The 114,173-nt window shown below is 61.9% G+C and carries 109 protein-coding genes, 1 pseudogene and 1 riboswitch (1 of these 111 running past the window's edge); of the genes and pseudogenes, 40 read left to right on the forward strand and 70 right to left on the reverse strand.

The genetic code is table 11. The features are described from left to right. The 15 genes from ACR0EZ_RS16840 to ruvC form a co-directional block, all read right to left on the reverse strand. Positions 1-118, reverse strand: a 118-nt coding sequence (locus ACR0EZ_RS16840; RefSeq protein WP_480615515.1) for a formate--tetrahydrofolate ligase, incomplete at its 3' end; no start/stop codon positions are given. Positions 119-304: 186 nt separating this feature from the next. Beyond that, complete coding sequence (locus tag ACR0EZ_RS16845; RefSeq protein ID WP_480615247.1) at positions 305-880, reverse strand: MOSC domain-containing protein; 576 nt, start codon at positions 878-880, stop codon at positions 305-307. A gap of 93 nt (positions 881-973) precedes the next feature. Further along, positions 974-2,890 (reverse strand): ATP-dependent zinc metalloprotease FtsH, encoded by a 1,917-nt coding sequence (ftsH, locus tag ACR0EZ_RS16850; RefSeq protein ID WP_480615249.1) that lies wholly within the window; start codon positions 2,888-2,890, stop codon positions 974-976. A 76-nt stretch (positions 2,891-2,966) separates the two neighbouring features. Continuing rightward, the gene (gene tilS / locus ACR0EZ_RS16855; protein ID WP_480615251.1) at positions 2,967-4,226 is read right to left on the reverse strand and encodes a tRNA lysidine(34) synthetase TilS; all 1,260 of its coding nucleotides are present in this window, start codon (positions 4,224-4,226) and stop codon (positions 2,967-2,969) included. Further along, entirely contained in the window at positions 4,217-5,041 is an 825-nt protein-coding gene (gene ybgF / locus ACR0EZ_RS16860; protein WP_480615253.1) for a tol-pal system protein YbgF, read from the reverse strand. The genes tilS and ybgF overlap by 10 nt, the downstream gene beginning before the upstream one ends. 4 nt (positions 5,042-5,045) lie before the next feature. Continuing rightward, entirely contained in the window at positions 5,046-5,552 is a 507-nt protein-coding gene (pal, locus tag ACR0EZ_RS16865) for a peptidoglycan-associated lipoprotein Pal (protein WP_480615255.1), read from the reverse strand. Between the two features lie 84 nt (positions 5,553-5,636). After that, positions 5,637-6,956: a Tol-Pal system beta propeller repeat protein TolB gene (gene tolB, locus ACR0EZ_RS16870; protein WP_480615257.1), complete on the reverse strand. Its 1,320-nt coding sequence runs from the start codon at positions 6,954-6,956 to the stop codon at positions 5,637-5,639. Next, positions 6,953-8,050 (reverse strand): energy transducer TonB, encoded by a 1,098-nt coding sequence (locus tag ACR0EZ_RS16875; RefSeq protein WP_480615259.1) that lies wholly within the window; start codon positions 8,048-8,050, stop codon positions 6,953-6,955. Before ACR0EZ_RS16875 ends, tolB begins: the two co-directional genes overlap by 4 nt. 15 nt (positions 8,051-8,065) lie before the next feature. Beyond that, complete coding sequence (gene tolR, locus ACR0EZ_RS16880) at positions 8,066-8,536, reverse strand: protein TolR (protein ID WP_480615261.1); 471 nt, start codon at positions 8,534-8,536, stop codon at positions 8,066-8,068. Between the two features lie 2 nt (positions 8,537-8,538). Next, positions 8,539-9,234, reverse strand: coding sequence for a protein TolQ (tolQ, locus tag ACR0EZ_RS16885; protein ID WP_480615263.1), 696 nt, complete (start codon positions 9,232-9,234; stop codon positions 8,539-8,541). Between the two features lie 109 nt (positions 9,235-9,343). Further along, positions 9,344-9,727 (reverse strand): tol-pal system-associated acyl-CoA thioesterase, encoded by a 384-nt coding sequence (ybgC, locus tag ACR0EZ_RS16890; RefSeq protein WP_480615265.1) that lies wholly within the window; start codon positions 9,725-9,727, stop codon positions 9,344-9,346. After that, on the reverse strand, positions 9,724-10,347 hold the full coding sequence (locus ACR0EZ_RS16895; protein ID WP_480615267.1) for a hypothetical protein: 624 nt from the start codon (positions 10,345-10,347) through the stop codon (positions 9,724-9,726). Before ACR0EZ_RS16895 ends, ybgC begins: the two co-directional genes overlap by 4 nt. A 63-nt stretch (positions 10,348-10,410) precedes the next feature. Continuing rightward, positions 10,411-11,430, reverse strand: coding sequence for a Holliday junction branch migration DNA helicase RuvB (gene ruvB, locus ACR0EZ_RS16900; RefSeq protein ID WP_480615269.1), 1,020 nt, complete (start codon positions 11,428-11,430; stop codon positions 10,411-10,413). 4 nt (positions 11,431-11,434) lie between these two features. Then, positions 11,435-12,109, reverse strand: a complete 675-nt coding sequence (gene ruvA / locus ACR0EZ_RS16905) for a Holliday junction branch migration protein RuvA (protein WP_480615271.1) — start codon at positions 12,107-12,109, stop codon at positions 11,435-11,437. Then, positions 12,106-12,603 (reverse strand): crossover junction endodeoxyribonuclease RuvC, encoded by a 498-nt coding sequence (gene ruvC, locus ACR0EZ_RS16910; RefSeq protein WP_480615273.1) that lies wholly within the window; start codon positions 12,601-12,603, stop codon positions 12,106-12,108. The genes ruvA and ruvC overlap by 4 nt, the downstream gene beginning before the upstream one ends. Positions 12,604-12,935: 332 nt before the next feature. On the opposite strand from ruvC, the gene ACR0EZ_RS16915 reads away from it, so the two are divergent. Then, entirely contained in the window at positions 12,936-13,151 is a 216-nt protein-coding gene (locus tag ACR0EZ_RS16915; RefSeq protein WP_480615276.1) for a DUF1127 domain-containing protein, read from the forward strand. 101 nt (positions 13,152-13,252) lie between these two features. Here the strand turns inward: ACR0EZ_RS16915 and ACR0EZ_RS16920 are convergent, their stop codons facing one another. The 4 genes from ACR0EZ_RS16920 to ACR0EZ_RS16935 form a co-directional block, all read right to left on the reverse strand. Next, positions 13,253-13,597 (reverse strand): hypothetical protein, encoded by a 345-nt coding sequence (locus ACR0EZ_RS16920; protein ID WP_480615278.1) that lies wholly within the window; start codon positions 13,595-13,597, stop codon positions 13,253-13,255. A 101-nt stretch (positions 13,598-13,698) separates the two neighbouring features. Continuing rightward, on the reverse strand, positions 13,699-14,577 hold the full coding sequence (locus ACR0EZ_RS16925; RefSeq protein ID WP_480615280.1) for a 50S ribosomal protein L11 methyltransferase: 879 nt from the start codon (positions 14,575-14,577) through the stop codon (positions 13,699-13,701). Between the two features lie 66 nt (positions 14,578-14,643). Then, positions 14,644-15,876: an MFS transporter gene (locus tag ACR0EZ_RS16930; protein WP_480615282.1), complete on the reverse strand. Its 1,233-nt coding sequence runs from the start codon at positions 15,874-15,876 to the stop codon at positions 14,644-14,646. Between the two features lie 79 nt (positions 15,877-15,955). After that, positions 15,956-18,151 carry a primosomal protein N' gene (locus ACR0EZ_RS16935; RefSeq protein WP_480615283.1) on the reverse strand — a complete coding sequence of 732 codons (2,196 nt, stop codon included), beginning with the start codon at positions 18,149-18,151 and terminating at the stop codon, positions 15,956-15,958. An 88-nt stretch (positions 18,152-18,239) separates the two neighbouring features. Here ACR0EZ_RS16935 and fsa point away from each other — a divergent pair, with 88 nt between their 5' ends. The 4 genes from fsa to ACR0EZ_RS16955 all read left to right on the forward strand — a co-directional run bounded on the left by fsa (position 18,240) and on the right by ACR0EZ_RS16955 (position 21,479). Continuing rightward, positions 18,240-18,893 (forward strand): fructose-6-phosphate aldolase, encoded by a 654-nt coding sequence (gene fsa / locus ACR0EZ_RS16940; RefSeq protein ID WP_480615285.1) that lies wholly within the window; start codon positions 18,240-18,242, stop codon positions 18,891-18,893. A 193-nt stretch (positions 18,894-19,086) separates the two neighbouring features. Beyond that, positions 19,087-19,794 (forward strand): DUF484 family protein, encoded by a 708-nt coding sequence (locus ACR0EZ_RS16945; protein ID WP_480615287.1) that lies wholly within the window; start codon positions 19,087-19,089, stop codon positions 19,792-19,794. Further along, positions 19,791-20,711, forward strand: a complete 921-nt coding sequence (locus tag ACR0EZ_RS16950) for a tyrosine recombinase XerC (RefSeq protein ID WP_480615289.1) — start codon at positions 19,791-19,793, stop codon at positions 20,709-20,711. The genes ACR0EZ_RS16945 and ACR0EZ_RS16950 overlap by 4 nt, the downstream gene beginning before the upstream one ends. A 75-nt stretch (positions 20,712-20,786) precedes the next feature. Continuing rightward, positions 20,787-21,479 carry a CDP-alcohol phosphatidyltransferase family protein gene (locus ACR0EZ_RS16955; RefSeq protein ID WP_480615291.1) on the forward strand — a complete coding sequence of 231 codons (693 nt, stop codon included), beginning with the start codon at positions 20,787-20,789 and terminating at the stop codon, positions 21,477-21,479. A 21-nt stretch (positions 21,480-21,500) separates the two neighbouring features. On the opposite strand, the gene ACR0EZ_RS16960 is transcribed toward ACR0EZ_RS16955, so the two are convergent. Both ACR0EZ_RS16960 and ACR0EZ_RS16965 read right to left on the reverse strand, forming a co-directional pair. After that, the gene (locus tag ACR0EZ_RS16960) at positions 21,501-21,968 is read right to left on the reverse strand and encodes a hypothetical protein (protein ID WP_480615293.1); all 468 of its coding nucleotides are present in this window, start codon (positions 21,966-21,968) and stop codon (positions 21,501-21,503) included. A 76-nt stretch (positions 21,969-22,044) separates the two neighbouring features. Further along, the gene (locus ACR0EZ_RS16965) at positions 22,045-22,500 is read right to left on the reverse strand and encodes a methylated-DNA--[protein]-cysteine S-methyltransferase (protein WP_480615295.1); all 456 of its coding nucleotides are present in this window, start codon (positions 22,498-22,500) and stop codon (positions 22,045-22,047) included. A gap of 114 nt (positions 22,501-22,614) precedes the next feature. On the opposite strand from ACR0EZ_RS16965, the gene ACR0EZ_RS16970 reads away from it, so the two are divergent. Next, a complete protein-coding gene (locus ACR0EZ_RS16970; RefSeq protein WP_480615297.1) occupies positions 22,615-24,603 on the forward strand; it encodes a hypothetical protein in 1,989 nt (662 codons plus the stop codon). A gap of 30 nt (positions 24,604-24,633) precedes the next feature. Here the strand turns inward: ACR0EZ_RS16970 and ileS are convergent, their stop codons facing one another. From ileS to ACR0EZ_RS17010, 8 genes are all read right to left on the reverse strand, one after another. Continuing rightward, complete coding sequence (gene ileS, locus ACR0EZ_RS16975) at positions 24,634-27,552, reverse strand: isoleucine--tRNA ligase (RefSeq protein WP_480615299.1); 2,919 nt, start codon at positions 27,550-27,552, stop codon at positions 24,634-24,636. 163 nt (positions 27,553-27,715) lie between these two features. Beyond that, positions 27,716-30,409 carry a DUF2339 domain-containing protein gene (locus ACR0EZ_RS16980; protein WP_480615301.1) on the reverse strand — a complete coding sequence of 898 codons (2,694 nt, stop codon included), beginning with the start codon at positions 30,407-30,409 and terminating at the stop codon, positions 27,716-27,718. A 100-nt stretch (positions 30,410-30,509) separates the two neighbouring features. Beyond that, positions 30,510-30,989: a DUF2269 family protein gene (locus ACR0EZ_RS16985; RefSeq protein ID WP_480615303.1), complete on the reverse strand. Its 480-nt coding sequence runs from the start codon at positions 30,987-30,989 to the stop codon at positions 30,510-30,512. Then, positions 30,989-32,302 carry an SDR family oxidoreductase gene (locus ACR0EZ_RS16990; RefSeq protein WP_480615305.1) on the reverse strand — a complete coding sequence of 438 codons (1,314 nt, stop codon included), beginning with the start codon at positions 32,300-32,302 and terminating at the stop codon, positions 30,989-30,991. Before ACR0EZ_RS16990 ends, ACR0EZ_RS16985 begins: the two co-directional genes overlap by 1 nt. 86 nt (positions 32,303-32,388) lie before the next feature. Further along, the gene (locus tag ACR0EZ_RS16995; protein WP_480615307.1) at positions 32,389-33,099 is read right to left on the reverse strand and encodes a VIT1/CCC1 transporter family protein; all 711 of its coding nucleotides are present in this window, start codon (positions 33,097-33,099) and stop codon (positions 32,389-32,391) included. 59 nt (positions 33,100-33,158) lie between these two features. Further along, a complete protein-coding gene (locus tag ACR0EZ_RS17000; protein ID WP_480615309.1) occupies positions 33,159-34,148 on the reverse strand; it encodes a YcjF family protein in 990 nt (329 codons plus the stop codon). Then, entirely contained in the window at positions 34,141-34,596 is a 456-nt protein-coding gene (locus tag ACR0EZ_RS17005) for an N-acetyltransferase family protein (RefSeq protein WP_480615311.1), read from the reverse strand. Before ACR0EZ_RS17005 ends, ACR0EZ_RS17000 begins: the two co-directional genes overlap by 8 nt. Continuing rightward, on the reverse strand, positions 34,593-36,008 hold the full coding sequence (locus ACR0EZ_RS17010; RefSeq protein ID WP_480615313.1) for a YcjX family GTP-binding protein: 1,416 nt from the start codon (positions 36,006-36,008) through the stop codon (positions 34,593-34,595). Before ACR0EZ_RS17010 ends, ACR0EZ_RS17005 begins: the two co-directional genes overlap by 4 nt. A 107-nt stretch (positions 36,009-36,115) precedes the next feature. On the opposite strand from ACR0EZ_RS17010, the gene truA reads away from it, so the two are divergent. Further along, positions 36,116-36,883 (forward strand): tRNA pseudouridine(38-40) synthase TruA, encoded by a 768-nt coding sequence (truA, locus tag ACR0EZ_RS17015; RefSeq protein ID WP_480615315.1) that lies wholly within the window; start codon positions 36,116-36,118, stop codon positions 36,881-36,883. A gap of 1 nt (position 36,884) precedes the next feature. On the opposite strand, the gene ACR0EZ_RS17020 is transcribed toward truA, so the two are convergent. The 3 genes from ACR0EZ_RS17020 to ACR0EZ_RS17030 form a co-directional block, all read right to left on the reverse strand. Continuing rightward, positions 36,885-37,796 (reverse strand): nickel/cobalt transporter, encoded by a 912-nt coding sequence (locus tag ACR0EZ_RS17020; RefSeq protein ID WP_480615317.1) that lies wholly within the window; start codon positions 37,794-37,796, stop codon positions 36,885-36,887. Beyond that, the gene (locus ACR0EZ_RS17025) at positions 37,781-38,428 is read right to left on the reverse strand and encodes a DUF1007 family protein (protein WP_480615319.1); all 648 of its coding nucleotides are present in this window, start codon (positions 38,426-38,428) and stop codon (positions 37,781-37,783) included. Before ACR0EZ_RS17025 ends, ACR0EZ_RS17020 begins: the two co-directional genes overlap by 16 nt. A gap of 74 nt (positions 38,429-38,502) precedes the next feature. Then, positions 38,503-39,315 (reverse strand): thioesterase family protein, encoded by an 813-nt coding sequence (locus ACR0EZ_RS17030; protein ID WP_480615321.1) that lies wholly within the window; start codon positions 39,313-39,315, stop codon positions 38,503-38,505. 129 nt (positions 39,316-39,444) lie between these two features. Here ACR0EZ_RS17030 and ACR0EZ_RS17035 point away from each other — a divergent pair, with 129 nt between their 5' ends. Further along, positions 39,445-40,380 carry a 2-hydroxyacid dehydrogenase gene (locus ACR0EZ_RS17035; RefSeq protein ID WP_480615323.1) on the forward strand — a complete coding sequence of 312 codons (936 nt, stop codon included), beginning with the start codon at positions 39,445-39,447 and terminating at the stop codon, positions 40,378-40,380. 10 nt (positions 40,381-40,390) lie between these two features. Here ACR0EZ_RS17035 and ACR0EZ_RS17040 read toward each other — a convergent pair whose 3' ends face one another. Further along, positions 40,391-40,747: a hypothetical protein gene (locus ACR0EZ_RS17040; RefSeq protein ID WP_480615324.1), complete on the reverse strand. Its 357-nt coding sequence runs from the start codon at positions 40,745-40,747 to the stop codon at positions 40,391-40,393. A 176-nt stretch (positions 40,748-40,923) separates the two neighbouring features. Here ACR0EZ_RS17040 and ACR0EZ_RS17045 point away from each other — a divergent pair, with 176 nt between their 5' ends. From ACR0EZ_RS17045 to ACR0EZ_RS17055, 3 genes are all read left to right on the forward strand, one after another. Continuing rightward, the gene (locus ACR0EZ_RS17045) at positions 40,924-41,757 is read left to right on the forward strand and encodes a bifunctional allantoicase/(S)-ureidoglycine aminohydrolase (protein WP_480615326.1); all 834 of its coding nucleotides are present in this window, start codon (positions 40,924-40,926) and stop codon (positions 41,755-41,757) included. 111 nt (positions 41,758-41,868) lie between these two features. Further along, positions 41,869-42,192: a hypothetical protein gene (locus ACR0EZ_RS17050; RefSeq protein WP_480615328.1), complete on the forward strand. Its 324-nt coding sequence runs from the start codon at positions 41,869-41,871 to the stop codon at positions 42,190-42,192. 54 nt (positions 42,193-42,246) lie between these two features. Next, positions 42,247-43,233: a type I glyceraldehyde-3-phosphate dehydrogenase gene (locus tag ACR0EZ_RS17055; RefSeq protein ID WP_480615330.1), complete on the forward strand. Its 987-nt coding sequence runs from the start codon at positions 42,247-42,249 to the stop codon at positions 43,231-43,233. 20 nt (positions 43,234-43,253) lie between these two features. On the opposite strand, the gene ACR0EZ_RS17060 is transcribed toward ACR0EZ_RS17055, so the two are convergent. After that, entirely contained in the window at positions 43,254-43,742 is a 489-nt protein-coding gene (locus ACR0EZ_RS17060; RefSeq protein WP_480615331.1) for an ureidoglycolate lyase, read from the reverse strand. Beyond that, positions 43,739-45,157 (reverse strand): allantoinase PuuE, encoded by a 1,419-nt coding sequence (gene puuE / locus ACR0EZ_RS17065; RefSeq protein WP_480615333.1) that lies wholly within the window; start codon positions 45,155-45,157, stop codon positions 43,739-43,741. Before puuE ends, ACR0EZ_RS17060 begins: the two co-directional genes overlap by 4 nt. 161 nt (positions 45,158-45,318) lie before the next feature. On the opposite strand from puuE, the gene uraH reads away from it, so the two are divergent. Then, a complete protein-coding gene (gene uraH, locus ACR0EZ_RS17070; RefSeq protein WP_480615334.1) occupies positions 45,319-45,675 on the forward strand; it encodes a hydroxyisourate hydrolase in 357 nt (118 codons plus the stop codon). A 3-nt stretch (positions 45,676-45,678) separates the two neighbouring features. Here the strand turns inward: uraH and ACR0EZ_RS17075 are convergent, their stop codons facing one another. Further along, positions 45,679-46,593: a LysR family transcriptional regulator gene (locus ACR0EZ_RS17075; protein WP_480615336.1), complete on the reverse strand. Its 915-nt coding sequence runs from the start codon at positions 46,591-46,593 to the stop codon at positions 45,679-45,681. A 97-nt stretch (positions 46,594-46,690) separates the two neighbouring features. On the opposite strand from ACR0EZ_RS17075, the gene ACR0EZ_RS17080 reads away from it, so the two are divergent. The 3 genes from ACR0EZ_RS17080 (at position 46,691) to ACR0EZ_RS17090 (ending at position 53,945) form a co-directional block, all read left to right on the forward strand. Beyond that, positions 46,691-47,914, forward strand: coding sequence for a urate hydroxylase PuuD (locus tag ACR0EZ_RS17080; protein WP_480615338.1), 1,224 nt, complete (start codon positions 46,691-46,693; stop codon positions 47,912-47,914). Between the two features lie 140 nt (positions 47,915-48,054). Next, entirely contained in the window at positions 48,055-49,860 is a 1,806-nt protein-coding gene (locus ACR0EZ_RS17085; protein ID WP_480615340.1) for an autotransporter assembly complex protein TamA, read from the forward strand. Then, positions 49,857-53,945, forward strand: coding sequence for a translocation/assembly module TamB domain-containing protein (locus tag ACR0EZ_RS17090; RefSeq protein WP_480615342.1), 4,089 nt, complete (start codon positions 49,857-49,859; stop codon positions 53,943-53,945). Before ACR0EZ_RS17085 ends, ACR0EZ_RS17090 begins: the two co-directional genes overlap by 4 nt. 143 nt (positions 53,946-54,088) lie before the next feature. Here the strand turns inward: ACR0EZ_RS17090 and ACR0EZ_RS17095 are convergent, their stop codons facing one another. The 4 genes from ACR0EZ_RS17095 to ACR0EZ_RS17110 all read right to left on the reverse strand — a co-directional run bounded on the left by ACR0EZ_RS17095 (position 54,089) and on the right by ACR0EZ_RS17110 (position 60,451). Then, entirely contained in the window at positions 54,089-54,868 is a 780-nt protein-coding gene (locus ACR0EZ_RS17095; RefSeq protein WP_480615344.1) for a cyclase family protein, read from the reverse strand. Positions 54,869-54,982: 114 nt separating this feature from the next. Beyond that, complete coding sequence (gene fdhF, locus ACR0EZ_RS17100; RefSeq protein WP_480615345.1) at positions 54,983-57,766, reverse strand: formate dehydrogenase subunit alpha; 2,784 nt, start codon at positions 57,764-57,766, stop codon at positions 54,983-54,985. A 14-nt stretch (positions 57,767-57,780) separates the two neighbouring features. Next, on the reverse strand, positions 57,781-59,484 hold the full coding sequence (locus tag ACR0EZ_RS17105; RefSeq protein WP_480615347.1) for an NAD(P)H-dependent oxidoreductase subunit E: 1,704 nt from the start codon (positions 59,482-59,484) through the stop codon (positions 57,781-57,783). Positions 59,485-59,569: 85 nt separating this feature from the next. Further along, positions 59,570-60,451, reverse strand: coding sequence for a LysR family transcriptional regulator (locus ACR0EZ_RS17110; RefSeq protein ID WP_480615349.1), 882 nt, complete (start codon positions 60,449-60,451; stop codon positions 59,570-59,572). Positions 60,452-60,608: 157 nt separating this feature from the next. Here ACR0EZ_RS17110 and ACR0EZ_RS17115 point away from each other — a divergent pair, with 157 nt between their 5' ends. Next, the gene (locus ACR0EZ_RS17115; RefSeq protein WP_480615351.1) at positions 60,609-61,121 is read left to right on the forward strand and encodes an ester cyclase; all 513 of its coding nucleotides are present in this window, start codon (positions 60,609-60,611) and stop codon (positions 61,119-61,121) included. 35 nt (positions 61,122-61,156) lie between these two features. Here ACR0EZ_RS17115 and ychF read toward each other — a convergent pair whose 3' ends face one another. Next, entirely contained in the window at positions 61,157-62,254 is a 1,098-nt protein-coding gene (gene ychF / locus ACR0EZ_RS17120) for a redox-regulated ATPase YchF (RefSeq protein ID WP_480615353.1), read from the reverse strand. A gap of 194 nt (positions 62,255-62,448) precedes the next feature. On the opposite strand from ychF, the gene ACR0EZ_RS17125 reads away from it, so the two are divergent. From ACR0EZ_RS17125 to ACR0EZ_RS17155, 7 genes and pseudogenes are all read left to right on the forward strand, one after another. Continuing rightward, positions 62,449-62,934, forward strand: a complete 486-nt coding sequence (locus ACR0EZ_RS17125) for an acyloxyacyl hydrolase (RefSeq protein ID WP_480615355.1) — start codon at positions 62,449-62,451, stop codon at positions 62,932-62,934. Positions 62,935-63,012: 78 nt separating this feature from the next. Beyond that, positions 63,013-63,804 (forward strand): tryptophan synthase subunit alpha, encoded by a 792-nt coding sequence (gene trpA, locus ACR0EZ_RS17130; RefSeq protein ID WP_480615357.1) that lies wholly within the window; start codon positions 63,013-63,015, stop codon positions 63,802-63,804. 16 nt (positions 63,805-63,820) lie between these two features. Continuing rightward, positions 63,821-64,987 (forward strand): alpha-hydroxy acid oxidase, encoded by a 1,167-nt coding sequence (locus tag ACR0EZ_RS17135; RefSeq protein ID WP_480615359.1) that lies wholly within the window; start codon positions 63,821-63,823, stop codon positions 64,985-64,987. A gap of 245 nt (positions 64,988-65,232) precedes the next feature. Then, positions 65,233-65,892 (forward strand): 50S ribosomal protein L25/general stress protein Ctc, encoded by a 660-nt coding sequence (locus ACR0EZ_RS17140; protein WP_480615361.1) that lies wholly within the window; start codon positions 65,233-65,235, stop codon positions 65,890-65,892. Positions 65,893-66,019: 127 nt separating this feature from the next. After that, complete coding sequence (gene pth, locus ACR0EZ_RS17145) at positions 66,020-66,706, forward strand: aminoacyl-tRNA hydrolase (protein WP_480615363.1); 687 nt, start codon at positions 66,020-66,022, stop codon at positions 66,704-66,706. Between the two features lie 79 nt (positions 66,707-66,785). Next, positions 66,786-67,949, forward strand: a pseudogene (locus ACR0EZ_RS17150) (serine hydrolase domain-containing protein). A 9-nt stretch (positions 67,950-67,958) separates the two neighbouring features. Next, positions 67,959-68,333 carry a DUF2237 family protein gene (locus tag ACR0EZ_RS17155; protein ID WP_480615365.1) on the forward strand — a complete coding sequence of 125 codons (375 nt, stop codon included), beginning with the start codon at positions 67,959-67,961 and terminating at the stop codon, positions 68,331-68,333. Between the two features lie 11 nt (positions 68,334-68,344). Here ACR0EZ_RS17155 and ACR0EZ_RS17160 read toward each other — a convergent pair whose 3' ends face one another. The 8 genes from ACR0EZ_RS17160 to ACR0EZ_RS17195 all read right to left on the reverse strand — a co-directional run bounded on the left by ACR0EZ_RS17160 (position 68,345) and on the right by ACR0EZ_RS17195 (position 75,949). Continuing rightward, positions 68,345-69,997, reverse strand: a complete 1,653-nt coding sequence (locus ACR0EZ_RS17160; protein WP_480615367.1) for an Ig-like domain-containing protein — start codon at positions 69,995-69,997, stop codon at positions 68,345-68,347. Positions 69,998-70,483: 486 nt separating this feature from the next. Continuing rightward, entirely contained in the window at positions 70,484-71,731 is a 1,248-nt protein-coding gene (gene trpB / locus ACR0EZ_RS17165) for a tryptophan synthase subunit beta (protein ID WP_480615368.1), read from the reverse strand. A 67-nt stretch (positions 71,732-71,798) separates the two neighbouring features. Beyond that, on the reverse strand, positions 71,799-72,134 hold the full coding sequence (locus ACR0EZ_RS17170) for a hypothetical protein (protein WP_480615370.1): 336 nt from the start codon (positions 72,132-72,134) through the stop codon (positions 71,799-71,801). Positions 72,135-72,179: 45 nt separating this feature from the next. Continuing rightward, positions 72,180-72,821 carry a phosphoribosylanthranilate isomerase gene (locus tag ACR0EZ_RS17175; RefSeq protein WP_480615372.1) on the reverse strand — a complete coding sequence of 214 codons (642 nt, stop codon included), beginning with the start codon at positions 72,819-72,821 and terminating at the stop codon, positions 72,180-72,182. Between the two features lie 9 nt (positions 72,822-72,830). Beyond that, positions 72,831-73,181: a lipopolysaccharide assembly protein LapA domain-containing protein gene (locus tag ACR0EZ_RS17180; protein ID WP_480615374.1), complete on the reverse strand. Its 351-nt coding sequence runs from the start codon at positions 73,179-73,181 to the stop codon at positions 72,831-72,833. A 7-nt stretch (positions 73,182-73,188) separates the two neighbouring features. Next, entirely contained in the window at positions 73,189-73,473 is a 285-nt protein-coding gene (gene ihfB / locus ACR0EZ_RS17185) for an integration host factor subunit beta (protein WP_050603110.1), read from the reverse strand. A gap of 268 nt (positions 73,474-73,741) precedes the next feature. Then, positions 73,742-75,418 (reverse strand): 30S ribosomal protein S1, encoded by a 1,677-nt coding sequence (gene rpsA / locus ACR0EZ_RS17190; protein WP_480615376.1) that lies wholly within the window; start codon positions 75,416-75,418, stop codon positions 73,742-73,744. A 258-nt stretch (positions 75,419-75,676) separates the two neighbouring features. Then, positions 75,677-75,949, reverse strand: a complete 273-nt coding sequence (locus ACR0EZ_RS17195) for a DUF6525 family protein (RefSeq protein WP_480615378.1) — start codon at positions 75,947-75,949, stop codon at positions 75,677-75,679. 303 nt (positions 75,950-76,252) lie between these two features. Between ACR0EZ_RS17195 and ACR0EZ_RS17200 the strand changes: the two genes are divergently transcribed. Then, complete coding sequence (locus ACR0EZ_RS17200) at positions 76,253-77,749, forward strand: AMP-binding protein (protein WP_480615380.1); 1,497 nt, start codon at positions 76,253-76,255, stop codon at positions 77,747-77,749. A 125-nt stretch (positions 77,750-77,874) separates the two neighbouring features. On the opposite strand, the gene ACR0EZ_RS17205 is transcribed toward ACR0EZ_RS17200, so the two are convergent. Together ACR0EZ_RS17205 and ACR0EZ_RS17210 are read right to left on the reverse strand one after the other, a co-directional pair. Next, the gene (locus ACR0EZ_RS17205; RefSeq protein ID WP_480615381.1) at positions 77,875-79,560 is read right to left on the reverse strand and encodes a tryptophan halogenase family protein; all 1,686 of its coding nucleotides are present in this window, start codon (positions 79,558-79,560) and stop codon (positions 77,875-77,877) included. A gap of 207 nt (positions 79,561-79,767) precedes the next feature. Beyond that, positions 79,768-80,292 carry a hypothetical protein gene (locus tag ACR0EZ_RS17210; RefSeq protein ID WP_480615383.1) on the reverse strand — a complete coding sequence of 175 codons (525 nt, stop codon included), beginning with the start codon at positions 80,290-80,292 and terminating at the stop codon, positions 79,768-79,770. Between the two features lie 217 nt (positions 80,293-80,509). Here ACR0EZ_RS17210 and ACR0EZ_RS17215 point away from each other — a divergent pair, with 217 nt between their 5' ends. Then, a complete protein-coding gene (locus tag ACR0EZ_RS17215; RefSeq protein WP_480615385.1) occupies positions 80,510-80,989 on the forward strand; it encodes a YHS domain-containing (seleno)protein in 480 nt (159 codons plus the stop codon). A 24-nt stretch (positions 80,990-81,013) separates the two neighbouring features. Here ACR0EZ_RS17215 and ACR0EZ_RS17220 read toward each other — a convergent pair whose 3' ends face one another. The 10 genes from ACR0EZ_RS17220 to miaB form a co-directional block, all read right to left on the reverse strand. Further along, positions 81,014-81,631 (reverse strand): (d)CMP kinase, encoded by a 618-nt coding sequence (locus ACR0EZ_RS17220; RefSeq protein WP_480615387.1) that lies wholly within the window; start codon positions 81,629-81,631, stop codon positions 81,014-81,016. Next, a complete protein-coding gene (gene aroA / locus ACR0EZ_RS17225; RefSeq protein WP_480615389.1) occupies positions 81,628-82,974 on the reverse strand; it encodes a 3-phosphoshikimate 1-carboxyvinyltransferase in 1,347 nt (448 codons plus the stop codon). Before aroA ends, ACR0EZ_RS17220 begins: the two co-directional genes overlap by 4 nt. A gap of 68 nt (positions 82,975-83,042) precedes the next feature. Then, positions 83,043-83,753: a tRNA (guanosine(46)-N7)-methyltransferase TrmB gene (gene trmB, locus ACR0EZ_RS17230; RefSeq protein ID WP_480615391.1), complete on the reverse strand. Its 711-nt coding sequence runs from the start codon at positions 83,751-83,753 to the stop codon at positions 83,043-83,045. Positions 83,754-83,880: 127 nt separating this feature from the next. After that, entirely contained in the window at positions 83,881-85,062 is a 1,182-nt protein-coding gene (gene metK, locus ACR0EZ_RS17235; RefSeq protein WP_480615393.1) for a methionine adenosyltransferase, read from the reverse strand. Positions 85,063-85,067: 5 nt separating this feature from the next. Next, positions 85,068-85,116: riboswitch (SAM-SAH riboswitch) on the reverse strand. 47 nt (positions 85,117-85,163) lie between these two features. Then, the gene (gene lnt / locus ACR0EZ_RS17240) at positions 85,164-86,663 is read right to left on the reverse strand and encodes an apolipoprotein N-acyltransferase (protein WP_480615395.1); all 1,500 of its coding nucleotides are present in this window, start codon (positions 86,661-86,663) and stop codon (positions 85,164-85,166) included. Further along, entirely contained in the window at positions 86,660-87,547 is an 888-nt protein-coding gene (locus tag ACR0EZ_RS17245; RefSeq protein WP_480615397.1) for a hemolysin family protein, read from the reverse strand. Before ACR0EZ_RS17245 ends, lnt begins: the two co-directional genes overlap by 4 nt. 36 nt (positions 87,548-87,583) lie before the next feature. Continuing rightward, positions 87,584-88,078: an rRNA maturation RNase YbeY gene (gene ybeY / locus ACR0EZ_RS17250; protein ID WP_480615399.1), complete on the reverse strand. Its 495-nt coding sequence runs from the start codon at positions 88,076-88,078 to the stop codon at positions 87,584-87,586. Between the two features lie 36 nt (positions 88,079-88,114). Beyond that, positions 88,115-89,137 carry a PhoH family protein gene (locus ACR0EZ_RS17255; protein WP_480615401.1) on the reverse strand — a complete coding sequence of 341 codons (1,023 nt, stop codon included), beginning with the start codon at positions 89,135-89,137 and terminating at the stop codon, positions 88,115-88,117. A gap of 138 nt (positions 89,138-89,275) precedes the next feature. After that, a complete protein-coding gene (locus ACR0EZ_RS17260) occupies positions 89,276-90,031 on the reverse strand; it encodes an outer membrane protein (RefSeq protein WP_480615517.1) in 756 nt (251 codons plus the stop codon). Positions 90,032-90,219: 188 nt separating this feature from the next. Next, entirely contained in the window at positions 90,220-91,539 is a 1,320-nt protein-coding gene (gene miaB, locus ACR0EZ_RS17265) for a tRNA (N6-isopentenyl adenosine(37)-C2)-methylthiotransferase MiaB (RefSeq protein ID WP_480615403.1), read from the reverse strand. 122 nt (positions 91,540-91,661) lie between these two features. On the opposite strand from miaB, the gene ACR0EZ_RS17270 reads away from it, so the two are divergent. Next, positions 91,662-92,525, forward strand: a complete 864-nt coding sequence (locus ACR0EZ_RS17270; protein WP_480615405.1) for a hypothetical protein — start codon at positions 91,662-91,664, stop codon at positions 92,523-92,525. A 71-nt stretch (positions 92,526-92,596) separates the two neighbouring features. On the opposite strand, the gene ACR0EZ_RS17275 is transcribed toward ACR0EZ_RS17270, so the two are convergent. Next, positions 92,597-93,394: a phytanoyl-CoA dioxygenase family protein gene (locus tag ACR0EZ_RS17275; protein ID WP_480615407.1), complete on the reverse strand. Its 798-nt coding sequence runs from the start codon at positions 93,392-93,394 to the stop codon at positions 92,597-92,599. A gap of 86 nt (positions 93,395-93,480) precedes the next feature. Here ACR0EZ_RS17275 and ACR0EZ_RS17280 point away from each other — a divergent pair, with 86 nt between their 5' ends. Continuing rightward, entirely contained in the window at positions 93,481-94,404 is a 924-nt protein-coding gene (locus tag ACR0EZ_RS17280; RefSeq protein ID WP_480615409.1) for a LysR family transcriptional regulator, read from the forward strand. On the opposite strand, the gene irrA is transcribed toward ACR0EZ_RS17280, so the two are convergent. After that, the gene (gene irrA, locus ACR0EZ_RS17285) at positions 94,379-94,798 is read right to left on the reverse strand and encodes an iron response transcriptional regulator IrrA (RefSeq protein ID WP_480615411.1); all 420 of its coding nucleotides are present in this window, start codon (positions 94,796-94,798) and stop codon (positions 94,379-94,381) included. The genes ACR0EZ_RS17280 and irrA overlap by 26 nt on opposite strands. A 188-nt stretch (positions 94,799-94,986) precedes the next feature. Between irrA and fabA the strand changes: the two genes are divergently transcribed. The 4 genes from fabA to ACR0EZ_RS17305 are packed head-to-tail and all read left to right on the forward strand — an operon-like array spanning position 94,987 to position 97,793. Further along, complete coding sequence (gene fabA, locus ACR0EZ_RS17290; protein WP_480615413.1) at positions 94,987-95,496, forward strand: bifunctional 3-hydroxydecanoyl-ACP dehydratase/trans-2-decenoyl-ACP isomerase; 510 nt, start codon at positions 94,987-94,989, stop codon at positions 95,494-95,496. Positions 95,497-95,527: 31 nt separating this feature from the next. Then, a complete protein-coding gene (fabB, locus tag ACR0EZ_RS17295; RefSeq protein WP_480615415.1) occupies positions 95,528-96,757 on the forward strand; it encodes a beta-ketoacyl-ACP synthase I in 1,230 nt (409 codons plus the stop codon). A 5-nt stretch (positions 96,758-96,762) separates the two neighbouring features. After that, on the forward strand, positions 96,763-97,554 hold the full coding sequence (locus ACR0EZ_RS17300; protein WP_480615417.1) for an enoyl-ACP reductase FabI: 792 nt from the start codon (positions 96,763-96,765) through the stop codon (positions 97,552-97,554). Positions 97,555-97,613: 59 nt separating this feature from the next. Further along, the gene (locus ACR0EZ_RS17305; protein WP_480615419.1) at positions 97,614-97,793 is read left to right on the forward strand and encodes a hypothetical protein; all 180 of its coding nucleotides are present in this window, start codon (positions 97,614-97,616) and stop codon (positions 97,791-97,793) included. A gap of 33 nt (positions 97,794-97,826) precedes the next feature. On the opposite strand, the gene ACR0EZ_RS17310 is transcribed toward ACR0EZ_RS17305, so the two are convergent. Beyond that, positions 97,827-98,255, reverse strand: coding sequence for an FKBP-type peptidyl-prolyl cis-trans isomerase (locus ACR0EZ_RS17310; RefSeq protein WP_480615421.1), 429 nt, complete (start codon positions 98,253-98,255; stop codon positions 97,827-97,829). Between the two features lie 126 nt (positions 98,256-98,381). On the opposite strand from ACR0EZ_RS17310, the gene ACR0EZ_RS17315 reads away from it, so the two are divergent. The 8 genes from ACR0EZ_RS17315 (at position 98,382) to ACR0EZ_RS17350 (ending at position 106,157) form a co-directional block, all read left to right on the forward strand. Beyond that, positions 98,382-99,068, forward strand: a complete 687-nt coding sequence (locus ACR0EZ_RS17315; RefSeq protein ID WP_480615423.1) for a haloacid dehalogenase type II — start codon at positions 98,382-98,384, stop codon at positions 99,066-99,068. Next, positions 99,068-99,895, forward strand: a complete 828-nt coding sequence (locus tag ACR0EZ_RS17320; protein WP_480615425.1) for an alpha/beta fold hydrolase — start codon at positions 99,068-99,070, stop codon at positions 99,893-99,895. Before ACR0EZ_RS17315 ends, ACR0EZ_RS17320 begins: the two co-directional genes overlap by 1 nt. Continuing rightward, positions 99,892-100,866 (forward strand): threonine ammonia-lyase, encoded by a 975-nt coding sequence (locus ACR0EZ_RS17325; protein ID WP_480615427.1) that lies wholly within the window; start codon positions 99,892-99,894, stop codon positions 100,864-100,866. Before ACR0EZ_RS17320 ends, ACR0EZ_RS17325 begins: the two co-directional genes overlap by 4 nt. A 52-nt stretch (positions 100,867-100,918) precedes the next feature. Next, entirely contained in the window at positions 100,919-101,707 is a 789-nt protein-coding gene (gene pcaD, locus ACR0EZ_RS17330; protein ID WP_480615429.1) for a 3-oxoadipate enol-lactonase, read from the forward strand. A 12-nt stretch (positions 101,708-101,719) separates the two neighbouring features. Continuing rightward, entirely contained in the window at positions 101,720-102,433 is a 714-nt protein-coding gene (locus ACR0EZ_RS17335; RefSeq protein WP_480615431.1) for an alpha/beta fold hydrolase, read from the forward strand. A gap of 91 nt (positions 102,434-102,524) precedes the next feature. Beyond that, a complete protein-coding gene (locus tag ACR0EZ_RS17340; RefSeq protein WP_480615433.1) occupies positions 102,525-103,724 on the forward strand; it encodes a TCR/Tet family MFS transporter in 1,200 nt (399 codons plus the stop codon). Between the two features lie 82 nt (positions 103,725-103,806). Then, positions 103,807-104,901: a Zn-dependent alcohol dehydrogenase gene (locus tag ACR0EZ_RS17345; protein WP_480615435.1), complete on the forward strand. Its 1,095-nt coding sequence runs from the start codon at positions 103,807-103,809 to the stop codon at positions 104,899-104,901. Positions 104,902-104,924: 23 nt separating this feature from the next. Continuing rightward, entirely contained in the window at positions 104,925-106,157 is a 1,233-nt protein-coding gene (locus ACR0EZ_RS17350) for a mandelate racemase/muconate lactonizing enzyme family protein (RefSeq protein ID WP_480615437.1), read from the forward strand. A gap of 79 nt (positions 106,158-106,236) precedes the next feature. Here the strand turns inward: ACR0EZ_RS17350 and ACR0EZ_RS17355 are convergent, their stop codons facing one another. Next, the gene (locus ACR0EZ_RS17355; protein WP_480615519.1) at positions 106,237-109,233 is read right to left on the reverse strand and encodes a cyclic nucleotide-binding domain-containing protein; all 2,997 of its coding nucleotides are present in this window, start codon (positions 109,231-109,233) and stop codon (positions 106,237-106,239) included. A gap of 208 nt (positions 109,234-109,441) precedes the next feature. Here ACR0EZ_RS17355 and ACR0EZ_RS17360 point away from each other — a divergent pair, with 208 nt between their 5' ends. Beyond that, the gene (locus ACR0EZ_RS17360) at positions 109,442-109,837 is read left to right on the forward strand and encodes a DUF3307 domain-containing protein (RefSeq protein ID WP_480615439.1); all 396 of its coding nucleotides are present in this window, start codon (positions 109,442-109,444) and stop codon (positions 109,835-109,837) included. Between the two features lie 13 nt (positions 109,838-109,850). On the opposite strand, the gene ACR0EZ_RS17365 is transcribed toward ACR0EZ_RS17360, so the two are convergent. The 5 genes in view from ACR0EZ_RS17365 to ACR0EZ_RS17385 are tightly spaced (at most 55 nt apart) and all read right to left on the reverse strand, a layout consistent with a single transcriptional unit that may run on beyond the window. Beyond that, entirely contained in the window at positions 109,851-110,582 is a 732-nt protein-coding gene (locus ACR0EZ_RS17365) for a hypothetical protein (protein WP_480615441.1), read from the reverse strand. A 55-nt stretch (positions 110,583-110,637) separates the two neighbouring features. Beyond that, a complete protein-coding gene (locus ACR0EZ_RS17370; RefSeq protein ID WP_480615443.1) occupies positions 110,638-111,942 on the reverse strand; it encodes an NAD(P)/FAD-dependent oxidoreductase in 1,305 nt (434 codons plus the stop codon). Continuing rightward, entirely contained in the window at positions 111,939-112,613 is a 675-nt protein-coding gene (locus ACR0EZ_RS17375; protein ID WP_480615445.1) for a TetR/AcrR family transcriptional regulator, read from the reverse strand. Before ACR0EZ_RS17375 ends, ACR0EZ_RS17370 begins: the two co-directional genes overlap by 4 nt. Further along, positions 112,614-114,158, reverse strand: coding sequence for a trimethylamine methyltransferase family protein (locus tag ACR0EZ_RS17380; protein WP_480615447.1), 1,545 nt, complete (start codon positions 114,156-114,158; stop codon positions 112,614-112,616). It abuts the gene before it with no gap. Positions 114,159-114,160: 2 nt separating this feature from the next. Beyond that, positions 114,161-114,173, reverse strand: partial view of a GcvT family protein gene (locus tag ACR0EZ_RS17385; protein WP_480615449.1) — the end only. It continues 2,390 nt past the right edge of the window; 13 of the gene's 2,403 nt are visible here — the last part of the coding sequence; its start codon lies off the right edge, out of view; the stop codon is at positions 114,161-114,163.

A 114,173-nucleotide genomic window follows, 5' to 3' on the forward strand; every position in this document is an offset into this window, starting at 1 on the left:
CCTTGTCGTGGCCGTAAGGCAGCAGATCGTCGCTGGAGATGCCCAGCTTGGCACCGATTTCCTGGATCGGTTTCTTGTTCGCCTCGCGGGCGATTTCGATGTCGGATTTGTAGCTCATTGGGCAGGGTCCCTGATTGAATGCCGTGCGAAACCGACGCAGAGCGTCAGCGCTGTGCAATCCATACCGTTGTGTACAAACGCAATGGATATGGATTCCGACATATTCATGCCGCGAAACGGCGTGGCGTCAATTACAGGTTGGCATCGCGTGGCAATGATCGTTTCCCATCGGAAAACCTGTATCTTAAGGTGCCCAGGCGCGCTGATCGGGAACGAACAGCTTCATTTGATCGCCCAGCTTCAATTCTCCGGGCCGCTCGAACCATGCGGTCACACCGCGCCGCCCCTTTGCCGCCGGTTTGAAGGCGGCACCGTGGCCGGGCAGGTCAGCCTCGACCTCGCGGCCGGGGATCACGCAGGGGCGGTTTTCCATATCCACCGTGATTGTCACCCCATCCGGCCCCTGCAGGCGCGAGGAGGGCGGGATATGGGTGAAATCGGGGATGCCGCGCAACAGGATGCTGACCCCCAGATAGGACGGGTCGAGGCTTTCCAGACCCATCTCAGCCGCTGTCGCCTGCATCTCTTCCTCGGACAGCACCGACAATTGCCGCACATTGCGGATTTCGGTGCCCTGCGGGTAGATGTTCTGCATCCGCACGCAGGACGCCCGATTGACGCCTTCATGCCGCTCGCCCTGGTTACCCGAGAAATCCAGCGACAAGCCATCGACCGCCTCGGCCCGGATGGACTTGCCCGCAGGGACATGGCCCAGCCACACGACTTCGCCCGTAAATTCCGTTTCGCGCAAGACCGGCATGATTGTCCCTTTTCTCTGACCGTTTCAGGCGGCCACTAGAATTCAGACAGGACGAAAAGAAAAGACCCGGGACAGTGCCCGGGTCTGGTTCGCTTAAGCCGTCGGTTCCGGCTCCATCCCGCCTTCGGGCGGGGATTTCTTGACCTTGGTCTTGGGAATGGCGGTGACGCTGGGCGCGCTGCCCTCATCGGGGCTGTCGCCTTCGTCATCACCCTCGGTCGGCGATTCGCCATTCATGACGCGCTTGATCTCGTCACCGGTCAGGGTTTCGTATTCCAGCAGCCCCTGCGCCAGACGTTCCCATTCCTCGTTTTTCTCGGTCAGGATCTGGTGCGCACGTTCATATCCCTGCTGGATCAGGCGCTTGACCTCTTCCTCGATCAGTTCCTTGGTATGGGCCGAGACCGAGAAGCCGGCGGTGTTACCGGAATAGCCTTCATGCGCCTCGGCATAGTCGATATTGCCGACCTTGTCCGACATGCCCCACCGCATCACCATCGCGCGCGACAACTGGCTGGCCTGCATGATGTCACCGGCGGGGCCGTTCGAGACATGATCCTCACCGTATTTGATAACCTCGGCGGCTTTACCGGCCATGGTCATCGCCAGTTTCTGTTCACACTCGTCGCGGTGATAGTTCAACTGATCCATCTCGGGCAGGCTGACCACCATGCCCAACGCACCGCCGCGCGGGATGATCGTGGCCTTGTAGACCGGATCGCACAGCGGCAGCGTCATGCCGACAACGGCATGGCCAGCCTCGTGATAGGCGGTCTTTTCCTTCTGGTCCTGGGTCAGCACCATCGAGCGGCGCTCGGCCCCCATCATCACCTTGTCTTTCGCGTTCTCAAAGTCTTCCATGGTGACAAAGCGACGGCCCACGCGGGCGGCCATCAGCGCAGCCTCGTTCACGAGGTTCGCCAGATCGGCACCCGAGAAACCCGGCGTCCCGCGCGCGATGATGCGCAAATCGACGTCGGGGCCCAAGGGCGTCTTGCGCGCGTGCACGCCAAGGATTTTCTCGCGCCCTTTGATGTCTGGGTTGCCAACGGTCACGTTCCGGTCGAAACGGCCCGGACGCAGCAGCGCGGGGTCCAGCACGTCCTTACGGTTGGTGGCGGCCAGAATGATCACGCCTTCATTGGCCTCGAACCCGTCCATCTCGACCAGCAACTGGTTGAGGGTCTGTTCGCGCTCATCGTTCCCGCCGCCGTAACCGGCACCACGATGACGGCCCACAGCGTCAATCTCGTCAATGAACACGATACAGGGCGCGTTCTTCTTGGCCTGTTCGAACATGTCGCGCACACGGGATGCACCGACACCCACGAACATCTCAACGAAATCCGAGCCCGAAATGGTGAAGAACGGCACACCCGCCTCACCCGCAATCGCGCGCGCCAGCAACGTCTTACCGGTACCCGGAGGGCCAACCAGCAGCGCGCCCTTCGGAATCTTGCCGCCGAGCCGCGAAAATTTCTGCGGGTTGCGCAAGAATTCCACGATCTCTTCCAGCTCTTCCTTGGCCTCGTCGATGCCCGCAACGTCGTCAAAGGTCACGCGGCCATGTTTTTCGGTCAGCATCTTGGCCTTGGACTTGCCAAAGCCCATCGCCCCGCCTTTGCCGCCGCCCTGCATCCGGTTCATGAAATAGACCCAGACACCGATCAGCAGCAGGAAGGGCAAGAGCGTGATCAGGAACGACTGAAAACCCGACTGCTGCTGTTTCTCAGCCCGTACGGGGATGTTTTCGTCGATCAGCAGTTTCGTGACCTCGGCATCGCCCGGCTTGATGGTGACATAGGTGCCGCCGCCTTGGGTGGTGTAGCGAATCTGCTCACCATCGAGGGTCACATTCTTGACCTCACCGCCCTGCACGGCGCTGACAAAGTCGGAATAGGTTCTTTCATTGCTCTGAAGCGTTCCGCCCGGTCCGCTGAACAGATTGAACAGTGCAAGGATCAGCAGAAACAGAACGACCCAGAAGGCGATGTTACGAGCGTTGCCCAAGGAAAATCTCCCAAAAGATTTCGGCAGATGGGGACCTGCCGGGTTGCTACTTAAAATAGAGATGATTGTGGCAGGTTCAATGCGATAAAAACGAAGCGTGGAACTCGGGCCACTCAGGCGCCGGATCGGCACGCCATCCGTTTGCAAACCCGGCCAATGGTGCCGACAGCAGCGTGTCCCCCTGCCAAAGCGCCGGGGTGGATTGCAGCGCAAGGCGCGGCCACCCTGTTGCGCGCCAATCCGGCAGCATCGGCAGCCCCTTTTCGCCAAGCGCGCGGACCTCGGCCCCCACGGTTTCCGGGCCGGTCAGCACCCACCGTCCGTCCCACCGCTGACCGATGGCGGCCCTAACCCCGTCGACGGCCTTGAACTCCCTGCAAATCCGCGTTTTTTCCGCCTGCGGAACCAAAAGGCAGCCCCCAATGGCCCCCGCCTGCCCGCTCTCCAGCGCGTGTATCGCCTGATCGACGGCAGTCTGCCGGGGCGGGTATCCCGGACCTGCGATCCACCCAATGCAGCCCAGCATAAACCGGCGGCGAATCTCGGCAGGCAGGGCCGCAAACCCGGCGCGGTCCAACAACACGTCCCCGGCATCGACCAAGGCCACATTGCGGGCGGATTCCTGCGTAAAGATGGCCAAAGCCTCACGGGCTTGTGCTAAATTTTCAGCAACCCGAGACAGGGTTTCCGCTGAAATTCCCAGCGGTTTCAATCCGTCCAACGCCTGCCGCGCCTTGATACGGTCAAACCGGCTGTCGTGATTCGAGGGGTCCTCGACCCAACTGACCCCGATTTCGGCTAGGTAATCCCGCAATTGCCGGCGTGTGATGCCCAGCATCGGGCGCAGCATCGCGATCCCGCCCCGGTGATGCGAGGGCGGCATGGCCGACAGCCCTGTCACGCCCGCAGCGCGGCCCAGCCGCATCAGAACCGTTTCGGCCTGATCATCGGCGGTATGGCCCAGTGCAATCGCGCTGATCCCGTTGTCGCGCGCCCAGTCCGTCAGCAACGCATACCGCGCCTGCCGCGCCTGATCCTGCAGGTTTCCGGCCCCGTCCCACCCCTGCCAGCGTAGGGTTTCATGCGGAATGCCCAGACGCGCGGCCTGTGCGGCGACGGTTTCGGCTTCCTGCACGGAGGCGGCGCGCAGACCGTGATCGACGGAGGCTGCGAAAATCTTTACCTCTTCGCTTTGCGCAATCTCGTGCAGCAGGTGCATCAATGCGACGGAATCGCCTCCGCCCGAGACCGCAACGCCCAGACGTTTCGGCAGCCGGTTGGGCAGCCGCGCGCGCAGTTCGGATCGTAAGCTGGCGGCCTGCTCGCTCAAGTACATCCCAGCGACGTCATTTCCTGACTGGCCTGAGATACGGTGGCCGAAGCGGGGAAGCGCACACCGACCTCGCCCAAGGTGATGCAGGCCTGATCCGTCTGCCCCAACCGGCCCAGCGCGGCCCCAAGCTCAAACAGGGCTTCGGGCGCAAAAGCGCCTTCGGAATCGCCGGTGAAACTGGCAAGGAATGCGCGCGCGGCCTCGCGAGTGTCGCCCAGCCCTTCCAGCGCCTGCCCGCGTTTCAGATGCGCCTCGGGCGCAAGCGGGCTGCCGGGATAGGACGTGTCGAACTGCGCGAACAAAGCCGCGGCGTTCTGGAAATCGCCATCCGCCAAAGCCTGAGAGGCGGTGTCGAAATCGGCGCGTTCGCCTACGGCCAACTCACCCTGATCCGCAGTTGCCGGTTCGGTTGGGTTCGGAAGAACGGCGGTCGCCGTCTGTCCGTCACCACCCAGAGTGGAGGTTTCGCCCAGCGACGACAAATCGCCGCCTTCCAGTTCAACCAGACGGAATTCCAGATCACCAATCCGATTGGTCCCATCGGTGACGATGTTCTGCACCCGCTGGTTCAACTGCTCGGTCTGGCTGGTCAGCCGTTGCAATTCGGCTTCAATCGCATCAACCCGCTCCAGTATCGAACTGCCGGACAGGTCAGGCGCGGGAGAGCCGGTGGTCGAAAACTCGCGCTTCAGGCGCTGGATTTCCACATGCAGCACCGTCAGTTCCTGCCGGATATCCGCCAGAGTCTGCTGATCCTGCGCCTTTGCCACGCCAGCGGTCGCGACCACCGCTGCCAGAACCCATCCAACAAGTTTCATCGTCTTACCCCAAGGTTGAACCGGTCAGCACCGTCACCGCACGGCGGTTCTTGGAATAACATTCCTCGGTGCTGCAAATCTCGATCGGGCGTTCCTTGCCATAGCTGACGGTGGTCAGACGGTTGCCCGCAACCCCGCGCGAGATCAGGAATTCCTTGGCCGCATTGGCCCGCTTTGCACCAAGCCCAAGGTTGTATTCCCGCGTCCCCTGCTCATCTGCGTGACCTTCAATGGTCGCCACATAATCCGGGTTCGCCAGCAGCCAGTCCGCCTGACCCTGCAGAACCGTCTGTGCCTGCGGCGTCAGGGTCGACTGATCCACCGCGAACAACACCCTGTCCCCAACGGTTTGCTGGAAATACGCAGGCGAGCGCGGATCACTGGGCGAGCCCGGCAGGATCGAGCCACTGCCGCCTGCGCCCCCGCCGCCCAATGCCGAAGGATCGTTGCTGGTACAGGCAGCCATCGCGCCCAGCGCGCCCACTGCAAGAATTTTGCCCAATACGTTCATCTCAAGTGCCTCGTGTTTTGTTTTATTGCCGCCTGTCTACCACAGAGGCGGTTTCTTGTGAACTTTGCCGCGCCTAGGCGGCGATCAATTCTGCAGCGGCCCCCAGGACGGATCGCTGCCGCCATCTGGCGTGCGCACAGGCCGCAGGTTCCGGCCCGAGATATCCACCGAATAGAGCGTCGCCCGACCGCTTGCGCCCTGCGTTTCGCGGGTGAACATGATGACACGCCCGTTCGGTGACCATGTCGGGCCTTCGTCCAGGAAGGACGAGGTCAACAGGCGTTCTTCGCTGCCATCGGTGCGCATTACGCCGATATGGAACCGGCCCTTGTTCTGCTTGGTGAACGCAACCAGATCGCCCCGCGGCGACCAGACCGGCGTGCCATAGCGGCCCTGCCCAAAGCTGATCCGGGTCGCCTCACCCCCGGTTGAGGGCATGATATACAGTTGCGGCGTACCGGACCGGTCGCTTTCGAACACGATCTGGCTGCCATCGGGCGAATAGCTGGGTGCGGTTTCAATCGCGGGCGTGTTTGTCAGCCGCGTGCTTTGCCCCGAGGCCAGATCCATCTTCCAAAGGTCGGTGTTGCCGCCCTGGATCAGCGAATAGACAATCGACCGGCCATCCGGCGAGAAGCGGGGCGAGAAGCTCATCGTACCGCCAGGGGTGTTCAGCACCTGCGGTTTTACGCGGTCAATGTCCAGCACATAGATGCGCGGGCTGCCGGATTCGTAGCTGGTATACAGCAGCCGGTCGCCGGCGGGCGAAAAGCGCGGCGCAAGCACGATGGCGGCGCTGTCAGTCAGGTACTGCACATTCGCGCCGTCATAATCCATGATCGCCAGCCGCTTGAGCCGCTGATCCTTCGGCCCGCTTTCCGAGACAAAGGCAACGCGGCTGTCGAAATAGCCACCCTCACCCGTCACCCTGCTGTAGACCTGATCCGCCACCTTATGCGCCATGCGCCGCCAGCCCTCGGTCGTGCCTGCAAATTGCAGACCATTGCCCAGTTCCTGACCCGAGAACACATCCCACACCCGGAACCGCACCGTAAGCCGGTTGCCCGAGACGTTGACGGCCCCCGTCACCAAAGCCTCGGCATTGATGGCCTTCCAGTCGGCAAACTGCACCGGCGCGTCGAAACTGCTGACCCGGCTGATGAACGCATCCGAGGAGATTTCGCGGAACAGCCCCGTCCCGGTCAGGTCTGACGCCACCACACGCGAAATATCCGTGGCATATTGCGTTGCCGCCGGACCGTCGGGCACGAAATCTGGCACCGCGAATGGCAAGGGTTCGATGATCCCCTGGTCCAGTTCCAATCGCAGCGGCCCGCTTTGCGCGTATACCGGAGCCGCCATCAGGGTCAGGCCAACAAAGAGGCCGGTCAGAAGTTTCATCATTTGATCCGCATCCTCTCGGGATTGAATGTAATCTCAATATCCTGCCACTGCGCATATTTGTCAGCAGGCAGATCGTATCCTTTCGCGCCACAGCGCAGGATTGCGCGGCGGGCGGCCTCATAGGCTTGTTTTGCGGCACCGGCAGAACCACCAGAGCTGTCGATCATACGCAGGCTGCCCCCAACGACCTTACCGTCGGGTGTTAGGGAAAACCCGACAACCACCACAACGTTCAGCGCATCCGTGGACAGCGACCCTACGTTCCAGCACTGCGAAACCGCCAGACGCATCGCGTCCTTTTCCCCGCTGGTCAGCGGCGGGCCCGAGGGCGCGCTGCTGTCGCCCAACGCCTCGGCCAGCGCATCGTTGATGGCGGCCTCGTCGGCTTGCGGTGTGGCCTCTGGCTCGGGCGCTTCAGCCACCACGGGTTCGGGCGGCGGGGTCGGCCGGTTTGGCCGAACGCGGGGACGGGGCGAGGTCAGCGGCGATTGCTCCTCGGTTTCCTCAGCCTCGGTCACAATCTCTGGCTGAGCCTCTTCCCGCGCGGTTTGATCCTGCTGTTCCTGCTGGGTCTCCGCCCCTTCGTCCAGTGAAACCGGCGGCGTTTCCACCTCATCCGGCTTGGCCTCGGGCGGCGGGGGCGCAACCGGCTCGGGTGCGACCCGGTCCGAGGGGCTTGGCTGCGCCTCGGGTCCGGGCGGGACCGGCAGCGCGGCAATCTCGGGCTTTGGTTCGGTCAGAACCGGAGGTTCCTCAGGCAACTCCGGTTCAGGCGGGGCCTCAACCGTTTCCGGCACGGTTTCAGGCTCTGGCTCGGGCGGGGTCACGGGCTCGGGCTGCGGCTCGACCTCCTGCGATTGCTCAGGCGCACCGGCTTCGGCTTCCGGTTCCGGCGGCTGTTGCAAAGCCGATGGCGTCACCGGCACCTCGGGCGCATCGCGCTGCGCGGTCATCGCGGCGAATTGCTCAGCCGAGATCACGGACACATCCTGCACGGCCATCGGCAGCGGTTCGGACCGGAACGCGCCGCCAAACAGCGCCCAGCCAATCAGGCCGACATGCGCAATCGCCGAAATCCTGGTGCCGGTATCCACCGCGCCACCTCACCTTTACCCATCATCCAGCGTTGGCCCGCCGGTATCCGTCACAAGACCCACATTGGAAAACCCGCCCGCATTCAGCGCACCCATGACCTGCATGACCTGCGCGTAGGGGATGGCCCCATCCGCACGCAGGAACACACGATCACTGCTGCGCTCGGCCGCGATGGCGCGCAGCTTGCCAATCAATTCTTCGCGCAGAACATCGGTGGTCTGGATTTGCACCCGGCCATCGGCTGTCAGAGTCACTGTCAGCGGTTCTTCGCTATCCCCCGGCAGCGCACTGGCTGCCGTCTTCGGCAGGTCCACCGGCACGCCTACCGTCAGCAACGGCGCGGCCACCATGAAGATGATCAGCAGCACCAGCATCACGTCCACAAACGGCGTCACGTTGATCTCGGACATCGGCTGCGCGCGGCCACGCCGCCGCCCGCGCCTGCGCCCTTTCCCGGCCGAGGGTTGCTGAACCGCCGCGCCCATCGTCAGCTGTCCAACTGGCGCGACAGGATGGTGGCGAACTCATCGGCAAACGCCTCATACCCGCCAACGATACGGTCGCTATCCGCGCTGAGCTTGTTGTAGAAGATCACCGCCGGGATCGCCGCCAGCAGACCCAGACCGGTGGCCAGCAGCGCCTCGGCAATACCCGGAGCGACAACGGCGAGGTTGGTGTTTTGCTGCTCGGCAATCTCGATAAAGGCGTTCATGATGCCCCAGACGGTGCCGAACAGCCCAATGAACGGGGCGGTCGAGCCAACGGTTGCCAAAACCGGCAGCCCCTTTTGCAAAGTCTCGGATTCCTTCGCGATGGCCACATCCATCGACCGGTCGATCCGCGCAGTCGCCCCCGCGATCAGCCCCCCATCATTGCGATGGGACCTGCGCCATTCGATCATCCCGGCGGCAAAAATCTTCTCGGAACTGCCATCGGGCCGGGTTCCGATCTGCTCGAACAACTCGTCCAAAGGGTTGCCTGACCAGAAGCTTTCATCAAACACCTGCGCCTCGCGCCGCGCGGCCCGGTAGTTGATGAGTTTCTGAATGATAATCGCCCAGGACCAAAAGGATGCAGCGACCAGCATCAGCATTACCAGTTTGACGATAAATGTCGCACGGGCGTACAGCCCCCACAGAGAGAAATCGATCTCCTGCGCCAGAACCAGCGTTTCAGCTTCCATGAACCTGCTCTTTGTTTTGCCTGACAGCCATTCGTTTGGCCTTGTTTTGCCAAACGCTAACGCAGTTGGGGGCGAAAAGCCAACAGAACCACCCCGGCCCCGCAAATTGTTACATCAATGCGCGAATCTCTGCCGGAAGCCGGATTGGCTTGCCTGCGCTGTTGATGCAGACGGCGGTGACGGTGGCGCGGAAAATCTCGGTCTCGCCGCGCCGGACAAGCTGCGCCATCGTCAGGCGCACGCCCGAGACATCGACCACTTTGGTGTCGACTATCAACTCGTCGTCAAACTTCGCAGGCGACAGGTAATCGGCCTCGAGCCGCCGCACGACCCAAACGATGCCCTCGTCCCGCATCGCATTCTGATCATTGCCCAGTTTCCGCACCCAGTCCGACCGCGCCCGTTCGATATAGCGCAGATAATTCGCGTGATAGACGACACCGCCCATGTCGGTATCCTCGTAATACACACGGACCGGAAAGCTATGCTTCATTGCGGCAACTCCAGCCGGGCAAACATGCGCAACGCATGGGACGGGTCACGCGCCGCGTCAGGCAACACCGGATCATAGGCGGCCCGGATCAACGCCGCAATCTCGGGGCGCAGGATCGTCGCCTCACCCGCAATCGCCAGCGGAGATTTGCTGCGAAAGGCAGCATCAGACCACAGCAGGATGGTCTGCACCACCTGACTGAGCGCAAGGGTTTCCGCCGGAACCTTGGACAACTCCCCGTCCATGCAAAGGAATACAAAGGCTGCGCGGATCGCGCCGTCTTCTTCGAACCGGAAGATGCGATACTGATTGGCATCCGCCGCCACAAGCCGTTCGACCAGCGGGGCCAGATCGGGGATCAGCCGATCCAGATCGGGCACCTCAAGCAGTTCCTGCCAGTCGCGAAAGAAGAAGACCATGCAGTTGGCGCCCAGTTCCGGGTCGGTCTCGGCCATCTTGTGACCGGCCAGCGTCACCACCGCCTCAAACGCGCCTTTGACCGTGGCCAGCGTCTCGTCTTCGACGCCAAACACAATCGGCGCGATGGGCCGCCCCCAGCGCGCAAACAGAAACTCACCGCTTTCGCGGGTAAACAGCGCCTCGATCTGGTCCGGAGTCACGCCCGCCCCTTCATCTTTTCAAAAATACTCTCGCCGAAGGCTTAAAATCTAAAGCGCGCGGTATCAACCAAACAGATCGCTCTGCCCTTTGGGCGCGGCCATCCCCAGATGCACCCACGCCTTCTGCGCCAGCATCCGCCCCCGTGGCGTGCGCTGGATCAGACCCTGCTGCAACAGATAGGGCTCAATCACTTCTTCCAGCGAATCCCGGCTTTCCGACAAGGCTGCCGAAAGCGTCTCGATCCCCACAGGTCCACCAGCATAATTCTCGGCGATCAGCTTCAGATACCGCCGGTCCGCCCCGTCCAGCCCCAGATTGTCCACGCCCAGCCGGGTCAAAGCCCCGTCCGCCAGATCGCGGGTGATCCGCCCGTCGCCTTCGACAATGGCAAAATCCACCACCCGCCGCAGCAAACGCCCTGCGATCCGGGGTGTGCCGCGCGACCGCCGTGCGATCTCGCGCGCGCCCTCGGTGTCAGCGGGCGCGCCAAGTTTCCGCGCATTGCGGGTGACGATCTCGTGCAGTTCATCGACCATGTAGAACTGCAACCGGGTCGGAATGCCAAACCGATCGCGCAAAGGCGTGGTCAGCAACCCCATCCGGGTCGTCGCCCCGACCAGCGTAAAGGGCTGCAACTCGATCCGCACCGTGCGCGCCGCCGGGCCTTCGCCGATCACCAGATCCAGTTCGAAATCCTCCATCGCCGGATACAGCACCTCTTCGACCGCAGGGTTCAGGCGATGGATTTCGTCAATGAACAGCACATCGCGCGATTCCAGATTGGTCAGGATCGCCGCCAGATCACCCGCTTTGGCCAGCACCGGCCCCGAGGTCATGCGGAAGTTCACCCCCAACTCGCGCGCCATGATCTGCGCCAGCGTCGTCTTCCCCAACCCCGGAGGGCCGTGGAACAGCGTATGGTCCATCGCCTCTCCCCGCTGGCGGGCAGACTGGATGAAGATGCGCAGATTGGCCCGCGCCTCGGCCTGACCGATGAATTCGTCCAACCCCTGCGGGCGCAGGGCGCGGTCATTGTCTTCGGGCATGGGCTCGGGGCGCAGGGTGGGGTCAGCGTCTACCATTTATCTACCCTTTCGGCGCCAGCAGCTTGAGCGCCGCCCGGATCAACTCCGCCTCGCCCGCATCCGGCAGGCTCGCTGCCGCCTCGGCCACGGCCGAGGCTGCCTCGGACGGGCCATATCCCAGATTGCCCAGCGCCGACAAAGCACCAGCCGAAGCCGCCGCAGTGCCCGAGGCCGGTTGGGCCATGCGCCTCGGCGCAGGTGCGGGCGCGGCCTCGACAACCTCCAGCGCCGGTCCGTCCGTCGCTTCGGTCACGGTGCCGCCCATCGCCATCACGCCGGGGGCCTTGTCTTTCAGGTCCAGCACGATCCGCTGCGCCGTCTTGGGGCCGACGCCCTTGGCCGCTTTGACCGCCGCCCAATCCCCCAGCGCAATCGCACGGCTGACCCCATCCGGACCCAGCGCGGACAGGATCGCCAGCGATACCTTGGCCCCCACCCCCTGAACCGAGCAGAGCAGACGGTGCCACTCCTTCTCGACCAGCGACAGAAAGCCGTAAAGCTGCATCAGGTCCTCGCGCACCACCATGTCGGTGTAGATCGAGACACCCTCACCCACCCCCGGCAGGGCCGCCATGGTCCGGTCCGAGCAATAGACGATGTAGCCGACCCCGCGCACATCGATCAGCACGTGATCCGCGGCGCGATAGTCCAGCCGTCCGGTGAGTTTGCCGATCATGCGCGCACCTCTTTCATCCGCGCCTGCGGGGCGGTCCCGTAGTAGGAATGACAGATCGCAATCGCCAGCGCATCCGCCGCGTCCGCGCCCTTGGGCCGGCATCCCGGCAGTTGCAGCTTGACCATGTGCAGAACCTGCTCTTTCTCGGCATGGCCCACGCCCACGACCGTTTTCTTGACCCGGTTGGGCGCATACTCACCCACCGGCAGCCCGGCTTGCGCCAGCGTCAACAAGGCGACGCCCCGCGCCTGACCCAGTTTCAGCGTTCCCGCCCCGTCCTTGTTCACAAAGGTCTGCTCGATCGCCGCCTGATCCGGCTGATGGTCGGCAATCACTTCGACGATCTGATTGTGCAGCGACAACAGCCGTTCGCCCAGATCATCGCCATCCGACTTGCACAGACCATTGGCGATATGGCTCAGGCGGCTGCCATTCGATTCGATGACGCCCCATCCCAGGGTTCTCAGCCCCGGATCAATGCCCAGAATTCGCATGTTTTGCCTCGGCCTGCTCGGGTTATGTGCTCTTTTTCCAACGCCTAGCACGAAGCGTGAACATTTTCCAAGCGAATTGACCGAAAGGCGGAAAACGACAGGCCTGTTCCGGCCGCGACAGAAAGGCCGGATTGCGACCTGGAATGGTCTGAATTCGACCTGTTCATGAGCGCGAATTCACCAATTATTTAAGGGGATTACAGGTTCGTGAAGCGTTGCAAAAAATGCATAGGACACATGCAAAAACTGATCTTGCGCAGGAAAAATGACAGCACTAGATGCCGGAAAGATCGCAAGATTGAACGTGAACACAAACCAGAAGGAAACAGGATATGGCTGCACTGGACACCAACCGCTTTGCTACCACTGGCTCGTTCGGCCTCGTTGGCCGTATCGGCGCATATTTCGCATCGGCCGTGGCCGCCATTGTGGAATGGAACGACGCCCGCGTCACCCGCAACGCGCTGGGCGGTCTGAGCGACCGCGAACTGGGCGATATCGGCCTGTGCCGTGGCGACATCGACACCCTCGCCGAAGGCCGTCGGTAAGACGTATTACCTAACTTTGCCCCTTCCTCCCTGAGGGGCGAAACAGAAAACACCGCGCGCCCGGATGGCACGCGGTGTTTTTCGTTTGGATCAGCAAGAACTCAGTACAGGACTTTGTTCAACTGGACCGAGAGAAACTGTGACAGCGGGTCGATCTGCATGACCCATGCCCCCGCCTGTTCGACCGAGGTGCCTTCTTTCAGGGCGTCGACCCTGTATTCATATCCTGTTGGACCAAGGCTGGACAGCAGGAAGGTCTTGAAGGCGAAAAATCCCAAAAGGCTGAAAAGCAGCACCCTGCCCGGAACGCCCGAGCGCACACGCTGTGGCTTCATCACCACCAGCCCATCCTTGCGCATGGTCGCGCGATAGCCGTGGCTTAGTTTCTGATGCTTTTTGTTCAGGCGATGAACGCGCTGATTAAACTCCAGTTGCTTTCCAGTCATGGCAGCCTCCAACAAACCGCCCCCCTCGACTTAGTCAAAAGAGGCTAGATAGAGATTGCGACAAAAGCGTGGCGAAAATCCATAAAACTCCAGCAAATGGCCTAATTTAAGCCCTGTTTCGTTAAGATTAGCGTCGTCCATTCACCAATCTCATCTCTGCTGGCCAGATTGAAGCCGTTTTGGGAATAAACCTGCACCACATCATTGGCCTGTTCATTGAGGATTCCGGACAGAATCGCATGCCCTCCGTCCCGCAGATTCGCTGCGATTTCCGGTGACAGGGCGACCAGCGGGCCCTTGAGAATATTGGCAAAAATCAGATCGTAAGGGGCTGCGGATTGCAGGTCCGGGTGATCGAATCCAGCCGCCTCGACGCAGCGGACGGCGCCGGACATGCCGTTTGCTGTCAGGTTGGCCTCGGCCACGTCAACGGCGACCTGATCGATGTCGCTGGCCAGAATCTCGCCATCCCAGACACGCGCGGCGGCCATCGCCAGAACAGCGGTGCCGCAGCCGATATCGGCGATTTTTTTTGCCGTGAACCCTTCGTCCAGCAGCCGGTCCAGCGCCTTGAGGCAGCCCAAAGTGGTCCCGTGGTGCCCGGTGCCAAAGGCCATCGCGGCCTCGATCAGCAGGGGGATTCGCCCCTCGGGCAGCTTGTCGGCGTCGTGGCTGCCGTAGACGAAAAAGCGCCCTGCTTCGACCGGGGCGAGTTCGCGGCGCACATGGGCGACCCAGTCGGTTTCGGGCAGTTCCGACACGACAAAGGGCTTGGCCTCGAACGCGGCGGCCAGAACGGCTAGCGCGGTTTCATCAGGGGCTTCGGTGAAATAGCCGCCCACTTCCCACAGGCCCGATCCATCCTCGACCTCGAACACGCCAACGCCGGTTGGTTCCGGGTCCAGACGCTCCATCGCTTCGCCCAGACCTTCGGCGGCGGTCTTGCCGGTCAGGGTGGTCAGCGCGGTGAATGTGGGCATGGGGGCCTCCTGTCAAAGCTGCCCCAGCGCCTAGGGCGGCGGGGCGGCAAGGTCAAGCGTTTGCGCTTATTCCGCAGGGGCCGGAGCGTATTTGGTCAGGATGGTCTCATTACCGGGCTCGGGGTGGCGCGGGATCAGCAGCGACAACGCCAGCGAGATCAGAGCCATCGCAGCCGCCATGCCAAACACGGCCCCCGGCGATACCACCCAAAGCAGGCCAAGAAGCGCGGGCAGGAACACGGCGGCAATGTGATTGATGGTAAAGGCCACGGCGGCGGTGGGCGCAATATCCGCCGGGTCGGCGATTTTCTGGAAATAGGTTTTCAACGCCAGCGCCAGCGCGAACAGCACATGGTCGATCACATAGAGGGTCGCCGCCAGCACCACCCCCCAGCCGAACCAGTAGATGCCGCCATAGGCCGCAAAGACGATGGCCAGCCCGGTGTATTCAAAGATCAGGGTGCGGCGCTCGCCAAACTTCGCCACCGCCTTGCCCAGCAACGGGGCCGCAAGCATGTTGATCACCAGATTGATCAGGTAAAGGCTGGTCAGTTCATGCACTTCAAAGCCGAATTTCTCGACCATCATGAAGCCCGCAAACACGATGAATATCTGCCGCCGCGCGCCTGCCATGAACTGCAGTGCATAATACAGCCAATAGCGTTTGCGCAGGACCAGTTTCTTGGTCTGCGGCGTGGGCGCATCGAATTGCGGATAGGCCAGCAGGCAGAACAGCGCCAGCAGGGCCGTGACACCTCCGGTCGCCATGAAAACCGTGTTGTAGGACAGATCGAACCGGTCCCATGTCAACACGATCAGGCCATAAACCACCGCCGTCGCGGCCGAGCCCATGGCCACCAGCCAACCCAGCACCTGCGGCGCGCGGTCTTTCGGCAGCCATTGCAGTTGCAGCGACTGGTTCACGGTCTCGTAATAGTGAAACCCGATCGAGCTGAAGAGCGTGACGAACAGCAACCCGCCCAGGCTGGGGAACCAGGCGGTCACAGCCGTGGCCACACCCAGCATCATCAGCGAGATCATCGCCAGCACCTGCTCGCGGATGAAAATGATCACCGCGATCACACCAACCGCCAGAAACCCCGGAATCTCGCGCACCGTATGCAACAGGCCGATATCCGCGCCGTCAAAGTTCGCCACCTCGATGACGAAGTTGTTCAGCAGCGCGCTCCACCCGTTGAACGCAATCGGCATGGTCAGCGCCATCACGAACAAGAGCGTGACGGGGCGGCGCCAGAACGGAAGGCTCTGCGCCTCGGACAGGGGCATAGGTTTCAGCATGAGAGTCCTCTACGCCTATTTTTGCGGTTTGGCGAGAGGGAAGCGCGGGGCGCACAGCGGGTCTGCGTTGGTGCAGAGATCAGTAAAAGCTCTGCGGGTCGATATCGACGGTCAGCCGAATGTCGCCTTTCAGCCGCAACGGCGCGATCCAGCGGGCAATGGCATCCTGTATCGGCGCGCCTTTGGGGGCCTTGACCAACAGCCGCACGCGGTGCCTGCCCCGGATGCGGGCGATGGGTGCGGGCGCGGGGCCAAAGACCTGCGCATCGATCTGCCGCAGCGGCGCATCGTTCCGCGCCATGGCGTTGCCGATGTCGAAAACCGGGCCGACCTCTGGCCCCGACAGGACAATCCCGGCCATCCGGCCATAGGGCGGCACCCCGGCGGCCTGACGCCCGGCGGCTTCGGCTTTCCAGAACCCTTCTTCGTCACCGGACAGAATCGCCCGGATCACCGGATGTTCCGGTTGAAAGGTCTGCAGCAACGCCTGCCCCGGTTTGTCCGCCCGACCGGCACGCCCCGCAACCTGCCGCATCAGTTGGAACGTCCGCTCCGCCGCACGCAGGTCTGCGCCATGCAGGCTGAGATCGGCGTCGATCACGCCCACCAAGGTCAGCTTGGGAAAGTTATGCCCCTTGGCGACAAGCTGCGTACCGATGACAATATCGGCGTCCCCTTCGGCAATCTCCTCGATCTTGGCCTTCAGCGCCCTTGCCGAGCCAAACAGATCGGAGCTGAGCATCGCGATTTTCGCCTCAGGGAAGGTCGCCTCGGCCTCTTCCGCCAGCCGTTCGATCCCAGGCCCGACCGGGGCCAGCTTGCCCTCGACCCCGCAGGACGGACAGGCCTCGGGCATCGGCTTGGTCTCGCCGCATTGGTGGCACATCAGGCGTTTGAGAAACCGGTGCTCCACCATCCGCGCGTCGCAATGGTCACAAGCGATCTGTTCCCCACAGGCCCGGCACAGCGTCACCGGCGCATAGCCGCGGCGGTTGATGAACAGCAACGATTGCTCGCCCCTATCGATCCGCTGCCGTACCGCCTGCCGCAGCGAGGGCGAAATCCACGTCCCCGGCTGCATCTGCTCGGCCCGCATGTCGATGGGCTTCATCTCGGGCAGCACCGCCGCGCCGAACCGCGCGGTCAGGTCCAGCCGTTCATACTTCCCCGCCTCGGCATTCGCCCAGCTTTCCAGCGAGGGTGTCGCGCTGGCCAGAATCACCCGTGCCCCACAGATCGAGGACCGCAACACCGCCATGTCCCGCGCACTGTAATGCACCCCGTCTTCCTGCTTGTAGGAGGTGTCGTGTTCTTCATCGACCACCACCAGCCCCAGATCGCGGAACGGCAGGAACAGGGCCGACCGGGCACCCACCACCAGCTGCGCATCCCCCTGCCCGACCATCCGCCAGACCCGGCGGCGTTCGGTTATGGTGGCGCCCGAGTGCCATTCGGCAGGCCGCGCGCCAAACCGCGCCTCCACCCGTGTCAGAAACTCAGCCGTAAGCGCAATCTCAGGCAACAGCACCAGCGCCTGCCGCCCCATGCGCAGGGTTTCGGCAACAGCTTCCAGATAGACCTCGGTCTTGCCCGAACCCGTCACGCCCTGCAGCAGCGTTGTTCCATAGTCGCCGGTCCGCTGCCCCGCCTGCAATCGCGCCACCGCCTCCGCCTGATCCTCGGTCAGGTCCTTTCCCGGCAGGTCGGGGTCCAGATGCGGATAGGGCAGATCGCGTGGGCTGTCTTCCTCGCGCACCGCGCCTTGTTTGACCAAGCCTTTGACAACGGACGATGTCACCCCCGCCTGCTCGGCCAGTTCTTTCAGCGTAAAGGCCAGCCCGCCATAGTCGCGCAACACTTCCAGCACACGGGTCCGCGCATCGGTCATCCGATCCGGCTGAGCATCGCCCAACCGATACACCTTGCGCATCGAGGGTGGATCGCCCAATCCCGGCGCGCGCGTCGCCAGACGCAGCATCGCGGGCATTGGCGTCAGCGTGTAATCCGCCACCTTGCCCAGAAACAAACGCATCTCTTCCCGCATCGGCGCGACCTCAAGCACCCGGATCACCGACCGCGCCTTGCTCAGGTCAAAACCGCCCTGCCCCGGCCCCCAGACCACACCCAGAACCTTGCGCGGGCCAAGCGGCACCTCGACAAACGCGCCCAGAAAACACCCGCCGTCGGGCGCATTGTAATCCAGCGTCCGGTCCAGTGGCTGCGTGGTCAGCACTGCAACCAGCTCTCCTTGGTCGAAAAATCTGTTAGCGCTCACTGCATATCCTTGGCAGGGGGTTTCAGCATCGGTCTTATTGGGGTAAAGCCATCCGCAAACAAGGCCAACCCATCAAAGGACTGCCCTCATGAAATTCTTCGTAGACACCGCCGAGATCGACGCCATCGCCGAACTGAACGATCTGGGCATGGTGGACGGCGTCACCACCAACCCTTCGCTGATCCTGAAATCAGGCCGCGACATTCTGGAAGTCACCAAAGAGATCTGTGATCTGGTCGATGGCCCCGTCTCGGCCGAAGTTGTCGCCACCGAGGCCGACGCCATGATCGCCGAGGGCCGCAAGCTGGCCAAGATCGCGCCGAACATCGCGGTCAAAGTGCCGCTGACATGGGCCGGTCTGAAAACCTGCAAAACGCTGACCGACGAAGGCCAGATGGTCAACGTCACGCTCTGCTTCTCAACCAATCAGGCGATTCTGGCGGCCAAGGCGGGGGCAACCTTCATCTCGCCCTTCATTGGCCGTCTGGACGATATCAACCTCGACGGCATGGACCTGATCGCCGATATCCGTCAGGTCTACGACAATTACGGGTTCGAGACCGAAATTCTGGCGGCGTCGATCCGCACCGTGAACCACGTGACCGAAAGCGCACGTATTGGGGCTGATGTGATCACCGCACCTCCGGGTGTGATCAAGAAGCTGGCCGATCACCCGCTGACCGACAAGGGCCTTGAAACCTTCCTGGCCGACTGGGCCAAAACCGGTCAGAAAATCCTCTGATCCATTGCGCTGCCGCGCGGTGCCGTCAGGCACCGCGCCTGGCCCAACGGCCAAAGCTGATCTTCGATCAGCATGTGGCCAGCGGGAGCCCCCGACACATCCCGCCTTAAATCGCGCAAAACGTGCATTTTTCCCGAGTCAAACCCGGCAGGCTATGTTATAAGCCCCTCAATCAAAAAAGACCGGGCAGGACATGAGCAGCAACCCAAAACTCGAGGATAACCTCCGCGCGGCGATTCTGGCCGAGCCGGACGCCTTGCTGGACGACAAGGACCTGATGCAGGCGCTGGTCTCGGCAAATGAACAGGCCCGCGGCGACAACGTGATCGACCTGCGCGGCATCGCCATGCAGCGGCTTGAAGAACGGCTGGACCGGCTTGAGGATACGCATCGCTCGGTCATCGCCGCCGCCTACGAGAATCTGGCAGGCACCAATCAGGTGCACCGCGCCATCCTGCGCCTGCTGGAACCGGTCGAGTTCGAAGATTTCCTGCGCACGCTTGGCACCGAAGTCGCCGAAATCCTCCGGGTCGACAAGATCACCCTGGTTCTGGAAACCACCGCCATTCAGGACGACCCCGCCATCGACAAGCTGGGCGGGGTTCTGACCATTGTTGAGCCCGGTTTCATCGAAAACTACCTGACCTATGACCGCAGCGGCCCTGCGCGCGAGGTGACCTTGCGTGAAATCCTGCAGCCCAACCGGCGGATTTTTGGCGCGCAAGGCGACATTTTGCGGTCCGAGGCCTGCCTGAAGCTTGATCTGGGCACAGGCCGCCTGCCGGGCATGATTGTCATGGGGGCCAGGGACCCGCGGCATTTTACGCCGCAACTCGGAACCGATCTTCTGACCTTCTTTGCCGGCGTGTTCGAACGCTCGATGCGCCACTGGCTGTCGTGAGCCTGATCTCCCCAGCCTGCCGCGATGCGCTGCAGCATTGGCTGGACAGTCTGGGGGCGCTGGCCGGACGGTCCAAAAATACACAGACCGCCTATCGCGGCGATGTGGCCGAGTTTCTGTCCTTCATGACCCTGCACCACGCCGAGCGTCAGGGGTTGGCCGCGCTCGAACGTATTTCGATCGCGGATATGCGTGCCTGGATGGCGGATCAGCGGGGCTCGGGCGTCGGCGCGCGGTCGCTTGCGCGCAAGCTTTCCGCCGTCAAAAGCTTCTATCGCTGGCTGGCCGAGCGGGAAGGCTTTGAACCAACCGCCGTCCTGTCCATCCGCGCGCCCAAGTTTACCAAGAAGCTTCCCCGCCCGCTGGCCGAAGACGCCGCCCGCGCCATGATCGATACTGTCGAACTGCAATCCGGTTCGGACTGGGTCGCCGCCCGGGATGTGGCCGTTGTCACCCTGCTTTATGGCTGCGGGCTGCGGATTTCCGAGGCGCTGTCGCTGACCGGTTCCGACGCGCCTTTGCCGGCGACCTTGCGCATTGTCGGGAAAGGCAACAAGGAACGTGTGGTTCCCGTCCTTCCCGCAGCGCGCGAGGCGGTGGATCGCTACACCCGCCTCTGCCCGCACCCGCAGGCACCGGAGGCCGCCCTGTTTCGCGGCGTTCGGGGTGGTCCGCTGAACCCCAGCGCCATTCAGGGCGTCATGGCCAAGGCGCGCATGCAACTGGGGCTGCCCGCAACCGCAACACCCCACGCCATGCGCCACAGCTTCGCCACCCACCTGCTGTCTGCCGGCGGCGACCTTCGGGCGATTCAGGAACTGCTGGGCCATGCCTCGCTGTCGACAACTCAGGCCTATACCGCCGTCGATACCGCACGGCTGATGGAAGTTTACAACCGCGCCCATCCCAAAGCGTGACGCTTCCCCGCAGATCAGCCGCAATTGACGGGCTTTTGGTTTGCATCTCAGCCTTGCTTCGTACATGACACGTCCATGACACTTAGATTCAAAGCCTTAGCCGTTCATCTTTTCACCGCCACCGGAGCCGTTTTCGCCATGCTGGCCATGCTGGCCGCCGTCGAGGCAAAGTGGAGCCTGATGTATCTGTGGCTGGTGGTGTCCTTCATCGTCGATGGGATCGATGGACCGCTGGCTCGGCACTATCACGTCAAACACAACGCGCCCGAGTTTGACGGCGTGCTGCTGGATCTGATCATCGACTACCTGACCTATGTGTTCATTCCCGCCTTTGCCCTGTTCAAATCCGGGCTGATGGACGGCTGGACCGGGTGGTTTGCGATCATCGTCATCACATTTGCCAGTGCGATGTATTTTGCCGACACCAGGATGAAGACCAAGGACAATTCCTTTTCCGGCTTCCCCGGCTGCTGGAACATGTTTGTCATCGTGATCTTCGCGCTGGAGCCGAATTTCTGGCTGATCCTGCTGATGGTCTCGCTGCTGTCGCTGGCGATGTTCCTGCCGCTGAAATTCGTCCATCCCGTCCGCACCGAACGCTGGCGCGGCCTGACGCTGCCGATGGCCTTTGCCTGGACCTTCTTCGCCGGCTGGGCCGCCTGGGTCGATTTCCACCCCGAAAGCTGGGCCCATTGGGGGCTGGTCATCACCAGCCTGTATCTGGTTTTTGCCGGGATCGCGCAGCAGATTATCCCGCAGCGCGGCTAACGCAGCCCTGCGGGGGGCAGGTTACAGGACTTCCTGCACCTCGAACTCGGTCCCGTTATGGGTGAACAGATCGCCCTCTTGCAGGCCGACCATGGCCAGATAGATCGGGCTTTGGGTTGAGATGCCCATATAGGTCTTGCCGTCCACATCGAACCGCGTGGTGGACACGCAAACCACAAAACGCCGGTTGTTGAACTTGATCACTGCGCCCGGCTGCACCGTGTCGGTCAGGCCGAAATCGGTGTTTTCGATCACATCGATCTTGGCATGATGGGCATGGACCGGAGCATCAAAGGCCGCAGCCAGATCCGCATTCTCGCGCGAGGCGGCGATATCATCCTTGTCATGCCCTTCACGGTCGTCCAGTTGGGCGTCTTTCAAAAACGCATCGTAATGCGCCTGAGCAGTCGCCAGTTCCTGCTCTTCCAGCGACATCAGATGGTCGATGATGGCCTTCTTCCGGGCGGTGCGGTCTGCTTCGGTAGTCATTCAATCCGGTCCTTCAAATTCACCATGAGACATACGTTGTGCCCGAGTTCCAAGGATTGCAACAGATTTCCGACACTCAGATCAACAGCCCCGCCGCCTGTTCGTGACGCAGCAGGGCCACCTTGGTCTCGACCCCGCCATCGCCGGAAAACCCGCCAAGACCATTGGCCGCCAGGACCCGATGGCAGGGAATGATCACCGGGATGGGATTGGCACCGCAGGCCTGCCCCACCGGCTGCGCTGGCTGGCCCAGTTCTTTCGCTATGTCGCCATAGGTGCGGGTTTCTCCCAGCGGGATGGCGAACATCAAGTCGCAGACCTGTTTCTGAAAATCCGAGCCGTTCACGTGATACGGCAGATCGAACCGCTCCAATTGCCCGGCATCATAGGCGCGCATCTGGGCTGCGGCCTCGTGCAGCAAAGGGGTAGCTTCGCCCTGATCCCTGCCGTTCCAGACAAGCCGCGTGATCGCTCCACCGGTTTCCTCGATGCCCAACCGCCCGAACTGCGTATCCACTGCAATCATAGCCATAAGCCCGAGGGTTTCAGATCACCCTGCCAAGCGCAAGCTTGGAAAGCTACTGTTAGGTGCTTGATGGCCTGTATGCTAATCTCCTCACATTGATTAAAAAATTCGGAGGCTGGAATGGGGCGACACTTGATCCTCACCGTTCACGGGATTGGTGAGCAAAAGCCCGGTGAGACCGTCGATCAGGTGGCGGGCGCGGCCACGACCTGGCTGGACGGGCACCCTCAGCCGCCGGTCGAGATCGACCGCCAGATGATCGAACTGGCCGAGACCCCCTTTGACGGCCGCAGCCGGAATGCAAACCTGTACAAGGTGCATCTGCGCAAAGTGACAAAGCCGCAGGACAGCACCGATCAGGCCCTGTTTGCCGAGGTTTTCTGGGCAGACCGGTCCCCCAAACCCAAGGGTGCCATCAAAACGCTGGTCGACCTGATCTGGGTGGTGCTGGCACTGGGGTATCTGGCGATGGACAATGTCGAACAGACCCATGCGCGCAAAGGGGTCGATCCGTCGGATGCGAACGGCAGGAATACATTCGCCGCCCAGATCGTACATCTTTTTACCTGGATTTTCTTTGGCGCGGTTGCACCGATGAACGCCTTTTTGCTGATTGGTGCCGCAGCAGTGATGATCGAACTGTTGCCCGTTGCTTTTGCCCAAACGCCAGCCGCATTGTTCGGTCTTTTGCTGCTGATCTATCTGGGCGCGGGGTGGGTCGGGCTGAAGCGCCAGAAAACTGCACCGACCTATCTCAGGCGCGTGTTCTGGCGCGGCGCGGTCCCGATGGGCGCGGTTCTGGCGCTGGCGCTTGTGACCGGGCCGCTTGGCGCAGGGATCTGGGGCCAAATGTGCGACCCCACAAATCTGGAAATCACATGCGCCACCGGGCTGGAGCAGTTCGTCGTGTTTCAGATTCTGGTGCTTGCTGCGTTCTGGACCGCGCTGATTTTCATCACGATTGCACTGTATCTGGTCTCGCTCACCACGCTGCAGGTCGAACCGGCGTTGCCGGGGCACAGGCGGCTGTATCCCAGCATCTGCGCGGGCATGCTGGTCTTCTGGATGTTCTTCATCGCCGGTCTCTGGCTGACATTCGAGCAACTGGTCAAAAGCGTACCCAGCCTGTCCAGCCAAACGCTGATCAAGCTGTTCGACAACAACCTGCGCGGCTCTCTCGACACGCTGGGGGTGGCCTTTGGGGCGGTTGTTCTGCTGGTTGTCGTCGGCATCGGCCTGTTCGTGGGGCGCAAACTGGGCAAAGAGAAGCTGTACGAAAAACACAGCTTCCTGAGCCGCGCGATTGTCAACAGGCTGGCGCAGGGCGTGTTTCTGGTCGCGGCGGTGGTGCTGGGTTTGGTCGCCCTGCGCGAACTGACCCTGCAGGTTCTGGGCCTTGATCTTCACTGCGACATCGCCTCGGGTTCAGAGTCGTCCAGGCCGGACTGCAGCTTGACCGGCAAGGCGCTGAACCGGCTGGCGGACGCGCAGGGCATCATCGGCATCGCCGTGTTGGGGGCGACGGCGATGCTGTATCGGTTTTCGGACTTCGTGGCGGCGGGGCTGGGCGTTGCGCGCGATATCGTCACCTACGCGATCCGCGACAAATGTGCGCTGCGCTGGGATCTGGCCGCTAGACGCCGGAACTATCCGGCGCGCAGGCTGATTGATGAGCGGTTCTACAGAACGCTCTATTACGCGCTGGACATCTTTCCGGCGGATCAGATCACGGTGATCTCGCATTCGCAAGGAACGGTGATTGCCACCCAGATGCTGGCCGACAAGCGGGTCCAGCGCCGCATCAAAGGCCGCCCGGTGACGCTGATCACCATGGGCGCACCGGTGACGCACATCTATCAGCGCTATTTCCCCGAGATGTTCACAGTCGACCCCGCAAACCTGAAAGCCGCCTGGTTCAACATCTTCCGCGAGGATGATTTTGTCGGCACCAGGATCGAGGGCGACCTGATCCGCAAAAAGCGCAACATCCCCGTCCCGCCCGGCGGGCATACGGGGTATTTCACCGATCACGAGGTTTGGCGCGTGCTGACGGGGGATGAGATCGGGTTCGACCTGTTTGATCCCAAAACGCATCAAGTACCGAAATAGCCCCCTCGGGTGTCCGAGGGGGCCTTGGATTTAACGCAGCGCCTCGTCGCAGCGGCCACAGACACCCGCATGGGCGTGCAGGCCCACGTCTGGCAGGATTTTCCAGCAACGCTGGCATTTGTCGCCTTCGGCTTTCTCGAACAGAACCGCAATGCCTTCGATTTCGGGCACACGGAATGCTTCGGCCGGGGCCGGGTCGCCGGTCACGGTCAGACCCGAGGTGATGCACAGATCGTCCACGTCGAATGTGGCCAGCAGGTCGCGGGTGGCGACGTCTTCGACATGCACAATCGGCGCGGCCTCGAGGCTGGAACCGATCACCTTGTCCTGACGCTGCACCTCAAGCGCGGCGGTCACGGCGCGGCGCACGCGGCGGATTTTGGCCATGCTCGCCTCAAGCTCGGCATCGCGCCAATCGGCGGGCGTGTCGGGGAAGTCCACCAGATGGACCGAGCTGTCGTCGCCTTCGAAGCGTTCCAGCCAGACCTCTTCCATGGTGAAGACCAGAACCGGGGCAAGCCATGTGGTCAGGCGGTGGAACAGGATATCCAGCACGGTCCGCGCCGCCCGGCGGCGCAGGCTGTCGCCATCGCAGTACAGAGCGTCCTTGCGCACGTCGAAATAGAAGGACGACAGATCGACGGTGGCAAAGGTGAAGACAGCGCTGAACACGCCCTGGAAATCGAACGAGGCATAGCCTTTGCGCACCTGTTCATCCAGTTCGGCCAGACGGCTCAGCACCCAACGCTCCAGCCGTGGCATATCCTCGGGTGCAACCCGATCCGCCTCAGAGAAATCGGCCAGCGAGCCCAGCATGAACCGCATGGTGTTGCGCAACCGGCGATAGCTGTCGGCGGTTCCCTTCAGGATCTCCGGCCCGATCCGCTGGTCGGCGGTATAGTCGGTCTGCGCCACCCACAGGCGCAGGATATCGGCGCCGTATTGCTTGACGACCTCCTCCGGCACGATGGTGTTGCCCAGCGATTTGGACATCTTGTTGCCCTTGGCATCCAGCGTAAAGCCGTGGGTCACCACATTGCGATAGGGCGCACGGCCCTTGGTGCCACAGGCCTGCAGCATCGACGAATGGAACCACCCGCGGTGCTGGTCGGTGCCTTCCATGTAGACATCGGCGATGCCGTCCTCGGTCCCGTCCTCACGATCCCGCAGAACAAAGGCGTGGGTGGATCCCGAGTCAAACCACACGTCCAGCACGTCAAACACCTGATCGTACTCGTCGGGGTTGGCGATACCGTCGAGGATCTTCTCTTTGAACCCGTCGGTGTACCAGACGTCTGCGCCGTCCTTTTCAAACGCTGCCTTGATGCGGGCGTTGAGTTCCGCGTTGCGCAGCAGGTAATCCGCGTCGGTAGGCAGCGCACCTTTCTTGGTGAAGCAGGTCAGCGGCACGCCCCACGCGCGCTGGCGCGACAGCACCCAGTCCGGGCGGGCCTCGATCATCGAATACAAACGGTTGCGACCGGTCTGCGGGGTCCACTTCACCAGCTCATCGATGGACCGCAGGGCGCGTTCGCGGATGGTGTCCCCCATCTCGCCCATGCCGTCCTCCAGCTTGCGGTCAACGGATGCAAACCACTGCGGTGTGTTGCGATAGATGATCGGAGCCTTCGAGCGCCACGAATGCGGATAGCTGTGCTTTATCTTGCCCCGCGCCAGCAGCCCGCCGACCTCGGCCAGTTTGTCGATGATCGCCTTGTTGGCATCCCCCTCGCCGCCTTTGCGGGACAGGATGTATTTGCCGCCAAAGAACGGCAGATCCGCGCGGAAGCTGCCATCGTCCATCACGTTATAGGTGATGACCTGCTCCAACATACCCAGATCGCGGTAAAGCTCAAATTCCTCCATCCCGTGCGACGGCGCACAATGAACGAAACCTGTACCTTCGGTATCGGTCACAAACTCGGCGGCGCGGAAGTCACGGATATCGTCCCATTCGCCATTGCCACCCTCGGCCCCGGCCAGCGGGTGGGTCAGTTGGATCTTGGCCAGATCCTCCTGTGTCACGTCACACAGACGTCGATACATCGAGTCGTCCAGACGCGCGCGCGCAAACACATCCGCCGCGCGGTCGTCGGCCAGCAGATAACGCTCGCCAATCCGCGCCCAGCATTCCTCGGGGCGGCCCGTCACTTCGTAGAGGCCATAGGAAATGTCTTCGCCATACACCACTGCCTTGTTCGACGGCATGGTCCACGGAGTCGTCGTCCAGATCACCACATAGGCGTTGTCCAGCGTCACGTCGCCCGTGTTCACGACCTTGAACTTCACCCAGATGGTGAAGCTTTCCTTGTCGTGATACTCGACCTCAGCCTCGGCCAGAGCGGTCTTTTCGATGGGCGACCACATCACGGGTTTCGAGCCCTGATACAAAGTGCCGTTCATCAGGAACTTCATGAACTCGTCCGCGATCACGGCCTCGGCGTGATAGTCCATGGTTATGTAGGGATCGGGCCAGTTGCCGGTGATGCCGAGACGCTTGAACTCTTCGCGCTGGATGTCGATCCAGCCCTCAGCGAACTTGCGGCATTCCTGACGGAAATCGACGATATTCACCTCGTCCTTGTTCTTGCCCTTCTTGCGGTACTGTTCCTCGATCTTCCACTCGATCGGCAGGCCGTGGCAGTCCCAGCCCGGGACATACCGCGCGTCATGACCCATCATCTGATGCGACCGCACGATCATGTCTTTGATGGTCTTGTTCAGTGCGTGGCCGATATGCAGGTGACCGTTCGCATAGGGGGGGCCATCGTGCAGCGTAAAGGGCGCGCGGCCTTGCTTCTCGCGCAGGCGGTCATAGACGCCGATCTTCTCCCACCGCTCGAGCCATGCGGGTTCGCGTTTCGGCAATCCGGCGCGCATGGGGAAATCGGTTTTGGGCAGGTTCAGCGTGTCTTTGTAGTCAGGTGTCTGGATCGTGTCGGCGCACATTTGGGGCGTCCTTTGGATGATCTGGTCGTACTTGGATCGAAGCGGTCGGTGCGAAGTCTCAAACACCTTTGCCCGGCGTCTCGAGGATCAGAGCGCCGGGGATATAATTCGAATAATGATGGCCATCCGGTCATGCATGGCCGCGCTTATAAGACGCCCGCCCTCAATGGTCCAGAGGTTCCGGGCCTTGCAGCGAATGGCGCAGCTTGGCCCAGCGGTTGAGCCACGCCAGACCGGCCAAGGCCAGCCCCAGCGCCAGCAGCGAAAACACCCGGATCAGCCCGCCAAGGCCCGAAATATCGATCAGAAATACCTTGGCAACCGCCAGCCCGATCACCACCAGTCCTGCCTTGCGCATCAGGTCCGACCGGCGCGCGAGGGACTGGTAGAACAACACCGCGCCGATCAGCAGCAGGATCATCGTATAGGTGTAAAGCTCGGGCTGGGTGACGCCATTGCCCTGATACATGCCCCCGGCCCCCTGCCAGACATGGCGGATGGTCAGGCCCAGCCAGAAAGCCGCCAGGGCGCTGGCAGCGGCGAAGCTGGCCTGTCGCAGCAGAACGGGCATCGCCTTGATCCGCCATGCCGAGAACCCGATGGCAAACGCGGGCAGCAGATAGGCCACGGCCAGCGTGTTCAGGATCGGCGGCCCCAGCACCGGGTCGGCATATGGCGTGATCAGCGGGTTGCGCTCGGCCAGCGCCTGAAACAGCCGGAACAGGCCATGGGCAGCGAAGAAAACGGCCAGCGCGTATCGCGCATAATTCAGTTTGCCGCCCAGTTCGAACCTTTGAACCTGCGCATAAGCCAGCAACAGCCAGATAACCGAGAGCAGCCCCAGACCCCAATGGCTGTCCCCTGCACCGCCCTCGCCAAACCCTTCAAGCCAGCGCAGCAGCAGGAGGGACAGCAGAATGCCTCCGGTCGCCCAGGCGGCGCTTTCCAGCAGCAGTTTGGCAACCGGGCGCTGCAAGGGGATCAAAAGCCGCCAGCCCGCCAGAAACCCGAGTGTCGCCGAGGCATAAACCAGCGTCATTTCCCACACCGGCGCGGTATCGGCCCAATCCAGCCCCGGGTTCAGGACCAGCCGCACCGTGACGGTGAACACGCCCGCCCAGATGAACCAGCTCATCGGTGGCAGCGTGAACTTCCGATCCAGCGCGGCGGCGACCACGACTGTCGCGACCAGAGCAATCGTCAGCGCGGCAGAGCTGAGCACGATGACGCAGGCAAAGGCCAGACAGGACAGGGCAGACAAGGTCGCCAGCGCGGCGCGCATCCGGTCCTCGCCGTCCACACGCGCGAACCGTTCGGCGAGGACAACCATCAAGGCCCCTATGGCGATGGCATGCAGGGCCCATGGGTAAGCGCCGATAACCTCCGCCGGGTGCCAGCCGACCTCAAGCGCGATGGCCATGAGCGGCGCAAACAACGCCGCCGCCCCGGCCCAGACAACCGCGTATCGCCCGGCGGCAAAGGACCGCCACGCCGCCAGCAGGGTGATCAGCGCCCCCAGCGCGACCAATACTGTCACGACCCATGGATAGTCTGCCTCGGCCGTTTCAAGGTAGGTCTCGGCAAAGCTGCGCTGAACGACCCCGTGGTCCAGACCGTGCACCAGCACGACCCAGATCAGCCCGATGGCTGGCAGCACCGTCACATCCTGCAGCGCCTCCGCGTTCTTGGCCCACAGGATCAGGGCCGCAAGCAGGCCGGATGTCAGGCAAACCGCCAGCCAGAACTCATCCGATGTATCGGCCCAATGCAGCGAGAGGATGGCGGAGGTGACGGCCACCGCGCCGAAGGCAAGCCTTGTGGGAAACTCGGGCCAGGGCCTCCAGTTCGATCGCACCAGCATTTCCGTGACCAATGGCCCAGAATGGTTGGGCCGGAAACGGCGCGCAGGAATGGCGATGGCGATCAGCGCCATTGCGGTGGCGAAGATCAGGTAGCCTGGTTCGGTCATCGGCGCGCCGAGGATCACTATCAGGCTGGCCCAGTACGCTCCGAACAGGGTCAGAACCGAAATCCACGCCCAGCGCCGCACCGTGTCGATGCCCAGACCCAGCACCGCGATAACAAAGAAATAGCCATAAAGCCATGTGGGATCGTCCGAGGACCCGCCGACCAGAAAGGGGGCCGCGAACGCTCCGATCAGCCCGACAGCCGCCAGCAGCGGGCCGTGGAACCAGCCCAGAACCAGCCCCGCAAGGGCCACCAGAACCATGCCTGCCAGGGCAACCTCGGCCCCGATCAGATCGTAAAGCTGTCGGGCGGAGAGAATGCCGCCAAACAGGGTCACAAGGCCCGCGCCGGAAAAGACCGAGGGCAGATAGGCGGTGGCCGAGGCCTCATCATCACCGAACCGTCGGCGCAGGTATTCCCCGGCCCCGATCAGGACAACGCCAAAGGCCAGCGCGGCCGCAACACGTGCGGTTGGGGGCAGCAGGCCGTTTTCGACGCCGTATTGGACAAGGAAGATACCGGCCAAAGCCAGCGACAGGGCGGAAACCGCATAGAACCAGTTCTCGCGCAGCCACGCGCCCAGCGCAGTCAAGCGATCCTCGCGGAAGACAACCGGTCTCTGCGGTTCGGGCGTTGTCTGCGTTTGCGGTTCTACCTGCTGCGTTTTGGCCGGGGCCCAAGGGGCTTTCTTTGGTTTTTCTGCGGGCTTCTCGACCGGTCTTTTCGGCTCAACGGGTTCTGATGCAGCGCGATCAGCGTGCATCGCGCGCAATTGCCGCTCGAGCTGCTCGACACGGCGGCGCAGACGCGCCTGCCCCACAAGTAGCGCAATAATCGTGACCGGAATGGCCAGAATGACCAGGCCGACAAGGACAAGCAGCGATTCCAAAGGCAACCTCCGGGCGAAACCTGTTGCAAAGGCTAACGTGGTCTGGCCGGGGGTAACAGGCCGAAAATCCGCAATGATTCAAACCGTTGCGTCACGCCGGTCAGAAGCCGCCCAGCGCAGGTCGCGAGATCATGAGCCACAGAATGGCCAGCACTGCCAGAAACGCCGGAATACCGCAGAGAACCCAAAGCCTGAACAGACGGTGATAGGCCTCGGGCAATGGGCCGCCCTGCTCCACGGCGGCCTGGGCATAGGCGCGCAGGCGCAACTGGATCCAGACCACAGGCAGCCAGAACAGTCCCGTCAGCGCGTAGAGAACCAGCGACAGCGCGATCCAGCCCTCGGTCAGGGACCATCCCAACCGCCACGCCAGAAAGGCACCGGTGATCGGTTGCAGGATGACGGCGGTTGTGGTGAACCGCAGGTCGGCCCGCGCCACAATGCCCGCCGTATGGGCGATGACCCGCGCGTCGTGGCCGCGATGGGCCATCAGCATGAAAAACGCGATGCCCGCGCCGGTGCCCAACAGAACGCAGGCCCCGATCACATGCAGCCAGCGCAGGAACAGGTCGGGGTCCATCAGCGGCTCTCCAGCATTGGAATGGCAACAAGCGACAGCATCATCGCCGGTATGATCTTTACCAGCGGCCCCAGAGGGTCGAGCCACAGTTCGGGCACCGTCAGCGAAGCGGCCAGCAGATAGAACAGGGCAACACCGAACTGCGCAAGGCAAGCCCGCGCGGCGCAGGGCCGCCACAGGACGGCCAGCCCCAGCGCGATATCGACCAGCGACCAGAACAGAACGCTGAATGTCGCCAAACCAGACGGCCACCCCGCGCCGGTCAGAACGCCAGCAGACTGGCCCAGACCCAGCAGGCCGAAGAGCCCGGACAACACCCAGAACAGGCTGAGCATCGCGATGACCAGAGGCATCAGCAACGCCATCCGCGCCGCCAACCGGTGTTCGCGGGCGCAAGGTATCGTTGCGTAGATGTCATTCAGCGACGCCAGCGACCGGCCGGTGGCTGCCGCGTATGGGCCGGGGTCTCCGGTCACGCCGTCCTGCATCACGGTCATTGCGGTGCTACGCAAGGGTGACTTCCAGCCCAGTCTGGCCAATTGATCTGCAACACCCGCAATCACCCCGGTCATCCAGTGCGGCACAGAGATACGGGCCACGGCGGGCCGGAAACCCAACCACGCGCGGGTGGCGGTCAAGACATCGGGCAGCGGATTGGGCGCATCCTCGATCAGATCATAGGTTCCCTGTGGCAACTGGCCCGCGACGGCAGAGGCAACAGCGCGACACAGGTCCACCATCCCGACGCATTGAACCGGTGTTTCGGGATAGGCCACCGGCTGAACCAAAGGCACCGCCGCCAACATGCGCAGCAAGGCGGTGCCGCCATAATCCGATTGCCCGATGACCAGACCGGGTTTCAAAACCCAAAGCGCGGCCCCTGAGGTGCGCAGGGCCGCGTCGCCTGCGGCCTTGGTGCGCATGAACTCGGTGCCCGCTTCAGGCTCGGCCCCGATGGCCGAGACCTGCACGATCGCGATACCCGCCCCGGCGCACGCCTGACCCAGAGCAGCGATGGCGGTGTGGTGAACCGCCCTAAGATCGTCACTGCCGCCATCCTGCAACGCTCCGGCGCAGTTCACCACGACGTCGACATCCGAGAGGATGTCGCGCCAATCCTCTGCACGTTGAAACGCACGCAGATCGCCTTGTTTCAGTGGCATGCCGGGCAGGACTTTGGCACCCGTCGAAAGTGAGCGGACCATGCCGGTCACGCAGGCACCGCTGGCCCGCAAATCTCGGGTAACCGGCGCGCCGATGAACCCGTAAGCGCCCAGAACCAGAACGTTTTTTCCCTGCAAGTGCAACGGCATGATGGCACCTTGTCCCTTTGGCCTCACCCTAGCCGATTGGCCGCCGCAAACCAGCCGAGACAGGCCATCTGCGACAACACTGCCGGTTAGGGATGGAACAGGGACCCGACCAGATAAGCAATCGACGCGGCCAGCCCGCCGATCAGCAACGTCTCAAGCCCCGACCGCCACCACGGGGCCAGCGACCAGCGGCTTTTGAGTGCGCCGATGGCGAAAAATACCCCCATCGTCATCCATGCGGACATGGGAAAGGCGCGCTCGACCGACAAAAGAAACGGCAGCAAAGGGATCATCCCGGCCACGAGGAAGGCAAAGAACGTCGCCAGTGCAGCTTTCATCGGATGGGGATCGACGCTGCCCAGCCCATATTCGCCCTCGATCATCAGGTTGATCCAGTTGTCGTGGTTTGCCGTGATCGCCAGCGTCGCCTCGTCCAGAACGGGCCCCGACAGCCCCTTCTGCGCCAGAATTTCGCGCACCTCACCCCGCTCACCCTCGGGGTAGAGCGCGATGTGGCGTTCCTCGATCGCGCGGATGCGGCGGATATTGTCCAACTCGGCCTTGGTGCCCGAGTAATTTCCCGCCGCCATCGAGAACCCGTCGGCCAGCACATTGGCCAGCCCCAGCGCGACGATCACGAAAGACGACAGGCCCGCCCCGGCGACACCGGCCACAATGGCGAAGGTCGTCACCGATCCGTCGATCCCGCCATAAACCACGTCCCGCAACACGCCCCGGCCCGGCGGCGCGTTGATCCGGGCGGTGATTTCCTGCTGGCTGTGACCGTGATCCGTCATGGCTTGCCCTCCGTCACCTCAACTGTGCCGGAGCGGGCGCGGCCTGACCTTGCGTTGGATCAACCCTTCGAGAACAGCCCCTGCAACGCGCGCTTGATGATGCCGCGCGTGGACGGTTTGTGGCGGTCCGAGAATGGCAGGGGGCGGCAGACCTCCATCGCGGCGACGCCAACGCGGGCGCTGAGCGCGCCGTTCACCAGCCCTTCACCGAAACGCCGCGACAGTTTGCTGAGAACCGAGCCGCCCAGAACCGGTTCCAGCAGGTCATCGCCCACGGCCACAGCACCGGTGGCAACCAGATGCACGAATACGGCGCGGGTCAGCCGCCAACTGCCCAGAAACCCGGCCCGTCCGCCATAAATCTCGGCCACCCGCCGGATCATCCGCAGCGACGCTGCCAAAGCCGTCACCACATCCGCCAGCGCCAGAGGCACCAGCGCGGTCACCGTCGCGACCTGACGGGCGGCGGCCTCAACCTCGCGGCTGGCGGCGGCATCGAGCGGGGCCAGTAGCTCATCCTCGGCCAGTTGCAGCAGGCCCGAGGCATCGAACTGGTCCGCCATCCGCTCAGCCAGACGATCCCGGCCCCATCGGGTTTCCTCGCGCGCCTTGTAGAAGGCGATCAACCGGGTCGTCACCGCGCGCGCCTGCGCCAAATCCGCCTCGGCCAGTGCCGCATCTGCCGCGCGGCGCATGCCGTCCACACGCGACAGACGGCCAATCGCCGCCAGTTCGCGGATCGCGATGATCAGGGCGACCAGCACCAGAGCTGCCAGCAGCCCGGTGACGATCCACCCCAGAATGGGCGCGCGTTGGACCAGCGAGGTCGCAAAATCCCAGGCCGCGACCGAGATCGCCGCTCCGACAACCGCCAGCGCCAGCCCCCAGAACCACCGCGACAGCGCCGAGGGTTTGCGCGACGCAAATCGCGCGACGCTCTGCATCGCCTGCCCTTGCGGCTGGGCGATATCGGGCACCGGAGGGGCCTGCGCGACGTCGGCGGCAGGTTCATCCGCTTCGAGATCGATCAGAACCGGGCCCTTAGCCATCGTTCAACCCCTTGCTGCGCCAGACATATCTGATGTCCGGCAGGTTTTCGTCATTGTCTGCGCCATCGCTGCGGGCGACCTCGGCAAAGCCGTTGCGTTCGTAGAAGCGGCAGGCCGGAGCGTTGTGCTGAAAGGCAAAGAGGCTCAGGCGAGAATGCCCCGATTTGGCATGATCCAGAAGTTGCCGTCCGATCCCCTGCCCGCGCGCCGGTTCTGCCAGATAAAGCGAGTGGATTTCCGCGCCATTCAGCGCCAGAAAGCCAACAACGCCCTCATCCGTTTCGGCCACTGTCACCCAGTCCTGATCGATCATACGGCCGCAAAAGGCGATGGTCTCGGCGCAGCTGTGCAGTTCCGGCATCCAGTCATTTTCCCGCGCAAAACTGTGCAGGATTGTACCTGTCACACCGGCATCGGTGCTGCGCGCGGGGCGAAGGGTTACTGTCACAGCCGGTCTCCGATCAGGAATTGCGCCGCGCGGTCCAGCCTTATGTGCGGCGGGCCATCGCCGGGGCGCAGGGTCAGGTGCGCGGGGGCGAAGGCCATGAAACCGTAATCCTCACCCAGCCATGTGTCCGCCCCGTTTCGTGCGGGGCCGAGCAGATGCGCGGGGTCATCCGGCAGGTCCCCGGGGTAGAAGGCCGCCTGTTTGCCGCTGTCCAGCAAGGTGCCGCGCACGCAGGGCAGTTCGGCGCCGTTATGAGTACGCATCTCCTCGGTCGTGGCGCGCAGCGAGGCCAGCGACAGCGCCGCCGTTTCGGCACCCGCGAATTTGGCGCGGTCCCGAGCCTCACGCGTCAGTGCCTCCATGATCGCGGTCAGGCGGGGGTGCTGCAGGTGATGCAGGTGATCGGCCTTGGTGGCGGCAAAGAGGATACGTTCAACCCGTTTGCCCAGCAGCAACTGGCTGAGCCACGCGTTCCGGCCCGGACGGAAGGCGGACAGGATATCGCCCATCGCGCGGCGCATATCCTCGACCGCCTGCGGCCCCCGGTGGATCGCGCCCAGCGCGTCGACCAACACGACCTGCCGGTCAATCCGGGCGAAATGGTCGCGAAAGAACGGTTTGACGACCCGGGATTTATAAGCCTCGTACCGCCGCTCCATCTCGCGCTGCAGGGTGTGGCGGCGCGACGGGCCGGACATGCGCAGGGGCGCGAAGGTCAGAACCGGAGACCCGGCCAGATCACCGGGCAGCAGGAACCGCCCCGGGGTGCAGTCATAGAACCCCGCGTCTCTCGCACTGTTGAGATAGGCGGTGAAGGCCGCAGTCAAAGCCTGCGCCGTCGGTTCATCATGTGCGCTGGTTGGGTCGGCAGAATCCAGGGCCGACAGGAACGATCCCGCCTCGGCGCGCTGTTCAATGCGGGACAGCGTTTCCTGCGACCAGTCCTGATAAGACTTGTCCATCAGCGCCAGATCCAGCAGCCATTCGCCCGGATAATCCACGATATCCAGATGGACCGTGCGCGGCCCCTGCAGCCCGGCCAGCAATCCGGCGGGGCGGGCTTTGAACGACAGGCGCAGCTCGGACACCGCGCGGGTGCTGTCGGGCCAATGCGGGTTGGGACCGGTCAGGTCGGACAGGTGGGATTCATAGTCGAACCGGGGCACTGTATCGTCCGGCTGCGGCTGCAGATAAGCGGCGTTGATCCGCCCTTCCTGTTGCGCGGCAAGGCCGGTCATCCGGCCCCGATCCAGCAGGTTCGCCACCAGTGAGGTGATGAAGACCGTCTTGCCCGACCGCGCCAACCCGGTAACGCCAAGCCGGATGACCGGCTCAAAAAACGTCTCGGACACGCTGTCGCCGATGGATTCGACGCCGCGCATAAGACTGTCTGCCAGTGATGAGATGACCAAGCCGTCGCCCCGCAATTATTGTTTTGCCCAAGATAGGTAGCGGGTGCGCCACATACCAGCGCTTTCGCCCCCTTGCCCGTTCTCGCGCCGCGCTGTACCAGCGCCCCATGCCCAGATACGCGTTGAAAGTCGAATACCAGGGGGAGCCGTTTGCCGGGTGGCAGCGGCAAAAGGAACTGCCGTCAGTGCAGGGTGCCATCGAACAGGCCCTGTCCCACATCCAGCCCGGAGAGCACACGATCGCCGCCGCCGGACGCACCGATGCGGGCGTGCACGCGCTGGGGCAGGTCGCGCATTGTGACTTGGCCAAAGAGTGGGACCCGTTCCGCCTGTCCGAGGCGCTGAACTATCACCTCAAACCCCAGCCCGTCGCGATTGTTCAGGCCGCGCGGGTGGATGACGACTGGCATGCGCGGTTCTCGGCCATCGAGCGTCAATATCTGTTCCGCATCCTGATACGCCGCGCGCCTGCGACGCATGATCGGGGTCAGGTCTGGCGGATCAATCACCGGCTGGATATCGACGCGATGCAAACAGGGGCAGATATGCTGATCGGGCGGCATGACTTCACCACCTTCCGGTCCTCGATCTGTCAGGCCGCCAGCCCTGTGAAGACGCTGGACGAATTGCGCGTCGAGCAAGTTGAGGGATTCTCGGGCCCCGAGGTGCACTTCCACGTCCGCGCCCGGTCGTTCCTGCATAATCAAGTCCGCAGCTTCGTGGGCACGCTGGAGCGGGTCGGTGCATGTGCCTGGTCGCCCGAGGATGTGCGCGATGCTCTGGAAGCTGCCGATCGTGCGGCCTGCGGGCCGGTTTGTCCGCCGCAGGGTCTGTATCTGGCGCGGGTTGGCTATCCCGAGCCGGTGTTCGACTGACTCAAATCGCCCGCAGCAGCAAACCGCCGGCAATCACCACAATCAGCAAACCGGCCACCAGTTCGATGGTCGGGGCCAGAACGGAAGCAAACCGCGTGGCCGAGGCCGACGCCAGCAGCCCCCCGCGCAATCCGAATGAGGTCCAGCCCACCAGCGTCGTGACTGTCGCCGTGCCCAGTGCCATTGCAAAGGCCCCGGCGATGCCGACCATCGCGATGCCCATCTGCCATGTCAGGATCAGCACGAACAAAGCGCCGGTGCAGGGGCGGGCTGCGATGCCTGCGATCAGCACAAGCGCCTCGCGCAGGGTTCCGGCCTGGGCGACCTCTTCCGCGCTAGGGCCATGGCGGTGGCCGCACTCTGAGCAGGCCTCACCCTCATGATGGTGGTGATGATGTGCGTGGGCGGTCTGGCTGCGGTGCCGCCGGGCGAAGCTGCGAACGGATCGGAACACCAGCCACAGGCCAATCACCGCGATCGCGGCGTAGCTGATCGGGGCCATGACCCGTTCGGTCGTACCCACAAGACTTTCGCGCGACATCTGGAAGATCAGCACCCCGGCATAGACCAAAACAACAGCCGTCACCGCCTGCCCCAGACTGGACAGCACACTGATCGCGGACAAGCGCCAAAAGGCGACGCGTCGGCCCAGCCCGTAGCCGCCAATCAGAACCTTGCCGTGACCCGGACCGATTGCATGAAAGAACCCGTAGGCGAAACAGACCGTCAGCAGGGTTGCGACGGCCTCGGGCTGCTGGGCACGGGCGGCGCGCAGAGACCGGGCGATCTGGTTCTGGAACTCACGCTGCTCACCTGCGGCCCAGGCGGCCAGGCTGTCAAAGCCGCCGCTGCCCCAGAACCACAGCAGCAAGGCTATGGCGATCGCGACCGGGAAAATCAGGTATTTGGACATGAAAGGCGGATCTCGGTGGCAAATTTCTCACCCACCAGCGGGATATCGTTTTCTTCCAGATCGACATTCACATCCAGCGTTCGCAGAAACGCCTGCATCTGCGCCAGTTCCGCGTCGATATCGGGATCGACCCGTTCAAGCTGGCATGTGGCGGGTCCGGAAACGGTGACGGGGCGGTTCAATTCATAGGCGGTGTAAAACGTTTCATCAAAGGCCTTGGCGGACAGGGCATTGGCCGCAACCGCACCGCCTTCGACCGCGCGAATGTGTGATGAGACGATGCGCCCGTCTTCGGTGGTCGCAACCGCTTCGAGTGGGCCAGAAAGGGCAACGGGCGCGTCGTTTGCGGTGACCACCAGATCGCCATTGTACCCTTCGATCCACTGCGCGTCGAAGCCGTTCAGAAACTGTTCCTCGGCCTCGGTCAGAACGCCATCAGCGTCCTGATCCAGCTTCATATCCTCAAGCAGCAGCAGCGAGTAGAATTCGTCATAGGCCCAGGTCACGCGTACATGGGTCAACTGGCCCGCATCGTCGACAATGAACTCCAGCCCCGTGTCGATGAAGACATGCGGGTGCGCCAAAGCCGGGATCGGAAGGCAGCAGGTCAGAAGAGCGGTCAGCCAACGCATGCCCGAAAGATAGGGTGCGAGGGGTCCGGCGGCAACGCGTATCGCGCTCATACTGCAGAATTCAGCCGACGGGATCATGCGGGCGGGAACAGGACAAGCGTCTGCAGCGCGGTCCCCACGGGACCTTCCGTGTCATAGAGAACCGATTGTGACATCCCGATCCCGGTATCCTGCCAATGCGACACCGAATCCGAGGCCAGCCAGTCCGACACAGGCTCTCGGTGGATTTGCACGGTCAGATCGGTGTTCATGAACCCCATCTCGGACGTGGGCGCATTCCACGAGATACCGTTGCCGCAATCGGCCAAGGGGCAGAGCGCCTGAATCGGCGAGGGCCTCTCACCTTCCAGCAAGGCGGGCGTGCGCATCCAGATGGCCTTGGGGCCGGGTCCCTGATTGCCGCCTTCGGGGTAAAGCACATCGACGCAATGGGCGAAGCCTGTCAGACCATGGCGCAGTTCACCAATCGGAAAAGGCCCGTTTACCGTGGCTGCCAGCGACAAGGGGGCGGTTTGGACATTGGGCACATCCGCCATCGACTTGCGGATCAGGTGCATCGTCGTTGCGGTTGCGCACAGCGTGTCGTCAAGGTCATGCACCGTGACCTTTGTGGTCGCCAGCGTCTTGGTGTGGCGTGTGGTTTCAGCCGCCACGCGCAACCCGGCAAGGGGCAAGGGGCGCAGCAAATCCACCGTCAGGCGGGTCAGCATCTTGTCAGGGCCAACCTCGGTTTCAGCCGCACGTACGATCAGCCCGGTCACAGGTCCCGCGTGGCAATGATCGGCGGACCAGGGGCCGCGCGCCGGGTCAAGGCCGATAAACGCACCATCTTCGGCAAGGTGGAAAAAGGGCTGCGCGTCGCGATCCGCTGTCATCGGGGCTGTCATCCTGTCTCTGCGCCCCGGGGTGCAAATCACCCGGGGTTTTCTTTTGCACACCAAACGGCATAGTCACAACAAACGCCACCCAAAACCGCCCCCGTCTGGGGTGACGCGATGTCCCGGAAGGAGCAGCCCTTGGCCCTGTTGATCGATACCGGCCTGACCGACTGGATGAGCAACGCCGAAATCGCCGAATCGATTCTGCGGCTATCGCCCGACGCCGATGTGCGTACGCCCGAGACACTCGGAAACCCGCACGAGATTTCGATGATCGCGGTCGTCGGTTTGACAGACGGCCACCTGAGCCAGTTCCCCAACTTGAAACTCGTGCAGAAACTGGGGGCCGGGGTGGAAACCATCGTGGGCAACGCGAACCTGCCGCCAAATGTCCGCGTTACGCGGCTGAAACCGGATGCACCGGCGCGCGAAATTGCCGAGTGGTTTCTGGCCTATATCCTGCGCACCCAGCGCCATATGGCGTTTCACGAAGCGGCGCAGAAGCGAGCCGAGTGGCTTTCGAAAGAACCCATCCTCACGCCCGACACCGTGGTGGGCGTTCTGGGGCTGGGTCACATCGGCAATCGCGCCGCCCGCATGCTGCGCGCCGTCGGGTTTCAGGTCATCGGCTGGAGCCGTTCAGCCAAGCAGATCGACGGGGTGGAATGCCTGCATGGTCAAGACGCCCTGCCCGACATGCTGGGCCGGTGCGATCACGTGTGCGCCATTCTGCCCTCGACCCCGCAAACCACGGGTTTGTTCGACGCGGGCTTGCTGGCCGCGATGAAACCCGGCAGCCAGTTGCTGAACGCAGGGCGCGGCAACCTGATCGACGAAGAGGCGCTGATCGCCGCGCTGGACAGTGGCACACCCGGCCATGCAGTTCTGGACGTGACCCGCAAGGAACCACTGCCGCAGGACAGCCCGCTCTGGCGGCACCCGGGCGTTAAGATCACGCCGCACGTGTCGGGCTGGCATCTGGGCGATGCGCTGTCAGATGTGGCCGAGAACTTCCAGCGGCTGACAGCCGGAGCGCCGCTGCTGCACGAAGTGGACAGGGACCGGGGCTATTGAAGCCAATCCCTTAGGGGGCCAGTACCCAGTTGCCTTCGGCATCCTTGCACCGACGGGTCCGCACCTCGCGCGTCTGATCGCCCCCTTCGGGCTGAATGAAGTGCTGCAGGCGGACGCAGTTGCCATCCACGCCGTTCACCCGGATCGTGCCCTTTGATCCGGTATCTTCATTCACCCACGACCGCTCGGTCCCGTTGCCGGGGACACCACCCGCAAAAAGCGAATCCGACGCCGCGTTCAGCACTTCGAAGTCGGCGGGGCTTAAACCCATCTCGGCAATGATTCGGGACAGTGGCTTGGCGTGCGCGGCCATCGCAAAGCCCGCGATGCTTAGGGCAATGGCTGCAAAAGAAATCCGGGCTTTCATGACGGCCTCGCTTGGCTAAAATCGGTTCACCTTCAAGGATATACCCTGGCGCGGACGGGGCCAACCCCTGCGCGGGCCACCTTCAAAATATCCCGAACAAACCTATCGAAAGGCCGCAGCTAGAGGCGCGCCGTCATTCCCCGCATAGTGCCGGGCAAACGATACAAGGGCATGCGATGACACAACCAACCTATTTTGCGCCCAGCGGCGGGCATCCCGGTCAGGAGCAGCTTTTGACCGACCGCGCCATGTTCACCGAGGCCTACGCGGTGATCCCCAAGGGCACGATGCGCGACATCACCGCCAGCTACCTGCCCTTTTGGGAGGGCACCCGCCTGTGGGTCCTGTCCCGCCCCCTGAGCGGTTTCGCCGAGACGTTTTCACAATACATCATGGAGGTTCAGCCCGGCGGCGGCAGCGACCACCCCGAGACCGACAGCCGCGCGCAGGCCGTTCTGTTTGTCGTTGAAGGAACGGTTACGCTGACGCTGGGGGGTGCGATTCACCGTTTGGAAACAGGGGGATACGCCTATATCCCGCCGGGGTCGGAATGGACGCTGCACAATACCGGCGACCAGGCCGCGCGCTTTCACTGGGTCCGCAAGGCCTATCAGGCGGTTCCCGGCCTGCCGGTCCCCGACCCGATCATCACCAACGAACGTGATGTTGCCCCCAACCCGATGCCGGGCACCGAGGGGCGCTGGGCCACCACCCGCTTTGTCGACCCGCAGGATCTGCGCCATGACATGCATGTGACGATCGTGACGTTCGAACCGGGGGCCGTGATCCCCTTTGCCGAAACCCATGTGATGGAGCACGGCCTGTACGTGCTTGAAGGCAAAGCCGTTTACCGGCTCAACCAGGACTGGGTCGAGGTCGAGGCCGGCGACTACATGTGGCTGCGCGCCTTCTGCCCGCAGGCCTGTTATGCGGGGGGGCCGGGGCGGTTCCGGTATCTGCTTTACAAGGACGTCAACCGCCACATGCCGCTGACTGTCCCGACCGGCTAGAGGGTAAATTACCGACAGTTTGCCTGAATCTCTCGGGCCGGGGGTTCACACAAGCCCTGGAATTTGCTGAAATCCAAGCAAATTCCTTTTTCGAGTACCGGAGATTGATCGATGAAACTGCATATTCCCCTGTTGGCCGCAGCAGCCTTTGCCGCACTGGCGATTGCCCAACCCGGCCCGGTTGCCGCCAAGGAAGAAACCAAATCCGTCTTCGTAATGAGCCGCACCTGGGCGGTGACTCAGGTCTCGGACGCGCCGGTGATCTACCGCGCCACGCGCGACAACAATAACCTCAACCCGTTCGGCCCGCCGCCGCGCCTGCGCACCATTCAGGCCATTGCCGCGATTCAGGCCGCGACGGGGTGCAAGCCGATCGTGCCCAGCATGTATCAGAACATCTCGGGCCAGTTCTTCTCGCAGGTCAGTTGCCCTTGAAATTGGTACAATACTCTCGTTGAGATCGCCTGATCCGCCTGCCATAGGTTGCGCATGAAACTCGCGATCAACGGATTCGGCCGCATCGGCCGCACGATTCTGCGGCAGGTGCTGGCCTTGCCGCACGGGTCGGATATCGAGCTTGTGCTGATCAATGACATCGCACCGCTGGAAACCTGCGCCTATCTGTTCAAATACGACAGCACCTTTGGCCCCTATCCCGGTCACGTGACCGAAGGCGACGGCGCGCTGATTGTGGATGGTCACGCGATTGCGATGACGCACAGCGTCGATCTGGCGCAGGTCGATCTGTCGGGCGTGGACGTGGTGCTGGATTGCACCGGGGTCGCCCGCAGCTCGGACGTTGCGCGCCGGGGGCTGTCTGCCGGGGCAAGCAAAGTGCTGATCTCGGGGCCCTCACCCGCTGCCGAAGTGACGATCGTGATGGGGGCGAACGAGGATCAGCTGGGCGGTGCCCGCATCGTCTCGAACGCCTCCTGCACCACCAACGGGCTGGCACCGCTGGTCAAACTGCTGGATGAGATCGGAGGCATTGCCTCGGGGCATATGACCACCATTCACTGCTACACGAACAGCCAGCCGATGGTCGATGCCCCGCGCGGCGACCTTGCGCGGTCTCGTGCGGGGGCGCTGTCGATGGTGCCCACGACCTCCAGCGCGACCCATCTGATCGACGTGGTCCTGCCGCATCTGGCAGGACGTATCTCGGGTGCCGCCGTGCGTGTTCCGACGGCCAGTGTTTCTGCGGTTGATCTTGTGGTGACGCTGGAGCGCGGTCAAAGCGCCGACGCCTTCGACCTCGCCCTGCGTCAGGAGGTCGATGCCTCGCCCGTTCTGGGCTGGACGGACCTTCCGCTTGTGTCTTCAGACCTGCGGTCCCGGCCGGAATCGCTGGTTATCGCAGGCCCGGAAACCCGGATGATCGGCGAAAACCAGATCCGCGTCTTCGGTTGGTACGACAATGAATGGGGTTTCTCGGCCCGCATGCTCGACGTCGCCCGCCTGATGGCCGAGGGTTGATCTGGCGGGAGCGCTCTGGTTCAGCTTTCGACCACCTCGAACGGCTCTTCGAACCAGAACTCCTCCAGATTCGCTCCGTCACCTATCCGGTCGACCACGGCAAACAGGCCGGGCCCGTGCAGCGGGGTCAAAACCCCATGCCATGTGCCGCGATGATAGTTCACTACCTGCCCCGGCGTTGTGACAAAGGCGCGGGGCTGGCCGGGTTGGCCGCCGTTGTCCGGGGCGACGACCACAAGGAACGGCTGGTGGGTCATCGGGATAAAGGCCTGACTGCCCTCGGGGTGCCGCTCGACCATGTCCAGCCGATACGGCAGGCCGCGCGGATTGGCGTCGAACAGGCTGATCCCGGCGCGCCCGTCGGCAAAGTCCACCAGTGCCCGGTCATGGTACCGCCCGCATTGACCCTGATTGATGATCTTGTCCGGCGCGCCGGAAACCTCAATCACATCACCAAAAGGCGCGAAGGCGGCGGCTGTCAGCGGTTCGATCACGATCCGACGGCTCATGACGGCAACAAGTCCCTCAGGCGGAATTCGGCGATCCGTTCGACCTGTCGGCACGCTTCGGCAAACTCGGTGTCGCGGTCCTGTTCGATCCGGCGCTGGAACGCCTGCAGGATCGAGGCCTTGTCGTGATCGCGCACGGCGATGATGAAGGGAAAGCCGAACTTATCCGTATAGCGCCGGTTCAGATCGGAGAACGAACCACGCTCCGCATCCGTCAGCGCATCCAGCCCGGCCGAGGCCTGCTCGGACGTGCTTTCCTGCGTCAGCCGCTTGGCCTGCGCCAGCTTGCCGGCAAGATCGGGGTGGGCGGTCAGGACGCCTAGACGTTCCTGGTCCGAGGCCGACCGGAACATGCGCGTCAGCGCATTGTGCAATCCGCCTGCTGTGTCATGGGCGGGGCCAAGTTCCAGATCAAAGGCCCGCTCGGCGATCCAGGCGGAATGTTCGAATATGCCGCCATAGGCCGCAACGAATTCCTCCCGCGCCATGCGCGACGGTTTCGGGGCCGACACGGGCGGATGGGTCTGCGCCCAATGTTCGGCGATTTGCAGCCGTGTCGCGAACCACACATCCGAGAAGCCCCGCGCGTAGTCCAGAAACCGCTTCAAAGCCATCACCCGCCCCGGACGCCCGATCAGGCGGCAGTGCAGACCGATCGAGAGCATCTTGGGCACCCCCGCCTCACCCTCGGCGTAGAGCGCATCAAAACTGTCCTTAAGGTACGAAAAGAACTGATCGCCCGAGTTGAACCCCTGCGGCGTGGCAAAGCGCATGTCGTTGCAGTCCAGTGTGTACGGCACGATCAACTGATCCCGCCCGCCGGTCTGCATCCAGTAGGGCAGATCGTCGGCATAGGTGTCGGCCACATAGGCAAAGCCGCCTTCTTCCGCCACCAGCCTCACGGTGTTTTCCGAACAGCGCCCGGTGTACCAACCGCGCGGACGGTCGCCGACGACCTCAGTGTGCAGACGGATGGCCTCGGCGATCTGGGCGCGTTCTTCGTCCTCGGGCATGTCCTTGTGTTCGATCCACTTCAGCCCGTGGCTGGCGATCTCCCACCCGGCGGCTTGCATGGCGGCGACCTGATCGGGGGACCGGGCCAGCGCCGTCGCAACACCATAGACGGTAATCGGCAGGTCCTGCATCAAACGGTGCAACCGCCAGAACCCGGCCCGCGCGCCGTATTCATAGATCGATTCCATGTTCCAGTGGCGCTGCCCCGGCCACGATGCGACCCCGACAATCTCGGACAGAAACGCCTCGGACGCGTCATCGCCGTGCAAAACGCAATTCTCGCCGCCCTCTTCGTAGTTCAGCACGATCTGCACGGCCAGCTTCGCCCCGCCTGGCCACTGGGCCTCTGGCGGGTTGGCACCATATCCGATCATGTCGCGGGGGTAACGAGGGGGCTGCATGGCGTCTTCCATATTTGGGCGTTTCGACAGGCTTAGCCCAGAAATCGGTCCGGGATTATCAAATCAATCCGAACGCTGTTTCCGGTTCTTTCGGCATTTCCACCGTTTTGAAGTTTGTTCCACACTGTGACAAACCGAAAGGCAAATCAAAGGAGATCGCCGTGGCTGGTTATCTGACGACCCATGTTCTGGACACGGCACGCGGTTGCCCGGCCGAGGGGCTACGCATTGTTCTATACAGGCTGAATGGTGAAGGGCGTGAGAAACTCGCCGAAATGCAGACCAATTCCGACGGGCGCACCGATGGCCCGATCCTGCCGCAGGACGCGTTCGAAACCGGAGCTTACGAGTTGATCTTCCATGCCGGTGACTACCTGCGCGCGACCGGTCAGGCAGGCGACGACCCTCTGTTTCTGGACGAGGTTCCGATCCGGTTCGGCCTGTCGGATGCCTCGGCGCACTACCATGTGCCGCTGTTGCTGTCGCCTTACGGCTATTCGACCTATCGCGGTAGCTGACCGTCACAGTTCTGAACTGCGCACCACCCCGCTGATCCGTTCGATCATGAAATCCATGAACAGGCGTGCCTTGGGGTCCTGATGGCGGCGGTGGGTGTACAGGCAGGCCATCTGTACCGACACCGGCGGCGTGTCCGGGGCAACCGGAACCAGACGCCCCGCTTTCAGGTGATCCGCGACCTCAAACACCGGCTTCATCGCGATGCCCTGCCCTGACAGCGCCCAATCCGTCAGCACATCGCCATCATCGCATTCAAACCGCCCCGAGACCGCGAACCTCTTGGGGCCCTCCGGCGTTTCCAGCATCCATTGAAACTCGGTCGCGCCGGGATAGCGCAGGTTCAGACATTCATGCTTGTCCGAGATCAGTTCGGCCCCGGTCTGCGGCATGCCCCGCCGTTTCACATAATCCGGGGCGGCGCACAGCACGCGCTGGCAATCAGCGATCTTGCGGATGCGCAGGGTGCTGTCCTCGGGCTGACCGATGAAAAACGCCAGATCCAACCCCTCGGTCGTCAGGTCCACAGACCGGTCCGTCAGGCGCAGGCGCACGTCGATCTCGGGGTATTCCGCCAGAAAATCAGGCACATGCGGCGCAAGCAGCCGCCGCCCCACCCCCAGCGGGGCGGCCACGAACAGCGAGCCCCGCGGCGCTTCGGTCAGGTGGGTCACCTGCGCCTCGGCGTCGTCCACCGCATCCAGAACCGCCACCGCGCCGGGATAGAACGCCTTGCCTTGTTCCGTCGGGGACAGGTTGCGGGTGGTGCGCTGGAACAGGCGCACGCCCAGATGATCCTCAAGCTGCGAAATCCGTGCCGAGGTCACGGCGGGCGATATGCGCAGGTCCCGGCCCGCAGCGGACATGCTGCCCAGATCGTAGACGCGGACGAAGGTGCGGATGTTGTCGAGATAGGACATCTTATCGTTTTTTTTGATACAGTTTGACAATATACGGGAATACCGAAGAAAAGCCCGTTTGCCTAGTGTGGCGGCAACGCAATCGGAGACCTCTGAAATGTACGACTTCGCCGTGTTCTGGGACTGGATGGCTTTTGCCGTGCGCTGGCTGCACGTGATCACCGCCATCGCCTGGATCGGATCCTCATTCTACTTCATCGCGCTGGACCTTGGCCTGAACCGCGACATCCCCGGCCCGGCAGATGGCGAGGAATGGCAGGTGCATGGCGGCGGCTTTTATCACATCCAGAAATACCTCGTCGCGCCCGAGCGGATGCCCGAACACCTGACCTGGTTCAAATGGGAAAGTTACGCCACCTGGCTGAGCGGCGCGGCGCTTTTGATGATCGTCTATTGGGTTGGCGGAGAGCTTTATCTGATCGACGCGCAAAAGGCCGATCTGGCGCTGTGGCAGGGGATTTTGATTTCAGCCGCCTCGCTGACCGTCGGCTGGCTGGTCTATGATTTCCTGTGCAAGTCCGGGTTGGGCGAGCGTCCCACACTGCTGATGGTGCTGCTGTTTGCGTTGCTGGTGGTGATGGGCTGGGGGTACAACCAGATTTTCACCGGCCGCGCGATGATGCTGCATTTGGGCGCGTTTACCGCCACGATCATGACGGCGAATGTGTTCTTCATCATCATGCCGAACCAGCGCATCGTGGTCGATGATCTGAAGAACGGCCGCACACCCGATCCGAAATACGGCAAGATCGCCAAGCTGCGATCGACCCACAACAACTACCTGACGCTGCCGGTCGTGTTCCTGATGCTGTCAAACCACTATCCGCTGGCGTTTGCCACGCAGTATAACTGGATCATCGCCGCGCTGGTGTTCCTGATGGGCGTCACCATCCGGCACTATTTCAACACCCGCCACGCTCGCGCGGGCAATCCCACCTGGACATGGCTGGCCACCGCCCTGCTGTTCATCGCCATCATGTGGCTGTCCACCGCACCCATGTACAAACCGCTGGAAGAGGCCGAGGCGCAGCCGCTGACGTCTTACGAGGAACGTTTCGCCTCGGCCGCCGGGTTTGAAGAGGCGCATGATATCGTGCTGGGCCGCTGTTCAATGTGCCACGCGCGCGAACCGGTTTGGGAGGGCATCCTTTGGGCCCCCAAAGGCGTGTTGCTGGAAACCGAGGCCGATATCGCCCGCAATGCGGAACAGATCTATCTGCAGTCAGGTGTCACCCATGCGATGCCGCCCGCCAATGTGACCTATATGGAACCCGAAGACCGCGACGCGATCATCCGTTGGGTGCGCAACGCCGGGCTTTAACACGACTATTCCCCGCAATTTGGCGGGCCGCGTGTTAATTTTCTTTCCCCGAAAGGATTCAGATGCTCTAACTGGAAATCAAACAGCCGCACAACAATGCGGCAAAAGTGATTTCGACTAGGGGCAGTTGGAGCCATCTGATGCAGGGGAACAAGCCGCAGGGCAGTCTTGGGCGCTGGCTTATGGGCGCACTGGCGGCTTTGATACCGACGTCTGTCGCGGCGCTGGAAACCACCCTGTCCATCCCCGGCGCCTCCAAGGAACTGGTTGAACGGATCGAGGAAACATCCTCGGTCACAACCGCCGAATCCCGTGGGCTGGACACGCCGCTGGAAATTCTGTCCGGGGCGCTGTCGGATTACCGCACCATCGTTCAGATCCTGTATGACGAAGGGTATTTCAGCCCCGTCGTTAGCATCAAACTGGACGGGCGCGAGGCCGCTGACCTGAGTTCACTCAGCGTACCCGCGCAAATCAATCGCGCCGTCATCACGGTTGAAACCGGCCCGACGTTCAGGTTCGGCGAGGCCGTCGTGCAGCCCCTGGCCCCCGATACCGTCCTGCCCGAGGAGTTTGCGACAGGCAAGCTGGCAACCACCGGGGCCATTCAACAGGCGGCGTCCGCTGGCGTGCAGGGCTGGCGGGATGCCGGTCACGCCAAGGCCGAAGTGGCCGGTCAGACCGTCATTGCCCGACACGCGCAAAGGCGTCTGGACGCCGAGGTCGATCTGGCCCCGGGCAGGCGGCTGACCTTTGGCAAGATGTTCATCAAGGGCGACACCGATGTGCGCCACCGCTCGATTGAAAAGATCGCCGGCTTCCCCAGCGGCGAGGTGTATTCGCCCGCCGAGATTCAAAAGGTCGGCACGCGTTTGCGGCGGACCGGCACGTTCAACGTGGTCTCGATTCAGGAACGCGAAACGCCCAATCCCGACGGCACGCTGGATTTCGATGCCACATTCGAAGACCTGCCCAAACGCCGCCTGACCTTCGGGGTGGAACTGGCATCGCGCGCTGGTGTCGATGTGACCGCCACATGGACCCATCGCAACATGTTCCGGCGCGCCGAGAGGCTGCGGTTTGAGGCGGCGCTGCGCAATATCGGCGGGTCCGAACCGCTGGACGGGCGACTGGGCCTGCGTTTGGATCAGCCCGATCGTCTGGGCCCGGACGACAACACGTTCTGGAGCGCCCTGCTGGAACAGCGCAACACTGACAACTACAATGTCACGGTGGCGTCGCTGTCCTACGGTGCGCGGCGCACATTCTCGGACCGGCTCTATGCCGAGGCGTCAGCAGGTTTCCAACTGTCGGATGCGGATGATGCTTTTGGCGACGGGCGGAAGTTCCGGTATTTCATCCTGCCCTTCCGTTCGGAATGGGACCTGCGCGATAGCAGGGTCAGCGCCACGCGGGGGTACTATCTGGATTCGCAGGTCATGCCGTTTGTCGGGCTATCCGGCACCGACACCGGCATTCGCCTGTTCTTTGACGGGCGTGCCTATACCAGCCTCAGAACCAATGGGCGCATCGTGCTCGCGGGGCGGGTGCAGCTGGGCTCGGTCCTCGGCCCTTCGCTGGACGGGGTCACGCCGGACTTTCTGTTTTTCTCGGGCGGTGCGGGCACGGTCAGGGGCCAGCCGTTTGAAAGCCTCGGCATCCCGGTCGGCACCGGTGTTGCGGGCGGCAAATCGTTTCTGGGCCTGTCGGGCGAGGTGCGCGGCAAGGTTACTGAAACCCTGTCTTTGGTCGGGTTTTACGACTACGGTGTGGTCGATACGTCTTCGTTCATCGGCAGCGGCGCGCGCGATCACGCGGGTGCCGGGCTTGGGGTCAGATATGACCTTGGCGGGTTCGGACCGCTGCGCTTTGATCTGGCCTGGCCGGTTTCGGGCACGACCGGCAACGGTTTGCAATTCTATATCGGGATCGGGCAGGCATTTTGATACGGCGTCTTTCATATCCTCTGCTGATCGGCACCCTGACCTGCGCCCCACTTGCGGTTCAGGCGCAAGAGGATGGCGGCGGCAGCATGATCGAACGCTTCCTGCAGGACACGCTGTCGGGTGACGACCAGAACGTGACGGTCCGGGGCCTGCAAGGGGCGCTCAGTTCCCGCGCCACGATTCAGGAGATTACGGTTTCCGATGACGAAGGCGTCTGGCTGACCATCAAGGATGCCGAGCTGGACTGGAACCGTCTGGCCCTGATCCGGGGCCGGTTTTCCGTCAACGCGCTGACCGCGCAGGAAATCGATGTCGCCCGCGCTCCGGGAACAACCACCAAGGACACGCCACCACCTTCGGCGGAAACCACGCCGTTTCAGTTGCCGGAACTGCCGGTATCCATCGAAATCGGCGAGATCCGGATCGATGAGCTGTCACTGGGCGAGCCGCTGATCGGCGTCGCGGCTGATCTTGCCGTCAACGGCAACCTGTCGCTGGCAGATGGAACGCTGGACACCAATCTTGACATCACCCGGCTGGACCGCGCCGGGGATGAGATCAAACTGGCCGCAGGCTTCCAGAATTCCAACAGCCAGATCGATCTGGATTTGCAGGTGATCGAGGCATCGGGCGGGCTGATCTCGACCGCGCTGAAGATACCGGACAGCCCGCCGATCGGGCTGACGGCCAAAGGGTCCGGCCCCGTCACCGATTTCACCGCCGACATTGGCCTGAGCAGCGACAACCAGGTGCGCGTCAACGGTCAGGTGCGGTTGCGCGCGGCCCCGACCGCGGCGGCAAGCGCCGAGGACGGGATTGCCTTTACCGCCGATCTGGGCGGCGACCTGACGCCCTTTGTCGCCGAGAACATGGACACGTTCTTTGGCACCCAGACCCGCCTGTTCGTGGACGGGCTGACCAAGCCGGACGGTGCGCTGGACATCAGCGATCTGGAACTGACAACCGAGGCGCTGAACCTGAAGGGTGAACTGCAGCTGGCCACTGGCGGCACCCTGCAACTTGCTGCCCTGCAAGGGCGCATTACTCCGCCCGAAGGGACCTCGGTCGTGTTGCCGGTCTCGGGCGGCGAGACGTCGATTGAGGCGGCACAGCTATCGGCGCTGTTCGACCGGAAGAACGGCAATCTTTGGGACCTGAGCCTGACGGCAAACGCGTTCAAATCGCCCCAGATCAGTCTGGACCGGGCGCAGATCACGGCGCAAGGCACGCTGGAACAGGGGGATATCCTGAAAGTCGATGGTGATCTGCAAGCCGCGCTTGACGGGATCGACATGACCGACGCGGCGCTGAACACGGCGCTTGGCGACCGGATCACGCTGGACGGCCTGTTCGATTATGGCAGCGACGAATCCCTGAACCTGTCGGGGTTCGAACTGGTCGGCTCGGATTACGCGCTTGGTGTCGACGCGCTGATCAGCGGCCTGACCAGCGGGTTGCAGGTGGACGGTTCCGCCCTGCTCGAGGCCTCGGACCTGTCGCGCTTCTCGGATCTGGCACAGCTCGATCTGGGCGGGAACGCCACGGTCCGGGTCGAGGGCAACGGCTCGCCGCTTGAGGGCAGTTTCGACGGCAAACTAGTTGTCGAGGGCAATGATCTGTCCACAGGGCGCGACGATATCGACCCGGTGATCAAGGGCGAAACAACGGTCACGGTCGATGCCAAACGCGGCGAAGACGGCCTGACGCTGCGGGATTTCTCGGTGATCAACAACGCGTTGCGCGCGCAGGCGAGCGGCACGGTGACAACGCCCGACGGGAATGTCTCGATCGACGGTCAGGCCAGCGTGGATGCGCGCGATCTGTCGGTCTTTTCCGGTCTGGCCAAGCGCGATCTGGGCGGGTCGGTGCAGGCGAAGCTGGACGGCAAGGGTACCATTCAGACGCTGGAGTTTGACGGCACGGCGAGCGTTTCCGGGCGCAGCATCAGGACCGGTATATCCGACATTGACCCGCTGCTGACCGGCCAGACTTCGGTCGAGTTTGACGGGGCTATCAGTCAGGATCAGATCGTCATTCGCGAGGCCAAGGTGAACGGGAACGCGCTGACGGCGCAGGTCGCCGCCACCATCGACGACCCGACCGGCGAACTGGCAGTGGACGGTCAGGCACAGGTGAACGCGCCGGACCTGTCGCTGTTCTCGGGGCTGGCCGGGCGTGATCTTGCGGGATCGGTTCAGGCCGATCTGCAGGGCCAGGGGGCCATGGGCAGCAAGTATTTCGACCTGCAGGGCAACGTGGCGGCGGATGACATTCAGACCGGCATCGAGCTGGCTGATAAGCTGATTCAGGGGCGCACGACCCTGAACGTGGATGCGGTGAATGACGATCAGGGTCTGAATATCCGCACCTTCTCGCTGAAAGGCTCGGCCCTGTCGGCAAACGCGTCGGGGCAGTTGGACAGGGAGTCCGGCGGGCTTAATTTCTCGGCCGCACTTGACGATCTGGGGCGGTTGTCAAACACCCTGTCCGGCCCGCTGTCGCTGGACGGCAATGTGGCCCCCACCGGATCGGGGCTTGAGGGCAACGCGCGGCTGCAAGGGCCTGACAGTTCCTATGCCAGCCTTGTGGGAACGGTGGACAGGAACGGTTCGGCAGATGTGGATTTCGACGCCAAGTTCAACCGGATCGAACGGTTCGCGCCCGATTTTCCCGGCAATATTTCCGCCACCGGCAGCGCGCAACGGGATAACGGTGTCTGGACCATCGACGCCAAGGCCGAAGGACCGGCCGAGATCAACAGTAACGTGAAGGGCACGTTCGACGAAACCTCGGGCCAGGCGGACCTGACGGCGCAGGGCGGGATCAATATCGGCATCGCCAATATCTTCATCTCGCCCAACAAGATCGACGGCACCGCCCAGTTCAACCTTGCCCTGAAAGGCAATCCGGCGCTGGATTCCTTAAGCGGATCGATCACGACCTCGGGCACCTCGCTGGCCATTCCGACCGCGGGCCAGACCATCACCGGCATTGGCGGGTCGGTCGATCTTGCGCAAAGCCGCGCCACAATCTCGCTGAATGGCAGCATGCGCGCGGGCGGAGGCTTTACGGTCAGCGGGCCGGTGGACCTGACACCGCCTTTCAACGCGCAGATCACGACCGCGCTCAACAATCTGGTGCTGACCGACCAGTTGCTGTACGAAACCACGCTGAACGGCCAGATTTCCATGACCGGAGCTTTGGCCGGGAACAGCGCGCTTTCGGGTCAGATCAATTTTGGCGAGACCAACATCAACCTCGCCGCCGCCTCGGGCGCGGTGGGCGCGGCCCCGATCCCCGAGATTCAACATGTGAATGAAAGCCGCGCCAGCTATGTCACCCGAGAACGCGCGCAGCTTGTGGTGTCAGAGAGCGAAACGAAAGGCGATTCCCGGATTTCGCTGGATATCAGCCTGCTGGCCCCCAAGGCCGTGTTTGTAAACGGGCGCGGTGTGAACGCGGAACTGGGGGGGCGTCTGTTCATCGGCGGCACCACGGCATCGGTTGTCCCCTCGGGCCAGATCGAACTGATCCGGGGCAACTTCGACATTCTGGGCCGCCGTCTGGCGCTGACAAAGGGCATTGTCACCCTGCAGGGCGACCTGACGCCCTATATCGAGTTCGAATCCTCGGCCAGCACCTCGGACGGGACGGCGACTATCGAAATTGCCGGGCCGCTGGATTCGCCCGAAGTTAACGTGTTCTCGGACCCCGAACGCCCTGCGGAAGAGGCCCTTGCCATGCTTCTGTTCGGAAACCGGTTTTCCGAACTTTCGCCGTTTGTGATCGCGCAGATGGCGGCATCATTGGCGCAGCTCAGCGGTGCGGGCGGGGATGCCACCAGGGGGCTGCGCAAGTCCACCGGGCTCGACACCGTCGATATCGGCGCGACCGAGGGCGGGGCCGGTCGTCTGGGCGCAGGCGCGTATCTGAGCGACAATCTGTACACGGATTTCACCGTCAACACCGAGGGCGATACCGAGGTGAATCTGAACCTGGATGTCACCGACAATTTCACCGTGCGCGGTACCGTCGATGGGCGCGGAGAAACCGGGATCGGCGTGTTCTTCGAACGGGACTATTAACCGGCGAAAAACTGATCTCTGCCAGCACCTGCCGGCTGGCCTTGCCGGGCCGCTGGCCCCAGTGACTTGGGCTGTTTGGCCATCCCAAACAGTTATCCAAATGGGCCTGCGCGCGCGCCAAACGAAGCGCCCCCCAAACCGCTTCACGGATCGTCGAATATGGCAACCGCCCGGACAAACCCGGCCGAGGCCCCTTTGATCTTGAACGGAAAGCACGAGATTTCGAAACCCGTGGGCGGCAGGTCTTCGAGGTTGGTCAGTTTCTCGATATGGCAATAGCCGATGTCCATCGAGGCGCGGTGCCCCTCCCAGATAATCGACGGGTCCTGTGTCGCGGCATAGGCCTGCGCTGTCAGTGGGAAGGGGGCGTCCCAACTCCAGGCATCGGTGCCGGTGACGCGTACCCCGCGTCCGGTCAGATAAAGCGTCGCCTCGCGCCCGATTCCGCAGCCTTTCATCAGGTAATCGGGCTTGCCGTAATGGGTTTCGGCCGCGGTGTTGACGACGACGATATCCAGCGGTTGCAGGTCGTGCCCGATGCGCTTCAGTTCGGCTTCGACATCAGCGGCGGTGGCGACATAGCCATCTTCGAAATGCCGGAAGTCCAGCTTCACGCCGGGGTTCATGCACCACTCAAGCGGCACCTCATCAATGGTGATCGCCCGCTCGCCGCTGTTCATGGTCGAGTGATGATGGTAGGGCGCATCCAGATGGGTGCCGTTATGCGTGGCGATCTGCAGGCGTTCGATGGCCCAGCCTTCACCGCCCGGCAGGTCCTCTTTCTGCAACCCCGGAAAGAAGGCCATGACCTGTTCCGCCGTCTGATCATGGGTCATGTATTCGATCTCGGGCAGCATGATCGGCGGGTCGGATACGATGCCGGTTTCCAGCGGAACGGACAGATCGACAAAACGGCGGGGCATGTTTTCCTCCCGGGAGCTGCCGCTACAGGGTTGGCCGCGCGCAATACGCTGTCAAGATACGAAACAGGCGACCCGGTCGGGGTCGCCTGTATTGGCTTGGTGCGTGGTGGCGGATTATTCCGCCGCGATGGCGTCTTCGATCTTTTCCACGCGAATGGCCGAGAACTTGAACTCGGGGATTTTGCCATAGGGGTCGATGGCCGGGTTGGTCAGGATATTCGCCGCCGCTTCGACATAGGCGAAGGGGATGAACACCATATCCTCGGCAATTGCCCGGTCGGCGCGCACCATGATCTCGATCGAACCGCGACGGGTGGTCAGGCGGATTGTCTCGCCCGGTTCGATGCCCATCAGTTTCAAAGTCCGGGGGTTCATCGAGCAATTCGCTTCCGGCTCCACCGCATCCAGAACGCTGGCCCGGCGGGTCATCGATCCGGTGTGCCAATGTTCCAATTGGCGTCCGGTGGTGGCGATCATCGGATATTCGTCGTCCGGGGCCTCATCCGGCGGAATGACGCTGGCCGGGGTGAACCGGGCGCGGCCATCGGCGCGCGGGAAGCCATCGCCGAACACAATCGCCTGCCCCGGATCGGTCTCGGACAGAGATGGATACGTGATGGTCTCGGTCTCCAACCGTTCCCACGTGATGTTATCCAGCGACGCCATAGTCAGCTTCATCTCGGCAAAGACCTGCGACACATCCGTGTAGTCCCAATTCAGCCCGATGCGCTGCGCCAGTTCGACGGTGATTGCCCAATCCTCGCGCGCTTCACCCGGAGGGGTCACCGCGGGCCGCACCCGCTGCACCTGCCGGTTGGTGTTCGACACGGTGCCGTTCTTCTCATACAGCGCCGAGGCGGGCAGGATGATGTCAGCATAATTCGCCGTCTCGGTCAGGAAGATATCCTGCACGATCACCAGTTCCAGCTTGGCCAGCGCCTCGCGCGCGTGGCCGACATCCGGGTCGGACATGGCCGGGTTTTCACCCTGAATGTACATGCCCTTGATATTGCCCGCATAGGCCTGATCGATGATCTCGGTCACGGTCAGGCCCTTCTCGTTCGAGAAGTCGTCCGAGTTCCAGACCTCGTTGAACTTGGCGCGTATGCCATCATCGGTGACTGACTGGTAGTCCGGCAGGAACATCGGGATCAGACCCGCATCCGAGGCCCCCTGCACGTTATTCTGCCCCCGCAGCGGGTGCAGACCCGCGCCGGGCTTGCCGACATTGCCGGTCATCAGGGCGAGGCTGATCAGGCAGCGCGAGTTATCGGTGCCGTGGATATGCTGGCTGACGCCCATGCCCCAGAAGATCAGACCGGCCTTGGCCTGCGCAAAGGTGCGTGCCACACGGCGCAGCTGATCGGGTTCGATGCCGCAGATCGGGGCCATCGCCTCGGGCGTGAACTGGCGCAGATGCTCTTTCTCGGCCTCCCAGTTCTCGGTCCAGCGGTGGATGTACTGGCTGTCATAGAGTTCTTCTTCGACGATCACGTTCATGATCGCGTTGAGCATCGAGACATCTGCACCGGGGCGGAATTGCAGCATTTCATCCGCAAATTTGCGCATCCCAACACCGCGCGGGTCCATCACGATCAGCTTGCCGCCGCGTTTGGTGAACTGCTTGAAATAGGTCGCAGCCACCGGGTGGTTCTCGATCGGGTTGGCCCCGATGATGATCGCCACATCCGCGTTTTCGATCTCGTTGAAGGTCGCGGTCACAGCACCCGAGCCGACGTTTTCGATCAGCGCAGCAACCGACGACGCATGGCACAAGCGCGTGCAGTGGTCGACATTGTTGTGCTTAAAGCCCTGACGAATGAATTTCTGGAACAGGTAGGCTTCTTCGTTGGTGCACTTGGCCGAGCCGAAGCCCGCAACGCTGCGCGGGTCTTCGTCACGCAGGGCTTGCAGCTTGCTGGCGGCCAGATCCATCGCCTCGTCCCATGTCGCTTCGCGGAAATGGGTCGACAGGTTGCCCGGATCGACGTTCAGGCCCTTGGCAGGCGCATCCTCGCGCCGGATCAGCGGCTTGGTCAGGCGATGCGGGTGGTGAATGTAATCGAACCCGAACCGGCCTTTGACACAGAGGCGGCCTTCGTTGGCGGGGCCGTTGATGCCCTCGACATATTTCACCTTGCCGTCCTTGACCTTCAGAGAGACCTTGCAGCCCACGCCGCAGAACGGGCAGACGCTTTCGGTCTCGGAATCGTAATCCTTGCTGTCGCCAAGTTGCTGATCATCCAGCACAGTGGCGGGCATCAGGGCACCGGTCGGGCAGGCCTGAACGCATTCGCCACAGGCCACGCAGGTCGAGGCACCCATCGGGTCGTTCTGGTCGAATACCACCTGAGCCGTGTGGCCGCGACCGGCCATGCCGATCACGTCGTTGACCTGCACGTCGCGGCAGGCGCGAACGCAGAGGTTGCAGTTGATGCAGGCGTCCAGATTGACGCGCATTGCAACGTGGCTGTCATCCAGCAGAGGGATTTTCTCGGGCTCTTTCGCCGGGAAACGGCTGTCGCTGACATTGTTCAGCTTGGCCATGTCCCAGAAATGGCTCGAGGCATCATGCGGCTGTTCCGGCTGATCGGCGACCAGAAGTTCCATCACCATGGCGCGCGACTTCTCGGCCCGCTCGCTGTCGGTTTTCACCACCATACCGTCGGAGGCCGGACGGATGCACGAGGCGACCAGAGTGCGTTCGCCCTCTACCTCGACCATACAGGCGCGGCAGTTGCCGTCGGGTTTGTAGCCCGGCTGCGGCTTGTGGCACAGGTGCGGGATGGTGAACCCCTGCCCTTTGGCGGCTTCCCAGATGGTCCAGCCTTCGGGCACGGTGACGTCTTCGCCGTTCAGGTTGAAGGTGACGGTCTTGTTTGGGCTTGCGTCAAGCATGGCTCTGTCTCCCCTCAGATTTCGTCAGCGAAATGTTTCATGACCAGACGGATCGGGTTCGGGGCCGCCTGCCCCAGACCGCAGATCGAGGCATCGCCCATGACCTGACACAGATCTTCCAGCAGGTCCTGATCCCACTTGTCGGCCTGCATCAGCTTGACCGCCTTTTCGCAGCCCGCCCGGCAGGGGGTGCACTGGCCGCAGCTTTCATCCTCGAAGAACCGCAGCATGTTCAGCGCCGCATCGCGGGCAGTGTCCTGATCGGACAGAACCACCACGGCGGCAGAGCCGATGAAGGTGCCATGCGGTTGCAGCGTGTCGAAATCCAGCGGGATGTCGTCCATCGACGCTGGCAACAGGCCCGAGGACGGACCGCCCGGCTGGTACGCCTTGAAGGTCTGACCTTCAGCCATGCCTCCGGCGGCCTCGATCACGTCCAGAATGGTCGATCCGGCAGGCAGCAGGTGGACACCCGGCTTTGCCACCCGGCCCGAGACCGAATAGCTGCGCAGGCCTTTACGGCCATTCTTTACGGTGCTGTTCAGGCATTCCGGCCCCTCACGGCACACTTTCGTGACCCAATAGAGCGTCTCGACATTGTGCACGAGCGTCGGATGGTTAAAGACCCCAACCTGCGCCACGAACGGAGGACGATGACGCGGCAGGCCTTTCTTGCCTTCGATCGACTCGATCATCGCGGATTCTTCGCCGCAGATGTAAGCACCGGCCCCCCGGCGCAGGTCGATATAGCCGGATTCAACGATCCCGGCCTGTTCCAGCGCCGCTATCTCACGCCGCAGAATTTCCAGCACCGCCGGGTATTCATCGCGCATATAGATAAAGCAGGTTTCCGCCTCGACCGCCCATGCGGCGATCAACATGCCCTCAAGGAAAACGTGCGGCGTGCGTTCCAGATAGTAGCGGTCCTTGAACGTACCGGGTTCGCCCTCATCGCCGTTGACGGCCAGATAGCGGGGTCCTTCGTTCATCCGCACAAAGCCCCATTTCTTGCCCGATGGGAAGCCAGCACCACCCAGGCCGCGCAGGCCCGAGGACAGGACGTCTTCCTGCACTTTCTCCCAGTCACTGCCCTCGCGCAGCTCTTTCAGCTTGGCGTAGCCGCCATTCGCCTCATAGGCGGTAAAGGCTTCGTAATCGGGCAGATGCGCGTAGGTGTCACCGGCGGCAATCGCGACCTGCACCTTTTCGGGGGTCGCATGGTCGATATGGTTGTGGCCGATCTCCAAAACCGGCGCCGTATCGCAGCGACCCATACAGGGCGCGCGCAGCACCCGGACCCGCGAGGCGTCCAGACCATCCTCCAGCGCCTTCTGCAACTGCTGGGCACCTGCCATCTCGCAGGACAGGGAATCGCAGACGCGGATCGTCAGCGCGGGCGGCGGCGCCTCATCCTCTTTCACGACGTCGAAATGGGCGTAGAAGGTGGCGGTCTCGTAAATCTCGGCCTGACCGATCCGCATCTCGACCGCCAGGGCGGCGATGTGGTCGGCGCTGATATGGCCGTGTGCGTCCTGAATCAAATGAAGGAATTCGATCAGCAGATCGCGGCGGCGCGGGCGGTCGCCCAGCAGGCGTGCGATTTCGGCCTGCGCCTCATCCGTGAACTGCCGGCCCTTGGGCGTGTGCCGCCCCTTGCCTTTACCTGACTTCCAGACGCCCTTGGGTGCGCCCGATGGCTTGGTATCTAATGGTGCCATGATGCCCTCCGATTGAGGTTCGGTCTCTCATCAGACCAGCATATCGTCAAATCGCTTGTCGCAATCGCACGATAACGACAGCTTATCACCGCAAAGACGTCACCACCGCACGCAAAGCTTCGACCGTGGGCAGTTCGGGGTCACGTGCAAGCGTCGCCAGACAAATCGGTTTGCTGACAATCGGATCAACCAACGGCAGCACCTTTGTGCCCTTAAGATCGCCCAGCGCCCGGACCAGAACGCGGGGGACAACAGTCGCCGCCAACCCCTCGCGCGCCATGACCATCGAGGCGGTAAAGCCGCTGGTTTCCGCAACCACATGCGGATGCAGGCCCTGTTCGGCGAAAATCCGTTCAAGGATGCGCCGGTTCTGCATCTGCGGCTCAAGCAGGCTGATCGGAAAATCGGCAACCCGCGCCCAGGGGATCGGGCCGGCTTCCTTGGTCATGTGGGACGGGATCAGCAGCACATAGGTTTCCTCGTACAATGGCTGGACCTGCCGCAGATCAGTGCCGATGCTGTCACCATATGTGATACCCGCGTCCAGACTGCCCTCATCCAGCCGATGCTGAATGGCGGTCGCAGACATGGTTTCAATGCGCGTCACGATGCGCGGATGCGCCTGTTGCAACCGTTTGATCAGCCGACCGGTGAAAGCAATCGCCGTCGGGATCACGCCGAGGATCAGGGTCCCCGTAATCTCACCCTTCGAGGCAAGCACCTGCTGCTCCAGCGCCTTGGTGTCGTCAAGGATACGCCGCGCGCGCTGAACGATCATCTCACCCTCTTCGGTCAGGCCCTGAAACCGGTTGGCCCGGCGGACGATGGATACACCCAACCGGTCTTCGAGGTTGCGGATGCGCATCGAGAAGGCAGGCTGCGAAATCCCGCATTCCTCGGCCGCCTTGGCAAAATGACGATGCCGCGCGAGGGCGCTGAGCAGTTGGAGGTCGCGGATTTCGATCATGCCTCGGTTTCTTTTTTCAGTCAGAAGCGCAGAGTAGCGCGTTTACAGCCCTGTGAAAGCTCTTGTTGCACCTGCGCGCGCCGAAAAATCGCAATTTCCCCAGTCGAAGCGAACACGTTATCCTACCCGAAGTGGTCATGATGCAAGGAGGAGGTCAATGGCTAGAAAGTACATCAGCTTGGTACCGCGCTTTTGGGCAGTGGCGATTTTCCTGACCTTTGCCTCAGGAGGAGATGCGATGGCACAACAGACCGACAATTCCGCAGCAAAAAACCTGTCCCGGCAGGCCGTTGAAATGTGGGCAGCAGAGTCCTCAATTGACGAGTCAATATTCGCCGAAGGGTATCAAAACCACCAAGCGCCCTTGGCGACCGGAGGCACCGGGAGAATCGATTTAGCCACTTGGGCCAGCATAGTCGCGGAAAATCACAAAGCCTTTCCCGACCTGAAAGTCGAAATTTTTGCACAGATCGCCGAAGGCGACCGCGTATCCACCCATTGGCGTTTCTATGGGACACAGAAGGGGACTTACCTGGGCCAGCCTGCCACTGGCGATACAGTCAACTGGACCGGCGTTCAGATCGATCGCATCGCCGCTGGAAAGATTGCGGAAAGCTGGGTTGTCTGGGACTACTTCACACTACGGCACGAGTTGGGTCTTGGGGGCTAGCGCCAAAGCTTTGTTAACCCGGGCGCACGTAATGCTCAGGTATTAAACAAAAAGTGCATCACATCGCCATCCTTGACGATGTAGCCCTTGCCCTCGGCCCGCATCTTGCCGGCTTCTTTCGCGCCCTGCTCGCCATTGGCGGTGATGTAGTCGTCATAGGCGATGGTTTCGGCGCGGATGAAGCCTTTTTCGAAATCCCCGTGGATCACACCGGCGGCCTGCGGCGCGGCGGTGCCGGTGCGGATCGTCCAGGCACGGGCCTCTTTCGGGCCGACGGTGAAATAGGTTTCAAGCTTCAGCAGGTCGTAACCGGCGCGGATGAGGCGGTCGAGGCCGGGTTCTTCCAGCCCCATCTCCTCAAGGAACATCTGGGCTTCGTCGTCTTCCAGCAGGCTGATCTCTTCTTCGATCTTGGCGCTGATGATGACGTGGGCATTGCCCTGCGCGGCGGCCATCTCGGCGACTTTGGCCGAGTATTCGTTGCCGTCGGCGGCCTCTTCCTCGGATACGTTGCAGACATAGAGCACCGGCTTGGTGGTCAGCAGCTGCAGCATCTTCCACGCTTTCGCATCCTCGTCGGACACTTCGACCAGACGCGCGGGTTTGCCGTTTTCCAGCATCACCTGCGCCTCGGCCAGCAGACGGTCCTGTTGCGCGGCCTCCTTGTCGTTGCCCTTCAGCTTGCGCACCAGATTGGCGCGGCGCTTTTCGATGCTTTCCAGATCGGCCAGCATCAGCTCGGTTTCGATGGTGTCGGCATCGGCCACCGGGTCGACGCGGCCATCCACATGGGTCACATCGCCATCTTCGAAGCAGCGCAGCACATGGGCAATCGCGTCGGTCTCGCGGATATTGGCCAGAAACTGGTTGCCCAGACCTTCGCCCTTGGAGGCACCTTTCACCAGACCGGCAATATCCACAAAGGTCATGCGTGTCGGGATAGTCTGTTTGGACGCAGCAATCGCCGCCAGCTTGTCCAGCCGGTCGTCAGGAACAGCCACATCGCCCACATTCGGTTCGATGGTGCAGAACGGGAAATTTGCCGCCTGCGCGGCTGCGGTCTTGGTCAGCGCATTGAACAGGGTCGACTTGCCCACATTCGGCAGACCCACGATTCCCATTTTAAAGCCCATTGCGGCCTCCTGAAGCGATACGACGGCGTCTTCTATGCACGTCGGGGAAAATGCGCAACCCGGCCTGCCAAAATGCCCGAGTCGCTTTTGCAACATCACAGCACCGTTATGACATTTGCACTTGCGTGAGTTGTGATTGCTGCTCAAAGCTTACCAAGTAACAAGTGCCGCTTATGCAACGACAAAGAAGTCCTATGAAATCACTGTTTGTTTCCGTCGCCCTTTTCCTTGCAGCAACATCCGTACAGGCTCAGTCCGTCATATTTGGCGCAGGCTATGCGGATTTTTCCAACGGCAATGGCGACGACGAGGCGATATTTTCGCTGGAATACCAACACCGCCCCTTCTACGAGGCAACTCGTTTCAACGCGACATGGGGCGCAGCGCTGACCGTGGATGCCGCTGGAGACACTCATATCGGCGCGGGCTTGATCGGCATCTATTCCTTTTCGGATCGCTGGTTCGCCGAGCTCAGTTTTATGCCGGGCTACTACAATGCCGCAAATGACGACAACGATCTGGGCGGCAATTTCCAGATCCGCAGCCTTCTGGGCGTCGGCTACACGCTGGACAGCGGTAACAGCATCTCGCTGGCCCTTACCCATAAATCCAACGCCAGCACCGAAAGCTTCAACCCGGGTGTGAACTCGCTGTTCCTGCGGTATCACTACGGGTTCTGAGGCAATCTGACCCTGCGGGATTGATTTCCGGTCAAAGTTTCTGCACATCAGGTTCAAACCTGACTGCAAGGACATCCGATGACCCGTATCGACGCCAAATTCGCAGCCCTGAAAGCCGAAGGCAAAAAGGCCTTTGTCGCCTATGTGATGGCCGGTGATCCCGACTATGAAACCTCGCTCGAGGTTGTCAAAGGCCTGCCGGGCGCGGGCGTGGATGTGATCGAACTGGGCCTGCCCTTCACCGATCCGATGGCGGACGGCCCGACAATCCAGCTGGCCGGGCAGCGGGCCCTGGATGGGGGCATGACCCTGCAGCGCGCACTCGATCTGGCCCGCGCCTTTCGCGAGACCGACGACACCACGCCGATTGTTCTGATGGGCTATTTCAACCCGATTTACAGCCGCGGGGTCGATCAGTTTCTTGACGACGCCAAGGCCGCTGGCATCGACGGGCTGATCGTGGTCGACCTGCCGCCCGAAGAAGACGCGGAACTCTGCCTGCCTGCTCAGGCCGCCGGTCTGAACTTCATCCGACTGGCCACACCGACCACGGATGACAACCGCCTGCCGCGCGTGCTGCAAAATACCTCGGGCTTCGTGTACTACGTCTCGATCACCGGGATCACCGGAGCCGCCGAGGCGCAGGCCACAAATGTCGGCCCCGAGGTTGCCCGGATCAAAGCCAAGACCGACCTGCCGGTCATCGTGGGCTTCGGCATCAACACGCCCGAGAAATCGCGGGCCATCGCCAGCGTCGCGGACGGGTCGGTCGTGGGATCGGCCATCGTCAGCCAGATCGGCGCGGGCAAACCGGTGGCCGAGGTTCTGGATTTCGTCAAAACGCTCGCCGACGGGGCGCATTCGGCCTGAACCGGAAAGGCTGAGGATGCCCGTCATCACCACCATCGAAGACCTCCGGCAGATATATGAACGCCGCGTGCCGCGGATGTTCTATGACTACGCGGAAAGCGGCAGCTGGACCGAGCAGACGTTCCGCGAAAACAGTTCGGACTTCGAGAAAATCCGCCTGCGCCAGCGGGTTGCCGTGGACATGTCGGGGCGGTCGACCGCGTCGCAGATGATCGGCGAAGATGTCTCAATGCCCGTGGCGCTTGCCCCTGTCGGCCTGACCGGCATGCAGCACGCGGATGGTGAGATGAAGGCCGCGAAGGCGGCCGAGGATTTTGGCGTGCCTTTCACGCTGTCCACCATGTCGATCAACTCGATCGAGGATGTGGCGGACCACACCGAAAGACCCTTCTGGTTTCAGCTCTACACCATGAAGGACGCAGATTATGTCAGCCGCCTGATCCAACGTGCCAAGGATGCGAACTGCTCGGCCCTAGTGATCACGCTGGACCTGCAAATCCTGGGTCAACGCCACAAGGACCTGAAAAACGGCCTGTCCGCCCCGCCCAAACTGACGCCCAGGACCATCGCGAACCTGATGACCAAATGGGCCTGGGGCATCGAGATGCTGCGGGCGCAGCGGCGCGAATTCGGAAACATCGTCGGCCATGTCGATGGCATTTCGGATGCCTCATCTCTGGGGGCCTGGACTGCCGAACAGTTCGATCCCAGACTCGACTGGAACAAGGTCGGAAAGCTGATGGAGGAATGGGGCGGCAAGGTGATCCTGAAAGGTATTCTTGACGCCGAAGACGCCAAAATGGCCGTCAAACTGGGCGCGGACGCCATCGTTGTGTCAAACCACGGCGGGCGGCAGCTGGACGGGGCGCTCAGTTCGATCCGCATGCTGCCCGAGATCATGGATGCGGTTGGCGGCGATATTGAAGTGCACCTCGACAGCGGAATTCGCTCGGGACAGGACGTTCTCAAAGCCTTGGCGCTGGGGGCCAAAGGCACCTATATCGGGCGCGCCTTTGTCTATGGACTGGGCGCGATGGGGCAGAAGGGCGTGACCACCGCGCTGGATGTTATTCAAAAAGAACTGGATACCACGATGGCCCTGTGCGGTGAACGCTCGGTTGGCGATCTGGGTCGCCACAACCTGCTGGTGCCCAAAGATTTCGGCGGTCGCTGGCAAGACTGACAATCTGGATTGGGGGCGCTGCCCCCGCCGCCCTGCGGGCGACTCCCCCGGGATATTTTTGGCCAGATGAAGCAGGGGATCCTTTATTCATCTGGCTCTAAACATCCCGGAGCACGAGGCAGAGCCTCGCAAAAAACCTAAGCGGTCAAAAACCCCTTTCCAAACCGAATGAATCAAGCTAAGGACGCGGCTTCACGCGGGCATACAGCCTTGGAGGATGCCCGCCCTAACATTGGAGAATTATCATGGCTGGAGAGATTCCTGATCTCGTAGCTCTGGAACGGACGGGGACAGGCAAGGGCGCCGCTCGTCAGGCACGCCGCGACGGCATGGTTCCGGGCATTGTGTTTGGTGGCGACAAAGACCCGCTGCCGATCCAGATCCCGTTCAACGTTCTGTTCAAGCGTCTGAAAGCGGGTCGGTTCAAGTCGACCCTTTGGAACCTGAAGGTCGAAGGCCACGAAGACGTCCGCGTCATCTGCCGTGACGTTCAGCGTGACGTCGTCAAAGACCTGCCGACCCACCTGGACCTGATGCGCCTGCGCCGGACCACCAAGATCGCACTGTTCATTCCCGTTGAGTTCATCAACGAAGAAGCAGCCCCCGGCATCAAGAAGGGCGGCGTTCTGACCGTTGTCCGCCCCGAGGTCGAACTGATGTGCACCGCCGGCGATATCCCCGAGAAGATCACCGTTGATCTGACCGGTATGGAAATCAACGACGTTGTCACCATCTCGTCCGTTGACCTGCCCGGCGGCACCAAGCCGACCATTGATCGTGACTTCGTGATCGCCAACGTCTCGGCCCCCACCGGCCTGTCGTCCAGTGACGATGAAGAAGGTGAAGAGGGTGAAGTCGCTGCCGATGAAGTTGAAGTCATCGGTCAGGACGAAGCTGAAGAATAAGTTCGGACTGCATCCGGATTGGGAAACGGGGTTCCAACGGAGCCCCGTTTTTCTTTTCCCGCCTTCGGGCTGGAATTTTCGGACAAAACCGTGCAATCACGGCGCAACGCGACGCAAAGGCTGGACGATGAAACTGTTTGTCGGATTGGGAAATCCCGGATCGAAATACGCCCGCAACCGGCACAATATCGGCTTCATGGCTGTGGACCGGATTGCCCAAGATCACGGGTTCGGCCCCTGGAAATCCAAGTTTCAGGCAGAGATTGCCGAGGGCCGTCTGGGCAGCGACAAGGTCCTGCTGATCAAACCGCAGACCTTCATGAACCGATCCGGCCAGTCCGTGGGTGAGGCGATGCGATTTTACAAGCTGGACTCCACCGACGTCACGGTGTTTCACGACGAACTGGACCTCGCCCCCGGCAAGGTGCGGGTCAAGGCGGGTGGCGGTCATGCGGGGCATAACGGGTTGCGGTCGATCCATGACCATATCAGCCCGGCCTATGATCGCGTCCGGCTGGGGATCGGGCATCCGGGTCGGAAAGAAATGGTTTCGCCCTATGTATTAAGCGACTTTGCCAAAGCCGATGCAGACTGGCTGGACGATGTGCTGCGCGGCGTGTCTGACGGGGCCGCCTATCTGGCCGACGGCGATGGCGGCAAGTTCATGAATGCGGTCGCCCTGCGCACCGCCCCGCCGAGATCGTCCAAAACACCGGCGAAACCGGACCCTCAGGCTCAACCAGCCCAGGAACAGGCAGACTCGGCCCCGGACAGCCGGTCAGCCATGCAAAAGCTGCTGGACAAGTTCAAATAGGTCAAAACCTGCGCTTCCGTAACGTTGCAATTGCGGTTTCCGGACCCGCGCGCCAATCTTCCTGCGAGGGAGGCATTGCATGAGAACAATGTTCAAGTGGCTGCTGCGCATCGTTCTTGCGCTGGTGCTGGCTGCCGTTGTGGTCGGCGTCTGGAAACGCGAAGAGATTCAGCGGTTGATGGCCGTGAACTCGCTGTTTGCGCCTGACAAGATCGTCAACAATTTCTCGCATATGGACGATGCCTTCCTGACGGTCACCCTGCCGCGCGGGGATGGACCCACGTAGGAATTGCCCTATGGCCCCGGCTTTGACTTGCCGGATGGTGCCGATTCATGGATTGACGAGCGTGCCGTGACCTCTCTGCTGGTGCTTCAGGATGGCGAGATCCGGTTCGAAGAATATTACCTCGGCACCGGCCCCGATGACCGGCGGATTTCCTGGTCTGTCGCCAAGAGCTATCTGTCGGCCCTGTTCGGCATCCTGATGGAGGACGGCGCGATTGCGTCCCTGGACGACCCGGTCGTGCAATATGCCCCGGAACTGAAGGGCACCGCCTATGACACAGCCACACTCCGCAACGTGCTGAACATGGCCAGCGGCGTGACCTTTGACGAGGATTATCTGGACTATAACTCGGACATCAATCGCATGGGTCGCGTTGTCGCGCTGGGTGGCGAACTGGATGATTTCGCCGCATCGCTGCGAGAAACTTTCGCGCCACCGGGAGAGGTCTGGCAATACGTGTCCATCGATACTCATGTGCTCAGCATGGTGATCCGGGATGCGACCGGGCGTAGCATGGCCGATCTGCTGACCGAAAAGATCATAGAACCGCTGGGGCTGGAGCAGGACGGGTACTATATCACCGACGGCGCGGGCGTTGCCTTTGTGCTGGGCGGCCTGAACTTCACCACCCGCGACTTCGCGCGGTTCGGGCAGATGATCCTGCAGAACGGCACGCGGGATGGGCAGCAGATCGTACCGGCAGACTGGATTACCGAATCCACCTGGCCCAGCGCCCCGACCGAACCCGGAGAAATCGGATATGGCTATCAATGGTATGTGCCGGTCGGCGCGCATGAGGGCGAGTTTCTGGCCCGCGGAATCTACGGCCAGCATATCTATTTCGATCAGGCGCGCGGCGTTCTGGTCGTGACCACGGGCGCTGACCGGCAGTTTCGTGACCCCGGAATCCGCGAGCTGAACATCGAAATGTTCCGCAAAATCGCGCAAAGCCTGTAAAGTGCCCTTATGCAAAAGCAAGACAGCATCAATGTTCTGGGCGGCGTTCTGGCCCCCTGCTCGCGCGATCCGCTGACCGGGTTCTTCCGGGACGGGGCCTGCAATACCTGCCCCGAAGATCAGGGCAGCCACACCGTCTGCGCGGTCATGACGGCCGAGTTTCTGGCGTATTCGAAATATGTTGGAAACGACCTGAGCACCCCACGCCCCGAGTTCGACTTTCCCGGCCTGAAACCCGGCGACAGCTGGTGCCTGTGTGCGGCCCGGTTTCTGCAGGCCCATGACGAAGGCTGCGCCCCAAAGGTGCATCTGGAGGCCACGCATCAACGCGCGCTAGAAATCGTTCCGCTAAAGCTGTTGCGCCAGCACGCGGCGGAAGGCTGAGTCTGCGCGGATCAAAAGGCCATCTGCCAGGTCAGGCTGACCGAATAGCTTTCAAAGCCGCTTTCGCCGATGCCGTCATAGAACAGATCAGCCGCCAGAGAACTGGTGTTTTCCAACCGATAGTCAAAGCCCAGATCGACGCGCCCACGGGCGGTGTCGCCGATAGGGGCGACGCCCGGTGCGGTTCCTGTGCCCGATGTACTGCTCCAGATCCCCGACAGACCGCCGGTCAGCTGCATCTGCCCGCGTTTCACGGCAATCGGATGGCTGAAATCCATGCCGAGACGGGCGGTGGTCAGGCTGAAATCCTGCTGCGGGATCAGATTCCCGAGGCTGTCCGTGTAAGCCTCCTGATCATCGCTGGCGTAGCTGACATCGAGCAGCGGCATCAGCGTCAGATCGCCCTGCTGCAACTCGCCGGTCACGCGGGACTGAATCAGCCAGCGGTCACTGTCGAAACTGTCCTCATACGTGCCAAAGGGCGAAATGTCGTTGTCGGCCTGCCCGTACAGCACGCGGCCTTCGAAAAACACCGGCTGGCTGGGAAGTTTGGCAACCACGTAAGGCCCGACCAGCCAGCCCGTTCCGTCCACGCTGGCTGCGCCGTTATCCGTTTCCGCATAATCGATCTGCAACATCGCGCCGATCAGCAGGTTCTGGTTTATGCGCCGGTGTGTGCCCAAAACCGCAAGCGCGTAGGAGGTATCGAAATCGTCCTGCGAGCTCCAGTTACCCGTCAGGTTGAACCACACAGGGAATGAAGGATCGCTGGCAAAATTCAGATACCCCGCCCCTTGCGTCACCGTGGATTCGAACGCGCCGGTGCCCGAGTTCTGCAGGAACCGTGTTAGTTCGGGCTGGTTCGTGACAAGGCTGTTGGCCCGGGCGTTCTGAAAGGCCTGGATCAGTTGCTGCGTGTTCACCACCGCCTGCACCGTGCTGACCGTATTGGACGCGAGGTTTGTATTGCCGGCGGCATCGGTGAAAACACCCGCCGGAACAAAAAGTTCGATGGTTCCGTTGTTCTGAGGCGTCAGCGTCGCCACATAATTCGACCCCGATCCGGACAGGATGGCCGTGGCATTGGTGACCGAAAGATCGCTTGCGGTGAAATCCGTGCTGGGTTCACTCAGGGTGATCGTCGCCTCAAACGTCCTGCTTCCGGTCGCTGTCAATGGCCCGATCGTCGCCGTGGGCTGCGTTGTGTCCACGATGACCCGGGTGTTGATGAACTGCGTGCTCGCGACCCCGGACAACGCGAATTCATACTGGAACAGCGGTCCGCCGACCGTTTCGCGCGCGGTGAAAACGATGCCGATGTAATCGTCCGCCGCATAGGTGGAATCCGCGCCGTTCTGGCTGATAATCGTCGGGTCCAGATAGCCAAGGCTGGTCAAAACCGCCGGAGTTACCGCAGCGCCCGGCGTGCTCGCATTGCTGAAATAGAACGACCCGCCCGGAAACGCACCGGGAGAGCCCAGTGAAATAAACGCGGTCGAGATGCCCGCGTTGTTGCTGACCGCCGCAGGTCCGCCGCTGGGCGTCGAAATAGGTGTGAAGGGGATAAAGCCATCAAGGGCCGAAGCCTCTTTGCTGCTGCCCATCAGACCGGCAGCAACCACACAGAAAAGGTACAAAACCCTGCGCATAACGGACCAAACCATTCATACCTCCTACTGCACCGATCAGATGCGACACGTCAGGGCGCTCCGACTGCGCGGCCCCCGAAACAGCAACACCTTGCGTTCCCCTAAAATGGAAACTCCCCTGATCCGGCTGGTGAGAACAGCCGGTTAACGGAACGTTAATAAAATTCCAAAGCGCTGTATAGAAGGGCGTGTGATTCAACCGGTGGGTGCAGTTTGATCGCCGCAGTACCGGCGTTGGTCAGACAGGTGCAAGCTGGCGCGATACTGCCAAGTTTTTAAGGCTCGAACCGCCTGAAACAGCGCACTACCGACCGCGCCAAAGGGGTGTCTGTGCAACCCGGAACACCAAGTTTCGACCGCGATTAAGCGCTTTATCGCAACAGTCCGCCTAAAAAGCCGTCACTGAGCACTCAAAGGAAACCCAAGCTCAGATTGCGAAAAAGGCGGCAGCCGATTCCTCGGGCTGCCGCCTGCACCTTACCTGGTACCGATGCCCTCGGGTCAGTCGATCACGCGACCCTCGGTATCGGACATGTCAAAGTTCAGATACTTCGCAACCGTCTGCACGTCCTTGTCGCCCCGCCCGCACATGTTCATGCAGATCAGGTGATCCTTCGGCAGGTCGGGCGCGATTTTCATGACATGCGCCAGCGCATGGCAGGGTTCCAGCGCCGGGATGATGCCTTCGGTGGCACAGCACAGCTGGAACGCCTCGAGTGCCTCTTTGTCTGTGATCGAGACATACTGGGCGCGGCCAACGTCGTTCAGCCAGGAATGCTCCGGCCCGATGCCGGGATAGTCCAGCCCGGCGGAAATCGAATAGCCTTCGAGGATCTGCCCGTCGTCATCCTGCAGCAGGTAGGTGCGGTTGCCATGCAGCACGCCGGGACGGCCACCGGTCAGTGAGGCGCAATGTTCCATCTTCTCGTTCACGCCCTTGCCGCCAGCCTCAACGCCGATGATGTTGACCGATTTGTCGTCGAGGAACGGGTAGAACAGGCCCATGGCGTTCGAGCCGCCGCCGATAGCCGCGATTATCGTGTCGGGCAGACGTCCTTCGGCCTTGTGCATCTGCTCCTTGGCTTCCTTGCCGATGATCGACTGGAAGTCGCGCACCATCGCCGGATACGGGTGCGGACCAGCCACGGTACCGATGCAGTAGAACGTGTCGCGTACGTTGGTCACCCAGTCACGCAGCGCGTCGTTCATGGCGTCTTTCAACGTGCCACGGCCGCTCGTTACCGGGATCACCTCGGCCCCCAGCAGGCGCATACGGAACACGTTGGGCGCCTGACGCTGCACGTCATGCGCGCCCATATAGACCACGCATTTCAGGCCGAACTTGGCACAGACGGTGGCTGTGGCCACGCCGTGCTGACCTGCTCCGGTCTCGGCAATGATGCGGGTCTTGCCCATGCGCCGCGCCAGAATGATCTGTCCCAGCACGTTGTTGATCTTATGCGCGCCGGTGTGGTTCAGTTCATCGCGTTTCAGATAGATTTTCGCGCCGCCCAGGTGCTCGGTCAGGCGTTCGGCGTAATACAGCGGCGAGGGGCGGCCCACGTAATTCGCCCACAGATCGTCCATCTCGGCCCAGAAGGTGGGATCGTCCTTGGCCTTCTCATATTCCTCTTCCAGCGACAGGATCAGCGGCATCAGCGTTTCGCTGACAAAGCGCCCGCCGAAGATGCCGAAACGGCCCTGTTCGTCAGGGCCGGACATGAAGGAATTGAAAAGATCGTTGGCCATGGGTGTCTCCCTCGTCGTACCCGTTGTTCATAGGAGGTGGCGCGCGGATTTGCCATGGCAAAACGCATCACTCGGCGGCCTGAGTTTGCAGCCGCCACATATTCAACGCCTGCTGCGTAGTCGGGATGCCAACGCAGGAAAAGTGACAGAACCGGTTGATATACGCCAAACGCGACGAGGCCTGGACCACACGCCGATGCGGGCCGGACTGGGCAAAGGTCAGCATCGCCTCGGCGTCCTGCCAGACGGAGAGGGAAAAATACAGGCCGTCATGCGGGAAGACGCTGGCGTGATGGCACAGCGGGTCGCCGCGGGCCTGTCGCAAGGCCTGCCCGGCGCGCCAGAAAAATTCCGGCGCATAATACCAGTGTTTCAGAGAAACGCCGCCAATTGCCGCCAGCATGGTCCATCCCCTTTATCGGGGATACGCTGTGCGGACCGGATCAGATCACCGAAGCGCGTCTGCAAAACCGTGGATGAGCGCGGCATCCTTGACGCCCGGCGCACATTCCACGCCCGAAGAAACATCGACCTGCCGCGCGCCGGTCATCCGCACAGCCTCGGCAACGTTTTCAGGGGTAAGCCCACCGGCCAGCATCCACGGACGCCGCCAGTATTTCCGCCCGGCCAGCAGCCGCCAGTCAAAGGCCAGCCCGTTGCCGCCCGGCAATTCGGAATTGCGGGGCGGTTTGGCGTCGATCAGCAACTGATCGGCGGTTTCAGAATAAAGATCGATGGCGGCCAGATCCTCGGCCTCGGCGACGCCGATGGCCTTCATCACCGGCAGGCCGAACCTGTCGCGAACCTCCGCCACACGATCGGGGCTTTCTTGGCCATGAAGCTGCAACATGTCCAGCGGGACGGCGGACAGGATGCGATCCAATTCTTCGTCCGTTGCATTCACGGTCAGCGCCACCTTGGCGATGCCGGCGGGCACAAGGTGGGCGAGTTCCGATGCGGCCGCAACCTCAAGATGCCGGGGCGATTTCGGGAAAAAGACAAAACCGACATAGCCTGCCCCCGCCTCGGCGGCAGCGCGCACATGTTCTGCGGCGGTCAGGCCGCAAATCTTGAACCTTGTATCGGACATTGGGGTGCCTTAGCTGGCTTCGTCCAGAATGGCCAGAACTTCGTCTTTGCCTTGGTTCTGCTTTTTCTTGAGCTTCTTGACCTCGCGCTCAAGCTTGCGGACCTCGCCCTTGTTGACGTTGGCATCGCGGCGGTGCTTGTGTTCGCGCAGCCATTCCCACAGGAAGCCGATAACGAGCCCGGCAACAACGCCCCCCAGAACCACCAGAAACAGCGGCAGCGTCGTGTTCAGGTTAAAGCCCAGCAGTTCGGACAGGGCGTCGGGCATCAGTTTCAGCTCGACCGCTTCAAGATTGGCCAGCGAAATCGAAACCAGAACGATCCCGAGGACCGCCAGAAAAGCATATCGAATGTAACGCATCATGACGTCAGGCTTTACCGTTCAATCGGTCCCGAAGCAACTTGCCGGTCTTGAAAAACGGAACACATTTTTCCTCGACCTGCACGGTCTCGCCGGTGCGCGGATTGCGCCCGACACGGGCATCGCGCTTTTTCACCGAAAACGCCCCGAACCCGCGCAGTTCCACCCGGTCACCGCGGGCCATGGCATCCGTGACTTCTTCAAAAACGGTGTTCACGATTCGCTCGACATCGCGCTGATAGAGATGCGGATTTTCGTCGGCGATTTTCTGAATCAGTTCTGAACGAATCATGCGTGATACCCTCCCAGGCGACCGGTGTGACTTGTCTACTGTTCTGACAGTATAGGAAAAAAGCCGGATTGGGGGAACGGAGGTTCTGGGCCGCGAGGGTTCATTTTACGGCAATCTCACGCGAATTTTGCCCGTAACCCGCGTTTCCACACTTAATGCGCGAACGACAGCGCGATTAAGCCGGGTATTTGGAACATATTGATTCGCAACAAAAACGGCCCCGCACTGTTGTGCGAGGCCGAAAAGCTTGGCTGAGTGCGCCCCGGGTTTAGTCGCCCGATTTCAGCGCTGCACCCAGGATATCGCCCAGCGATGCGCCCGAGTCGGAGGAGCCGTACTGTTCCACGGCCTCTTTCTCTTCGGCGATCTCGCGTGCCTTGATCGACAGGCCCAGACGGCGGGTCTTGCTGTCGACATTGGTGACGCGGACGTCGACCTTGTCACCGGTCGAGAAACGCTCGGGGCGCTGTTCGGCACGGTCACGGCTCAGGTCCGAACGACGGATGAACGACTTCATGCCTTCGTACTCGACCTCGATGCCGCCATCTTCGATTGCGGTCACTTCGACGGTGATGACCGAACCACGTTTCACGCCGCCCACGGCTTCGGCGAACTTGTCACCGCCCAGGGCTTTGATCGACAGCGAGATACGCTCTTTTTCCACGTCCACTTCCGAGACAACCGCCTGAACGACGTCGCCTTTGCGGTAGTTCTGGATCGCATCTTCGCCACGCTCGTCCCAGGACAGGTCGGACAGGTGAACCATGCCGTCGATGTCGCCGTCGAGGCCAATGAACAGACCGAATTCGGTGATGTTCTTGACTTCGCCCTCGACCTCGGTGCCCTCGGGGTGGGTTTCTGCAAACACTTCCCACGGGTTGCGCATGGTCTGCTTCAGGCCCAGAGACACGCGACGCTTGGCGCCGTCGATTTCCAGAACCATGACGTCGACTTCCTGGCTGGTCGAAACGATCTTGCCGGGGTGGACGTTTTTCTTGGTCCAGGACATCTCGGACACGTGCACCAGACCTTCGACACCGGCTTCCAGCTCGACGAACGCGCCGTAGTCGGTGATGTTGGTGACGCGACCCTGATGGACCGAGCCCAGCGGGTATTTCGCAGCAACCAGATCCCACGGATCTTCCTGCAGCTGCTTCATGCCCAGGCTGATGCGGTGGGTTTCCTTGTTGATCTTGATGACCTGAACCTTGATGGTTTCGCCGATCGTCAGGATCTCGGATGGGTGGTTCACACGGCGCCATGCCATGTCGGTGACGTGCAGCAGGCCGTCAACGCCGCCCAGGTCAACAAATGCACCGTATTCGGTGATGTTCTTGACGACACCCTCGACGGTCTGACCTTCGGACAGGTTGCCGATAACTTCGGCGCGCTGTTCGGCGCGCGATTCTTCCAGGATTGCGCGGCGCGACACAACGATGTTGCCACGGCGGCGGTCCATTTTCAGGATCTGGAACGGCTGCTTCAGGCCCATCAGCGGGCCAGCGTCGCGCACGGGGCGGACGTCAACCTGCGAGCCGGGCAGGAAAGCTACTGCGCCACCCAGATCGACGGTGAAGCCACCTTTGACGCGGCCAAAGATTGCACCTTCGACGCGCTGGTCGTCGGCATATGCTTTTTCCAGACGGTCCCATGCCTCTTCACGGCGGGCCATCTCACGCGAGATGACGGCTTCGCCACGGGCGTTTTCTGCTGCGCGCAGGTAAACTTCGACCTCGTCACCGACAGTGATTTCAGGGGCTTCGCCGGGATTTGCGAATTCTTTCAGATCAACGCGGCCTTCCATTTTGTAGCCGACGTCGATGATGGCCTGTCCGGCTTCAATCGCCAGAACCTTGCCTTTGACAACAGAACCCTCTTCGGGTGTGTCCATTTCGAAGCTTTCATTCAGGAGGGCTTCGAATTCCTCCATGGATGCGTTAGCCATGTGGCGTTGTTTTCCTTTACATACGTTTTTGCTGGCCGAGCGGTTGTCTCCGCCGGTCTTGTTTCATGGTGCCTGACTGCGTGATCCGGAACGCGCCCGAGCTAACAAACACAAAGGGCCGAGGTGACCCGGCCCTGCTCAGATACGTCATCCGGACGTTGACCGCCCTTGTTCAGACAGCGCGCGTATAGGCGGATTCCCTGGCCGGTGCAAGCAGAAAGCCGGTTTTTAAAGGGGATTGGCATCACCCGACATGTTTCAGCGCGCTTTCGCGGCCCAAACCTGCGCATCCTTCTGCAGCATCGCGCGTTCAATTTCATCGAGCCGCGAAATCGCGGCATCGGGATTGCTGGGGCCACCTGCCCTGCTCCAGACTTTCAGGGCGGATTCCGGGCTCCACGGCAAACAGGCCGAGGCCAGCCAAACCCGCAGGTCGCGGGGCAGCGCATCAAAGGCCCGCATCCTCGACCCGCCGCGACGGCGAGTTTTCATCGACGTTCTGAGGTTCCGCCCGGATGTTCTGCTACGCATGGCGACCCCGGGCCGACATGGGCATGGCCGTTGCTGGCAGCCAAGTGAGTGCGCGGGTTTCGATTTGAATTGCGGGTTTCATTGTATGTTATCTCATAACAAATCAAAACCCGGACACAAGACCCCTTTTTGGCCACCCGTTGGGAAACGCCGGACCACCGCGTTTTGCCGTCGAAATCCGTCAACCCGGGCGCGCTTCGGAAAAATAGTGTAGGCTGGGCCGCATTTGGGGGAAATGACATGACAATTTACCAAAGCCCATTGCCACCTGTTGCATTGACATCAAAGACAATCACCCAACGTGTGTTTGATGGAATCGCGCTGGACAGACCGGTCCTGATCGATGGTCCCACGGGGCGGGAAATGACGGGTGCAGAGTTCGTCTCGGCGGTCAAGCGATTTGCGGGCGGCTTGGCCGCACAGGGGTTCGGGCCCGGCTGCCGCATCGCCCTGATGGCTCCGAACATGCCGGAATATGCCGTTGTTTTTCACGGGATCTGCTGGGCCGGTGGCACCATCACTACGATCAATCCCACCTACACCGCGCCCGAAGTGACCCAGCAACTGACAGATGCCGATGCGGAACTGCTGGTCACGATCGCACCGTTTTACGATCTGGCCACGGCAGCGGTACAGGGCACCAAAGTCCGGCAGATCGTCGTGATCGGCGACGCGCCCGAAGGGGCGGCGGCACTGGCCGATTTCATGGGTCCGCCGCAAGAGGATCAGGTGCCGGTCGATATCGAAAACCACATCGCCGTCCTGCCCTATTCCTCGGGCACAACCGGCCTGCCCAAGGGCGTCATGCTGACCCATCGCAATCTGGTGGCGAATACGGATCAGGTGATGGGGTACGCAGCGCTGGAACCGCATGAAACCACCGTTGCGTTCCTGCCGTTCTTTCACATCTTCGGGCTGCAGGTCGTGATGAACCTGTATCTGGCCGCCGGGGGCTGTGTTGTGACCATCCCGCGCTTTGATCTGGAGATGTATCTGGACCTGTGCAGCCGCTACAAAACCCCCAAGCTGTGGGTCGTGCCGCCGGTTGCGCTGGCGCTGGCCAAACATCCGCTGGTGGATAAGTTCGATCTGAGCGCGACAAAGCAATTGCTGAGCGGCGCGGCGCCCATGGGCGGCGACATCTCGGATGCCGTGGCCGAACGGCTGAACCTGCGCGCGGTGCAAGGCTACGGGATGACCGAGCTTGCCCCGGTCAGCCATCTGACCCCGCCCCATGCGGACAAAAGCGGATCGTCCGGTGTCACCGCGCCAAGCACGGAATGCCGGATCGTCAACCCTGAAACCTTGGAAGACGTAGCCGTCGGGGAAGAAGGTGAACTATGGGTGCGCGGCCCGCAGACCATGAAGGGTTATCTGAACAATCCCGAAGCCACGGCGGAAACCCTGCTTCCCGATGGCTGGCTGCGCACCGGTGATATCGCCCGGATCGATGCCGACGGGTTCATGTTCATCACCGACCGGCTGAAAGAACTGATCAAATACAAGGCCTTTCAGGTCGCCCCTGCCGAGTTGGAGGCGCAGCTTGTGACTCACCCGGCCATCTCGGACGCCGCAGTGGTCGGCAAACCCGACCCCGAGGCCGGAGAGTTGCCGATGGCCTTTGTCGTCCCCACCCCGGATCAGGAACTGCCGCCTCTTGAGGATTTGCAGGGCTTTCTGGCCGAGCGTCTGGCCCATTACAAACAGGTCCACGTTGTCGAGGTTGTTGACGAAATCCCCAAATCCCCGTCGGGCAAAATCCTCAGACGGTTCCTGCGGGACAGGCTGGCGTCCGGATAGGCACCAGGCTTGGGTGTACGTCAACGTCCCCGGTCAAAGCGTGCTGCGGTTCGGTGCTGTTTCCTGCGCCGAACCGCTGTGTCTGAGCCCGTTCAAAACACGCCCCGCACAAAGCGCAGGGAACTCTAGAACAGCTGCAAATCCTTCTTGCCGCTTTCGATTTCGGCAAAGTTGGGCATGTTCTGGATCTCCACCGGCTCCGGTTTCACGCCCGGCATGGCGACTGTCGGTTTCGCCGCCGTCGCCATGACGAAAGCCGGTTGTTTCAACTCGCCCCGGATATCGCGCAGCAGCGTTTTGTGATCCGGCATCGCTTGGACGATCTGCGCAAGATCCGCTTTCGCGTGCTTCATCCCCTGCGCCCAGATTGCTTTCTTGAGCGGCCGCAGGCGATCGCGAATACCGGTCCCGTACCCTGTGTCATAGGACTGCTTGCCCAACAGAACCGTCTGATATACGCGGTGGTCGAACAGGGTTGCGAACTCGACATCATGCTGCATCGGCAGGCGGTGCTGCCACAGTTCCAGGTTCTCGGCCAACCGGTCCGGTATCTTCATCTGGGTGCGCGCGTCGATCCAATACGGGTCATCCGTGCGGTTGCCCAGCCGGTAGTGCAAACAGATGAATTCGAGCACCTCGTTATAGAGCTTGTCCATCTGCCGGTTATATCTGTCCCGCAGCGACGGCTCGATGTCTTTGGTGGGCAGGTGCTCGGCAAACCAGCGCACCGCGTGATCCACCATGTGGATCGCCGTACTTTCCAGCGGTTCAATGAACCCGCCGGACAGACCGATCGCCACGCAGTTCTTGACCCAGGCATTGCGCACACGCCCGACGCGCATCGGAATTACGCGCGGCGTTGCACCCTTGCCGCTTTCGCCCAGCCACTCAAGATATTCATCCGCCGCCTGATCATTCGTGCGATGGGCCGAGGAATACACATAGCCGGTCCCCACACGATTGTAGAGCGGCACCCGCCATGTCCAACCTGCGCCAAGCGCGGTGGACCGTGTCAGGCTTTCGATCTTTCGCGGATTGGGATGCTCGATCTGCAACGCCATGGCGCGGTCGTTGGGCAGGTAATCCGAGTAGTCCAAAAACGGCTCACCCAGCGCCTGATTGATGATCAACCCACGGAAGCCGGTGCAATCCACCACCATTTCGATGTCATGGCGGCCGGCACGCTCCAACATCAGATGGCTGACATTGCCCTGTTCGTCCAGTTCGACCGCCTGCACCTCATCCCGGATATGCTCGACACCGCGCCCGGTGCAGACCTTGGTGAGCATGCCCGCAAACTTCACCGCGTCCAGATGATACGCATAGCCAAATCGCTGTTCGAATTCGGGCTGACCCAACTGCCGCGCGCCCTTGCACATACGGCCCAGATGATCGTGTGGTGAGATGGATTGGGTGAAATCCCGATCCCCGTTGCCGAAGCGCAGGAAAAACTCGGCGGCCTCCAGCCCCTCGACCATCTGGCCGTGGGCAAAGGGGTTCACATAATCGATGCGATTGCCCTTGGCGTCCTTGTTCCAGTTGCAGAACTTCACCCCAAGTTTGAACGAGGCGTTGGTCTCGCGGAAAAAGTCCCGCTCGGAAATGCCTGCCTGACGGATCGTGACCGGCATACGCGGCACGGTGGCCTCGCCCACACCCACGGTGGCGATATTGGGGCTTTCGATCAGGCAGATTTGCGGGCGGTCATTGGGCCCTGACGTTCGGGAAAACACCATGTCCAGGATCAGCGCGGTCATCCATCCAGCCGTGCCGCCACCAACGATGGTGATTTTGCTCAAACGATTACTCATGTGGTTCTGTCCCTGTTGGCTTGTGGGATTTTGCAGCTGCCTCCGCCTTTTCAGGGCTTGTGTCGCAGCTATCCCTTTTTTGCTTGCGGGGGACTATAACAGCTTTCCCGCGTCCAGCCAGAGCTTATGACGCCGCGGCATGCATCCGCATTTGTTGCGGGCTTGGCGCTTGCAAAAGACAAGCCAAGCGCCGTTTGCGGGCGAGGGTCAGATTTCTTCGCCCTTCTTCAGAAGTTCCTCGATCAGTTCGCGCTGCAGGTCCGTGCTGTCGCCCCCACCGAACTCTGCCGCGCCGCCGGAATAAAGCGTGCCGTAGGTCTTGGTGATGTTCACTGTCTGCGCCAGCCCCGAGATCAGTTGCTCCTTGTCCAGCCGGGACAGCGGGTGGATGAACGCAGCCCACACGGTGCCATTTGCGATCGCGTAACGCGCGTCCAGGGTGCTGTCGAAATTCGCCTGCATCATCCGGCGCATTTCGTCGGCGGTCAGGTCCTCGGAACTGCGGATCGGCACCATGGCCCGCATACGGTCCGCATTTGCGTCGGCAATGACCAGAACGGGAATGTCCGCGACCGTCATTTCAAACCCCGGCCCGCGGGGCTGGGCCTCGGGGTCGAGGGCGAAGATGATCTTGCCCAGACGCTCATACGTCATCGGAGGTTCAGCCTCCGGGGCCTCCTGCGCGGCCAGACCACCGGCCAGAAAAATCAGGAAAAAGGCTAGTCGGATCATGGCGTCGCTCCTGCAGGTTGCCCGTTTACCATAGGCGTCACGCTGCCCACTGGCTAAACAAAGCTTGGTGAGGCGTATTTCCAGAAAAGACGGAATTTCGAACGATCTGCAACATTTGCCGATGTTCCTGCGATAGCCCGTTCAGAACCGTCCCCCTAGCTTTGTTTCACCGGCTGGCAACCTGCCCGCCCGGAACCCGAACACGGAAGGAAACGCAATGAAATCTCTGGTCCTGACCACCCTGATCGCAACCTTGCCCCTGATCGCAGCCCCGGCTTTTGCGGCGGACGAAATCAACGTCTCAAACGGGATCTCTGCCGCCGGTGCGCCGCTGGCGGCCCATGGCGTCGATCTGGTGGCGCTGGTCACAAACGGCAACCCGGTCGAAGGCTTTGCCAACCACTCAGCCACCTATGACGGCGCTTCGTACTACTTCACCAGCGCCGAAAACCGCGAGGCGTTCGAGGCCAACCCCGCCGCCTATCTGCCCCAGCATGGCGGGTTCTGTTCCTTTGGCGTGTCGGTCGGCAAGAAGTTCGACGGCGACCCGGATCAATACCTGATCGCGGACGGCAAGCTGTATCTGTTCCTGAACGGCGAAACCCGCGCGGCCTTCCTGAAGGATGTCACCGGCACCGCGAAAACCGCCGACGACCAGTGGGCCAACATTAAGAGCATTGCCGTCGGCGAGTTGTAATCGCCTTACGAAACACCCGCGGCGTCACGGCGTCGCGGGTTTTGCTTTTTCGATGATCTCAATCGCCGTGGCCAGCGCCGCTTCGATGCTCAGGTCCGACGTATCCAGCAGCACGGCATCCTCTGCTGGTTTCATCGGCGCAGTGCTGCGTTGGGCATCGCGGGCATCGCGCTCGCGCACATCTGCCAGCACCTGATCGCGGCTCACATCTGCGCCCTTAGCGCTGAGTTCCAGAAACCGCCGTTCCGCCCGAACCTCGGCGCTGGCGGTGACAAACAGCTTCACCTCGGCCCCCGGGCAGATCACGGTGCCGATGTCGCGCCCATCCAGAACGGCCCCGCCTTCCCGCCTTGCAAAAGCGCGCTGAAAATCGACCAGCGCCGCGCGCACCTCGGGGATAACGGCAACCCGAGACGCTGCCTGAGCGATCTCGGCCGTGCGCAGGTCGCCTTGTTCCAGTTCTTCGGGCGTCAGGGACTGCGCCGCCTCAACCGCATCAACCCCGTTCAGCGTCCGCCGCCCGACCGCTCGATAGAGCAGCCCAGTGTCCAGATGGGCAAAGCCAAAATGCGCGGCAACACCTTTTGAAATCGTCCCTTTGCCCGCCGCAGCCGGACCGTCAATGGCGACCGTAAAGCTCACGTGCGTTCGACCTTTGCGCCCAGCGACGCCATCAGGGGCTCGAAGATCGGGAAAGAGGTCGCAATCGGACCGCCGTCATCGACCGAGACCGGGGTTTTCGCACCCATGCCCATCACCATGAACGACATGGCGATGCGGTGATCCAGAAAGCTTTCACAGGTTCCGCCGCCGGGAACCCCGCCGATGCCAAGGCCATTGACCGACCACCAGTCTTCGCCTTCATCCACGCTCACACCATTCGCGCGCAGCCCGCGCGCCATCGCGTCGATCCGGTCGCTTTCCTTGACGCGCAGCTCTTTCACGCCGCCCATCATCGTCGTGCCTGTGGCATTGGCTGCAACCACCGACAAAACCGGATATTCGTCGATCATCGAAGCGGCGCGGTCCGGCGGCACGGTGATGCCCTTCATATCGGGCGAATACTTGGCACGCAGGTCGGCCACCGGTTCACCGCCCTCTTCGCGTTCGTTTTCATAGGTCAGGTCGGCCCCCATCTCGCGCAGCGTGGCAAACAGCCCCGCGCGGGTCGGGTTCAGGCCGATGCCGGGCACCAGCACGTCCGAACCGGGCGTGATCAGCGCCGCACAGACCGGGAAGGCCGCGCTGGACGGGTCGCGCGGAACGGCAATCACCTGCGGTTTCAACTCGGGCTGACCGGTCAGAGTGATCACGCGGCCCTCATCGGTGTCCTCAACCGTGATTTCGGCGCCGAAACCGACCAGCATCCGCTCGGAATGATCGCGGGTCGCCTCTTTTTCAACAACAACGGTCTGGCCCGGCGCATTCAGACCGGCGAGCAGCACGGCAGATTTCACTTGCGCCGAGGGCACCGGAACCACGTAGCGCACCGGAACCGGGTCCGCCGCGCCGACGATGGTCATCGGCAGCCGCCCGCCCTCGCGGCCCACCGCTTGCGCCCCGAACAGCGCCAATGGATCGGTCACGCGCGCCATCGGGCGCTTGTTCAGACTGGCATCGCCGGTGAAGGTCGCTGTGATCGGGCTGGTCGCCATTGCGCCCATGATCAGCCGCACGCCAGTGCCCGAGTTGCCACAGTCGATGACCTGATCGGGCTCGGCAAAGCCGCCGACGCCGACGCCAAGCACCGTCCATTCCCCGCCACCGTGATCGGTGACTTCGGCCCCAAAGGCGCGCATGGCTTTGGCGGTGTCCAAGACATCCTCACCTTCCAACAGGCCCGAGATTTTCGTCTCACCCACCGCCATCGCGCCCAGAATCAGCGACCGGTGCGAGATCGACTTGTCCCCCGGCACCTCGGCCGCGCCGGTCAGCGGGCCGCAAGGATGCGAGGTCATCGGGATGGGCGTGCCGTGTCCGGACATGAGGGCTCCTGTTTTCGCTATCAGTTCAGGGCGGATTAGCGAATTGGGGCCGGTTGGTCCAGCCGCAATCAGCCGGTGCGGCGGAAGGTCAGGTAGTGTGGCCTGCGCCCTTCGCGCAGCGCCTTCTGTTCGTAGCGGGTGGAAATCCAATCCTCCCACGGCTCGCGCCAATCGGCGGGGCGCTCTGCCAGCCATTCAAAGCCCGTGCGTGGAACCTCTTCCAGCGTCTGGCGGACATAGTCGGGAATATCGGTGGCTATCCGGAAAATCGAACCCGGTTTCAGGACCCGTGCCAGAGGCTCCAGATGTTCCGGGGTCACAAACCGGCGGCGGTGGTGCCGCTTTTTGGGCCAGGGATCAGGGTAAAGCAGAAAGGCGCGCGAGATGCTGGCATCCGGCAGAACATCAAACAGATCCCGCGCGTCGCCGGGGTGCACGGCCAGATTCTCAACCCCTGCCCGGCGAATTTTGCCCAGAAGCATGGCAACGCCGTTGATATAAGGTTCCGCCCCGATGATGCCAATGTCAGGGTTGCTTTCGGCCTGATGTACCAGATGCTCGCCACCGCCAAAGCCGACCTCAAGCCAAACGGGCTTGCCGCCGAACAGACCGTTCAGATCAAGCGGCATACGTTCGGGGTTGGCGTCCCAATCGACATCACCGGGCGACAGCGCGGCGAGGTCTTCGTCCAGATAGGTCTTCTGGCTCTGTTTCAGGGTCTTTCCCTTGAAACGGCCATAGAAGTTTCTGCGGGGGCGTTGGGGCGTCTGGGTGCTCATGATCGTGCCCATACTGCGCAGTCCGTACAGAAGCAAGAGGACGGCAAAGCCGGTTCACCCGGCGAGCCGCCCCCACAATCTCCGGAATCGGGCGCGCCCGTCAGGGCGCACCTTTGGATCACTCGCGTCAGACCGCCGCTTTCAGCGCATCGATCAGATCGGTGCGTTCCCAGCTAAAGCCACCGTCCGCATCCGGTTCGCGGCCAAAATGGCCATAGGCTGCGGTGCGCTGGTAGATAGGTTTGTTCAGTTGCAGATGCTCGCGAATGCCGCGCGGGGTCAGGTCCATCACCTGACCGACGGCCTTTTCGATGGCTGCATCCGCGACCTGGCCGGTGCCGTGCGTTTCAGCATAGATCGACAATGGCTTGGACACACCAATCGCATAGCTCAGCTGGATGGTGCAGCGTTCCGCCATACCCGCAGCAACCACGTTCTTGGCCAGATAGCGCGCGGCATAGGCCGCCGAGCGGTCCACCTTGGTCGGGTCTTTGCCCGAGAATGCACCGCCGCCATGAGGCGCGGCACCGCCATAGGTGTCCACGATGATCTTGCGCCCGGTCAGGCCGGCATCGCCATCCGGGCCGCCGATCACGAATTTACCGGTCGGGTTCACATGCCATTCCGTCTCAGCCGACAGCCACCCATCGGGCAGAGTTTCCGTGATATAGGGCTCGACGATGGCGCGGATGTCATCCGATGTCAGCGCCTCATCCAGATGCTGGGTCGACAGCACGATCGAGCTGACACCCACCGGCTTGCCATCGCGGTAGATCACCGACAGCTGAGACTTCGCGTCCGGGCCCAAAGCGGGTTCTGTTCCGTTCTTGCGCACCTCGGCCAGACGGCGCAGGATCGCGTGGGAATACTGGATCGGCGCGGGCATCAGCGCAGGCGTCTCGGTGGTCGCGTATCCGAACATGATACCCTGATCACCGGCCCCTTCGTCCTTGTTGTCTGACGCATCCACACCCTGAGCGATATGGGCGGATTGTTCGTGCAGCAGGTTCGTCACCTCGACCGTCTGGTGGTGAAACTTGTCCTGCTCGTACCCGATATCCTTGATGCAGGCGCGCGTGATCTCGTCGATGCGCCCCATGTAATCGTGCAGTTTTTCCTGATCCGACAGGCCGACCTCACCCCCGATCACAACCCGGTCGGTCGTGGCAAAGGTTTCACACGCAACGCGGGCTTCGGGCTCTTCGCTTAGGAATGCGTCAAGTACGGCGTCGGAAATTCGGTCGCAGACCTTATCCGGGTGGCCCTCGGAAACGGATTCCGAAGTAAAAATGTAGTTCTGTCGGGACATAAAAGTGCTCCATTAAGATTTCTCTGCCACGCCAGGAAGCCGTTGTGACAGGCATAGGCCCGGATACGCGCACAGCGGGACAGGGTCAATCGGAAATTGCGCTATGCGCGGCGGGTGGTGCGCCAGAGCGCCGCAAACAGGACCAATAGAACCACGAACACAGGACTGTCCCCGATGCGGGAATAAAGTGTCGCGCGCTGTGGCAAAGGCAGGGAGGCATCCACATACCCCGCCTGCCCAAGCGGCAACTGGGCCGTGATCCGCCCCAAGGGATCGATCATTGCCGAAACCCCGGTATTGGCAGAGCGCATCATCGGCACGCCCTGTTCGATTGCCCGCATCTGCGCCTGCGCCAGATGCTGATAGGGCCCCGACCGGGTTCCGAACCAGGCGTCATTGGTGATCTGCACCAGAAAATCGGCGCGCCCGGATGCGCGATTTACGTCCTGCGTAAACACGGCCTCATAGCAGATCAGCGGCAAGGCCCGACCCAGAACGCCCGCGTCAATCAATTCAGGCCCCGGCCCGGCGCTGAACCCGTTGCCGGAGGTTGCGGCAAGGCCGAAAATCCCGAACCGGGCCATCAGGTCGCCCAGCGGCACGTATTCGCCAAACGGGGCCAGATGATGCTTGTCGTATAACGCCTGCTGCTGGCCCGTCTCATCCAGATAGACAAGCGAGTTGTAAATGCGCGGCCCCTCGCTCCGCTGGATACCCAGCATGACCGGCGTACCCTGCGCGGCCTCGGCAATGGCCCCAAGATACGGTTGGGCGCTGTCCAGCCACGCAGGCACCGAGGTTTCGGGCCAGACGATCAGATCGGGTCTGGGTTGGGCCGCAGTGAATTCGATCTGCCGCGCGAAAAACAGCGGCGCGAAATCCGGGTGCCATTTCTGGTGCTGCGGCGCATTCGGTTGCACCAGACGGACGATGTGATCGCCCTCGACAACCGGAGGACGGGATGCGGCGTAACCAAAGGCCAGAACCGCTGTGCCCAGAGAAAAGGCGATGGAACCGATCCTGGTCTTCGCGCCAGCGCTTTCTGAAAAAACCGCGCCTAACGGCAAGGTCGCGCCAAGCGTCAGCGTGCCCAACCCATAGGGTCCCACCAGCGATAGCAACTGGGCGACCGGCGAATTCACCCAGATCTGTGCCAGACCGGCCCAGGGGAAGCCGGTCAGGATATATCCCCGCGCAAACTCGGCCAAGGACAAGGCAACTGCCAACAAGACGCCCTGACGAAGAGCCGATGCGTTCGGCCACCGCGACAGCCAAAAGGCCAGCGCCCAGAACAACGCCAGCCCGCCTGCCATGAAAACCAGCGCAAAAGGGGCCATCCACGCGTGCCGCTCGGCGTCGACCTGAAACGGTTCGATGATCCAGCTCAGCGCGTGGGCAAAATACCCGGTGGCGAAAAACCACCCGATCCAGGCCGCCCGCCCGCGAGTTTCGCTGGCAAGGAACAGGGGCGCGATCAGGATCAGGGCGACCAGAGTCGCCGCCCAATAGCCAAACGGGGCCAGACCAAATGCGCCCAGCGCGCCCAGCAGCCCTGCCAAAACAAGCCTCAGGCCAAAGGGCCAGCCCCGGGCAGGGTTCATGCAGCGATATCCGGCAGCATGACGCGCAGCCGCTTGATCCGGCGCGGGTCGGCGTCGATCACTTCGAACTCGGCCCCTTCGGGATGGCAGACCACCTCACCGCGTGCGGGCACGCGGCCGGACAGCATGAAGACCAGACCGCCCAGCGTGTCGATCTCTTCCTCGTCCACATCTTCGTGGCTGGTCAGAGAGCGCCCGATCTCAGCCTCGAAATCCTCAAGCGGGACGCGGGCCTGAACAACGTAGCATCCCGGCTTTTCCTGCACCCAAAGCTGATCTTCGTCGGCGTCGTGTTCGTCGGCAATCTCGCCCACGACCTGTTCGATCAGGTCTTCGATCGTCAGCAGACCGTCCACACCGCCATATTCATCGATCACCAAAGCCATATGCCGACGCTCGGTCTGCATCTTGGTCAGCAGAACACCGATCGGCATCGAGGGCGGCACAAACAGCAAGGTGCGCAGCATCGGCACCAAATCGAACTCGGTCGATCCGCCATTGAACCCATGCGTCAGCGCGAAATCCTTGAGGTGTACAAAGCCCAACGGCGTGTCCAGCGTGCCCTCATACACCGGGATACGCGACAGGCCGCTTTCACGAAACAGCTGAGCCAGTTCATCCTTGGCGACTGTCGAGGGCACCGACACGATTTCCGCGGTCGGGATGGCAACATCTTCGACCCGCATGCGGCGCAGGTTGATCATGCCACGGGGTTGCGCGCTTAGGGCTTCATGGCCGTTGGCCAGCTCGGTCTTGTCCTCGTCCGAGCCCGAAAACGCATCAAAAATTCGGGAAAAGAAACCGCTGTTCTCTTCTATGTCGTCGTTGCCGTCCTGTGGTTGCGCGCTTTGCGCCGCCCTAGAACTGCCGTCTGTATCGCCCATTTTCCTGTTCCAACTAATCGGGTGAAATTACCCGTTTCATATCCTATATGGGTCATCAATACCCATTTTGCCAAGTATCTTGACCTCGACCGCCTCCATCAGCGTGGCGTCGGGGTCGCGAATGTGATCATAGCCCAACAAGTGCAACGTTCCGTGAACAAGCAAATGGAGCACGTGATCGTCCATGGATTTGCCCGCCTCCGCCGCCTCGCGCGCGCATGTGTCATAGGCAATCGCAATGTCGCCCAAAGGGATTTCGCCGGTGAAATCCGGCTGCGGGATCGGCGGTTCTTGTCCGGCCTCTTCGGAGGCCAGGTCTTCGGCGGGCCAGCTGAGAACGTTTGTCGGCGCGGGTTTGTCGCGAAACTCGGCATTCAGTTCGGCGATGCGGGCATCGTCACAGCCCAAAACGCTGACCTCACACAGATCCGGGTCCAGCCCGCAATGCTGCAACACAGCGCTGATCGCCTGCAGCGACAGCGGTTCCAGCCCCGTCCAGCGCGGGTCTTCGACAGTTAACTCCAGATTCATGACGCCATTCCAAAACCCCGGATGCGGGCTCTGAAATCAACCTGTTTCGCGGCCCGAGTCGGCCTCATACGCTTCGATGATGGCGGCGACAAGCGGGTGGCGCACCACATCTTTCGAAGTGAAGTAGTTGAAACTGATGTTGGGGATCGTTTTCAGCAATCGCTCGGCATCGGCCAGCCCCGACTGAACGCCGCGCGGCAGATCGACCTGAGACCTGTCGCCGGTGATCACCATGCGGCTGCCCTCGCCCAGACGGGTCAGGAACATCTTCATCTGCATGGTGGTGGCATTCTGCGCCTCGTCCAGCACCACAAAGGCATTGGCCAGAGTTCGCCCGCGCATAAAGGCCAGCGGCGCAATCTCGATGCGTTTTTCTTCGATCAGCTTGGCGAGTTGCTTGCCGGGCAGAAAATCATTCAGCGCATCGTAAAGCGGCTGCATGTAGGGATCGACCTTGTCCTTCATGTCGCCTGGCAGATAGCCCAGCTTTTCACCGGCCTCGACGGCGGGGCGGCTGAGGATGATCCGGTCCACATGCCCACCGATGAACATCGAGACGCCAACGGCCACCGCCAGATAGGTCTTACCGGTCCCCGCCGGGCCAATGCCAAAGGCCAGTTCGTTGTTGAACAGCGACTGAACATAAGCCTTTTGCGCATCCGTCCGGGGTTCGACGAGCTTCTTACGCGTCTTGATCTCGACCGTGCCGCCTTTGAACATCTCAAGCTGATCGCCGTCGCGGCTGCCGGTTCCCTTCTCGGAATCGCCCATCCGAAGCTCGCGGTCGACATCCGCAGCCTCGACCTCGCGCCCGCCTTCCAGACGGGTGTACAGCGCCTGCAGGACATCAATCGCCTGTTTCTGGGCGTGTTCTTCCCCCATCACCACCAGTTGATTGCCCCGGCGGATGATCTGAACGGAAAGCTTCTGTTCGATGTCAGCCAGATTGCGGTCGTATTCGCCACAAAGATCAATCAACAGTCGGTTGTCGGGAAACTCTACAAATGCCTCATGTTGCGGCATCTCGTCTTGCGGTGGGGTCAGGGCACCGATGGCCAATCCGTTCTCCTGTCTTGGCGTTTCAACCTGAGCGTAGACAACAAAACTTGGTGGGCGCAAGGCACAGTTTTAAAAAATATGGTGTAGACGACAAATCGGACAACAGGTGCCGGAAACCGGCATGATTCCCGGGATTGGTCAGAACGTGTAGTTCAGCCCGAAACGCAGCCCGCGGTAGTTGGGCGTGGATTTTGTCGAAAAGCCCGATTCGAACTGGACTACCTGGGATTCGAACTGCACGTATTCGTATTCGCCCGTTATCGACCAGTTTTCATTCAGCCGATGCTCGGCCCCGATGCTGGCCGAAAATCCATTGCGCGTGTCGGAATCGCGAAAGGCCTGAAACGTGGGCCCTGACCCAAAGCTGTTGGTTGTTTCGACATCCCCGCGCACATAGCCGATGGTCACATAATAAAGAATGCTCTTGCTGCGATTCGTCACGCCGCTTCGCAGCCGCAGGGACAGCACATCCGAAACCCGGGATCCGCCCCGCACGGGGGTGCCGCTGACTTGCGTTGCAACATCATCCTCGAGCGATCCGAAATCGTACCCAATCTCAACGCCGTAAACATAGTCGCGCCCGCCGAAAAACGGCAAAATCCCGCGCCAGCCGCCGCGAATACCGCCGTAATTCCCGGTCAGGTCCTGTTCGCCAATCGCGAAGGTTCCGGCGGGCGTGTTGAGCCCGAAACGGTCATCACTGCCAAAGCCATAAGCACCGCTTACTCCAAGATAAAAGGCGCTGACATCACTGCCGATACGGTTGGGGCTGACCACGTCGGGGTCTGTGACGGTTCCTGTCAGGTCTCCGGCAAAGGTGGCACTGGCAAAGAAAGTCACCACCGAAGCCACCGGTACCGCGCGCAGGACCTTCGACAAGCTGAGTCTTTCCATAATTGTCACTCGCACCCTCCATCGCTTTCACCCTGAAACGGATCAGCGCAGACCGAAACCTAACAAGCGCAAAACCACGCCCGGAACAAGACTGGCTACCCTCGGAACATAGTTCCAAAGGATAAATCAAGGGTAAATTTCAGAAACAAACACCAACGATGGTATCTGAAACGCGGTTAAAGGCGGGATTAAATCAGTGCGCCTGCAAGCGAATTTGCACCGGATTCAGTGATGCGCACGTGCCTCAGATCACCGGCCGCAATGTCCGGGCCGGTGACATGAACCGAATGCAGATATTCTGACTTTCCAACCATCTGACCCGGCAATCGGCCCGGCTTTTCAAACAGAACCTTGACATTCCGACCCACCATCGCGTCCTGAATTTCCCTTTGATGCCGGGTGATCAATGCCTGCAAACGCTGCAGGCGCTCGTCTGCCGCCGAGGGATCAACCTGCGCGCGCTCTGCCGCCGGGGTTCCCGGGCGTGTCGAGTATTTGAAGGAATAGGCATAGCCGTATTTGACCTGCTCGACCAAATCCAGCGTGGCTTGGAAATCCGCCTCGGTTTCCTCGGGGAAGCCGACGATGAAATCGCCAGACATGACAATATCCGGCCGCGCGGCGCGGATGCGTTCGATCAGGCGCAGATAGCTGTCTGCCGTGTGACTGCGGTTCATCCGCTTCAGAATCCTGTCCGAGCCTGACTGAACCGGCAAATGCAGATAAGGCATCAGCTTTTCACAAGTCCCATGCGCCTCGATCAGATCATCCGCCATGTCGTTGGGGTGCGAGGTGGTAAAGCGGATACGTTCCAGCCCGTCCACCTTGTTCAACTCCCAGATCAGACCGGCCAGAGTCATATCCCCGTTCGGTCCCGCCCCGTGATAGGCGTTGACATTCTGGCCCAGCAGAGTGATCTCGCGCACGCCGCGTTCAACCAGATCGCGCGCCTCGCGCAGAATGCGGTCGGCGGGGCGGCTGACCTCGGCACCCCGTGTATAAGGCACCACGCAGAAGGCGCAGAACTTGTCGCAGCCTTCCTGCACGGTCAGGAACGCGGTCGGGCCACGTTTGGCTTTGGGACGGTTCCTGAGCTTCTCGAACTTGTCCTCTTCGGGGAAATCCGTATCCAGCGCCTTTTTGCCCGTCCGGGTCTTGGCCTCCATCTCGGGCAGGCGGTGATAGCTTTGCGGGCCGACCACCAGATCGACCAGAGGCTGCCGGCGCATGATCTCTTCACCCTCGGCCTGCGCGACGCAACCGGCAACGCCGATCTTCAGGTCGGGCTTTTCGGCCTTAAGACCTTTGAAACGGCCCAGTTCGGAATAGACCTTTTCCGCCGCCTTTTCCCGGATATGGCAGGTGTTCAGCAGGATCATATCCGCATCGTCTGCGGATTTGGTTTCCACATAACCCTGACCGCCAAGCGCTTCGGCCATACGCTCGCTGTCATATACATTCATCTGACAGCCATAGGTCTTGATAAACAGCTTCTTCGGTTCGGACATTTGGCAGGCCTTTGCATTCGCTGGATCGGCGTCATCTATATGCAACGAACGCCGCTTGCAATGGTGGCGCAATTACCCGAATTTGGCGGCAGTTTCCAGCAAGGCGGCACCGAAAACAGGCGATGCAGTACGAATCCCCCGACCATTTTCTGAACACCGGCAAGGCGGCGCTGGCAAAGGGCCCCGTCGCCCTGATTTTCGCCGAGGATGATACCGAGGTCGAAGGCACCCTGCGCCATCACCTGAAGCTTGGCTTCAAATCGGTGATCGCGTTTATGCCCGAAGAGTTGGAATTGGACCTGGCGCTTGAGGGCCAGGTTCATCGCGTCACCCTGAAATGCGCGCCGCGTTCGGTGGTGTTCGAGACGATCAACCGGATCATCGCCTCGGCCCCCGGCATCTGGATGTATTACTGCTACAACGCCGAATACCTGTTCTTTCCCTTTTGCGAGACCCGCAGCATTGGCGAGTTGCTGGCATTTCACAGTGAAGAGCGCCGGAACGCGATGCTCAGCCATGTGGTCGATCTGTATGCGGACGATCTGGGCGCCTTCCCGAACGGCGTTGCCCCCGATCGCGCTATGATGGACAGCACCGGGTATTATGCACACACGCGCCACGACGCCTCAGGCCAACCGCTGGACCGGCAGCTTGATATGTCCGGCGGTCTGCGCTGGCGGTTCGAAAACCACATTCCTTACGAACGTCGCCGCATCGACAGGATCGCCGTGTTCAAGGCGCAAAAGGGCCTGACCCTGTTGCCGGATCACACGTTCAACGACCCAGAATACAACACCTATTCCTGCCCGTGGCATAACAACATGACAGCGGCGATATGTTCCTTCCGCGCGGCCAAGGCATTGAAACGAAACGCAGGCTCGACCTTCGACATCCCGACCTTCCGCTGGCGCAACTCGATCCCCTTCGACTGGAACTCGCGGCAATTGCTCAATTTGGGCCTGATCGAACCCGGTCAATGGTTCTGATCCGCACTTCATCTGGCCAAAAATATCCCGGGGGAGTCGCGGCCTGCCGCGACGGGGGCAGCGCCCCCAAGTCACCGCCGCAGCAAAACCGGAAACCAATCCTCGCGCAGACGCTGGCCCGGCACCATCTCATGCCCCGGAAACGGCGGTGAGGTGCGCCCCGGGCGTTCGGCATAGCGCGCGTCGTCCCCGACCAGACGCAGCGAAAACGCCCTGCGGCGTCTGTCAGACTGGTTGCCGCGCGCACCGTGCAGGGTGCGATAGTTAAACGCAACGGCATCGCCGGGTTCCATTTCGAACTCAACAACCCTCATCCCCTCGGCATCCGGGTCGGGAACGGGGATGTACTGGCCTTCATCCGGAAAGAACCCTTCCTCGGACACCCAGCGCGTCGGCAGCACCTCTTTCTCCCAGCGGTGCGATCCGGCAACGCAGCGCAGGGTCGCCTGTTTCACGGGGTCCAACGGAGACCAGAAGCTGATCGTTTGCTGGCCCTCGACAAAGTAATACGGCCCGTCCTGATGCCAAGGCGTGGCCATGGATGTGCCCGGCTCTTTGACCAGAACATGGTCGTGAAACATCTGCACGGTCTGCGACTGCATCAGGTCCGCCGCAACTTCGGCTGCGGGTGAGGTCTGGATCACATCGCGAAACTGGGGGATACGGGTCCAGTTGCAGTAATCATCAAAGAACCGGCCGGTTTCGCCCTGTTTCTTGTTTTCCGACGCATAAGGCCCGGGATCGGCCATATTCGCAGCCACCCCGTCACGCAACTGGTCCACGTGATCCGCAAACAAACCTTTGATCAGAACAACTCCGTCGGTCTGGAAGGTGTCGATCATGTCAGCGGAAACGAGCGGATGTGGCATTGGGCTCTCCTTGAGGTGTCCGCCTCAGTTTGCGTCGGAACATATCTTCTGTTCAAATCATATCTCGCAAAGCTATAATTAACTTCATGTTATATATTTCCTTGCGCCAGTATGAATATGTCTGCGCCATCGGGCGCTATGGCAGCTTGTCGGCGGCGGCCCAAAACCTGAACGTTTCACAGCCGGCCCTGTCGACCGCGCTGACCCGGGTCGAATCGCTTTTGGGCTATCCGTTGTTCATCCGTCGGCGCGGGGCTGCGATGGCATTGACCCCGCAAGGCCGCAGGTTCATCGAACGGGCCGAGGATGTTCTGAAATCCGCGGCGCGAATCGAGGCGTCGGACACAGCCGAACAAGGCGCGAAACATCTGCGGCTCGGCTGTTTCACGGATCTGGCCCCGTTTCATCTGGCCTCGGCCCTTCGGCACCTGCGGGCGTCGCTGCTCAATGTGGCGACCTCCTACAAAGTCGGACCGTTTGAAAACCTCTTGCAAGACCTGATCGACGGTCAGGTCGACATCGCAATAACCTACGATCTTGGCATGGATGCCGGATTTTCCCGAACGACCCTGTTCGAGAACCGCGCAGGCGCGATCCTGTCACCCGACCATGCACTGGCAAAGCGCGGGCAGGTCACATTGTCGGAACTGGAGCACCACCCGCTGATCCTGTCGAACGAAGGCCTGTCGGCGCAGCATATTCTGGCCCTGTTCCGCCGAAACGGGCTGAACCCGCGGGTTGCCCACAGAGCGGCGTCATTGGAGATTCAGCGCAGTCTGGCCGCCCATGGCGAAGGGGTGGGAATCAGCTACGCCAACCCGCCCGGCAACCTCAGCTATGACACCAAACCGCTGGTCAGGCTGCCCATCACCGACACGGACGCGACCGAAGCCGTTGTCCTTGCCCGTCACGGCACAGGGCCAACGGACAAGACACTTGCCATGGCCGAGCGTGTTTTGATGGAAAACCTGACGGCAGAGCGCGCTATTTCGTCCGGCGCAGCCGGATAACAACATCCACCGACGCGATCTCGACCCCTTCGGGCGCTTCCGGAAGGCGCTGAATGACCAGCTCTTCCGACGGCGCATCGCTGAGACGGCCCTCATCTTCCCAGAAGAAATGCGGATGATCGTGGGTGTTGGTGTCAAAATAGCTTTTCGAGCCATCCACCGTGATCTCTTGCAGGACACCTGCGTCGCAGAAAGCACGCAGCGTGTTGTAGACCGTCGCCAGCGAAACCGCGTCGCCGTTGGATTTGGCGGACTCGAACAGGCTTTCCGCCGTCACATGACGATGGCGGCCATCGCCCACCAAAAGCTCGGCCAGGGCCACGCGCTGCCGCGTGGGGCGTAATCCGGCGTTGACCAACCAGTCTGTCGCGATGTCCCGGCTCTGAGGTGTCATGGGTCCGATACCTGTTGCTGTTGTCCTTATATATAGGGGAGGCCAGTGACGAATTTCAAATGAAATTCATTCGCAAAGAATGTCGTACGCACAACATGATGTGGCGCGCTGCTCTTGCAGGCCCTTGCAAACGGGTGCTAGACGAGGCCAGATTACACGAACGGACCCCTGGCAGGAGAGGCGGCAGAATGGCCCAATTCCCGAGCAGCTTTGACAAGGACGATCTGCTGAAATGCGCGCGCGGCGAATTATTCGGCCCCGGCAACGCGCAGTTACCCGCCCCGCCGATGCTGATGATGGATCGGATTACCGAGGTGTCCGCCGATGGTGGTGCGCACGGCAAAGGCCATATTCTGGCCGAGTTCGACATCACCCCCGACCTGTGGTTCTTCGAATGCCATTTCCCCGGCAACCCGATCATGCCGGGCTGTCTGGGCCTTGACGGTCTGTGGCAACTGACCGGTTTCAACCTGGGCTGGCGCGGCTGGCAGGGGCGCGGCATGGCCGTGGGGGTTGGCGAGGTCAAGCTGACCGGCATGGTCCGCCCTGACCGCAAAATGCTGACTTACAAAATTGATTTCAAGAAGGCGATCCAGACCCGCCGCCTGACTATGGGTGTGGCGGATGGTATCGTCGAAGCGGACGGTGAATTGATTTACGACGTCAAAGACATGAAAGTCGTCCTGTCTGACGCCTGAGGCAGACCGGCCCGAAACAAGGAGCACGCATATGCGTCGAGTAGTTGTCACCGGTTTGGGGATCGTCTCCTCCATCGGGAACAATGCCCAAGAGGTTCTGGCCTCGCTCAAGGCCGGCAAGTCCGGCATTGAGGCAAATGAGCAAATGGTCGAACACGGCTTTCGCAGCCAGATCGCCGGATCGCTCAAGATCGATGTGGCCGAGCACGTGGACAAGCGCACCTTGCGCTTCATGGGCCCCGGTGCCGCCTATGCCCATATCGCCATGAGCCAGGCGATTGCCGATTCCGGGCTGAGCGAAGATCAGGTCGTGAACCCGCGCACCGGTCTGGTGGCCGGGTCCGGTGGCCCGTCGACCAGCGCCATGCTGACCGCGCATCAGACGGTGCTGAAAACCGGTGCAACCAAGCGGATCGGCCCCTTCGCGGTGCCGAAATGCATGTGTTCGACGATTTCGGCGAACCTTGCGACCGCGTTCAAGATCAAGGGTATCAACTATTCGATCACCTCGGCCTGCTCGACCTCGCTGCATTGCATCGGCAACGCGGCGGAACAGATCATGCTGGGCAAGCAGGATGTGATGTTCGCTGGCGGCGGCGAGGAACTGGACTGGACCCTGTCCTGCCTGTTCGACGCGATGGGTGCGATGTCGTCGAAATATAATGACACACCCGACAAGGCCTCGCGCGCATTCGACGAAAACCGCGACGGGTTCGTGATCTCGGGCGGCGGCGGCATTGTCGTGTTGGAGGATCTGGATCACGCCTTGGCACGCGGCGCGAAAATCTATGCTGAGGTCACCGGATATGCCGCGACCTCGGACGGCCATGACATGGTCGCCCCATCCGGCGAAGGCGGCGAGCGCGCGATGCGCCTGGCCCTGTCCACGGTCCCCGAGGGCCGCAAGGTCGGCTATATCAACGCCCACGGCACCTCGACCCCGGTCGGCGATGTGGGTGAGGTTGAGGCCGTGCGCCGCATCTTCGGCGAGGGCAACGTGCCGCCAATTTCATCGACCAAGTCGATGACCGGTCACGCGCAGGGCGCGGCGGGCGCGCTGGAAGCGATCTTCTGTCTGCTCATGCTGGACAATGATTTCATTACACCGTCGATCAATGTCGACACATTAGCCGAAGGCATCCTGCCCGGTGAAATTGCCACTCATGTGGTCGAAAATGCAGGCCTGGACAGCGTGATGACCAACAGCTTCGGCTTTGGCGGCACCAACGGCTCCATGGTTCTGTCCAAGTATAACGGGTGAATACGATGTCGGAAGTTATGAAAGGTAAGCGCGGCCTCATCATGGGCGTGGCCAACGACCGCTCGATTGCCTGGGGTATTGCAAAAGCCATGCACGAGGCGGGCGCGGAACTGGCCTTCACCTATCAGGGTGAGGCCTTTGGCAAGCGGCTGGAGCCGCTGGCCCAGAGCCTTGGCAGCGATTTCATGGTGGATGCGGATGTCACCGACGACGCCTCGCTGGATCGCGCCTTTGGAGAACTCGCTGAACGCTGGCCCACCATCGACTTTGTGGTGCACGCGATTGCGTATTCGGACAAATCCGAACTGACAGGCCGTTTTCTGAACACCACCCGCGCCAATTTCAAGCATTCGCTGGATGTGTCGGCCTATTCCTTCATAGAGGTTGCGCGCCGCGCATATCCGATGATGAAAGACAATGGCGGCTCGCTGCTGACGCTGACTTATGCAGGTTCGAACCGGGTGGTCCCGAACTACAACGTCATGGGCGTGGCCAAGGCAGCGCTGGAATCGGCGACCCGTTATCTGGCCAACGATCTTGGCCCGGATGGCATCCGCGTGAACGCTATCTCGCCCGGACCGATGAAAACGCTTGCCGGTGCCGCCATCGGCGGCGCGCGCAGGACCTACAAGTTCTGCGACCAGAACGCACCGATGCGTTCGAACGCGACATTGGAAGCCGTCGGCGGCACTGCCGTCTACCTCGCCTCGGATGCCGGAGCCTTTACGTCGGGCGAGATCATTCGCGTCGATGGCGGCTTCCATGTGCTGGGAATGCCACAGCCCGATTTCATGTGACCCCATCTTTCCCTGCCGCCGCCAAGATTTAACCATCTTTCGGCGGCAGGAATACGGGCATGAGCAAGCTAGACCAAATCATTGCCAACAGCCCCCGCGCGTCGCAAGTCCGGCGCAGGCAGGGTTTCCTCAGCCAGCGCGCGCGTGTCCTTCTGCTGACGCTTACATCGCTTTTGCTGGTGTTTATCTTCTACACCCAGCCGCAAGTGCGTGCCGCAATCGATACCTTACTGGGTTAAGACACGGGCCGCCTGAACGGCCCGGCCCCTGCTTCAGTTGATCGAAACCACTTCGATATCGAAAATCAGATCCTGCCCGGCCAGCGGGTGGTTTGCATCCAGCGTCACCGTTGCCTCGTTCACATCAACCACGGTCACCGGCAACGCCTGACCATCGGGTGTCTGCATCTGCAACTGGGTTCCGGGCTCAAGCGGGATGTCATCCGGGATGCCCTCGCGCGGGATATCCTGCCGCATCCCCGGATTGATCGGGCCATAGGCATCGACACAGGCGATTTCTACCCGCTTCTTGTCGCCAACGGCCAAACCGGGCATGGCGCTGTCCAGACCGGAAATGATCTGACCCGACCCCACCACAAACTCCAGTGGATCGCGCCCGTCCGAACTGTCAAAGACATTCCCGTCCAGCAGTGTCCCGGTGTAATGGATGCGAACAGTGTCGCCCTGTTTGATTTCGCTCATGCTGGCCTCCGGCCTTAAAAGAAATGAACGGCCAACCCTAAGGGCTGGCGTCATTATGTAAACCCTCGGCCTTTTCATGCGCCGCTTTCCTGTGCAAATCTGCGCGCAAATAAGGGGAGAGGGCAGATGGCCATCAAAACATGTGTATTCGACGCCTATGGAACGCTTTTCGACGTCGCCGCCGCGGCGCGTCAGGCAGCGACCGAACCGGGTTTCGAAGCCCTGCGGGACAAATGGCCCGAGGTCGCAGGCCACTGGCGTCTGAAACAGCTGCAATACACCTGGCTGCGCGCGGTGGCCGATGCCCATGCCGATTTCTGGGACGTCACGCAGGACGGGCTGGATTGGGCGCTCGAGGCCGCGGGCCTGCAAGGCGACGCAGCTTTGCGCCAGCGATTGCTGGACCTCTACTGGGAACTGCAGGCTTACCCCGAGGTCCCCGCCATGCTGAAAGCCCTGAAAGACGGCGGGCTGCAGACGGCCATCTTGTCGAACGGGTCCCCCCCGATGCTGGATGGCGCGGTGCAGTCGGCGGACATCGGCGATGTGTTGGACGATGTTCTGTCGGTCGAAAGCGTCGGGGTCTTCAAGCCACATGCGCGCGTCTACGATCTGGTGCAGGACCGGTTCGGCGGCACCCGGGACGAGGTTCTGTTCGTCAGCTCAAACGGATGGGACGCCGCCGGGGCCAGCGGCTATGGCTTTGTCACCGCATGGGTCAACCGGGCGGGTGAACCGATGGACCGGCTGCCCTGGACGCCAGCCCATGTCCTGTCCGACCTGACCACGATCCCCAAACTGGCAGGGCTGTAATGGCGGATTTCACGACCTCGGACGGCAAACGCCTTTACTTCGAGACCGCCGGAGACGGGCCGCCGGTCCTTTGCCTTGCCGGGCTGACGCGAAACAGCCGGGATTTCGATTTCGTCGCGCCGCATCTGCCCGGCGTGACCCTGATCCGCATGGATTACCGGGGGCGCGGGTTATCGGACTACGATCCCGACCACATGAACTACAACATTCTGCGGGAATCCCAAGACGCGATCGAGTTGCTGGACCACCTTGGCATTGACCGCGTGACCCTTCTGGGCACCTCGCGCGGGGGGCTCATCGCGATGGCGCTGGCCGCCAGCCACCCGGATCGGCTGGCCGGTGTCATTCTGAACGATGTGGGGCCGGTGATCGAACCTGAAGGCATCGCCAAGATCATGGAATATGTCGGCATCCAGCCGACTGCCAATTCCTATGACGAAGCCGCGCAAACACTGAAAAAAGTGATGGAGCCGCAGTTCCCCGGTGTGCCGCTGGAAGTATGGCGCAAATTCGCGGAAAACCAGAACAAATCCGAACAAGGCAGCCTGCGCCTGCGCTACGACACCGCCTTGCGCACCGCGCTGATCGAACAGGCCGCTGCCCAAGAAACGCCGGACCTATGGCCGCTATTCGACGCCCTGCGCGACATCCCCACCGGCGTGATCCGGGGGGCGAACTCGGATGTCCTAGGCAAGGAAACGCTGACCCAAATGCAAACCCGCCACCCCGCCCTTATATCAGCCGAGGTGCCGGATCGCGGACATGTTCCCTTTCTGGACGAACCCCAATCTTTGGACGTCATTCGCAAGGTTCTGAACGCGACATGAGCAGCATTGAATTGATCGAGGCCGCAGCCCACCGGCTGCAGGGCCATGTCAGGGAAACACCCCTGCTGTCCTCTCCGTTTCTGGACAAGATCGCGGGCCGCCGGGTTCTGGTCAAACCCGAATGCCTGCAGCACACGGGCAGTTTCAAGTTTCGCGGCGCATGGTCTGCCATTTCCGCCCTGAGCGATGCCGACCGTCAGCGCGGTGTGATCGCCTATTCCTCGGGCAACCACGCACAGGGCGTGGCGCTGGCGGCGTCGAAACACGGCATCCCGTCGGTCATCATCATGCCCTCGGACGCCCCCAAGCTAAAGATCGAGAACACCAAGGCCCTCGGCGGCGAGGTGGTTCTGTACGACCGGGCATCGGAAAGCCGCGAGGAGATTGGCGAGACGCTGGCGGCCGAACGCGGCCTGACCCTGATCCGCCCCTATGACGAACCGCAGGTGATCGCCGGACAGGGCACCACCGGTCTGGAGATTTCGCGTCAGGCATCGGAATTGAGCGTGACCAAGGCCGACGTACTGGTCTGTTGCGGCGGCGGCGGTCTGACCTCGGGCATCGCTCTGGCGCTGGAAAAACATGCCCCCGGCCTGCGCCCCCGCACCTGCGAGCCCGAGGGGTTTGACGATGTCAAACGCTCACTCGCCTCGGGCCATATCGAGAACAACACTGCGACCTCGGGCAATATCTGCGACGCGATCCTGACGCCGCAGCCGGGGGACATCACCTTTCCGATCCTGAAACGTCTCTGCGGTCCGGGGTTGGCGGTTTCGGAAGAAGAGGCCTTGCGGGCAATGGCACTGGCTTTCCTGCGCCTCAAGATCGTGCTGGAACCCGGCGGCGCGGTGGCGCTGGCCTCGGCCCTGTTCCGCAGGGATGACATTTCAGGGGACACGGTGATCGCGGTTGCCTCGGGCGGCAATACCGACCCTGACATCTTTGCCAAAGCGCTGGAATTCCTGACCTGACAGTCAGGCCGCAACTGTGCAAGTTTCCGGTGTGACAACAAGGACTTATGCTATGAAATGCGCTGATCTCGGCAATGTGCAGCTTCATTACCGTATCGACGGCACCCCGGACGGTGCCCCGGTGGTTTTCGCCAATTCTCTGGGCACCGATCTGCGGCTGTGGGATGCCGTCCTGCCCCACCTGCCCGCGGGTCTGCGCATCATCCGGTACGACAAACGCGGGCACGGCCTGTCATCGGCCCCGCCCGCGCCCTATTCGATGGGCGCGCTGGTCAAGGATGCCGAGGCGCTGCTGGATCACCTTGAAGTACGCGACTGCGTCTTTGTCGGGCTGTCCATCGGTGGCCTGATTGCGCAGGGCCTGGCCGTGAAACGCATGGACCAGAATCGCGCATTGGTGCTGTCGAACACAGCCGCCAAGATCGGCACCCCGCCCATCTGGCAACAGCGCATGGATGCGGTGCGCGCGGGCGGGATCGAAGCACTGGCCGATACCACGATGGAACGCTGGTTCTCGCGCGATTTCCGCGCCAAACCGGACCATCTTCCGTGGCGCAACATGATGGTGCGCCAGCCGATCGACGGCTATCTGGGCTGTTGCGCAGCGATCTCGGGAACCGATTTCTACACCCCGACCAGCGGCCTGCGTCTGCCGGTTTTGGGCATTGCGGGCAGCGAGGATGGCTCGACCCCGCCCGATCTGGTACGAGAGACCATCGACCTGATCCCCGGTTCCAGATTCGAACTGATGCGCCGGGCGGGCCACTTGCCTTGCGTCGAAAAACCAGCCGAATACGCGGCGCTGCTGCAGCGCTTTCTCAGCGATATCGGACATATCTGAAGGAGCATCACGATGGCGGATTTCCTTTTGATCCACGGTTCATGCCACGGCGCCTGGTGCTGGCGCGATCTGACCCCGGCGCTGCAGGCCCTGGGCCATACGGCGCGCTCGATTGACATGCCCAGCCACGGCTCGGACCCAACACCAATCCCCGAGGTCACGCTTGACAGTTGCCGCGACGCGATACTGGCCGCGTCAAAGCCCGAGACGGTGATTGTCGGCCATTCCTGGGGCGGCTACCCGGTCAGCGCCGCCGCCGAAGCGCAGCCCAATGCCATGCGCGCGCTGATCTACCTCAGCGCCTATGTCCCGCGTGACGGCCTGTCGATGGCCGATATGCGCAGGCGCGGACCCCGGCAAACCATTGTGGACGCGGTCGAGAAATCCTCGGATGGCCTGTCCTATACCGTCCGGCCCGATTGTGTGCAGGCGCTGTTCTATCACGATTGCGCGCCCGAAATCCTGCCCTTCGCCTTTGCCCGCCTGTGCCCGCAGGCGATCCGCCCGCAGGAAACGCCCTTGCCCCTGACAAAGCGGTTCGACCGCGTGCCAAAGGCCTATGTCCAGACCACGGATGACCGGACCGTTCCGCCCGAATACCAGCAAGAGATGAGCAAGGGTATTCCGGCGCATCTGCGCTACAGCATCGACAGCTCGCACTCGTCCTTCTTTTCGCATCCGCAACGGCTGGCAGAGATCCTGACCGAGATCGAAACTGCGCTGTGACCAGACGTCACTCGCTGCGTGCCTCAGGAATTCTTTGCCAAAGCCGCCGTGATCGCTAGGGTCGGCGCATCGGTTCAATCCAGCGGTTTCCATGCGTCTGCCTTTCGCCTTTGTTCTTTGTACGGTCATGATCGACGCGATGGGCATCGGCCTTGTGATGCCGATCATGCCGCAGCTTATTGTCGAGGTTCAGGGCGGCACACTCGCCAGTGCCGCGATATGGGGCGGCGTCCTCAGCACCGCCTTTGCCGCCATGCAATTCGTCTTTGGCCCTGTGTTGGGCAACCTTTCCGATGCCTATGGCCGCCGCGCCGTCCTGCTGGTGTCGCTCTTTGTCATGGCGCTGGATTACGTGGTCATGGCAATCGCCGGCAGCATCTGGCTTTTGCTGATCGGGCGCATTGTCGGAGGGATCACCGCAGCCACACATTCAACCGCCGCCGCCTTCATGGCGGATGTGTCGAAACCCCAGGACAAGGCCGCGAATTTCGGCCTGCTGGGGGCCGCGTTCGGTGTTGGGTTCGTCCTTGGCCCGGTCATTGGCGGCCTGCTCAGCGAATACGGAACCCGCGCCCCGTTCTGGGCCGCTGCCGCCCTGTCAGCGCTGACCTTCGCTGCCGGTCTGCTGGTCATGCCCGAAACCGTCACCGACAAAACCCGGCGCGCCTTCAGTTTGCGGCGTGCCAACCCGGTGAATTCCCTGCGCGCCGTGGCCGCCCTGCCCGGCATCCGACCGCTGCTGGGGGTCTATTTCCTGTATTCCGTGTCGATCTACGTCTACCCGGCGATCTGGTCCTATTTCACGACCGAGCGTTTCGGCTGGTCGCCGCAGATGATCGGGCTGTCGCTGGGAGTCTACGGCATCGGCATGGCCGCCGTGCAGGGCGGGCTGATCCGTCCTGCCACCCGCTATCTGGGCGAACGGGTCACGATCATTTACGGCTTGGTGTTCGAGGTCATCAGCTTTATCCTGCTGGCCTTCATAACCAACGGAACCATCGCCCTGCCGCTGATCCCCATCACCGCGCTCGGGGCGGTGATCACGCCCGCGCTGCAGGCGATGATGTCACGCGCGACGCCGGATTCTCAGCAAGGCGAGTTACAGGGCGTTCTGGCCGCGCTTCATGCATTGTCCATGGTCATCTCGCCGCTTGTGATGACCAGCGTCTTCGCGTGGTTCATCCGGCCTGACACCGCGCTCTACCTTCCGGGTGCGCCGTTCCTGCTGGCTTTGGTCCTGATGCTGGTGGGGTTTGCCCTATTTCTGCGATCCCGGCCTGTCGTAGCGTAACAACGACATATGAATGGCGTTTTCCACCTTGCGAGGCAGCATTTCCCGCGCCACCGTGGGCCAAACGGGAGCAAAGTCCAACATGCAAAGAATAAAAGCCGCAGTGTGCCGCGCCTTCGCCGAGCCGCTGGTCATCGAAGAGGTCCAACTGGCCGCCCCCGGCACCGGAGAGGTCGAAGTGACGCTGGACGCCGTGGCCATCTGCCATTCGGATATCTCTTACGCCGATGGCGCATGGGGCGGGTTTCTGCCCGCCGTCTACGGCCATGAAGCCGCCGGTGTCATCAGTGCCGTTGGCGACGCAGCCGGCGGCTTCAAGGTTGGCGACGCGGTTGTGGTGACCCTGATCCGCGCCTGTGGTTCGTGCCCGTCCTGCGCGGGCGGCCAGCCGACGATCTGCGAAACGCCCTATGACGCCATCAACGGGCCCCTGCGCACCGGTGGCGGGGAACCGCTGGAACAGGCGATGGCCTGCGGCGCTTTTGCGGAAAAGGTCGTGGTCAGCCATCGCCAGATCGTCAAAATCCCCGACACGATGCCCAAGGACGTCGCCAGCCTGCTGTCCTGCGGTGTGATCACCGGGGTCGGCGCGGCTGTGAATGCAGCGAACCTGCGGCCCGGTCAGGACGTGGTTGTCATCGGCGCAGGCGGTGTCGGGCTGAACGCCATTCAGGGCGCGCGCATCGCAGGCGCCCGCCGGATCGTCGCCGTGGACATGACCGAGGAAAAGCTGGACATCGCCCAGGAATTCGGCGCGACCCACGGCGTTCTCGCCAACCAGAAAGAGCCATGGAAGGTCGCCTACAAGGCGCTGGGCGGGCGCGGGGCGGATGCGGTTCTGATCACCGTCGGCGCTATTCCGGCCTATGAACAGGCCCCTCGCTATCTGGGGCGCGGCGGCAAGGCGGTGATGATCGGAATGCCCCACTCGGGGGATGAGGCCACTTATGAACCGGTGGTTCTGGCGGCTCTGGGCCAAGGCCTTGTCGGATCGAAAATGGGCGATGTGGTCATTCAGCGCGACATCCCGTGGATGATCGACCTGTACGAACAGGGGCGTCTGAAACTGGACGAGTTGATCTCGGGCCGCTGGTCGCTGGATCAGATCAACGAGGCGATTGCGGACACCAAGACCGGATCGGCCAAACGCAACGTCATCATTTTCGACAAGCGCTGAGCCGTCAGGCAGGAGGGTCAGGGATGAAACTGCAGGATCTCGACATCATCGTCACCGCCCCTCCGGCCCCCGGCTGGGGCGGGCGCTATTGGATATTGGTCAAGGTGACCACCGACACCGGCATCACCGGCTGGGGCGAATGTTACGCGTCCTCAGTGGGGCCCGACGCCATGCGCCACGTGATCCGCGATGTGTTCGAACGGCACATGCTGGGCGAAAACCCCGAAAACATCGAGCTGATGTTCCGACGCGCCTATTCCAGCGGCTTCACCCAACGCCCCGATCTGACGGTGATGGGGGCGTTTTCGGGGCTGGAAATCGCCTGTTGGGACATCCTCGGCAAAGACCGCGACCGCCCGGTCTATGCGCTGCTGGGCGGAAAAATGAATGATCGCATCCGCGCCTATTCGTACCTCTACCCCCTGCCCCAGCATAACCTGACCGACTTCTGGACCTCGCCGGATCAGGCGGGCGAAACCGCCGCCGTGCTTGTCCGGCGCGGATTTACGGCGGTCAAATTCGACCCTGCTGGTCCGTACACGATCCGGGGCGGGCATATGCCTGCGATGTCCGATATCTCGATGTCCGTGGCCTTCTGCAAAGCCATCCGCGAGGCTGTGGGCGACAAGGCCGACCTGCTGTTCGGAACGCATGGCCAGTTCAACACCGCCGGCGCGATCCGTTTGGGTCAGGCGCTGGAGCCCTACTCGCCGCTTTGGTTTGAAGAACCCACGCCGCCGGACATGATCGAAGACATGGCCCGCGTTGCGCGCAACGTTCGCATTCCCGTCGCCACCGGCGAGCGCATGACCACCAAGGCCGAGTTTGGAGCGGTTCTGCGCGCCGGTGCCGCCGAGATTCTGCAACCTGCTTTGGGCCGCGCGGGCGGGATATGGGAGATGAAAAAGGTCGCTGCAATGGCCGAGGTGTTCAACGCCCAGATGGCCCCGCACCTGTATGCCGGGCCGGTGGAATGGGCGGCGAATGTCCATCTGGCGGCGTCGATCCCGAACCTGTTGCTGCTTGAGACGATTGAAACGCCGTTCCACGATCAGCTTATCAAGGGCGCGATCCGGGTCGAGGATGGGTTCGTAACCCCGCCAACCGCGCCCGGGCTGGGGATCGACGTGGACGAGGCGCTGGCCCGCGCTCATCCCTATACCGGCGACGGGCTGCACCTGCAGATGCAGGAGGACCCATGCGATTATGTCAACGGCAATGCCTTTCAGGGCGGCGCCCCGGCTGTGGACGAATAAGCTGACCCGATCGAGCCGGTGGGGATAGGCCTGCCGTTACGGCATAAGTGCGAAGATATGGTCCGGGTTCTGCGCTCTGCTAGTTCGACACATACCCGGCGATCACCTGCAGCAGCTTGAAGGCTGTTGCGGCATCGTTTTCGACCACCGCAAGGAATTCTTCCTCACCGATCCGCAGACAGGACAGGTCGGTTTCGGCCACCATACTCAGCGCGCGCGGCTCTTTCCGGATCAGGCCCAATTCGCCCACCAAAGCACCGGGGCCGACCTTGATGATCAACTGGTCCGGCTCGTCCGCGTGCGGAAGGTACAAACCGGCCTCGCCTTCCAGAACCACATAGGCCCCATCCGTTGGCTGATCGTCCTTCAGGAACACGACCTGCCCGGCGCTGGCTTCGAACCAGCGCGCACCAAAGGCAAGCAGGCGCAACTGCCTGCGGTCCAGCCCGGAAAACAACGGCGTCTGTTCCAGCGCCCGCAGCTTGCGCGCGAGGTCGGCCGAGGCGGCGCTGTCCTCTTCCACGTCTTTTGGTCCTTCATCCGACACCACCCGACCCTGCCGGATTTCGACGAACATGTCGAATACCTCGGGGCTGTCGAAGTGGTCGTTCAGGTAGATCACGGTCGTCTCTGGCAGCAACTCGCGCAGGTTCTTGTACACGGCGACCTGGGTTTGCATGTCATAACTGGCCAGCGCGTTTTCCAGCAGCAGGATGTCCGGTTTCTTGACCGTCGCACGGGTAAACGCCAATGGCTCGGCAAAAACCGCGGGCAGGTTTTGCCCGCCCAAGGCCACCGGGATGTCGTAGATCAGCTGCACCACCAGCGGGCGCGCACCGTTTTCGGCCAGTACATCCACGATCAGCTTGCGCGCCTCATCCGACCGCGACGCGCCGATATCGCTGATTTTGCCGAACAGCGCGTTTTCCATCACCGTCAGACCGGGGGCAAACCGATCCGGGTCGAGCGGTTCGTAAATGTCACGCAAGCGCTCCAGCAGCTTTTCCGAATGGCTTTGACGCAACTGCAGAATCCGGTCTTTCAACTCGTCCGTGAAGGCCGGACCGATCTGTTCGGCCGAGATCGCCAAGGGCACCGCCAGCAGATTGGCAAGCTGATCGTCGTCCAGCCCGGCGGCGCCTTCTTTGCGGGTCCGCTCGACCAGTTCGACGGCGGTTTCGTAGACCCGCGCCTCCAGCCCCAGCTTACGGAACAGCGGATGATCGGTGCCATCCAACCCGAAGATCTGGCGCAGCATGTCAATCACATCGCGGGTCAGCGCGATCAGGGTTTCGTCCAGCCCCAACTCGCGCAATTGCCCCAGAAAGACGGTCTGCTGGGCCAGCACCTCTTGCGTGACCGGCACGCGCGGGGTGGCAAACAGCAGGTTTTCGGCCACGGGCAATGCCGGGTTATAGACGTCGCGGTCAAAGACCAACGCCTGCTGCTCCAGCCCCGCCTTTTGAACGGCCTGCTGCACCAAGGGCCGCAGCTCGACCAGTTTCTGCGCCAGATCCGGGTGTTCGCCCGGATCAAAAACCTGCTCGGCCCCGCGTTGGAACAGGGCCGCACCGGACCCCATGCCGTCGATCAGTTGCACCCACCAGTCGCGCAGCGCCTTGGCGCTGTCGAGGCCGACCAGATTGGGATCCAGCCACTCGGTCTGAAACGGGTCGGCGCTGTTCCCGGCTCTCAGCGTTTCGGGGAACCCCGGATCGTCTGTTGCGCCTTCGACCGGTTTGAACCGCATCGGCATCATGACGTTGTCGCCCAGCGAGCCCTGAAACATCACCGGCCGGGACGAGGCATAGCCGATGCGCGACGCCACTACCGCCTGATGTAAGCTCGCCAGATTGTGCCCGCCGATTTCGACACGGCCGGCGCTTGGCAGAATCTCACGCGTCAGCAGCTCCGCCACGGCACGCCGATCCTCTTCGCTGGGCGCGGCGATGCCGATGGTCTGACCGCTTGGGAAGGTCAGGTTCAGGTCATCCAGAACCTGATTGCCATCCATATCGCGGACCGAGACGCCATCCAGCACGATGTCCCCATTCAGGCGGGGGCGGTCTTCGGGCTCACCTTCGAACAGGTTTTCGTCCTGCATGCCTGCCGGGGCAAAGCGCTCGATCACCACATCCCAGCGCAGCGACATGTCCTGCGTCTGGTTGTAATAGGTCAGCAGTTCCTTCCACGGCGAGCTCAGGTCTTTATACGCGGCCAACGCCGCCACCAGCGCCCCTAGCGAGACCGAGCCCTGCAGCACCAGCAGACCGCCGACCAGATAGAACATGAAGGGCGTCAGTTGCGAAATGAAGTTGTTGATAAACTTCATAAAGAACTTCTTCTGGTAAATCTCGAACCGGATACCGAACAGCCGCCCCAACTGGTCCGAGACCAGCGCCCGCCGGTACCGCCAGCCGCCATTGCCGCGCAGGGTTGCGGCCCCGGCGGCGTTTTCGCCGATCTGCGCGGCCAGAACCCGCACCTCCTGAATGCGTTTCTTGTTCAGCAGGTTGATCTGCCGCTGCAGGCGCGGGATCAGCCAGGCCTGAACCGGGATCAACGCGACGGCGGCCAGACCGAACCAGACGCTTTGCAGGAACAGGAAGGACAGGATCGTGATCATCTGCCCCGCCTGCAAAACCGGCTGGCTGATCGCGTCGCCCATCAGCCCGCCCATCGGCTCGCTTTCGGCGGTGACCATCGAAACCAGTTCGCCCTGGCTGACCCGTTCGAAATACGGCTGCGGAAAGCGCAGGGCGCGGCTTATCAGCTGATAGCGGAAGCGGCGCAGCATACGTTCGCTCAGCACACCTTTCATGGTGTTGATGCGCATCTTCATCAGGCCATGGCCCAGCACCGCCCCCAGAAAAGCAAAGCACAGGATGATCAGAAACGTCGTCTGCGGCAGGCTGAAGCCCCAGACATTGACGATACTGCTGGTGGCACCGATCGCGTCGTTGATGATGCGTTTGGGCAGTTCCAGTGTCAGGTAGAGCAGCGGAAACAACGTCGACGTCACGGCCAGCAGGATCAGCTGGTCGCGTTTGGAGTATTTCCAGATGAACCGAAAAATCGTGCGTTCTATGGAACCCGCCCCTGCTTTTGATCAATGGTTCGAATTTGGTTTAATGCGCGCAAAGTGAACAGCCCGAAGTTACCGTAATCCAACCGAAATGCGCAAATTATTTTGAACCTGAAAAAATCTTCACCTTGTGTGAACTAGTTCATTTGCGCGACCGTGTTTTAGCGCATAGTGTCTAATCTGGGACGATATCGGGAGAATGCTGTTGACGGCCAGTATTGGCGCTGTGTTTCTTATGCTCTGCCTTTTGCAGATAAAGCATATGTTTGCCGACTTCTACCTACAGACACCAAAGATGCTCGCCGGGCGTGGCGAGTATTTTCACGTGGGCCGCGCGCAACATGCTGCCGTGCATGTTGTGGGGTCGATCATCGTTTTCCTGCTGTTCGGCGCGCCGCTGTCCTTCATCCTGATCATCGCGGCGCTGGAGTGGATCATTCACTTCAACATCGATTTTGCCAAGGCCAGCTATTCCGACAAAAACAAACTGCAGCCGAACCAGCCCGCATTCTGGCGGGCCGCCGGGCTGGATCAGTTGATGCACAACCTGACCTATGTCGCCATGGTCTGGGCCTGGGTGACATTCGCAACCTGAACGCAGCCTTGCGTCAGGCAACGTGCTGCAACGCGCTTTCCCGATAAATCGCCAGCCACAACCGGTCCAGCGCATCGATTTTCCGGGGGTCAAACCGGTGTCCGGCCTCCCAATACCGGCCCGATGGAACATAGTAGCCAAGTTCGGCTTCCATTGTCAGTGCTGCGCCCATTCCTTGCGTGGGCATTAGCCGGGGCGCTGTCAGTTTTTCCTTTCGCGCCGAGGGGAAAACCAGCCGGCTCTCCCCTTTGGACAACCGCACTACGCGGCATCCTTGTGCCGCGGCAATCAGGCCCAGCCGCGCCGATTTGGCCTCGAGCGAGCGCAGGGTTATGTCGTCGCGCAGCGGGTCAGCGCTGCCCGAGCCATAGAAATGTGTCCGGCCAGTCGCCGTGTAGACCATATCGCAGCCAAAAAAGGCCAGAACCGCAGGCCGCAATGCGGACAGGGCCCAATAGCCTGTGGTAAAGGCCATCGTACCGCCCGCATAAACAAAGCCGCCATATTCGTTCTGGCGCGGCACATATTCGTCCGCGCTGACGATACGCTGCCCGTTCACGGGCGTTTTGGGGCGTTTCTCTGCCGGAAAATCCTCGGGGTGGATCAGAACATCCCAGTCCGCGCGGATACGCCAGGCATTGTTGATCGCGACGATATGCGTGAAAGGCGCACGGCCCCAATCCCGCGCATCAAGTGCCGAAGGCGCGCTTCCTAGGATCAGAACTTTGTTCTGCGGGTCGGTCATCACGGGTCCGGCTTTTTGCACGTCCCGTGACACCTAGCGCAATTCAGGGTCCCGGCTAGCCCAGCACAGAAAAACTGCTTTCTTCATTGATGGGCCGCTTGCGCGAATAGAAGCCGACATCGATTGTCCGCTTGATATAGGGCAGTTCGAACTGCAACGGCTGCGCATCGTGATCCGCACCACCCTCGCAATAATTGATCAAGGCAGCCATCATCTTGCCCGCAATCGGCGCATTCTTGTACTGGTTCCCGCTGGTGCCGCAGGCCATGTAAAACCCCGGCAGGCTGGATTTGTCGTAGATCGGAATCCAGTCGGTCGAGGCGTCATACAGATCGACCACCCCACGCGTTTTGGACGGAATACCGAGGCTGGGCACACGTTGCGCGTAGCGCATTGCCTGTGTGGTCCACTGATCGGTGAAGTCGTGGTTGTAATGGACATCATCCTCGCACCACTGATGCGGGTCGCATTCCGGGTCTTCCGAGCCGACGAGGATGTGATTGCCATGCTCAGGGCGGCAGTAGCAGGCGATGTCGCTGTCCGAGACGATGGTGCCGTCATTTTCAAAGTCGAACCCCTCGGGCGCGGGCACGTGAACGACTTCCTGACGCAAGGGGCGGGTCTCGATGGTCATGTCGTCCAGAACACCTGCCATCTTGTTGACGATCGCCGATCCTGGGCCCGCGACATTCACAACCACCTTGGCGTGGATTTCCTCGCCCGAGGCCAGTTTGACCCCCGAAACCCTGCCGTCTTCGGTCAGAATCTCGACCACTTCAACCCCGGTGCGCACCTCGGCCCCGTGCTGTTTCGCGGCATCCATCAGGTTCTGCGCCGACAATGCCGGATCGGTGACATAGCCCGCCTGCGGCCAGAACACGCCGCCCGCCATCTTGCGGCCGTTCGTCTGGCCAAACTCCGGATCGTCCATGCGCCGTGCGGGGGCGAAGCTGTCCATGGAATAGACGGGCAGACGCTCGGTGATCTTCTCGGGCAACCATTCTTCGAACGGGCAATCCAGATCGGCGCTGTTGTGCATATGCTTTTCCAGCAGCCCGTTGGCCTCGGTCTTCATGACCAGACACCCGGTTTCGCGGAACTGCGCCAGATTGGCATTCTCTGGCAGGCCCAGATAGTCGGCCCAGTCGCGCCAGTAGTGATAGCCTTCCCACGCAAAAGCGGTGCCGTCGAAGGTCGAGTAATGCATGCGGATGATCGCGCAGGACCCGGCGGTCGAGCCGTGGCCAACCTGGCTGTTCCGGTCCAGCGACAGGGTTTTCCATCCGGCTTTGGCCATTTCGAACGCAATGGCGGCCCCGATCACGCCGGTGCCGATGATGATGGCGTCTGGTTGGCTCATAACGATTCTCCTTTCCAGTAGCGCAGGGAATATGCGCTGAATTCTTCCACTTCTTCGGGTTTGGCTTCGACGCCGGTAAAGGCGTAAAGATAGTGCGGCACCATCGAGATCCGATTGGCAATCGGTTCGTTCAGTTGCGCCAGATCGTATCCGATCTGCATGTAATACAGCACGCGGGCGCGGGTTTCGGCCTCGACCTCGGAATAGCCATATCGTGCGAACATGGCATGCAGCGCCTGCAACCGCCGCGCGTCCGACTGATCCAGTGCCCGCCGCACCTTGCCCGATTTGCGCGCCCAGTCACGGATGGCAAAGTCCAGCGCGGTGTCGAAAAGTTCCGTGTTCACCACGCAGCGATGCACGTTGCAGACGGCTGCCGTAATCGTCTCTGCCGGTGCCTTGGCCTGGGCGATCAGGGCCGCCGTGTTTGTCGCCTGCCAGCGCGCCAGCAGCGCGTCCAGAAGCTCCTGCCGGGACTTGAAATACCAATAGAAAGACGACCGCGACACCGCCATCCGCTCGGCCAGATTCAGCACCTTGATTTGATCGATCCCATCCGAGATCAGAACATCCATCGCCACGTTCAGCCAGTCATCGCGCGTGACCTTGATGTTTCCGACCAGCGGCTCGGCCTTGGGATCGTCCCGGTGCAGGATCGGTTTGGTGTTCATTCAACTCTCCGGTGGCGCGCCGCCCTCGGCGGAGCGGCGCGCGATAAAGTCATGCAGGGCCCCCAAACGGTCGCTGTCGCCGGGCGGGGCTTTGAAGTTGCTCAGGATGTCCTTCCAGACGCCGGTTGCGCGGTGATTGGCATCGACCGACCCGCGCTCGGTCCAGGTGCCGAAATTGGCGTAATCGTGCACATGCGGCTCGTAGAATTCGGTATTGTAGCGCTCCATCGTCTGGCTCGAGGCGAAGAAATGCCCGCTGGGCTCGACCTCGCGCAGCGCCGTGTCAAACCCGATCTCGGCGGTTCCGGCCTGCGCCCCGGCGCAAAGTTCGGCCACCATGTTCAGCACCTCGGCGTCGCAGACCAGCTTTTCGAAGGACACGGTCAGCCCGCCCTCCAGCCACCCGGCTGAATGGATGATCACGGTCGCACCAGCCATCAGACAGCCCCACAGGCCAAACTGGTTTTCGTTGGCTGCCTGCACATCGTTGATATTCGCCGCCGAGCCCGCCGCCGATCGCCACGGCAGGCCCAGATGGCGGGCGAGTTGCCCCGCCGCCAGCGACGCCTGGAAATGCGAGGGCGTCCCAAAGGCCGGTGCCCCCGATTTCATGTCCACATTGCTGGTGAAGGTCCCATAACAGACCGGCGCGCCCGGACCTGCCAGTTGCGTCAGGGTCAGCGCCGCCAGTGCCTCGGTATGGGACAGCGTAATCGCCCCGGCCACAGTGATCGGAGCCATCGCCCCCATCAGCGTGAACGGCGTGATGATCGACATCTGGCCATGACGCGCGAAATCGATCAGCCCCTGCGCCATCGGGATATCCAGCGTGCGCGGGCTGTTGGTATTGATGATCGTGTAAGCATGCGGGTTGGCGCGGAATTCATCGTCGGACAGGCCCCGCGCGGTCGACAGCATCTCGAAGCAGTCCATCACCTGCGGCGTCCCGCGCGAGAAGAAGAACGGGAACTTGTCCGTCAACTCCATCTGCGCCCTGGTCGTGAAGTAGTGGCGCAGATTGGTCGGCACGTCCTGCGGCTCGACCTGCGGCGAGATCATCTGGAACACGTCGAAATGATGGGTGAGTTTCAGGAACTCCAGATAGTCCTGCCCCGTCGCCGGGCGGCGCCCACGCTCAAGGTCGGTGGCATTAGGAGCCCCGGCCCCGGGCTGGAAGACAAGGCTGCCGAGTTCCAGCGTAAAGTCGCGCGCTCTCGCCCCAGCACGACAGTTGATCGATTTGGGGGCAGAGGCGACCGCAGCCTCGACCAGATCGCGCCCGATAAAGACCATTTCGCTGTCTTCCTTCACCCGCGCGCCGGCCTTTTCGAACAGGCGGCGGGCTTCGGGCAGCAGCACCTTTACCCCAAGCTCTTCCAGCGTGCGCAGGGCTGTTTCGTGCATGTCTGCGATCTGATCCGCCGGGAACACCTCCATCTGCGGGAAGGGGTTGCGCAACTGGCGATAGTTCACATTGCGACTGACGGGCGGAGCGGCCTCGCGCCCCCGTCGCCGCCGTCCACGGTCCGGGATCTGGCTGCGCATGATCACCCCCTCATC

The sequence above is a fragment of the Ruegeria sp. AK4 genome, assembly GCF_056541025.1.

Bases quoted from the DNA above. Each gene is read 5' to 3' on its own strand.
- ACR0EZ_RS16845 (WP_480615247.1), bottom strand. From the start codon at position 880: ATGCCGGTCTTGCGCGAAACGGAATTTACGGGCGAAGTCGTGTGGCTG.
- tilS (WP_480615251.1), bottom strand. From the start codon at position 4,226: ATGTACTTGAGCGAGCAGGCCGCCAGCTTACGATCCGAACTGCGCGCG.
- ybgF (WP_480615253.1), bottom strand. From the start codon at position 5,041: ATGAAACTTGTTGGATGGGTTCTGGCAGCGGTGGTCGCGACCGCTGGC.
- pal (WP_480615255.1), bottom strand. From the start codon at position 5,552: ATGAACGTATTGGGCAAAATTCTTGCAGTGGGCGCGCTGGGCGCGATG.
- tolB (WP_480615257.1), bottom strand. From the start codon at position 6,956: ATGATGAAACTTCTGACCGGCCTCTTTGTTGGCCTGACCCTGATGGCG.
- tolR (WP_480615261.1), bottom strand. From the start codon at position 8,536: ATGGGCGCGGCGGTTCAGCAACCCTCGGCCGGGAAAGGGCGCAGGCGC.
- tolQ (WP_480615263.1), bottom strand. From the start codon at position 9,234: ATGGAAGCTGAAACGCTGGTTCTGGCGCAGGAGATCGATTTCTCTCTG.
- ybgC (WP_480615265.1), bottom strand. From the start codon at position 9,727: ATGAAGCATAGCTTTCCGGTCCGTGTGTATTACGAGGATACCGACATG.
- ruvB (WP_480615269.1), bottom strand. From the start codon at position 11,430: ATGGTAGACGCTGACCCCACCCTGCGCCCCGAGCCCATGCCCGAAGAC.
- ruvA (WP_480615271.1), bottom strand. From the start codon at position 12,109: ATGATCGGCAAACTCACCGGACGGCTGGACTATCGCGCCGCGGATCAC.
- ruvC (WP_480615273.1), bottom strand. From the start codon at position 12,603: ATGCGAATTCTGGGCATTGATCCGGGGCTGAGAACCCTGGGATGGGGC.
- ACR0EZ_RS16915 (WP_480615276.1), top strand. From the start codon at position 12,936: ATGGCTGCACTGGACACCAACCGCTTTGCTACCACTGGCTCGTTCGGC.
- ACR0EZ_RS16920 (WP_480615278.1), bottom strand. From the start codon at position 13,597: ATGACTGGAAAGCAACTGGAGTTTAATCAGCGCGTTCATCGCCTGAAC.
- ACR0EZ_RS16925 (WP_480615280.1), bottom strand. From the start codon at position 14,577: ATGCCCACATTCACCGCGCTGACCACCCTGACCGGCAAGACCGCCGCC.
- ACR0EZ_RS16930 (WP_480615282.1), bottom strand. From the start codon at position 15,876: ATGCTGAAACCTATGCCCCTGTCCGAGGCGCAGAGCCTTCCGTTCTGG.
- fsa (WP_480615285.1), top strand. From the start codon at position 18,240: ATGAAATTCTTCGTAGACACCGCCGAGATCGACGCCATCGCCGAACTG.
- ACR0EZ_RS16945 (WP_480615287.1), top strand. From the start codon at position 19,087: ATGAGCAGCAACCCAAAACTCGAGGATAACCTCCGCGCGGCGATTCTG.
- ACR0EZ_RS16955 (WP_480615291.1), top strand. From the start codon at position 20,787: ATGACACTTAGATTCAAAGCCTTAGCCGTTCATCTTTTCACCGCCACC.
- ACR0EZ_RS16960 (WP_480615293.1), bottom strand. From the start codon at position 21,968: ATGACTACCGAAGCAGACCGCACCGCCCGGAAGAAGGCCATCATCGAC.
- ACR0EZ_RS16965 (WP_480615295.1), bottom strand. From the start codon at position 22,500: ATGGCTATGATTGCAGTGGATACGCAGTTCGGGCGGTTGGGCATCGAG.
- ACR0EZ_RS16970 (WP_480615297.1), top strand. From the start codon at position 22,615: ATGGGGCGACACTTGATCCTCACCGTTCACGGGATTGGTGAGCAAAAG.
- ileS (WP_480615299.1), bottom strand. From the start codon at position 27,552: ATGTGCGCCGACACGATCCAGACACCTGACTACAAAGACACGCTGAAC.
- ACR0EZ_RS16985 (WP_480615303.1), bottom strand. From the start codon at position 30,989: ATGGACCCCGACCTGTTCCTGCGCTGGCTGCATGTGATCGGGGCCTGC.
- ACR0EZ_RS16990 (WP_480615305.1), bottom strand. From the start codon at position 32,302: ATGCCGTTGCACTTGCAGGGAAAAAACGTTCTGGTTCTGGGCGCTTAC.
- ACR0EZ_RS16995 (WP_480615307.1), bottom strand. From the start codon at position 33,099: ATGACGGATCACGGTCACAGCCAGCAGGAAATCACCGCCCGGATCAAC.
- ACR0EZ_RS17000 (WP_480615309.1), bottom strand. From the start codon at position 34,148: ATGGCTAAGGGCCCGGTTCTGATCGATCTCGAAGCGGATGAACCTGCC.
- truA (WP_480615315.1), top strand. From the start codon at position 36,116: ATGCCCAGATACGCGTTGAAAGTCGAATACCAGGGGGAGCCGTTTGCC.
- ACR0EZ_RS17020 (WP_480615317.1), bottom strand. From the start codon at position 37,796: ATGTCCAAATACCTGATTTTCCCGGTCGCGATCGCCATAGCCTTGCTG.
- ACR0EZ_RS17025 (WP_480615319.1), bottom strand. From the start codon at position 38,428: ATGCGTTGGCTGACCGCTCTTCTGACCTGCTGCCTTCCGATCCCGGCT.
- ACR0EZ_RS17030 (WP_480615321.1), bottom strand. From the start codon at position 39,315: ATGACAGCCCCGATGACAGCGGATCGCGACGCGCAGCCCTTTTTCCAC.
- ACR0EZ_RS17040 (WP_480615324.1), bottom strand. From the start codon at position 40,747: ATGAAAGCCCGGATTTCTTTTGCAGCCATTGCCCTAAGCATCGCGGGC.
- ACR0EZ_RS17045 (WP_480615326.1), top strand. From the start codon at position 40,924: ATGACACAACCAACCTATTTTGCGCCCAGCGGCGGGCATCCCGGTCAG.
- ACR0EZ_RS17050 (WP_480615328.1), top strand. From the start codon at position 41,869: ATGAAACTGCATATTCCCCTGTTGGCCGCAGCAGCCTTTGCCGCACTG.
- ACR0EZ_RS17055 (WP_480615330.1), top strand. From the start codon at position 42,247: ATGAAACTCGCGATCAACGGATTCGGCCGCATCGGCCGCACGATTCTG.
- ACR0EZ_RS17060 (WP_480615331.1), bottom strand. From the start codon at position 43,742: ATGAGCCGTCGGATCGTGATCGAACCGCTGACAGCCGCCGCCTTCGCG.
- puuE (WP_480615333.1), bottom strand. From the start codon at position 45,157: ATGCAGCCCCCTCGTTACCCCCGCGACATGATCGGATATGGTGCCAAC.
- ACR0EZ_RS17075 (WP_480615336.1), bottom strand. From the start codon at position 46,593: ATGTCCTATCTCGACAACATCCGCACCTTCGTCCGCGTCTACGATCTG.
- ACR0EZ_RS17080 (WP_480615338.1), top strand. From the start codon at position 46,691: ATGTACGACTTCGCCGTGTTCTGGGACTGGATGGCTTTTGCCGTGCGC.
- ACR0EZ_RS17085 (WP_480615340.1), top strand. From the start codon at position 48,055: ATGCAGGGGAACAAGCCGCAGGGCAGTCTTGGGCGCTGGCTTATGGGC.
- ACR0EZ_RS17095 (WP_480615344.1), bottom strand. From the start codon at position 54,868: ATGCCCCGCCGTTTTGTCGATCTGTCCGTTCCGCTGGAAACCGGCATC.
- fdhF (WP_480615345.1), bottom strand. From the start codon at position 57,766: ATGCTTGACGCAAGCCCAAACAAGACCGTCACCTTCAACCTGAACGGC.
- ACR0EZ_RS17105 (WP_480615347.1), bottom strand. From the start codon at position 59,484: ATGGCACCATTAGATACCAAGCCATCGGGCGCACCCAAGGGCGTCTGG.
- ACR0EZ_RS17110 (WP_480615349.1), bottom strand. From the start codon at position 60,451: ATGATCGAAATCCGCGACCTCCAACTGCTCAGCGCCCTCGCGCGGCAT.
- ACR0EZ_RS17115 (WP_480615351.1), top strand. From the start codon at position 60,609: ATGGCTAGAAAGTACATCAGCTTGGTACCGCGCTTTTGGGCAGTGGCG.
- ychF (WP_480615353.1), bottom strand. From the start codon at position 62,254: ATGGGCTTTAAAATGGGAATCGTGGGTCTGCCGAATGTGGGCAAGTCG.
- ACR0EZ_RS17125 (WP_480615355.1), top strand. From the start codon at position 62,449: ATGAAATCACTGTTTGTTTCCGTCGCCCTTTTCCTTGCAGCAACATCC.
- trpA (WP_480615357.1), top strand. From the start codon at position 63,013: ATGACCCGTATCGACGCCAAATTCGCAGCCCTGAAAGCCGAAGGCAAA.
- ACR0EZ_RS17135 (WP_480615359.1), top strand. From the start codon at position 63,821: ATGCCCGTCATCACCACCATCGAAGACCTCCGGCAGATATATGAACGC.
- ACR0EZ_RS17140 (WP_480615361.1), top strand. From the start codon at position 65,233: ATGGCTGGAGAGATTCCTGATCTCGTAGCTCTGGAACGGACGGGGACA.
- pth (WP_480615363.1), top strand. From the start codon at position 66,020: ATGAAACTGTTTGTCGGATTGGGAAATCCCGGATCGAAATACGCCCGC.
- ACR0EZ_RS17155 (WP_480615365.1), top strand. From the start codon at position 67,959: ATGCAAAAGCAAGACAGCATCAATGTTCTGGGCGGCGTTCTGGCCCCC.
- ACR0EZ_RS17160 (WP_480615367.1), bottom strand. From the start codon at position 69,997: ATGGTTTGGTCCGTTATGCGCAGGGTTTTGTACCTTTTCTGTGTGGTT.
- trpB (WP_480615368.1), bottom strand. From the start codon at position 71,731: ATGGCCAACGATCTTTTCAATTCCTTCATGTCCGGCCCTGACGAACAG.
- ACR0EZ_RS17170 (WP_480615370.1), bottom strand. From the start codon at position 72,134: ATGCTGGCGGCAATTGGCGGCGTTTCTCTGAAACACTGGTATTATGCG.
- ACR0EZ_RS17175 (WP_480615372.1), bottom strand. From the start codon at position 72,821: ATGTCCGATACAAGGTTCAAGATTTGCGGCCTGACCGCCGCAGAACAT.
- ACR0EZ_RS17180 (WP_480615374.1), bottom strand. From the start codon at position 73,181: ATGCGTTACATTCGATATGCTTTTCTGGCGGTCCTCGGGATCGTTCTG.
- ihfB (WP_050603110.1), bottom strand. From the start codon at position 73,473: ATGATTCGTTCAGAACTGATTCAGAAAATCGCCGACGAAAATCCGCAT.
- rpsA (WP_480615376.1), bottom strand. From the start codon at position 75,418: ATGGCTAACGCATCCATGGAGGAATTCGAAGCCCTCCTGAATGAAAGC.
- ACR0EZ_RS17195 (WP_480615378.1), bottom strand. From the start codon at position 75,949: ATGCGTAGCAGAACATCCGGGCGGAACCTCAGAACGTCGATGAAAACT.
- ACR0EZ_RS17205 (WP_480615381.1), bottom strand. From the start codon at position 79,560: ATGAGTAATCGTTTGAGCAAAATCACCATCGTTGGTGGCGGCACGGCT.
- ACR0EZ_RS17210 (WP_480615383.1), bottom strand. From the start codon at position 80,292: ATGATCCGACTAGCCTTTTTCCTGATTTTTCTGGCCGGTGGTCTGGCC.
- ACR0EZ_RS17215 (WP_480615385.1), top strand. From the start codon at position 80,510: ATGAAATCTCTGGTCCTGACCACCCTGATCGCAACCTTGCCCCTGATC.
- aroA (WP_480615389.1), bottom strand. From the start codon at position 82,974: ATGTCCGGACACGGCACGCCCATCCCGATGACCTCGCATCCTTGCGGC.
- trmB (WP_480615391.1), bottom strand. From the start codon at position 83,753: ATGAGCACCCAGACGCCCCAACGCCCCCGCAGAAACTTCTATGGCCGT.
- metK (WP_480615393.1), bottom strand. From the start codon at position 85,062: ATGTCCCGACAGAACTACATTTTTACTTCGGAATCCGTTTCCGAGGGC.
- lnt (WP_480615395.1), bottom strand. From the start codon at position 86,663: ATGAACCCTGCCCGGGGCTGGCCCTTTGGCCTGAGGCTTGTTTTGGCA.
- ACR0EZ_RS17245 (WP_480615397.1), bottom strand. From the start codon at position 87,547: ATGGGCGATACAGACGGCAGTTCTAGGGCGGCGCAAAGCGCGCAACCA.
- ybeY (WP_480615399.1), bottom strand. From the start codon at position 88,078: ATGAATCTGGAGTTAACTGTCGAAGACCCGCGCTGGACGGGGCTGGAA.
- ACR0EZ_RS17260 (WP_480615517.1), bottom strand. From the start codon at position 90,031: ATGGAAAGACTCAGCTTGTCGAAGGTCCTGCGCGCGGTACCGGTGGCT.
- miaB (WP_480615403.1), bottom strand. From the start codon at position 91,539: ATGTCCGAACCGAAGAAGCTGTTTATCAAGACCTATGGCTGTCAGATG.
- ACR0EZ_RS17270 (WP_480615405.1), top strand. From the start codon at position 91,662: ATGCAGTACGAATCCCCCGACCATTTTCTGAACACCGGCAAGGCGGCG.
- ACR0EZ_RS17275 (WP_480615407.1), bottom strand. From the start codon at position 93,394: ATGCCACATCCGCTCGTTTCCGCTGACATGATCGACACCTTCCAGACC.
- ACR0EZ_RS17280 (WP_480615409.1), top strand. From the start codon at position 93,481: ATGTTATATATTTCCTTGCGCCAGTATGAATATGTCTGCGCCATCGGG.
- irrA (WP_480615411.1), bottom strand. From the start codon at position 94,798: ATGACACCTCAGAGCCGGGACATCGCGACAGACTGGTTGGTCAACGCC.
- fabA (WP_480615413.1), top strand. From the start codon at position 94,987: ATGGCCCAATTCCCGAGCAGCTTTGACAAGGACGATCTGCTGAAATGC.
- fabB (WP_480615415.1), top strand. From the start codon at position 95,528: ATGCGTCGAGTAGTTGTCACCGGTTTGGGGATCGTCTCCTCCATCGGG.
- ACR0EZ_RS17300 (WP_480615417.1), top strand. From the start codon at position 96,763: ATGTCGGAAGTTATGAAAGGTAAGCGCGGCCTCATCATGGGCGTGGCC.
- ACR0EZ_RS17305 (WP_480615419.1), top strand. From the start codon at position 97,614: ATGAGCAAGCTAGACCAAATCATTGCCAACAGCCCCCGCGCGTCGCAA.
- ACR0EZ_RS17310 (WP_480615421.1), bottom strand. From the start codon at position 98,255: ATGAGCGAAATCAAACAGGGCGACACTGTTCGCATCCATTACACCGGG.
- ACR0EZ_RS17315 (WP_480615423.1), top strand. From the start codon at position 98,382: ATGGCCATCAAAACATGTGTATTCGACGCCTATGGAACGCTTTTCGAC.
- ACR0EZ_RS17320 (WP_480615425.1), top strand. From the start codon at position 99,068: ATGGCGGATTTCACGACCTCGGACGGCAAACGCCTTTACTTCGAGACC.
- ACR0EZ_RS17325 (WP_480615427.1), top strand. From the start codon at position 99,892: ATGAGCAGCATTGAATTGATCGAGGCCGCAGCCCACCGGCTGCAGGGC.
- pcaD (WP_480615429.1), top strand. From the start codon at position 100,919: ATGAAATGCGCTGATCTCGGCAATGTGCAGCTTCATTACCGTATCGAC.
- ACR0EZ_RS17335 (WP_480615431.1), top strand. From the start codon at position 101,720: ATGGCGGATTTCCTTTTGATCCACGGTTCATGCCACGGCGCCTGGTGC.
- ACR0EZ_RS17340 (WP_480615433.1), top strand. From the start codon at position 102,525: ATGCGTCTGCCTTTCGCCTTTGTTCTTTGTACGGTCATGATCGACGCG.
- ACR0EZ_RS17345 (WP_480615435.1), top strand. From the start codon at position 103,807: ATGCAAAGAATAAAAGCCGCAGTGTGCCGCGCCTTCGCCGAGCCGCTG.
- ACR0EZ_RS17350 (WP_480615437.1), top strand. From the start codon at position 104,925: ATGAAACTGCAGGATCTCGACATCATCGTCACCGCCCCTCCGGCCCCC.
- ACR0EZ_RS17360 (WP_480615439.1), top strand. From the start codon at position 109,442: ATGCTGTTGACGGCCAGTATTGGCGCTGTGTTTCTTATGCTCTGCCTT.
- ACR0EZ_RS17365 (WP_480615441.1), bottom strand. From the start codon at position 110,582: ATGACCGACCCGCAGAACAAAGTTCTGATCCTAGGAAGCGCGCCTTCG.
- ACR0EZ_RS17370 (WP_480615443.1), bottom strand. From the start codon at position 111,942: ATGAGCCAACCAGACGCCATCATCATCGGCACCGGCGTGATCGGGGCC.
- ACR0EZ_RS17375 (WP_480615445.1), bottom strand. From the start codon at position 112,613: ATGAACACCAAACCGATCCTGCACCGGGACGATCCCAAGGCCGAGCCG.
- ACR0EZ_RS17380 (WP_480615447.1), bottom strand. From the start codon at position 114,158: ATGCGCAGCCAGATCCCGGACCGTGGACGGCGGCGACGGGGGCGCGAG.